General features: G+C 61.7%; 106 protein-coding genes, 1 tRNA gene and 4 pseudogenes (2 of these 111 only partly in view). 52 read left to right on the top strand and 59 right to left on the bottom strand.

Annotation, left to right across the window (positions count from 1 at the left end):
• The 4 genes from ACZCWR_RS17580 to ACZCWR_RS17565 all read right to left on the bottom strand — a co-directional run.
• Nucleotides 1–230 carry the beginning of a hydrolase gene (locus ACZCWR_RS17580; RefSeq protein WP_487304264.1) on the bottom strand. It extends 355 nt beyond the left edge of the window, so 230 of the gene's 585 nt are visible here — the first part of the coding sequence; the start codon lies at nt 228–230; its stop codon lies beyond the left edge, outside the window.
• Nucleotides 231–235: 5 nt separating this feature from the next.
• Nucleotides 236–739: a peptide-methionine (R)-S-oxide reductase MsrB gene (msrB, locus tag ACZCWR_RS17575; RefSeq protein ID WP_487304263.1), complete on the bottom strand. Its 504-nt coding sequence runs from the start codon at nt 737–739 to the stop codon at nt 236–238.
• Between the two features lie 69 nt (nt 740–808).
• The gene (locus ACZCWR_RS17570; protein WP_487304262.1) at nt 809–1570 is read right to left on the bottom strand and encodes an ABC transporter permease; all 762 of its coding nucleotides are present in this window, start codon (nt 1568–1570) and stop codon (nt 809–811) included.
• Nucleotides 1567–2493 (bottom strand): ABC transporter ATP-binding protein, encoded by a 927-nt coding sequence (locus ACZCWR_RS17565; RefSeq protein WP_487304261.1) that lies wholly within the window; start codon nt 2491–2493, stop codon nt 1567–1569. Before ACZCWR_RS17565 ends, ACZCWR_RS17570 begins: the two co-directional genes overlap by 4 nt.
• 90 nt (nt 2494–2583) lie before the next feature.
• Between ACZCWR_RS17565 and ACZCWR_RS17560 the strand changes: the two genes are divergently transcribed.
• Nucleotides 2584–3063, top strand: coding sequence for a 2,4'-dihydroxyacetophenone dioxygenase family protein (locus ACZCWR_RS17560; protein WP_487304260.1), 480 nt, complete (start codon nt 2584–2586; stop codon nt 3061–3063).
• A gap of 24 nt (nt 3064–3087) precedes the next feature.
• On the opposite strand, the gene ACZCWR_RS17555 is transcribed toward ACZCWR_RS17560, so the two are convergent.
• Nucleotides 3088–4245 carry a DUF2827 domain-containing protein gene (locus tag ACZCWR_RS17555; RefSeq protein ID WP_487304259.1) on the bottom strand — a complete coding sequence of 386 codons (1158 nt, stop codon included), beginning with the start codon at nt 4243–4245 and terminating at the stop codon, nt 3088–3090.
• The gene (locus ACZCWR_RS17550; RefSeq protein WP_487304258.1) at nt 4242–5384 is read right to left on the bottom strand and encodes a DUF2827 domain-containing protein; all 1143 of its coding nucleotides are present in this window, start codon (nt 5382–5384) and stop codon (nt 4242–4244) included. The genes ACZCWR_RS17555 and ACZCWR_RS17550 overlap by 4 nt, the downstream gene beginning before the upstream one ends.
• A 392-nt stretch (nt 5385–5776) precedes the next feature.
• Here ACZCWR_RS17550 and ACZCWR_RS17545 point away from each other — a divergent pair, with 392 nt between their 5' ends.
• From ACZCWR_RS17545 to ACZCWR_RS17500, 10 genes are all read left to right on the top strand, one after another.
• Nucleotides 5777–6643 carry a 3-hydroxybutyryl-CoA dehydrogenase gene (locus tag ACZCWR_RS17545; RefSeq protein ID WP_487304730.1) on the top strand — a complete coding sequence of 289 codons (867 nt, stop codon included), beginning with the start codon at nt 5777–5779 and terminating at the stop codon, nt 6641–6643.
• Between the two features lie 114 nt (nt 6644–6757).
• Entirely contained in the window at nt 6758–7672 is a 915-nt protein-coding gene (locus tag ACZCWR_RS17540) for a LysR family transcriptional regulator (RefSeq protein WP_487304257.1), read from the top strand.
• Between the two features lie 176 nt (nt 7673–7848).
• Entirely contained in the window at nt 7849–8103 is a 255-nt protein-coding gene (locus ACZCWR_RS17535) for a YXWGXW repeat-containing protein (RefSeq protein WP_487304729.1), read from the top strand.
• Nucleotides 8104–8364: 261 nt separating this feature from the next.
• Complete coding sequence (locus tag ACZCWR_RS17530; protein ID WP_487304256.1) at nt 8365–8970, top strand: RNA polymerase sigma factor; 606 nt, start codon at nt 8365–8367, stop codon at nt 8968–8970.
• Nucleotides 8967–9401: a hypothetical protein gene (locus ACZCWR_RS17525; RefSeq protein ID WP_487304255.1), complete on the top strand. Its 435-nt coding sequence runs from the start codon at nt 8967–8969 to the stop codon at nt 9399–9401. Before ACZCWR_RS17530 ends, ACZCWR_RS17525 begins: the two co-directional genes overlap by 4 nt.
• Nucleotides 9398–9877 carry a periplasmic heavy metal sensor gene (locus ACZCWR_RS17520; RefSeq protein WP_487304254.1) on the top strand — a complete coding sequence of 160 codons (480 nt, stop codon included), beginning with the start codon at nt 9398–9400 and terminating at the stop codon, nt 9875–9877. Before ACZCWR_RS17525 ends, ACZCWR_RS17520 begins: the two co-directional genes overlap by 4 nt.
• A gap of 57 nt (nt 9878–9934) precedes the next feature.
• Nucleotides 9935–11377 (top strand): DUF1800 domain-containing protein, encoded by a 1443-nt coding sequence (locus ACZCWR_RS17515; protein WP_487304253.1) that lies wholly within the window; start codon nt 9935–9937, stop codon nt 11375–11377.
• Between the two features lie 4 nt (nt 11378–11381).
• Entirely contained in the window at nt 11382–12530 is a 1149-nt protein-coding gene (locus tag ACZCWR_RS17510; protein ID WP_487304252.1) for a DUF1501 domain-containing protein, read from the top strand.
• 169 nt (nt 12531–12699) lie between these two features.
• Nucleotides 12700–13878 (top strand): AI-2E family transporter YdiK, encoded by a 1179-nt coding sequence (gene ydiK / locus ACZCWR_RS17505; RefSeq protein WP_487304251.1) that lies wholly within the window; start codon nt 12700–12702, stop codon nt 13876–13878.
• A 196-nt stretch (nt 13879–14074) separates the two neighbouring features.
• Nucleotides 14075–14647 (top strand): DUF6572 domain-containing protein, encoded by a 573-nt coding sequence (locus ACZCWR_RS17500; protein ID WP_487304250.1) that lies wholly within the window; start codon nt 14075–14077, stop codon nt 14645–14647.
• Between the two features lie 110 nt (nt 14648–14757).
• Here the strand turns inward: ACZCWR_RS17500 and ACZCWR_RS17495 are convergent, their stop codons facing one another.
• Nucleotides 14758–16455, bottom strand: a complete 1698-nt coding sequence (locus ACZCWR_RS17495; protein ID WP_487304249.1) for an AMP-binding protein — start codon at nt 16453–16455, stop codon at nt 14758–14760.
• 47 nt (nt 16456–16502) lie between these two features.
• Entirely contained in the window at nt 16503–17639 is a 1137-nt protein-coding gene (locus ACZCWR_RS17490) for an acyl-CoA dehydrogenase (protein WP_487304248.1), read from the bottom strand.
• Between the two features lie 123 nt (nt 17640–17762).
• Here ACZCWR_RS17490 and ACZCWR_RS17485 point away from each other — a divergent pair, with 123 nt between their 5' ends.
• Both ACZCWR_RS17485 and ACZCWR_RS17480 read left to right on the top strand, forming a co-directional pair.
• Nucleotides 17763–18809, top strand: a complete 1047-nt coding sequence (locus tag ACZCWR_RS17485) for an AraC family transcriptional regulator (protein WP_487304247.1) — start codon at nt 17763–17765, stop codon at nt 18807–18809.
• A gap of 52 nt (nt 18810–18861) precedes the next feature.
• Nucleotides 18862–19020, top strand: coding sequence for a hypothetical protein (locus ACZCWR_RS17480; RefSeq protein ID WP_487304246.1), 159 nt, complete (start codon nt 18862–18864; stop codon nt 19018–19020).
• Nucleotides 19021–19026: 6 nt separating this feature from the next.
• On the opposite strand, the gene ACZCWR_RS17475 is transcribed toward ACZCWR_RS17480, so the two are convergent.
• Both ACZCWR_RS17475 and ACZCWR_RS17470 read right to left on the bottom strand, forming a co-directional pair.
• Nucleotides 19027–19704, bottom strand: coding sequence for a hypothetical protein (locus tag ACZCWR_RS17475; RefSeq protein WP_487304245.1), 678 nt, complete (start codon nt 19702–19704; stop codon nt 19027–19029).
• Nucleotides 19705–19955: 251 nt separating this feature from the next.
• The gene (locus ACZCWR_RS17470; protein ID WP_487304244.1) at nt 19956–21251 is read right to left on the bottom strand and encodes an MFS family transporter; all 1296 of its coding nucleotides are present in this window, start codon (nt 21249–21251) and stop codon (nt 19956–19958) included.
• A gap of 214 nt (nt 21252–21465) precedes the next feature.
• Between ACZCWR_RS17470 and ACZCWR_RS17465 the strand changes: the two genes are divergently transcribed.
• Complete coding sequence (locus ACZCWR_RS17465; protein ID WP_487304243.1) at nt 21466–22488, top strand: DUF2891 domain-containing protein; 1023 nt, start codon at nt 21466–21468, stop codon at nt 22486–22488.
• Nucleotides 22489–23322: 834 nt separating this feature from the next.
• On the opposite strand, the gene ACZCWR_RS17460 is transcribed toward ACZCWR_RS17465, so the two are convergent.
• Nucleotides 23323–23643, bottom strand: a complete 321-nt coding sequence (locus ACZCWR_RS17460; RefSeq protein WP_487304242.1) for a YnfA family protein — start codon at nt 23641–23643, stop codon at nt 23323–23325.
• An 82-nt stretch (nt 23644–23725) separates the two neighbouring features.
• On the opposite strand from ACZCWR_RS17460, the gene ACZCWR_RS17455 reads away from it, so the two are divergent.
• Complete coding sequence (locus tag ACZCWR_RS17455) at nt 23726–25081, top strand: MATE family efflux transporter (protein WP_487304241.1); 1356 nt, start codon at nt 23726–23728, stop codon at nt 25079–25081.
• A 64-nt stretch (nt 25082–25145) separates the two neighbouring features.
• Nucleotides 25146–25868 carry a response regulator gene (locus ACZCWR_RS17450; RefSeq protein ID WP_487304240.1) on the top strand — a complete coding sequence of 241 codons (723 nt, stop codon included), beginning with the start codon at nt 25146–25148 and terminating at the stop codon, nt 25866–25868.
• Here the strand turns inward: ACZCWR_RS17450 and ACZCWR_RS17445 are convergent.
• The 5 genes from ACZCWR_RS17445 to ACZCWR_RS17425 form a co-directional block, all read right to left on the bottom strand.
• Nucleotides 25810–27678, bottom strand: a complete 1869-nt coding sequence (locus ACZCWR_RS17445; RefSeq protein ID WP_487304239.1) for an ATP-binding response regulator — start codon at nt 27676–27678, stop codon at nt 25810–25812. The genes ACZCWR_RS17450 and ACZCWR_RS17445 overlap by 59 nt on opposite strands.
• Nucleotides 27679–28046: 368 nt before the next feature.
• Nucleotides 28047–28811: an alpha/beta hydrolase family protein gene (locus ACZCWR_RS17440; protein WP_487304238.1), complete on the bottom strand. Its 765-nt coding sequence runs from the start codon at nt 28809–28811 to the stop codon at nt 28047–28049.
• Between the two features lie 12 nt (nt 28812–28823).
• Nucleotides 28824–29420 (bottom strand): cadmium resistance transporter, encoded by a 597-nt coding sequence (locus ACZCWR_RS17435; protein ID WP_487304237.1) that lies wholly within the window; start codon nt 29418–29420, stop codon nt 28824–28826.
• Nucleotides 29417–29644, bottom strand: a complete 228-nt coding sequence (locus ACZCWR_RS17430; protein WP_487304236.1) for a hypothetical protein — start codon at nt 29642–29644, stop codon at nt 29417–29419. Before ACZCWR_RS17430 ends, ACZCWR_RS17435 begins: the two co-directional genes overlap by 4 nt.
• A 155-nt stretch (nt 29645–29799) precedes the next feature.
• On the bottom strand, nt 29800–30792 hold the full coding sequence (locus ACZCWR_RS17425; RefSeq protein ID WP_487304728.1) for an alpha/beta fold hydrolase: 993 nt from the start codon (nt 30790–30792) through the stop codon (nt 29800–29802).
• A gap of 197 nt (nt 30793–30989) precedes the next feature.
• Here ACZCWR_RS17425 and ACZCWR_RS17420 point away from each other — a divergent pair, with 197 nt between their 5' ends.
• The 3 genes from ACZCWR_RS17420 to ACZCWR_RS17410 all read left to right on the top strand — a co-directional run bounded on the left by ACZCWR_RS17420 (nt 30990) and on the right by ACZCWR_RS17410 (nt 32587).
• Nucleotides 30990–31748 carry a DNA/RNA non-specific endonuclease gene (locus ACZCWR_RS17420; protein WP_487304235.1) on the top strand — a complete coding sequence of 253 codons (759 nt, stop codon included), beginning with the start codon at nt 30990–30992 and terminating at the stop codon, nt 31746–31748.
• Nucleotides 31741–32001, top strand: a complete 261-nt coding sequence (locus ACZCWR_RS17415) for a hypothetical protein (protein WP_487304234.1) — start codon at nt 31741–31743, stop codon at nt 31999–32001. Before ACZCWR_RS17420 ends, ACZCWR_RS17415 begins: the two co-directional genes overlap by 8 nt.
• A 70-nt stretch (nt 32002–32071) precedes the next feature.
• Nucleotides 32072–32587: a methylated-DNA--[protein]-cysteine S-methyltransferase gene (locus ACZCWR_RS17410; RefSeq protein WP_487304233.1), complete on the top strand. Its 516-nt coding sequence runs from the start codon at nt 32072–32074 to the stop codon at nt 32585–32587.
• 71 nt (nt 32588–32658) lie between these two features.
• On the opposite strand, the gene ACZCWR_RS17405 is transcribed toward ACZCWR_RS17410, so the two are convergent.
• From ACZCWR_RS17405 to ACZCWR_RS17395, 3 genes are all read right to left on the bottom strand, one after another.
• Nucleotides 32659–33375, bottom strand: a complete 717-nt coding sequence (locus ACZCWR_RS17405; protein WP_487304232.1) for an OmpA family protein — start codon at nt 33373–33375, stop codon at nt 32659–32661.
• A 130-nt stretch (nt 33376–33505) separates the two neighbouring features.
• Nucleotides 33506–34132 (bottom strand): DUF2968 domain-containing protein, encoded by a 627-nt coding sequence (locus tag ACZCWR_RS17400; RefSeq protein ID WP_487304231.1) that lies wholly within the window; start codon nt 34130–34132, stop codon nt 33506–33508.
• 92 nt (nt 34133–34224) lie between these two features.
• Nucleotides 34225–34503: a hypothetical protein gene (locus tag ACZCWR_RS17395; protein ID WP_487304230.1), complete on the bottom strand. Its 279-nt coding sequence runs from the start codon at nt 34501–34503 to the stop codon at nt 34225–34227.
• A gap of 409 nt (nt 34504–34912) precedes the next feature.
• Between ACZCWR_RS17395 and ACZCWR_RS17390 the strand changes: the two genes are divergently transcribed.
• The 3 genes from ACZCWR_RS17390 to ACZCWR_RS17380 all read left to right on the top strand — a co-directional run bounded on the left by ACZCWR_RS17390 (nt 34913) and on the right by ACZCWR_RS17380 (nt 37135).
• Nucleotides 34913–36424, top strand: a complete 1512-nt coding sequence (locus ACZCWR_RS17390) for an ATPase domain-containing protein (protein WP_487304229.1) — start codon at nt 34913–34915, stop codon at nt 36422–36424.
• Nucleotides 36421–36777, top strand: a complete 357-nt coding sequence (locus tag ACZCWR_RS17385) for a response regulator (RefSeq protein WP_487304228.1) — start codon at nt 36421–36423, stop codon at nt 36775–36777. Before ACZCWR_RS17390 ends, ACZCWR_RS17385 begins: the two co-directional genes overlap by 4 nt.
• 103 nt (nt 36778–36880) lie before the next feature.
• Nucleotides 36881–37135 carry a CsbD family protein gene (locus ACZCWR_RS17380; RefSeq protein ID WP_487304227.1) on the top strand — a complete coding sequence of 85 codons (255 nt, stop codon included), beginning with the start codon at nt 36881–36883 and terminating at the stop codon, nt 37133–37135.
• Nucleotides 37136–37192: 57 nt separating this feature from the next.
• Here ACZCWR_RS17380 and ACZCWR_RS17375 read toward each other — a convergent pair whose 3' ends face one another.
• The 7 genes from ACZCWR_RS17375 to oxlT form a co-directional block, all read right to left on the bottom strand.
• Nucleotides 37193–37978, bottom strand: a complete 786-nt coding sequence (locus ACZCWR_RS17375) for a fumarylacetoacetate hydrolase family protein (protein WP_487304226.1) — start codon at nt 37976–37978, stop codon at nt 37193–37195.
• Nucleotides 37979–38006: 28 nt separating this feature from the next.
• Nucleotides 38007–39263, bottom strand: coding sequence for a formyl-CoA transferase (gene frc / locus ACZCWR_RS17370; protein ID WP_487304225.1), 1257 nt, complete (start codon nt 39261–39263; stop codon nt 38007–38009).
• Between the two features lie 516 nt (nt 39264–39779).
• The gene (locus ACZCWR_RS17365) at nt 39780–40511 is read right to left on the bottom strand and encodes a GntR family transcriptional regulator (protein ID WP_487304224.1); all 732 of its coding nucleotides are present in this window, start codon (nt 40509–40511) and stop codon (nt 39780–39782) included.
• A complete protein-coding gene (locus tag ACZCWR_RS17360; RefSeq protein ID WP_487304223.1) occupies nt 40501–40803 on the bottom strand; it encodes a hypothetical protein in 303 nt (100 codons plus the stop codon). Before ACZCWR_RS17360 ends, ACZCWR_RS17365 begins: the two co-directional genes overlap by 11 nt.
• Before the next feature lie 40 nt (nt 40804–40843).
• Nucleotides 40844–41851 carry a 2-dehydropantoate 2-reductase gene (locus ACZCWR_RS17355; protein WP_487304222.1) on the bottom strand — a complete coding sequence of 336 codons (1008 nt, stop codon included), beginning with the start codon at nt 41849–41851 and terminating at the stop codon, nt 40844–40846.
• 125 nt (nt 41852–41976) lie between these two features.
• Complete coding sequence (locus tag ACZCWR_RS17350; RefSeq protein WP_487304221.1) at nt 41977–42897, bottom strand: LysR family transcriptional regulator; 921 nt, start codon at nt 42895–42897, stop codon at nt 41977–41979.
• Nucleotides 42894–44252 carry an oxalate/formate MFS antiporter gene (gene oxlT, locus ACZCWR_RS17345; protein WP_487304220.1) on the bottom strand — a complete coding sequence of 453 codons (1359 nt, stop codon included), beginning with the start codon at nt 44250–44252 and terminating at the stop codon, nt 42894–42896. The genes ACZCWR_RS17350 and oxlT overlap by 4 nt, the downstream gene beginning before the upstream one ends.
• Before the next feature lie 386 nt (nt 44253–44638).
• Here oxlT and ACZCWR_RS17340 point away from each other — a divergent pair, with 386 nt between their 5' ends.
• Together ACZCWR_RS17340 and ACZCWR_RS17335 are read left to right on the top strand one after the other, a co-directional pair.
• Complete coding sequence (locus ACZCWR_RS17340; RefSeq protein ID WP_487304219.1) at nt 44639–45586, top strand: LysR family transcriptional regulator; 948 nt, start codon at nt 44639–44641, stop codon at nt 45584–45586.
• Between the two features lie 98 nt (nt 45587–45684).
• The gene (locus ACZCWR_RS17335; protein ID WP_487304218.1) at nt 45685–46020 is read left to right on the top strand and encodes a hypothetical protein; all 336 of its coding nucleotides are present in this window, start codon (nt 45685–45687) and stop codon (nt 46018–46020) included.
• Between the two features lie 51 nt (nt 46021–46071).
• Here ACZCWR_RS17335 and ACZCWR_RS17330 read toward each other — a convergent pair whose 3' ends face one another.
• The gene (locus ACZCWR_RS17330) at nt 46072–47523 is read right to left on the bottom strand and encodes an aldehyde dehydrogenase family protein (protein ID WP_487304217.1); all 1452 of its coding nucleotides are present in this window, start codon (nt 47521–47523) and stop codon (nt 46072–46074) included.
• Nucleotides 47524–47690: 167 nt separating this feature from the next.
• Between ACZCWR_RS17330 and ACZCWR_RS17325 the strand changes: the two genes are divergently transcribed.
• Nucleotides 47691–48032: a zinc ribbon domain-containing protein YjdM gene (locus tag ACZCWR_RS17325; protein WP_487304216.1), complete on the top strand. Its 342-nt coding sequence runs from the start codon at nt 47691–47693 to the stop codon at nt 48030–48032.
• 39 nt (nt 48033–48071) lie between these two features.
• On the opposite strand, the gene ACZCWR_RS17320 is transcribed toward ACZCWR_RS17325, so the two are convergent.
• Nucleotides 48072–49070, bottom strand: a complete 999-nt coding sequence (locus tag ACZCWR_RS17320; RefSeq protein WP_487304215.1) for a hypothetical protein — start codon at nt 49068–49070, stop codon at nt 48072–48074.
• Entirely contained in the window at nt 49067–50053 is a 987-nt protein-coding gene (locus tag ACZCWR_RS17315) for a hypothetical protein (RefSeq protein WP_487304214.1), read from the bottom strand. The genes ACZCWR_RS17320 and ACZCWR_RS17315 overlap by 4 nt, the downstream gene beginning before the upstream one ends.
• Nucleotides 50054–50195: 142 nt before the next feature.
• Here ACZCWR_RS17315 and ACZCWR_RS17310 point away from each other — a divergent pair, with 142 nt between their 5' ends.
• The 4 genes from ACZCWR_RS17310 to ACZCWR_RS17295 all read left to right on the top strand — a co-directional run bounded on the left by ACZCWR_RS17310 (nt 50196) and on the right by ACZCWR_RS17295 (nt 54171).
• On the top strand, nt 50196–51137 hold the full coding sequence (locus tag ACZCWR_RS17310) for a hypothetical protein (protein ID WP_487304213.1): 942 nt from the start codon (nt 50196–50198) through the stop codon (nt 51135–51137).
• A 258-nt stretch (nt 51138–51395) separates the two neighbouring features.
• On the top strand, nt 51396–52502 hold the full coding sequence (locus tag ACZCWR_RS17305; protein WP_487302694.1) for an IS5 family transposase: 1107 nt from the start codon (nt 51396–51398) through the stop codon (nt 52500–52502).
• A gap of 124 nt (nt 52503–52626) precedes the next feature.
• On the top strand, nt 52627–52902 hold the full coding sequence (locus ACZCWR_RS17300; protein WP_487304727.1) for a DUF2164 domain-containing protein: 276 nt from the start codon (nt 52627–52629) through the stop codon (nt 52900–52902).
• Between the two features lie 291 nt (nt 52903–53193).
• Nucleotides 53194–54171 (top strand): HNH endonuclease, encoded by a 978-nt coding sequence (locus tag ACZCWR_RS17295; protein WP_487304212.1) that lies wholly within the window; start codon nt 53194–53196, stop codon nt 54169–54171.
• A 697-nt stretch (nt 54172–54868) separates the two neighbouring features.
• Here ACZCWR_RS17295 and ACZCWR_RS17290 read toward each other — a convergent pair.
• A pseudogene (locus ACZCWR_RS17290) lies at nt 54869–55153 on the bottom strand (ShlB/FhaC/HecB family hemolysin secretion/activation protein); the annotation flags it as partial.
• A gap of 237 nt (nt 55154–55390) precedes the next feature.
• A pseudogene (locus tag ACZCWR_RS17285) lies at nt 55391–56683 on the bottom strand (two-partner secretion domain-containing protein); the annotation flags it as partial.
• Nucleotides 56684–56986: 303 nt separating this feature from the next.
• Between ACZCWR_RS17285 and ACZCWR_RS17280 the strand changes: the two are divergent.
• On the top strand, nt 56987–57148 hold the full coding sequence (locus ACZCWR_RS17280; RefSeq protein WP_487304211.1) for a hypothetical protein: 162 nt from the start codon (nt 56987–56989) through the stop codon (nt 57146–57148).
• 769 nt (nt 57149–57917) lie between these two features.
• Here the strand turns inward: ACZCWR_RS17280 and ACZCWR_RS17275 are convergent.
• From ACZCWR_RS17275 to ACZCWR_RS17230, 10 genes are all read right to left on the bottom strand, one after another.
• Nucleotides 57918–58220 carry a hypothetical protein gene (locus tag ACZCWR_RS17275; RefSeq protein WP_487304210.1) on the bottom strand — a complete coding sequence of 101 codons (303 nt, stop codon included), beginning with the start codon at nt 58218–58220 and terminating at the stop codon, nt 57918–57920.
• Nucleotides 58221–58247: 27 nt separating this feature from the next.
• Nucleotides 58248–58571, bottom strand: coding sequence for a hypothetical protein (locus ACZCWR_RS17270; protein ID WP_487304209.1), 324 nt, complete (start codon nt 58569–58571; stop codon nt 58248–58250).
• A 36-nt stretch (nt 58572–58607) separates the two neighbouring features.
• A complete protein-coding gene (locus tag ACZCWR_RS17265; RefSeq protein WP_487304208.1) occupies nt 58608–58922 on the bottom strand; it encodes a hypothetical protein in 315 nt (104 codons plus the stop codon).
• Between the two features lie 22 nt (nt 58923–58944).
• Nucleotides 58945–60405: a DUF1254 domain-containing protein gene (locus ACZCWR_RS17260; protein ID WP_487304207.1), complete on the bottom strand. Its 1461-nt coding sequence runs from the start codon at nt 60403–60405 to the stop codon at nt 58945–58947.
• A 38-nt stretch (nt 60406–60443) separates the two neighbouring features.
• The gene (locus ACZCWR_RS17255; RefSeq protein WP_487304206.1) at nt 60444–61871 is read right to left on the bottom strand and encodes a DUF1254 domain-containing protein; all 1428 of its coding nucleotides are present in this window, start codon (nt 61869–61871) and stop codon (nt 60444–60446) included.
• Nucleotides 61872–62279: 408 nt separating this feature from the next.
• Nucleotides 62280–62356 (bottom strand) — tRNA-Ile (locus ACZCWR_RS17250).
• Between the two features lie 142 nt (nt 62357–62498).
• Nucleotides 62499–64556, bottom strand: a complete 2058-nt coding sequence (gene rpoD / locus ACZCWR_RS17245; RefSeq protein WP_487304205.1) for an RNA polymerase sigma factor RpoD — start codon at nt 64554–64556, stop codon at nt 62499–62501.
• Nucleotides 64557–64996: 440 nt separating this feature from the next.
• Nucleotides 64997–66880, bottom strand: a complete 1884-nt coding sequence (gene dnaG / locus ACZCWR_RS17240) for a DNA primase (protein ID WP_487304204.1) — start codon at nt 66878–66880, stop codon at nt 64997–64999.
• A gap of 29 nt (nt 66881–66909) precedes the next feature.
• Nucleotides 66910–67356 carry a GatB/YqeY domain-containing protein gene (locus ACZCWR_RS17235; protein ID WP_487304203.1) on the bottom strand — a complete coding sequence of 149 codons (447 nt, stop codon included), beginning with the start codon at nt 67354–67356 and terminating at the stop codon, nt 66910–66912.
• Nucleotides 67357–67602: 246 nt separating this feature from the next.
• The gene (locus ACZCWR_RS17230) at nt 67603–68817 is read right to left on the bottom strand and encodes a BaiN/RdsA family NAD(P)/FAD-dependent oxidoreductase (protein WP_487304202.1); all 1215 of its coding nucleotides are present in this window, start codon (nt 68815–68817) and stop codon (nt 67603–67605) included.
• A gap of 89 nt (nt 68818–68906) precedes the next feature.
• Between ACZCWR_RS17230 and tsaD the strand changes: the two genes are divergently transcribed.
• On the top strand, nt 68907–69935 hold the full coding sequence (tsaD, locus tag ACZCWR_RS17225) for a tRNA (adenosine(37)-N6)-threonylcarbamoyltransferase complex transferase subunit TsaD (protein ID WP_487304201.1): 1029 nt from the start codon (nt 68907–68909) through the stop codon (nt 69933–69935).
• A 3-nt stretch (nt 69936–69938) separates the two neighbouring features.
• Here tsaD and ACZCWR_RS17220 read toward each other — a convergent pair whose 3' ends face one another.
• Both ACZCWR_RS17220 and ACZCWR_RS17215 read right to left on the bottom strand, forming a co-directional pair.
• Nucleotides 69939–70565, bottom strand: a complete 627-nt coding sequence (locus ACZCWR_RS17220; RefSeq protein WP_487304200.1) for a glutathione S-transferase family protein — start codon at nt 70563–70565, stop codon at nt 69939–69941.
• 38 nt (nt 70566–70603) lie between these two features.
• On the bottom strand, nt 70604–71833 hold the full coding sequence (locus tag ACZCWR_RS17215) for an MFS transporter (protein ID WP_487304199.1): 1230 nt from the start codon (nt 71831–71833) through the stop codon (nt 70604–70606).
• A gap of 105 nt (nt 71834–71938) precedes the next feature.
• Here ACZCWR_RS17215 and ACZCWR_RS17210 point away from each other — a divergent pair, with 105 nt between their 5' ends.
• Nucleotides 71939–72862 (top strand): LysR substrate-binding domain-containing protein, encoded by a 924-nt coding sequence (locus ACZCWR_RS17210; protein ID WP_487304198.1) that lies wholly within the window; start codon nt 71939–71941, stop codon nt 72860–72862.
• Nucleotides 72863–72869: 7 nt separating this feature from the next.
• Here ACZCWR_RS17210 and folE2 read toward each other — a convergent pair whose 3' ends face one another.
• From folE2 to ACZCWR_RS17190, 4 genes are all read right to left on the bottom strand, one after another.
• The gene (gene folE2 / locus ACZCWR_RS17205; RefSeq protein WP_487304197.1) at nt 72870–73676 is read right to left on the bottom strand and encodes a GTP cyclohydrolase FolE2; all 807 of its coding nucleotides are present in this window, start codon (nt 73674–73676) and stop codon (nt 72870–72872) included.
• 152 nt (nt 73677–73828) lie between these two features.
• Nucleotides 73829–75745 carry a 1-deoxy-D-xylulose-5-phosphate synthase gene (gene dxs, locus ACZCWR_RS17200; protein WP_487304196.1) on the bottom strand — a complete coding sequence of 639 codons (1917 nt, stop codon included), beginning with the start codon at nt 75743–75745 and terminating at the stop codon, nt 73829–73831.
• 94 nt (nt 75746–75839) lie between these two features.
• Complete coding sequence (locus tag ACZCWR_RS17195) at nt 75840–76727, bottom strand: polyprenyl synthetase family protein (RefSeq protein WP_487304195.1); 888 nt, start codon at nt 76725–76727, stop codon at nt 75840–75842.
• The gene (locus ACZCWR_RS17190; RefSeq protein WP_487304194.1) at nt 76724–77047 is read right to left on the bottom strand and encodes an exodeoxyribonuclease VII small subunit; all 324 of its coding nucleotides are present in this window, start codon (nt 77045–77047) and stop codon (nt 76724–76726) included. The genes ACZCWR_RS17195 and ACZCWR_RS17190 overlap by 4 nt, the downstream gene beginning before the upstream one ends.
• A 322-nt stretch (nt 77048–77369) precedes the next feature.
• Between ACZCWR_RS17190 and ACZCWR_RS17185 the strand changes: the two genes are divergently transcribed.
• A complete protein-coding gene (locus ACZCWR_RS17185; RefSeq protein WP_487304193.1) occupies nt 77370–78476 on the top strand; it encodes an aromatic ring-hydroxylating oxygenase subunit alpha in 1107 nt (368 codons plus the stop codon).
• A gap of 115 nt (nt 78477–78591) precedes the next feature.
• On the top strand, nt 78592–79461 hold the full coding sequence (locus tag ACZCWR_RS17180) for a sulfurtransferase (RefSeq protein WP_487304192.1): 870 nt from the start codon (nt 78592–78594) through the stop codon (nt 79459–79461).
• Between the two features lies 1 nt (nt 79462).
• Here the strand turns inward: ACZCWR_RS17180 and ACZCWR_RS17175 are convergent, their stop codons facing one another.
• The 3 genes and pseudogenes from ACZCWR_RS17175 to polA form a co-directional block, all read right to left on the bottom strand.
• Entirely contained in the window at nt 79463–80338 is an 876-nt protein-coding gene (locus tag ACZCWR_RS17175; RefSeq protein ID WP_487304191.1) for a dienelactone hydrolase family protein, read from the bottom strand.
• 187 nt (nt 80339–80525) lie between these two features.
• A pseudogene (locus tag ACZCWR_RS17170) lies at nt 80526–81877 on the bottom strand (NAD(P)/FAD-dependent oxidoreductase).
• Between the two features lie 166 nt (nt 81878–82043).
• On the bottom strand, nt 82044–84782 hold the full coding sequence (polA, locus tag ACZCWR_RS17165) for a DNA polymerase I (RefSeq protein ID WP_487304726.1): 2739 nt from the start codon (nt 84780–84782) through the stop codon (nt 82044–82046).
• A 1-nt stretch (nt 84783) separates the two neighbouring features.
• Between polA and ACZCWR_RS17160 the strand changes: the two genes are divergently transcribed.
• Both ACZCWR_RS17160 and ACZCWR_RS17155 read left to right on the top strand, forming a co-directional pair.
• Entirely contained in the window at nt 84784–85533 is a 750-nt protein-coding gene (locus ACZCWR_RS17160; RefSeq protein WP_487304190.1) for an LOG family protein, read from the top strand.
• Between the two features lie 249 nt (nt 85534–85782).
• On the top strand, nt 85783–86616 hold the full coding sequence (locus ACZCWR_RS17155) for a hypothetical protein (protein ID WP_487304189.1): 834 nt from the start codon (nt 85783–85785) through the stop codon (nt 86614–86616).
• Nucleotides 86617–86656: 40 nt separating this feature from the next.
• Here the strand turns inward: ACZCWR_RS17155 and ACZCWR_RS17150 are convergent, their stop codons facing one another.
• Nucleotides 86657–88183, bottom strand: coding sequence for an AMP nucleosidase (locus ACZCWR_RS17150; protein ID WP_487304188.1), 1527 nt, complete (start codon nt 88181–88183; stop codon nt 86657–86659).
• A 220-nt stretch (nt 88184–88403) separates the two neighbouring features.
• Between ACZCWR_RS17150 and ACZCWR_RS17145 the strand changes: the two genes are divergently transcribed.
• The 5 genes from ACZCWR_RS17145 to ACZCWR_RS17125 all read left to right on the top strand — a co-directional run bounded on the left by ACZCWR_RS17145 (nt 88404) and on the right by ACZCWR_RS17125 (nt 91878).
• Nucleotides 88404–88805 (top strand): hypothetical protein, encoded by a 402-nt coding sequence (locus ACZCWR_RS17145; protein WP_487304187.1) that lies wholly within the window; start codon nt 88404–88406, stop codon nt 88803–88805.
• Nucleotides 88806–88941: 136 nt separating this feature from the next.
• Nucleotides 88942–89913 (top strand): homoserine kinase, encoded by a 972-nt coding sequence (locus ACZCWR_RS17140; RefSeq protein WP_487304186.1) that lies wholly within the window; start codon nt 88942–88944, stop codon nt 89911–89913.
• Between the two features lie 15 nt (nt 89914–89928).
• Nucleotides 89929–90750, top strand: coding sequence for a BPSS1780 family membrane protein (locus ACZCWR_RS17135; RefSeq protein ID WP_487304185.1), 822 nt, complete (start codon nt 89929–89931; stop codon nt 90748–90750).
• Nucleotides 90751–90842: 92 nt separating this feature from the next.
• Nucleotides 90843–91295, top strand: coding sequence for a MarR family winged helix-turn-helix transcriptional regulator (locus ACZCWR_RS17130; RefSeq protein ID WP_487304184.1), 453 nt, complete (start codon nt 90843–90845; stop codon nt 91293–91295).
• A 163-nt stretch (nt 91296–91458) separates the two neighbouring features.
• Nucleotides 91459–91878: an organic hydroperoxide resistance protein gene (locus ACZCWR_RS17125; RefSeq protein ID WP_487304183.1), complete on the top strand. Its 420-nt coding sequence runs from the start codon at nt 91459–91461 to the stop codon at nt 91876–91878.
• Nucleotides 91879–91977: 99 nt separating this feature from the next.
• Here ACZCWR_RS17125 and ACZCWR_RS17120 read toward each other — a convergent pair whose 3' ends face one another.
• Both ACZCWR_RS17120 and ACZCWR_RS17115 read right to left on the bottom strand, forming a co-directional pair.
• Nucleotides 91978–92151, bottom strand: coding sequence for a DUF3563 family protein (locus ACZCWR_RS17120; protein WP_487304182.1), 174 nt, complete (start codon nt 92149–92151; stop codon nt 91978–91980).
• 139 nt (nt 92152–92290) lie between these two features.
• Nucleotides 92291–93451: an extracellular catalytic domain type 1 short-chain-length polyhydroxyalkanoate depolymerase gene (locus ACZCWR_RS17115; RefSeq protein WP_487304181.1), complete on the bottom strand. Its 1161-nt coding sequence runs from the start codon at nt 93449–93451 to the stop codon at nt 92291–92293.
• Nucleotides 93452–93791: 340 nt separating this feature from the next.
• On the opposite strand from ACZCWR_RS17115, the gene ACZCWR_RS17110 reads away from it, so the two are divergent.
• Nucleotides 93792–94475 carry a phosphatase PAP2 family protein gene (locus tag ACZCWR_RS17110; protein WP_487304180.1) on the top strand — a complete coding sequence of 228 codons (684 nt, stop codon included), beginning with the start codon at nt 93792–93794 and terminating at the stop codon, nt 94473–94475.
• A gap of 6 nt (nt 94476–94481) precedes the next feature.
• Here ACZCWR_RS17110 and ACZCWR_RS17105 read toward each other — a convergent pair.
• Nucleotides 94482–94907: pseudogene (locus ACZCWR_RS17105) on the bottom strand (TOBE domain-containing protein); the annotation flags it as partial.
• Nucleotides 94908–94960: 53 nt separating this feature from the next.
• Nucleotides 94961–96223, bottom strand: coding sequence for a CHAD domain-containing protein (locus ACZCWR_RS17100; protein WP_487304179.1), 1263 nt, complete (start codon nt 96221–96223; stop codon nt 94961–94963).
• A 178-nt stretch (nt 96224–96401) separates the two neighbouring features.
• Here ACZCWR_RS17100 and ACZCWR_RS17095 point away from each other — a divergent pair, with 178 nt between their 5' ends.
• A complete protein-coding gene (locus ACZCWR_RS17095; RefSeq protein ID WP_487304178.1) occupies nt 96402–97988 on the top strand; it encodes an inorganic phosphate transporter in 1587 nt (528 codons plus the stop codon).
• Between the two features lie 259 nt (nt 97989–98247).
• Entirely contained in the window at nt 98248–98406 is a 159-nt protein-coding gene (locus ACZCWR_RS17090; RefSeq protein ID WP_487304177.1) for a DUF3309 family protein, read from the top strand.
• 90 nt (nt 98407–98496) lie between these two features.
• Here ACZCWR_RS17090 and ACZCWR_RS17085 read toward each other — a convergent pair whose 3' ends face one another.
• Together ACZCWR_RS17085 and ACZCWR_RS17080 are read right to left on the bottom strand one after the other, a co-directional pair.
• A complete protein-coding gene (locus ACZCWR_RS17085; protein ID WP_487304176.1) occupies nt 98497–98814 on the bottom strand; it encodes a hypothetical protein in 318 nt (105 codons plus the stop codon).
• 44 nt (nt 98815–98858) lie between these two features.
• The gene (locus ACZCWR_RS17080; protein ID WP_487304175.1) at nt 98859–99083 is read right to left on the bottom strand and encodes a hypothetical protein; all 225 of its coding nucleotides are present in this window, start codon (nt 99081–99083) and stop codon (nt 98859–98861) included.
• 247 nt (nt 99084–99330) lie between these two features.
• On the opposite strand from ACZCWR_RS17080, the gene ACZCWR_RS17075 reads away from it, so the two are divergent.
• The 3 genes from ACZCWR_RS17075 (at nt 99331) to ACZCWR_RS17065 (ending at nt 100837) form a co-directional block, all read left to right on the top strand.
• A complete protein-coding gene (locus ACZCWR_RS17075) occupies nt 99331–99603 on the top strand; it encodes a DUF2866 domain-containing protein (protein ID WP_487304174.1) in 273 nt (90 codons plus the stop codon).
• 74 nt (nt 99604–99677) lie between these two features.
• Nucleotides 99678–100115: an antitoxin Xre/MbcA/ParS toxin-binding domain-containing protein gene (locus ACZCWR_RS17070; protein WP_487304173.1), complete on the top strand. Its 438-nt coding sequence runs from the start codon at nt 99678–99680 to the stop codon at nt 100113–100115.
• Nucleotides 100112–100837 (top strand): RES family NAD+ phosphorylase, encoded by a 726-nt coding sequence (locus ACZCWR_RS17065; protein WP_487304172.1) that lies wholly within the window; start codon nt 100112–100114, stop codon nt 100835–100837. Before ACZCWR_RS17070 ends, ACZCWR_RS17065 begins: the two co-directional genes overlap by 4 nt.
• Here ACZCWR_RS17065 and ACZCWR_RS17060 read toward each other — a convergent pair.
• Together ACZCWR_RS17060 and ACZCWR_RS17055 are read right to left on the bottom strand one after the other, a co-directional pair.
• Nucleotides 100834–102168, bottom strand: a complete 1335-nt coding sequence (locus tag ACZCWR_RS17060; protein ID WP_487304171.1) for a DNA topoisomerase IB — start codon at nt 102166–102168, stop codon at nt 100834–100836. The genes ACZCWR_RS17065 and ACZCWR_RS17060 overlap by 4 nt on opposite strands.
• A gap of 72 nt (nt 102169–102240) precedes the next feature.
• The gene (locus tag ACZCWR_RS17055) at nt 102241–102978 is read right to left on the bottom strand and encodes a metallophosphoesterase (RefSeq protein ID WP_487304170.1); all 738 of its coding nucleotides are present in this window, start codon (nt 102976–102978) and stop codon (nt 102241–102243) included.
• 263 nt (nt 102979–103241) lie between these two features.
• On the opposite strand from ACZCWR_RS17055, the gene ACZCWR_RS17050 reads away from it, so the two are divergent.
• From ACZCWR_RS17050 to glgB, 5 genes are all read left to right on the top strand, one after another.
• Entirely contained in the window at nt 103242–103889 is a 648-nt protein-coding gene (locus ACZCWR_RS17050) for a DUF1345 domain-containing protein (protein WP_487304725.1), read from the top strand.
• 321 nt (nt 103890–104210) lie between these two features.
• On the top strand, nt 104211–105875 hold the full coding sequence (glgA, locus tag ACZCWR_RS17045; protein WP_487304169.1) for a glycogen synthase GlgA: 1665 nt from the start codon (nt 104211–104213) through the stop codon (nt 105873–105875).
• Nucleotides 105876–106265: 390 nt separating this feature from the next.
• Nucleotides 106266–109664 carry a maltotransferase domain-containing protein gene (locus ACZCWR_RS17040; RefSeq protein ID WP_487304168.1) on the top strand — a complete coding sequence of 1133 codons (3399 nt, stop codon included), beginning with the start codon at nt 106266–106268 and terminating at the stop codon, nt 109662–109664.
• An 88-nt stretch (nt 109665–109752) separates the two neighbouring features.
• Nucleotides 109753–113145, top strand: a complete 3393-nt coding sequence (gene treS, locus ACZCWR_RS17035) for a maltose alpha-D-glucosyltransferase (protein WP_487304167.1) — start codon at nt 109753–109755, stop codon at nt 113143–113145.
• Nucleotides 113138–114447, top strand: the 5' portion of a protein-coding gene (gene glgB / locus ACZCWR_RS17030) for a 1,4-alpha-glucan branching protein GlgB (protein ID WP_487304166.1). It continues 919 nt past the right edge of the window; the window shows 1310 of its 2229 coding nt (coding positions 1–1310); the start codon lies at nt 113138–113140; its stop codon lies beyond the right edge, outside the window. The genes treS and glgB overlap by 8 nt, the downstream gene beginning before the upstream one ends.

Raw genomic sequence — 114447 nt, 5'->3', positions numbered from 1 at the left:
GGCGGCGCATCGGTCACGGGCTTGAGGCTGCTTGCGCCGACCGGAAACGCGACCTTGACGAACACCACCGGCGCACCGGCGGCGCGAAAGCCATCGATGAGCGTGCGCGCATTCGTCAGCACGGACGCCGCGCTGTTGCCCTGCACCGGCATCGCCGCGATGCCTTTCTGCAAATCAATCAGCACGAGCGCCGTGCTGGCGGGATCAATTCTAAATTCAGGTGTATTCATGAGGATCAGGAATCGGACTGTCGAAAGACGAGCGCCGCGCCATTGAGGCAATAACGCAGACCGGTCGGTTTCGGACCGTCATCGAAAATATGGCCGAGATGGCCGCCGCAGCGACGGCAATGCACTTCGATCACCGGCCTGCCGGTATCTTCCGCGCCGTGCGTGGACACCGCGCCGTCCATCGGCTTGAAGAAGCTCGGCCAGCCCGTGCCGCTGTCGAACTTCGCCGTCGATGAAAACAGCGGTGCGCCGCACCCCGCGCACTGGAACACGCCGCTTCTGCGCTCGTTGAGCAACGGGCTGGCGAACGGCGGCTCGGTCGCGCCGCGCCGCAACACGCGAAATTGTTCGGAGGAAAGCCGGCGACGCCAACCGGCATCGGTATGACGGACCGCATCGGACGAAAGCGGCTGTAGCGCGGTCTGGTCGCGCCACGCGCTCGGACCGCCTGTAAAGCTGGCTGCGAATGCGCCGAAGAAAGTCCGTTTCGTGCGTTTCAAGGTTTTCATCCGAAGAACGCCTCTTGTGCTGACGGCGCTCTCAGGCGCCGGTTTCGGTTGAAAAACGCCGTCGGACCGTCAAGTCTTGAGCCGGTAACCCGTCTTGAAGATCCACGCGACGATCGCGACGAACACCGCGAGAAAAACCACGGTCATGCCGAGGCTCACGCCGACATGGACATCGGCGAGGCCGTAGAAGCTCCAGCGAAAACCGCTGATCAGATACACCACCGGATTGAGCAGCGCCACGGCTTTCCAGAACGGCGGCAGGATGTTGATCGAGTAAAAGCTGCCGCCAAGAAACGTGAGCGGCGTGACGATCAGGAGCGGAATGATCTGGAGTTTTTCGAATCCGTCCGCCCATATGCCGATGATGAACCCCAGCAGGCTGAATGTCACCGATGTCAGCAGCAAAAACACGATCATCATCACCGGATGATCGATTCTGAGCGGCACGAACAAGCGCGCCGTCGCCAGAATGATGAGCCCGAGAATGATGGACTTGGTCGCTGCCGCGCCGACATAACTCAGCGCCAGTTCGAAGTACGACACCGGGGCTGACAGCAATTCGTAAATCGTCCCGGTGAACTTGGGGAAATATATGCCGAACGAAGCATTCGCGATACTTTGCGTGAGCAGCGACAGCATGATGAGCCCCGGCACGATGAACGCGCCGTAGCTGATGCCATCCACCTCCGGAATGCGCGAGCCAATGGCCGCACCGAACACGACGAAGTAGAGCGACGTAGAGATCACCGGCGACACGATGCTCTGCATCAGCGTGCGACCGGCGCGTGCCATTTCGAAGCGATAGATCGCGCGGACTGCGTGTAAATTCATTTGGGCTCCCTGACGAGACTCACGAAAATGTCTTCCAGCGAGCTTTGCGTCGTCTGCAAGTCCTTGAAGCGCACGCCGGCTTCGTCCACATGGCGCAAGAGCGCGATGATGCGGCCCGGCTCGTCGTGCGAGTCATACGTATAGGTCAGTTCGTTGCCGTCGTTGGACAGCGCGAGCCCGTAGGCGGCAAGCGGCGCGGGCACGGCATCGAGCGCGTGTTCGAGTTGCAGCGTGAGCTTCTTCTGCCCGAGCTTGCGCATGAGTTCGGCTTTCTCCTCGACCAGCACGATCTCCCCGCCATTGATCACACCGATCCGGTCGGCCATTTCCTCCGCTTCCTCGATGTAATGCGTCGTGAGAATGATGGTGGTGCCGTTGGCGCGCAGATCGCGCACGAGGTTCCACATGTCGCGGCGCAGTTCCACGTCCACGCCTGCGGTGGGTTCATCCAGAAAGAGAATCTCCGGCTCGTGCGCGAGCGCCTTGGCGATCAGCACGCGCCGCTTCATGCCGCCCGAGAGCGTCATGATCTTGTTGTCCTTCTTGTTCCACAGCGACAGCGCCTTCAAGACCTTTTCGATGTGCGCCGGATTCTTCCCGCGCCCGAACAAACCGCGGCTGAAGGACACCGTGGCCCAGACGGTTTCGAACGCGTCGGTGGTGAGTTCCTGCGGCACGAGACCGATCATGGCGCGCGCGGCGCGATAGTCCGTGACGATATCGTGACCCGCGACGGTGATACGCCCTTCGCTCGGATTGACGATCCCGCAGATGGTGCTGATGAGCGTGGTCTTGCCCGCGCCGTTCGGCCCGAGCAACGCGAAAATCTCGCCGCGCCGGATTTCCAGATTGATGTTGGAGAGCGCGCGGAAGCCCGACCCGTAGGTCTTGGACAGGTTGGATACATCGATGATGGCTGGCATGGCGTGGACGATAGCAGATAAGGCCGCGTTCGGCTGAAATCGCCGACTTCGTTTGGTTGCCTACAATGTCCGGCTGATCAAGGAGCCGACATGCTGTTCGAACACATCCAGACCGCCTGCCTGAACGACGCGGACCTGCCGTGGATTCCCTTCACGCCCTACAGCGAGCGCGTGCTCGTCAAATACTTCAAGCTCGATCCCATTCGCGGCGAGACCATCGCGCTGATGAAAGCGCCCGCGAAAGGCGAGATGCCGCGTCACCGGCATACGGGCACGGTGATCGTCTACACGGTGCAGGGACGATGGAAGTATCGCGAGCATGAGTGGATCGCGGAGCGTGGGAGCATCGTGTACGAAACGGCGGGGTCGAGTCACACGCCCGAAGCGGTGACGGCCGCGCCCGGCGAGGAGGACATCGTGACGCTGAACATCATTCAGGGCGAACTCTTGTTCGTGAACGATGCCGGTCAGATCTTGGCCGCGGAAGATTGGCGAAGCGGCTGGGCGCGTTATCGCGCGTACTGCGAAGCACATGGACTGACGCCGCGCGATCTCACCGCATTCGGTTGAGACGCGCGGCGTCGGGCGTTCAAGTCAAGGCTTGATGAACAGCGCGTCCATGGCGTCGGAGTAGGCGCGGACGTTGTTCTCGTACAGCGGGTCGAGCGTGCGCAGGAACGCGTTCGCCGTCGCACGATACGCGGACAAGTTTGCATCGTGCTCGCTGAACGCGCGCAGCAGCGCGCGGCCGCCATCCTCGCAGTCGAAGCCGTCATAGCGGTAGCCGCAATCGCCGATCAAATCCGAGTTATGGATGAGCGGATAACCGCCATACAACGCTTCGTAGTAAAGATAATTCTGCGCGTTTTCCCATTGATGACTGATGATCGCATCGATGCCGCGTGCCACGATCTGCGCGAACGGAAAGCGGTCTTCGAAGGACGCGAGCTTGTGCTTCACGAGATCGAGACTTTTCGCGAACTCGACGAAGGTCGGCTGATCCCGCAGCTTCTGCGTGCCATACACGCGCACGGCGTCGATAAAAGCCGGATTCACGCGATGCGCGCTTTCGCAACTCAGCAACGGAATGTAGCTCGTCTTCACCATCGAGACGTTCGGTTCGAAGACACCGATGGTCCAGCGCGGCTTGCCCGGCTCGTAGCCGAAGCTGAATTCCGGCGGAATGTTCTTCGCGTCCTGCTCCAGCAGCATCGGACTCCAGATATGCGGCACGATGCGCACCGGCGCGCGCCCGATCGTTCGAAAGTACGGCGCGCAGGAGCGTTCGTATTCGGGAATCGTCCACACTTCGTCGTACGGCACTTGCGCGGCAAGACCCGCTGGCGGCAGACCGAACACCATGCGTTCGATATCGAGCACGTAGTCGTTCCCCACTCGCAGCGAGACGATACGCCCGCCACGCTCGCGAAACTTCACGACCCATTCGCGCCCCAACTGCGCATGCAGTTCGATGATGACATCCAGCCGGCCGAGCGCCGTTTCCGGCTCGATGATCGGCGCGGGCGCGTCGGCCATGAAGCGCTTGGCGTCCTCGCGCGTGCCGGTGCCGCTCGCGACCACATAGACCGCTTCCACGCGCGGCGAACGCGCGAGCAGTTGAATCAGGAACAGCGCGTTCTGCGCGATGCCGCTTTCGAACATCGACTGCCCGCCGCTGCGGACGTGCACCGTCACACCCACACGCAGACGGCGCGACGCGTTCTTCTTGCTGCCTTGATTGACGGAGCTCATCGTGCCGCGCTCCCGTTGGCATTGGGATGGTTCCAGAGATGCATGAGGCGTTCTGCGTAGGCGTCGAGATTGGCGGGGTTGAACGGATTCACGGATTCGATCACTTGCGCCGCGCGACTGCGATACGCATCGAGATTCGCGTCGTGTTCGGCGAGCGCGCGCAACAACTGGCGCGCGCCTTCCTGCGCGTCGAAGTCGGGATAGTAGTAGCCCGCATCCTTGAGCCACGGCGAATTGTGGATCAGCGGATAGCCGCCGTACAAGGCATCGAGATAGAGGTAATTCTGATCGTTGGCCCATTGATGCGAGACGATGGCATCGCCGTGCATGGCCATGAACGCGGCGACGTCATGCCGCCCTTCGAACATCGCGCGATGATCCCTCACGAGATCGAGCGAATTGGCCAGATAAAGCAGCGTCGGATGATCCTTCATGTGGAAAGTGTTGAGCGCGACCATCATCGACACGCTCTCGCGGTCGGCGCGATACGCTTCCTCGCAGATCAGCATGGGAATGCTCGCGGTCTTCTGCACCGAGATGTTCGGCTCGAAGATGCCCACGCGAAACGACCGCGTGCCCGCTTCCGCGCGCGTGCGGTACCCGAAGCGATGCCCGTGCTGCGCCACATGCTTGACGCGCGCGTCCAGAAACTGCGGATGCCAGATATACGGCACTTCGAACACGTCGCAGCGATGCAGCGTGCGCATGAGCGGCGCGGATGGCGCGTCCTTCGAGAGCAGCCAGATTTCGTCGCAGCGATCTGGGCGCGACATGCTGCCGCCCTTCTCGAACACCGCGGATTCGGTCAGCCCGAGATACGGTTGCCCGCACACGTGATACGCCACCTTGCGGCCACGCGCGCGCATCAGGTCGAGCCAGCCCACATCGAGCGCCCCGCCCATTTCGATGACCACATCCACCGCGTCGGTGGCATCGCGCGGACTGATGATGCGCAACTGCTTGCCGGCGGCATCGACTTCCTGCGGCAAAGCGTGCAGCGCGCCGACATCGATCAGCACGACCGATTCCACGAAAGGCAGACGCTGAAACAGTTCCGCCAGAAAGACGATGTTCTGGCCCAGCCCGTTCGACCAAATACTTTGGCCTTCGTAGCTGACCATCGAAATGCCGATTCTCATTGACCTGCTCTCACTTCGAAAACGTCTTGCGCGGCGAGCGGCAAGACGGTGTCGCGCGCGTCCTTGGAAACAGACGACGCAACCTTGTTGGATGTTCCCGCGATTCCTGCAACGATGCGCGCGCCGGACCTGGCACCAACGCGAACTTTCGTGTTCCTACGAAACATGCCGGATATCGGAATAATCCGCATGTGGCGCGCGATTCTAACAACCGGCCGCGCCGGACTCATCGATGAATCGAGTGTAGGTCAAACTTTAGGAAAAATCGGAAGCTCGCGTGAGTTCACGAATCGGTGCGGGACTTTTGCGCTGGTTAGAATCGAGGACGGAAATACTCGCGGCAATTAGCGACTTTTCGATCTTTCTATCCATCTGTCGAACAGCAATACGAACTGGAGGAGCACAGCATGAGCATTCAGACCGTCGGCATCGTCGGGGCGGGCACCATGGGCAACGGCATCGCGCAGGTGGCGGCCGTCGCGGGGTTCAAGGTCATCATGATCGATGTCACCGACGCCGCGCTCGCCAAAGGCGTCGCCACGCTCACGGGCAGTTTGGAGCGGCTCGTGTCGAAGGACAAGTTGCAGGCGTCCGTGCGCGATGCGGCCATCGCGAACATCGAGACTTCGACGGATTACGCGCGGCTGTCCGCCGCCGATATCGTGATCGAGGCGGCGACGGAAAACGTCGAGCTTAAGCATCGCATCCTGAAGCAGATCGAAGCTGCGGCGCGCGCGGATGCCATCGTTGCGTCGAATACGTCGTCCATTTCGATCACCGCGCTCGGCGCGACGCTGGCCGCGCCGGAACGGTTCATCGGCATGCACTTCTTCAATCCGGTGCCGCTGCTGCAACTCGTCGAAGTCATTCGCGGCGTGCAGACGAGCGACGCCACCTTCGACGCCGTGCGCGCGCTGACCGAGAAGCTGGATAAATCGCCGATTGGCGTGCGCAATTCACCGGGTTTCGTCGTCAACCGCATTCTCGTGCCGATGATCAACGAAGCGTTCTTCGTGCTGTACGAAGGCGTGGCGAGCGCGGAGGAAATCGATGCGGGCATGAAGCTCGGCGCGAATCATCCGATCGGGCCGCTGGCGCTGGCGGATTTGATCGGGCTGGATGTGTGTCTGTCGGTGATGGATGTGTTTTTGAAGGACTTCGGCGATTCGAAATATCGTGCTTGTCCGTTGTTGCGGGAATTGGTGTCGGCGGGACGGCTGGGGCGGAAGACGAAGCGCGGGGTGTATCGGTACGATTGAGATTGATTGCGTCGTCATCCTGATGATTTTTTCAGGATGCGGCACGATGTCGATGGACCGCATCCGCATCGTGCCGTACCATCCCTCCACCGAACTCGTTCGATGGAGCCGAACATGTTGTCCGAGGACGAACTCGCCCTGCTCGACGCCATCCGTTCGACGGGCAGCCTTTCGCGCGCGGCGGCGCGGCTCGGCAAGGCGCCATCCACGGTTTCGCACGCCGCGCGTCAACTCGAAACGCGCTTCGACGCGTTGTTGTTCGACCGACGCCGCTATCGCCTGCAACTCACGCCCGCCGGTCATCTGCTCGCCGACGAAGCCGCGCGTCTCATGCTCGATGTCGGCCGTCTCGCGCAACGTGTCAAGCAAATCGCCAGTGGTTGGGAAGACCGTTTGTGGATCGTGTGTGATGAAATCCTCGAATTCGAGACGCTGCTGCCGGTCGTGCAGGCGTTCGATGCGCTCGGCTCCGGCGTCACGCTGCGCATCACGCACGAAGTGCTGTCCGGCACGTGGGAAGCGCTGCGCGACGGGCGCGCGGATCTGATCGTCGGCGCGACCAACGAGCCGCCCGCGATTCCCGGCCTGCGCTGGTTCGAACTCGGCGTGATGGAGTGGGTGTTCGCGGTGGCGTCGCGGCATCCGCTTGCCAATGAAAAAACGCCGCTGGCGCGTGAGCAGATCGCGGCGCATCGCGCGGTAGTGGTCGCAGATTCGTCGCGGGCGGCGGGACGCGCGTATGGCGTGCTCGGCGGACAAAGCGCGCTCGCGGTGCCGAGCATGCGCGCGAAGATTCTGGCGCAACGGCAAGGGCTCGGGATCGGCTGGGTGCCGAGGCATCGCGTGTCGGGGTTGCTGGCGCGCGGGGAACTCATCGAGAAAGAAACCGCCGATCCGCGCGAGCCGAACGTGCTCTATGTCGCGTGGCGCGGCGATCACGAAGGCCGCGCGCTGCGCTGGTGGACCGAACAATTGCGGCAGGAACGGCTGGCGCAACGTCTGGTCGATGGCATCGACGGATTCGCCTGAAGGCATCGTAAAACCTGGTTACAACTTCCTGCGCGTCTCACCGACGGATCGCGCACCCGCGCTGCGTTCAAGTTCCTGTCGCAACCAATCATCGACGGGAAAACAACATGACGAGAACGCTCAAGTCTCTGGCGCTCGGCGCGCTGATCGCGCCGCTGTTCGCCGGGTCCATTGCGATGTTCCACAGTCCGGCGGCGAATGCGCAAACCGTCATCATCGCGCCGTCCGCGCCGCCGCCGCTGCGTGTCGAACCGCCGCCTCCGCCGCGTGCGGGTTATGTGTGGGATCAGGGTCATTGGCGCTGGGCGGGCGGCCGTTATGCGTGGGCGCCGGGCCACTGGCAGCCGGTACGCACGGGTTATCGCTGGATTCCCGGGCATTGGGCCGCGCGCGGTCCGGCCTGGCGCTGGGTGCCGGGACACTGGGCATAAGCAGTTTTTAGCAGGAGACCAGCGCCGCCCGCCCGCGTCGTTCGCGGGAGAAGCGGCGGCGCCCCATCATACGAATGAATAATCGAGGTGCATCATGTTGAAGACGCTTGCAGTGCTGATGCTCGCCACGGCGATGCTCACCGGCTGCGTCGTCTATCCGGCGCATCCGGCGTATTACCGGTCGGGCGTGGTCGTGTATTGAGGCGGGGATCGTGACGAACACGATGCCGTCCTCCGGGCGCAACGAGAACCGACAAGACATTGAACGAAGAACAAGATCCGGATATCGCGCTCATTGCCCGCGTGGGCAAGCGGGAGCCGGGAGCGGTTCGCGAAATCGTCGCGAGAAAGCTCCCGCGCATCGTCGCGCTCGCGGCGCGCATGCTGGGCGATCGTGACGAGGCCGACGACGTGGCTCAAGAAGCGTTCATGCGCATCTGGAAGATCGCGCCGGACTGGCGGCGCGGCGAGGCGCGTTTTGATACGTGGCTGCATCGCGTGACGCTCAATCTTTGTTATGACCGCTTGCGGCGGCATCGCGAAGTGACGCTCGCTGACCCGGATGCAATGCCCGAACAGGTCGATCCCGCACCGCTGCCCGAAGAACGGCTCGATGCTGCGGGCACGCGCGTACGGATCGACCAAGCGCTCGCCCGTTTGCCCGCGCGTCAGCGTGAAGCACTCGTTTTGCAGTATTACCAAGACATGCCCAATGCGCAGAGCGCCGCGCTGATGGGCCTGAGCGTCGATGCGCTCGAAAGCCTGCTCGCCCGCGCGCGCCGCAATCTCAGGACCGCGCTCGCGGACCTGGCGCATACGCGGCCCGACGATCCCAACGATCCCGATGCCGCAAGGAAAAGCCGATGACACCCGAACGATTCCGCCGCATCACCGAGGCTTACGGTGCGTCGCCCGAACGCTGGCCGCAGGCGGAACGCGCCGCCGCCATCGCCCTCATCAAAGCGCGCGACGCCGATGCACTCGCCGCGCTCGCCGATGCCCGCGTGCTGGACGACGCGCTCGAAGCCTATTTCGTCACCGCGCCGGATGCGGCAATGACGCGGCGCATCGTCGCGTCCGCGCCGGTGCTGCGTGACAAGCCGTTGTGGCGGCGGCCTCGGTTGTGGTTCTCGGGCGTGGGCGTGGTCGGCGCGGGCGCGGCGGGGGTCGCTGCGGGCGTGCTGATCGCGTCGTTGCTGGCGCCGGTGCAGAGTGCGCAGGCGGCGCATGGCTGGTTCGAACAATCGTATTCGGGCACCGCGTTCGGCGGCGCGCCGGACGACTGGAGCGATCAATGAGTCCACGCTTCATCAAGACGGTCGCGGTGGTTTCGCTCGTGCTGAATGTGTTCCTGATCGGCTCGCTGGCGGGCGGCGCGTGGCGGTTGTTTGCGCATCGGCAAACGCAAGCCGAGCAACAGCGCGGCATTCGCTTTGCGGCGGCGGACTTGTCTGCCGACCGTCAACAACAATTGCGCGATGCCTTGCGCCACGCACGTCGTGAAAGCCTGCCGCTGATTCGTCAGGCACGCGATGCACGCATCGATCTCGCGCACGTGCTCGCCGCGCCGACGCTCGACCGTGCCGCGCTGGACGATGCGCTCAACCGCGCGCGCACGGCCGACGTGACCCTGCGCGCGCGTGCGGAAAACGCCGTGGCGGATTTCGCCGCGACGCTCACGCCGGAAGAACGCATGAAGCTCGTCGGCGCGATGGAGCGTTACGGTCCGCTGCGCGCCGTGCCGCCGGACGAGCGGCCGGACAAGCAACAGTGAATATGCGCGACAGATTCCCGCGCCCGAGCCGTTAAACGAAAGAAACCGGGAGCCATCATGGCCATCGCGCCGACACTCACGCCCGCCGCCATCGCGGTGAATCGCTTCGGACTCGGCGCGCGTCCCGGCGATGCGTTGCCGTCCGATCCGCGCGGCTGGCTCATCGAACAGACCGATGCAGCACGCGGCACCTATCAACCGATGCCGCCTGCACTCGCCGCGCAGCCATCGAGCCTCGCGCTCGCGGCGCAGTTCGTCGAGCGAGAACGCGCGTTACGCGATGCCCGCGCCAACACCGACGACAAAGATAAGGACAAAGACAAGAAAGACGTCCGCAAGCAGTACGCCGAGCAAATCCGCGATGACTACCGCGCCGCCGTCGATGCCCGCGTCACCGCCGCGCTGACCACGAACGCGCCCTTCGTCGAACGGCTCGTGCATTTCTGGGCGAATCACTTCGCCATCTCCACCGAAAAGCCGCCGGTCACGATGCTCGCCGGTTCCTTCGAAAACGAAGCGATCCGCCCGCATGTGCTGGGCCGTTTCGAGGACATGTTGATTGCCGTCGAGCAGCATCCGGCGATGCAGATTTTTCTCGATCAACCGCGCTCGGTCGGCCCGGACAGTCCCGCAGCCACGCGCGCCGCGCAGCGCGATCCCGACAACAAACGCGGCCTCAACGAGAACCTTGCGCGCGAGATCATGGAACTGCACACGCTCGGCGTGCGCAGCGGCTACACGCAAACGGACGTCACCGAATTCGCGCGCGCGCTCACCGGCTGGAGTCTCGGCGTGATGGGTCCGAACGCGGGCCAGAATCCGAACGATCCCGCGCTGCCCGGCCAGTTCGTGTTCCGCCCGCGCGTGCACGAACCCGGCGTGCGCACGATCACGAACCGGCAATACGCGCAAACCGATGTCGCGCAGCCGCTCGCCGTGCTGCACGATCTGGCGAGTTCGCGGGCGACGGCGCATCACATCGGCGAAAAACTGGCGCGTCACTTTGTTTCGGATACGCCGCCGCCGGCGCTCGTCGACCGGCTTGCAAGCGTGTTCAACGAAACCGGCGGCGATTTGCCGAGCGTGTATCGCACGCTGGTGGAATCGCCGGAAGCGTGGTCGGGCACGGCGGCCAAGTTCAAGACGCCGTGGGAATGGACGATCTCGTCGCTGCGCGGACTGGGCCGCATCGATCTGCACGGCATTCAGGCCGCACCGATTCTCACGCAACTCGGCCAGCAAACGTGGCGTCCCGGCTCGCCCGCCGGTTACGACGATATTGCCGCGAGTTGGGCCGCGCCGGATGCGCTGGTGCGCCGCGTCGAGATCGCGCAGCGTTTCGCCGCGCGCACCAGCGACCGGCTCGATGCCCGCGCGCTCGGTCCGCAATTGCTGCCCGGTTCCTTGTCCGATGCCACCGCCATCGCCGTGTCGCGCGCCGAAAGCGCCCAGACCGCGCTCGCGCTGCTGCTCGTATCGCCCGATTTCTTGAGGAGATGACCCCATGACCACGCGTCGCCGATTCCTTCAGTGCGCGGGCGCAGGCGCAGGCGCGATGCTCGTCGCGCCGCGGCTCGTGCTCGCATCGGCCGAAACCGAGAAGCGCTTCGTGTTCGTGATCCAGCGCGGTGCGGCGGATGGGCTGAATATCGTCGTGCCTTATGGCGATCCGGCTTATGCCGCGTTGCGCGGGCCGCTGGCGATCGATTCATCGAGCGCGATCAAGCTCGACGGCATCTTCGCGCTGCATCCGTCGCTGGTGCAGACCGCGCGGATGTATCAATCGAAGCAGGCGATGTTCGTTCACGCGGTGGCTTCGCCCTATCGTGAGCGCTCGCATTTCGACGGCCAGAACGTGCTCGAAACCGGCGGCATGTCGCCCTATCAGATGAAAGACGGCTGGCTGAACCGCCTGCTTTCGATGCTGCCCGCCCCGCGCGCGGATGCCATCGCGTTCGCGCCGACCGTGCCGCTCGCGCTGCGCGGACGCGCCGAAGTCACGTCCTACGCGCCGTCTTCGCTGCCGCAAGCGCCGGACGATCTGCTCGCGCGCGTCTCGCAACTCTATGCGGGCGATGCGCAACTCCATCCGCTCTGGGATGCCGCGATGCAGGCGCGCGGTCTCGCCGCCGATGCGGGCGCGCGGCAAGATCCGGCGAGTCTCGGCAAGCTAGCGGCGAGCTTTTTGAACAAGCCGGATGGCCCGCGCATCGCGATGATCGAAACCGGCGGATGGGACACGCACAGCGCGCAGAACCCGCGCCTCGCCGCGCAACTGAAGGCGCTCGACACGATGATCGCCGCGCTCGCCGATGGTCTCGGCGCGAACTGGACGAACACGACCGTGCTCGTCGCGACCGAGTTCGGCCGCACGGCGGCGGCGAACGGAACGGGCGGCACGGATCACGGCACGGCATCGGCGGCAATGATTTTCGGGGGCGCGGTGGCGGGCGGGCGTGTTCTAGCGGACTGGCCGGGACTGTCGGCCGGCGCGCTCTATCAATCGCGCGATCTGAAACCGACGACCGGGCTGGATGCGGTCATCGCGAGCGCGGCGGGCGAAACGTTCGGCGTGGAGCCGCGCCGCGTCGCCTCGACCTTGTTTCCGGAACTGGGCACGCAGCGCTTCGGGCAGCGCATTCTGCAAGGGTGACGAAAGGCGCGCGCGGGCGCGTCGATTTCACCGGGTTTGCATCAAAATTTTTTAGTAGTATGGACTGCAGAGCCGGTATGATGCCCGCCCGGGTTAAGGCCTGCCGCGCCTGCTCGCCGCACTTCCCCGGCACCGCCGCATCGACCGCGCCTCGATCCCACACAAGCCCATGTCCACGCCCCCGCCCTCCGACGATCAACTGAACACGCATCCGCGCCAGACGCTGGATATCGCGCGCATCCTGCTCGTCATCACGATTCTGGCGGGGCTGACCATCGGCAGCCTGTACGTGCTGCGGCCGTTCCTGCCGGGCCTCATCTGGGCGACGACGATCGTGGTCGCGACCTGGCCATTGATGCGCGCCGTGCAACGCCGCTGCGGCGGACGACGCTGGTTGGCCACCGCCGTGATGCTGCTCGTGCTGCTGATCGTGATCGTCCTGCCGCTCTACGAAGCGATCTCGACGCTCGCGCTGCACGGCGGCGAAATCATGTCGGCCATCAAGAGCCTGCCGACCTACGCGCTGCCGCCGCCGCCGGACTGGGTGCACGATGTTCCGGTCGCCGGCCAGCGCGCGGCGACCGAATGGCAATCGCTTTCGGACGCAGGTCCCGGCGGGCTGCTCGCCAAGCTGGAGCCGTATGTCACGGTGGCCGCGCGCTGGATGCTCTCGCACGCGGCAGTCGTCGGCGTGTTCGTCATGCACATGGCGATCACGGTCGTCATCTCCGGCATTCTGTATATGCGCGGCGAAGCGGCCGGACATTACGTGATGCGCTTCGCCACCCGTGTCGCGGGCACGCGCGGGGCCGAAGCCATCAAGCTGGCCGGGCTCGCGGTGCGGGCGGTGGCGCTCGGCATCGTGGTGACGGCGGTCACGCAGTCGGCGTTGGGCGGGATCGGATTGTGGATCGCGGGCGTGCCGGCGGCGGGCGTCATCACCGCGATCACCTTGATGTTGTGCCTCGCGCAGATCGGCCCGCTCCTGCCGCTGATCGGCGGTGTGGCTTGGCTGTTCTGGCATGGGTCACACGTCGCAGCGATCCTGCTGCTGATCTGGTCGATCATGATCGCCATGCTCGACAACTTCCTGCGCCCGATGCTCATCAAGCGCGGCGTGAATCTCTCGATGCTGCTGATCCTGTCCGGCGTGCTGGGCGGCATGTTCGCGTTCGGCATCGTCGGGCTGTTTATCGGGCCGGTGATTCTGGCGGTCACCTCCGCCATTCTCAATGCGTGGATCAACGAGCAGCCGCCCTTGCCGCAAGTGGAAGCGACCAGTGGCGAAGCCATCGCCGAAGGCAAGGCAGACGCGACATTGGCCGATTTATCCAGAAGACAATCCTGAATTAATTCTCAAACAAATCCTAATTTGAAACGGCGTTTTATACTCAATCGGAATATGCCGAAAATCGAATTTAAGACTCTTACGAAAATAGGATTTTAAAAGAGATAACTCAAAGTTTCACGGTTATTTACACCCGATTAATCCGTTACAATGCGTTCCTTTGATACTTGCCCATTACGGGCGCAGGGGAATGACCATGTCAGTGCGCGACGTGGACGCCATCGATTATGTCGGGGTGAATGTCCTATTACGGAAAGTGTTTATTGGCATTTTCGACGAACTCGACTGGCAGGACGATGCAAGACATCGTGAACTGCTGACGCGGAAAATCGACCATTGCCTTCGCTATATCCGATCGGGTCAACTTTTGTTGAATTATCCGAAAGTGCGCGGCTTCGATGTCGCGATCGAATATGTGTCGTCGAAACCGATGACGCAAGCCGGCATGGAATTTCTGCGAACCCGCGAACGCGTGATTCGGCTGGCCGGTTTCGATGTTCGAACGCGGGGCGTGGATGTGCGGCATTCGCTCGGCATCAAGGTCGAGGAAATCGTCGAGCCGGAGCTGGCCGCGCCCGAAGCGCTGGTCGAGCCTGCGCCGCTGATGGTGGAACGCGTCGAAGTCGAAGTGCTCGATGCCGAACCGGTGCCGCGTATCGGCGATCTGGCGGGCGTGTCCTATTTGCCGCCGCCGTCCTCCGTTCCGCGCAACCGCAAGGTGCTGCCGGTCCTCACGCGCTTGTCGGTGCGCCGCGCGGCCGTGCATTGACACGGGCCATCGGGGCCGCGCGAAAGCGCAACCGGGCGGTTCCGAGTCTGATCATTGCGCATGCTCGTCATGAAAACGGCGAGACCTGAATTCGGGTCTCGCCGTTTTTTTCATTGCCCCGCGCGAAGCTCCGGGAAATCCTCCTCCCAGAATTCGAACTCGCCGCGCGCGCCGTCCTGTGCGCGCGCCGCTTCCTGCCTGCGCAAATCGACGCGGCGAATCTTGCCCGAGATGGTCTTCGGCAACTCCGCGAACTCCAGACGACGAATCCGCTTGTACGGCGCGAGCCGTTCGCGTGAGAACGCAAACACGCTGCGCGCCAGTTCCGGTCCGATCGAATAACCGTGACGCAGCGTGACGAACGCCTTCGGCACGGACAAACGCAGCGGATCGGGACTCGGCACGACAGCCGCTTCCGCGATCGCTTCGTGCTCGATCAGCACGCTTTCGAGTTCGAACGGGCTCAACCGGTAGTCCGACGACTTGAACACATCGTCCGCGCGGCCGACGTAGGTGAAATAGCCATCGTCGGCGCGCGCGGCGACATCGGACGTGCGGTAGAAACCGCTGCGCATCGCGTTCTGCGTGGCGGCGGGATTGTCGGCGTAACCGGTCATCAATCCGAGCGGCGGCGGATCGAGCGTCAGTGCAATTTCACCTTCCTCCGCTTGCGCGCCTTCCGGGTCCAACAACGCTACGCGGTAACCAGGCAGCGGACGGCCCATCGAACCCGGCACCAGACGCTGACCCGGCGTATTGGCAATTTGGGCCGTGGTTTCCGTCTGCCCGTAACCATCGCGGATCGGCACGCCCCACGCGGCCTGCACGCGCTCCACCACTTCCGGATTGAGCGGTTCGCCCGCCCCGACGATCTCGCGCAGCTTCACCGCGTACGCGCCGAGCGGTTCCTGCACGAGCATGCGCCAGACGGTCGGCGGCGCGCACAGCGTCGTCACGCCGTGTTCGACGAGCGCTTCGAGCGTGCGCACGGCATCGAAACGGCTGAAATTGCGGATGAACACGCACGCCTGCGCATTCCACGGCGCGAAGAAGCAACTCCACGCATGCTTCGCCCAACCCGGCGAACTGATGTTCCAGTGCACGTCGCCGGGTTGCAGGCCGATCCAGTACATCGTCGAGAGATGGCCGACCGGATAGCTTTGATGCGTATGCTCGACGAGCTTCGGCTTCGATGTCGTGCCGGACGTGAAGTAGAGCAAGTAAGGATCGCTGGCGCGCGTGACTGCGTCGGGCGTGAAGTCAGGCGACGCTTCGTACGCATCGTCGTAAGCCAGCCAGCCCGTGCGCGCACCACCCACCGCGATGCGCAGCCCCGGCACTTCAATGCCCTCGAACTTCGCGGTCTCGCCCGCATCCGCGATCACATGCTGCACACGCCCGAGCGCGATGCGATCGCGCAAATCGCCCGGCGCCAACTGCGTGGTCGCGGGCAGCACGAGCGCGCCGAGCTTCATCGCGGCGAGCATCGTTTCCCATAACTCGACGCGGTTCGGCAGCATCAACAAAATGCGCTCGCCACGCGCGACGCCCAGCCCACGCAGATGATTCGCCACCCGCGCCGAACGCTCGCTCATCTGCGCGAACGAAAGCCGCGTGGCCGCGCCGCCGTCATCGACGATATGCAGCGCGGGCGAATCGTTGCCGCGCGCCATCGGATCGAAATAATCGAGCGCCCAGTTGAAGTCGCCGAGCACGGGCCAGCGGAAATCGCGATACGCCGTGTCGTAATCCGTGCGATGCGCCAGCAGAAAGTCGCGTGCTTCGATGAAGGGCTGAGCCGGGTTCATTGCGTCTCCATGAGTTTTTATCGGACTGCCTGCCGAGCGAAACGCAATCAAAGATTGCGCGCGATCACCATGCGCTGCACTTCGCTCGTGCCTTCGTAAATCTGCGTGATGCGCGCATCGCGATAATGCCGCGCCACCGGATAGTCCTCCAGAAAGCCGTAGCCGCCGTGAATCTGGATGGCATGCGTGCACACGCGTTCGGCCATTTCGGACGCGTACAGCTTGGCCTGCGACGCCTCCGACAGACACGGAATGCCTTCGGTACGCATGCGTGCCGCGTGCAGCACGAGCAGGCGCGCGGCGTTGAGTTGCGTCTGCATATCGGCGAGCATGTTGGCGACGGACTGATGCTCGCGGATCGGCTTGCCGAACTGCACGCGATCCTTCGCATACTCGCGCGATGCATCGAACGCCGCGCGCGCGATCCCCAACGCCTGCGCCGCGATGCCGATGCGCCCGCCCTCCAGATTCGACAGCGCGATCTTCAGGCCCTCGCCGCGCTGGCCGAGCAGATTGGCGGCGGGAATCGCGCAATCATCGAAGGTGATCGGACACGTATCCGACGCGCGGATGCCCAGCTTGTGCTCCGGCGCGCCCACGTTGAAGCCCGGCGTGTCCGTCGGCACGATGAACGCGGACAGGCCGCGCTTGCCCGCGTCCGGGTCCGTGACGGCGAAGACGATCGCCACGCCCGCGCGCTTGCCGTTCGTCACGAATTGCTTGCTGCCGGACAGCACCCATTTGCCATCGCGTTCGACCGCGCGCACGCGCAGGTTGTTGGCTTCGGAACCGGCCTGCGGCTCGGTCAGGCAGAACGCGCCGATCACTTCGCCGCTGGCCAGACGCGGCAACCATTCGGACTTCTGCGCGTCGGTGCCATAGGCGAGGATCGGGCCGCAGCCGACCGAGTTGTGCACGCTCATCATGGTCGCGCAGGAGGCGCAGCCCGCGGCGATCTCTTCCATCGCGAGCGCGTAGGCGGTGTAGTCGCTGAAGGTGCCGCCGAGTTCGGCGGGCACGACCATGCCGAGCAAACCGAGTTCGCCCAACTGACGCACGATGTTGTCGGGAATCGCGCCGTCGCGGTCCCACTGGCCGGCGTTCGGCGCGAGCACTTCGGTGGCGAACTGGCGCGCCGCGTCGCGGATCATGCGTTGTTCTTCGCTGAGAAAGCTGTCGATCATGTCATGCACCCAATGTCTGTGTGGCGAGGCCTCGCCATCCCGGCGCACCGGTTCGATTACACTCTTTCGCCGATGCCGCGTGCCTCATGGGCACGAGTCTAGGCAATCTCCCGACCGTGGCCGATGCCCGAAACGATCACGCTAACTGAGCGCTTTCGCCACCTAGTGACAACCCGAACCTTTCGAAAAGACATCGAACGCGACTCGATTTCGGCGAGTCTCGTGGAGGCGGCATTGCAGTGCGCCGAGGCGCGCGGCGTGTCGCGCGAGACTTTGCTCGATGCGAGCGGCATCGCCCTCGATGCGCGCGTCACGCCCGCGCAGTACGGGCGACTGTGGCACGCCATCGCGGATGCGCTCGACGACGAATTCTTCGGCCTCGACCGGCATCCGATGCGGCGCGGCAGCTTCGTGCTGATGTGCCACGCCGCGATCGGCGCGCGCGATGGCCGCGAGGCGTTGACGCGGATCACGGGCTTCCTGCGGCTGGTGCTTGACGAGTTGAAGCTGGAGGTCGATATCGACAAAGCGCGCGTGCGGATCGGGTTCAACGATGGCATCGCGCCGAAAAGCGCCTTCGCTTATGCGACCGCTTTCATCCTCGTCTATGGATTGCTGTGCTGGCTGCTGGGGCGGCGCGTGCCGCTGCTCGCGGCGCATCTGCGCTGCCCGGAACCGGACGCCAGCGACGAATATCGCCTCATGTTCTGCGACGCGTTGCGCTTCGACGCGCCGCGTTCATTCGTCGATCTCGCGCCGGATTGCGCCTCGCTGCCAGTCGTGCAGAACGCCACGACGCTCAAGACCTTCCTGCGGCGCGCGCCCGCGAATTTCATCGTCAAGTATCGGAATCCGGAATCGATAGCGGCGCGCGTGCGGGCGCGTTTGCGGGAGATCGCGCCCGCCGACTGGCCCGAAGCGGACCCACTTGCCGCCACGCTCAACATGGCCGAAGCCACGCTCAGGCGGCATCTCAAACAGGAAGGCGAAACGCTTCAGTCGATCAAGGACGCGCTACGCCGCGATCTCGCCATCGCGCGGCTGGCCGAGACGCGCGAAACCGTGCCGCAGATCGCGCATGCGCTCGGTTTCGCCGAGCCGAGCGCCTTTCGTCGCGCTTTCCGCCGATGGACCGGCGTGCGCCCGACCGACTACCGCCGCGCGCGCTGAAATAAAGGCGCTGATATATTGAGCCATTCGATGACTGATCGCGGAGCGCACCATGACGAAGGCACGTCAAGAGCAGGCGAAAGACCCTCATCCCGTCGATGAAGACGCGCTGCTGGACGAGGCGCTTGAAGAAACCTTTCCGGCCAGCGATCCGATTGCCGTGCATCCCGAACCGGAAACGGAAGACGAACGGCGCGGCATCAAGAAGTAGAACGGATCAGCCGAAATCGCCCGGATTCGCATCGTCCGGGCCGGACAGCAGCGCGACGAGCTTTTCCACATGCTGATGCAGCAGCTTCACGTGCTTGTCGACCTGTTCCAGGCGGCCTGACAGATCGGCCTTCGCAGCTTCGCTCATGCGGTCGGAGGCGAGCAGTTCATCGGCCTTCGGCTGCATGGCTTCGACCTGAAGCAACTGAAGCTGGCGCTCCAGACGCCGCAAATCCTGCGACAGCAATTCCCGGTTTTTCCTGAACAGCAGATCGCGCCGATTCGCTTCGGCCTGCTGCTGCGCCTGATCGGCGACGCGCCGCGTGGCTTCGGTCTGCGACAGCAACGGTTCCGGCCCGCGCAACACCGAGCGCTTGGGTTGCGGATGCGCCGTACCCCGAAAAATCGCCACCGGCGATTCTTCATCGAGCGCGCGTTGCGCTTCGGGCGGAATTTCGTCGCGGTCGCGGCGTTCGTCCATCCAGTGCGGCGGCAGTCCCGTCACCAGTTCGATGCCGCGCACGAATTCCTCGTTGAAATCCCGCTGTCCCGCGACGATCAGCTTCATGAAGGTCGGCGAGAAACTCATCATGCGCGCAAGACGTCCCGCGCCGCCCGGCGTTCCGACCAGGACGTTGAGATTGGACCGCCAGACAAGAAAAAGCGTTTCGTCGAAATCTTCCATGAACAAGCTCCGGGCAGGCTAACCGACACGCCGAGTGCGTTCATCGCCGTTGTGCGCACGAACATCGCGCGCAAGTGCATGCGTTTTGAGGGAAAGAGGCGCTCGGGCGAGCGCCGCGCATGCATACCGCATAAAACACCATACTACCGTTACGAGCAAGTTGAGCAGACAGTAAGGGTTCGCGCTAATGGAAATCCTGACTGAAGGCAATCATCGGATCTAAAGAAGCGCGTTCCCAGCCAATCGCTATTTTAAGGCTCGTTGCGCAAATAGCCTTCCTTGCTCGGATCGAGCATGCGATACGACACGACGAGCGAGATGGCGCACATCACCGTGACATACCAGAAGAAGGCCGATTCGCTGCCCGCCTGCTTGAGCCACAGCGCGACATATTCCGCCGAGCCGCCGAACAGCGCGTTGGCCACCGCATACGACAAACCCACGCCCAGCGCGCGCACTTCCGGCGGAAACATTTCCGCCTTGATGAGCCCGCTGATCGACGTATAGAAGCTCACGATCGCCAGCGCGATGACCACGAACACGAACGCCATCACCGGGCTGGTGACGCCGGACAGCGCGTGCAGCAGCGGCACGGTGCAGAGCGTGGCGAGCCCGCCGAACCAGAGCATCATGCGGCGTCGCCCGATGCGGTCGGACAGCGCGCCGAACGCCGGCTGCATGATCATGTAGACGAACAGCGCGCCGGTCATCACGTTGCTGGCGGTCTTGGCGTGCATGCCCGCCGTGTTGACCAGATACTTCTGCATGTAGGTCGTGAAGGTGTAGAAAATCAGCGAGCCGCCCGCCGTGAAACCGACCACGGTCATGAACGCGGCCTTGTGCTGCATGAGTCCGCGCAGCGTGCCCGCTTCCTTGCGGCGACGCGTTTCGGCGGTGGTGGTTTCATCGAGCGAGCGGCGCAGATACAGCGAGATGAGCGCCGCGCACGCGCCGACGAAGAACGGCACGCGCCAGCCCCACGCCTTCAGTTCTTCGGTAGACAGAAACATTTGCAGGACGACGAGCACGAGCAGCGCGGCGAGTTGCCCGCCGATCAGCGTCACGTACTGGAACGATGCGAAGAAGCCGCGCCGCCCCTGCAACGCCACTTCACTCATGTAAGTCGCGCTGGTGCCGTATTCGCCGCCGACCGACAAACCCTGGAACAAGCGCGCGATCAACAATAGGAACGGCGCCCATGCACCGATCGACGAATACGTCGGCAAGAACGTGATGACGAGCGAGCCGCCGCACATCATCAGCACGGAGATCATCATGGCGTTGCGTCGGCCGTGTTTATCGGCGATCCGCCCGAACAGCCAGCCGCCGATGGGACGCATGAGAAAGCCCGCCGCGAACACGCCTGCGGTGTTGAGCAATTGCACCGTCGGATTGCCGCCGGGGAAGAACGCCGCCGAAAAATACAGCGCGAGGAACGAGTAGATATAGAAATCGAACCATTCGACGAGATTGCCCGACGAAGCGCCGACGATTGCGAAGACGCGTCGCCGGGTGTCTGCTGCGGTGTACACGGGAAGGTCGGTCATGTGTGTGTTCTGGTGTTGTGCTGTGTTGTGCTGATGGTCTCGGTTCGGCCGATGGCCGCCGGACGCGCTCGCCCGCGTCCGGCCCGAAGTTTATACGACGAGTTCCTTACGCGCTTCGATGGAAAAACCACTTAAGGGATTACCCTTATCGATTCGTTTTAACGAGTTTTTATCGATAAAGTCTCATGATCGCAGCCTTTAGCCGGGAATGAAGATGAGCCAAAATCAATCGGTAGAACTCGACGAAGCTCTTGCCTCGAAGTTCGCGCGCGTGGCGCTCGGGCATCTGACGCGCGAGTATCCGAACAAGCTCGATCACGTCATGGCGAGCGCCGCCGACGTGCAAAGTCCGCGCGCGCTGCATCCGATTTTCTATGGCAGCTTCGACTGGCATTCGTGCGTGCATGGTTACTGGCTGATCGCGCGGTTGTACGAACGGTTTCCCGGCATGCCCGAGGCGCCGTTCATTCGCGCGGTCATCGACGAGCATTTCACGGTGGAGAATGTCGCGGCGGAAGTGGCGTATCTGGATCGGCCGGCGGCGCGTGGTTTCGAACGTCCGTATGGGTGGGCGTGGCTGCTTGCACTCGCGGGCCAGTTACGCTCGATGCATTCGGACGATGCCGCGCGCTGGTCCGCCACGCTTGCGCCGCTCGCCGATGCGTTCGTCGCGCGTTTCGCCGAATTCCTGCCGAAAGCGACTTATCCGTTGCGGGTCGGGACGCACTTCAACATGGCGTTTGCGTTGACGCTTGCGCTCGGTTATGCGCGGGCATCGGGAAACACGGAGTTCGAACGCTTGCTGACCGATACCGCCACGCGCTGGTTTCTCGCCGATGAAGCGTGTCAGGCGTGGGAACCTGCGGGCGACGAATTTCTCTCGCCTTCGTTGATGGAAGCGCGGCTCATGCGTGACGTGTTACCCGCCGATGCGTTCATCGACTGGTTCGGGCGCTTTCTGCCGCGACTCGCGCAGCGCGAACCGGCGACGGTTTTCGCGCCTGCCACCGTGACTGATCGCAGCGACGGCAAGCTCGCGCATCTCGATGGCCTGAATTTGAGCCGGGCGTGGTGTCAGCGCAGCATCGCGCGGATGTTGCCGGTGGGCGATGCGCGTATCGGGGTGTTGCTGGCTAGCGCGGAGGCGCATCTGGTTGCGGGTATCGCGCATGTGGCGGGGGATTACATGGGGGAGCATTGGCTGGCGACGTTCGCGCTGCTCGCGTTGGAGGCGTGATGGTGCGTTCTGTTTTTTTGTCGAGCAAAGGGCTGCTGGTGTTTGTGTCTTTATTGCAGTAGCCGCCTCCCCGGCGGGGGGGTAACTTTCTTTGCTGCTGCAAAGAAAGTCACCAAAGAAAGCAGCTTTTACCCCCATGCACGATGGCTGGAGAGGGTTGGTCTGGATTAACCGATGCAGTGGCCGCAATAGGGCTTCCCTCGGTTGGTTAAGCGTATGGGCAACCTCGCGATTACGCGCTCGGATAATCAACGGTTAGTGGATCGCGCTCATTCTTTCGGCCATGCGCTGCGCGCGCCGAGAGCTTTAGAACGGAATCCCGCAGCGTATCAGCGCCCAGCCACCTCACGCTTCTCCGCTAGATTGCTATTCGGCCCTACCTTGGTTAGTGCTCCGACAAAAGGTGACTGGCGTTGGTGTGCGAGCTTTGCCCAGAAGTGCTTACCAAGGTAGGGCCCAATGGGAGAGGTGCGATGCGGTGTGATGTGGCTGGACGCTGATACGCTGCGGGGTTCCATTCTTACGTTCTCGGCGCGCGAAGCGCATGGCCGAATGAATGAACGCGGTCCACTAAGGCCAAAGGATTCGAGCGCGCAATCGCAAGGTTGCCTAATCGACTCGTTATGCGTGGCAAGTCCTATTGCGGCCACTGTATCGGTTAATCCAGACCAACCCTCTCCAGCCATCGTGCATGGGGTAAAAAGCTGCTTTCTTTGGTGACTTTCTTTGCAGCAAAGAAAGTTACCCCCCCGCCGGGGAGGCGGCTACTGAATAAACCAAACAAACAAGACAAGCCCCTTGCACGAAAGAAAAGAACCAAACCCCGTCTACACATCACACCCGCGGTTGGAACGCGATCACACCCATGCCAACAAGCGCGATAACCGCGCCCGCCAAATCCCACGCCGTAGGCCGAATCCGATCCACCGCCCAAAGCCAACCGATAGCCACCCCGATATACACCCCGCCATACGCCGCGTAGACGCGCCCCGCCGCCGCATCGTGCAGCGTCAAAAGCCACGCGAACAGCGCGAGCGACAACGCGCCCGGAACGAGCAGCCACGACGACCCCCCCTCCTTGAGCCATCGATACGGAAAGTAGCAACCGGCAATCTCAGCCACAGCAGTAACGACATAGAGCAGAAAAGTTTTCATAAGCGCATGCGCATTCGGTCAGTCCGACGCGTATTCTCGCGGATCGACACGCGGGTTGCACAGTCAGTCAAGGCTCGCGAGAATGTCGCCTTCTTCCTTCCCGGATACCTCATTGACCGCCGCCCTGCCCGTCAACTGGCACAAGCGCGTGCTGACGCTGGCCTTCCCCATCGTCCTCGCCAATCTCACGCAGCCGATTTTGAGCGCGGTGGATACCGCCGTCGCCGGTCATCTCGACGGTCCGCAATATCTGGGCGGCGTCGCGCTCGGCGGATTGGTGTTCAGCTTCGTGTTCTGGGGCTTCGGATTCCTGCGCATGGGCACCACCGGACTCGTCGCGCAAGCGTTCGGCGCGCGCGATGACGCCGCCCTGCGCGCCAACGTGCTGCGTGCGCTTCTGCTGGCGCTTGCCATCGGCGCGGCGGTGCTGGCCTTGCAGATGCCGATCATCACGTACGCGCTCAAAGCGCTCGGCGGAAGCGACGCCGTGCGCGACACGGCCAGCGCCTACAGTCACGCGCGCATCTGGGCCGCGCCGTTCGCGCTCGGCAATTACGTCGTGCTTGGCGCGCTGCTCGGTTGTCAGCGCGTGCGGCTCGCATTGCTCACGCAGGTGTTCATCAACGCGGTGAATATCGTCGAGGTGCTGCTGTTCGTGTACCGGTTCGGCTGGGGCATCGCGGGTATCGGCGCGGCGACGGCGGCGGCGGACATCTGCGGCTTCGCGCTGGGCCTTTCGATTCTCTGGCGTCTGCGTCCACACGGTCTGCCGCCGCTCGCTGCATCCACCTTGTTCGATGCCCACGCAATCCGGCGCCTCATCGCCATCAATCGCGATATTTTCGTGCGCACGCTCTGCCTGCTCGGTTCGTTCGCATGGTTCGCGCACATGGGCGCGTCTCAGGGCGATGCGATCCTCGCCGCCAACGCGCTCCTTCTGAACTTCCAGACCTTCATGGCTTTCGGGCTGGATGGCTTCGCGCACGCCGCCGAAGCGCTGGTCGGCGCGGCGGCGGGCGCGCGCGACCGTCACGCGTTCCGTCAGGCCGTGAAGGTGACCATGCTCTGGGCCGTGATCGGCGCGGCGGCCTTCTCGGTCGCGTTCTGGTGCGGCGGCACGTGGATCATCGACGCATTGACGGATCAGGCGATCGTGCGCAGTACTGCCGAGCGCTTTCTGCCGTGGGCCGCGATCTCGCCGCTCGTGTCGGTAGCCGGGTTTCAGCTCGACGGCGTGTATATCGGCGCGACGCGCACGCACGAACTGATGAAGGCGATGGCCGTGTGTCTCGCGATTTTCGCGCTGGCCGCGTGGGCGCTCGTCGGGCCGTTCGGCAATCACGGGCTATGGCTGGCGCTCATCGTGTTCATGCTGGCGCGCGGCGTGACGCTGCTGGTGCAGTTGCCAGCGGTCGAACGCGCGGTGTGCGGAGCGTGATCCGAGCTTCTATTACGAAGCGGGCGTAAGATCGCTGAACACTGTGTCGCCGGGAGATACGGGGATGCGCGTACTGCTCGTCGACGATCACGAACTTTTCCGGGCCGGGCTCGCGCTGCTCATGAAGGCGCTGCTACCGGACGTCGAACTGTTGCACGCAAGCACCGTGTCGCGCGGCGTCGAACTCGCGGTTTCGGGGCATCCCGACATCGTTTTTCTGGACCTCGAACTGCCCGACGGCCACGGCTGCGACGCGCTGATCCGCCTGAAAGACGCACGGCCGTTCTTGCCCGTGGTCGTCATCTCGGCGGATGAACGCGTGGAGACGATCAGGCGCTGCCTCGAATTGCGCGCGATGGGTTACGTGCCCAAGTCGTCGTCGCCGGAAGCGCTGCATGCGGCCATCGTCGCGGTGCTTTCGGGCGGCGTGTTCCTGCCGGCGGCGAGCATGGCCGGCTTGCGGCACGACAGCGAAAGCGAGCATCCACAGACACGCGAAACCGGACCGTGGGATGCCCCGAACCTCGGCCTCACGCCTCGCGAATTCGAAACGCTCACGTGGCTGGCGCGCGGTCTGCCGTCGAAAGCCATCGCGTCGAAAATGGGACTGGAGGACATCACGGTGCGCAAGTACATCAGTCATCTGCTGGCGCACTTTCATTTGCGGCGGCGCACGGAACTCATCGTGATGCTGGCGGACAAGGGCATCACGCTCGGCACGCTGCCGGTCACGCATCCTTCGCGAGATCGAGATTCACCTTCGGTTGAGCGGCAAGATACCGACTGATCGCCGCCAGCAAATCTTGCGGCGCGGAGGATTTACGCAGGAGCATGAACGGCTCGGGAAAGTCGCGCAGCACGCGGTCGGACAGCAGTTCTCCGGTGATGAAGACAACGGGAATCGCGCTCGCCCATGCGTAGTGACGCCTGATCTGCGCGGCGACTTCCTTGCCGTTGGCGCCATCGCGCAGGCGGATATCGGTGACGATGAGATCGGGAATACGGCCATCGTCGGCGAGAATGGCATCGAATCCCGCCATCGATTCGGCTGCGTGCACGAGCGCGCCCGCGCTCGAAAAAAGACGCCGCAGTCCTTCGAGCACGATCGGTTCATCGTCGCACAGCAGGATGAATGTGCCGGTGAGATCGGGCGCGGTGATGTCGGCATCGGCATCGTTCGATTCGGTAGTCTGTGCCGATGCCGCGACCGACACGTTCGCGTAGAGCGAAAAGCGCGACCCGCGCCCTTCGACCGAGGCGAAACTCAGGTCGTGCCCTTGCAAGATGCGAACCGCGCGTTGCACGATCGACAGCCCGAGGCCCAGCCCTTTCGAGCGGTCGCGTCCCGGATTGCCGACCTGAAAATACTCCGCGAAAATCGCGTCCCGATGCACGGGCGCAATGCCGATTCCGGTATCCCACACATCCACGCGCAGCCGGTCGCCGAGTTGCACCCAGCCGAGCACCACGCCGCCCGACGCCGTGTTCTTGATCGCATTCGACACGAGATTGGAGACCGCGCGCTTGAAGAGCGAACGATCGGTCTCGATGGCGGGCGGCCCCGCTCGCCGCCGCGCGATTCTGAATGCGATCCCACGCACGCGTGCCATTTCACCGTATTGCGCGAAGACTTCGGTCAGCACGTCGTTCGTATTGACCGGCGCTAAACGCGGCGCGTAGGAACCCAGCTCGCTGTAGTCCTGAATATCCTTGAACATGGCGAGAATGTCGGACGCGGTTTCCTCGATCACGTCGAGGTCGCGGTCCACGGCGCGCGCATCGCCCCGATGTGTGCGCGCGCTGCGAATGAAGAGGTTGATCGCGGCGAGCGGCTGCTGGATATCGTGATACGCCGATGAAAAAAACCGCTCCTTCTCGCGGATCAATTCCTGCATGCGCCGGTTTTGCTCGTTGACCACGCGCGATGCCGCCTCGATGCGCGCCTTGGACGCACGCAAGGTTCGCTGATACATGAACTCGCGCCGGGCGCTCCGCTCTAGCGGAATGCTCACGACCAGGCCAATGACGTAGGTCATCGGCACCATGCTGCCGTGAGCCAGCAACACGTCAGGGTGCGCACCGAAACTCGCACGCGGTGGCACGAAATAAAGCATCAGCAGATAAGCCGCGATGCACAGCCCGATCAGCCACGCGGCTGTCGTCACTCTGAGCCTGAAGGCTCCGAAGACCATGAAGAGGGTTAATGTCAGGATTCCGTGACCTTCCCGCCACGGCAGATCGCCAGGGTAGATCTGCATCATTCTCAGGACGGCGAACCAGCCGCTGATCGTCCAGAGGCTCAACAGAGCGACCGCCCAGCGTTCGTCGAGTGCGCGCGGCGTCCACAGCAGCACGGCAATCGTCATGCCGATCGTTCCGAGGATTCGCACGACGATGAGTTCGTGATGATGCAGCCCGCCGGGATCGAGAATGTCCAGCCGTCCGAGATCGCGCCACGAAAACAAGACCCACAAGACCGTGAAGATGATGATGGCCAGCTTGCGCTGACCGGAAAAGCGCCGCGCATGGTCTTTTCTGAACGCACGTTCCTGAGCCGCCGATCTGAACCTGCGCACGCCGAAGCCCGACGTTCTCATGACGATGCCCGATCAGAATGCCGCCGTCCGTCGAAGCGGCAGCGAGCCATCCAAAAAGAATAGCAGCACATCGTTCGAGTCTGTACACACAAATGTAGCGGCGTCGACGCGTTCTGCACGCCTCGCGATGCCTACATGTTTCGCGTTCCGATCGCGCTTTTCCCTCTACGCATGTGGCTGTTGAACGCGTCGGCTCCGACCGAGAATCATCATCACAGCGCTGGGAAATGAAGGTCGTGCCTGCCCGGTCGCTGCCACTTTCGGACATTCAGGGAGACGCACGTGAAACTCAATCGATTCATCGCCGCTGCTTTCGTGCTGTCGGCGGGCGTCATGTCGAGCACTGGCTTTGCGCAGTCCTCGAACGATCAACAGGAGACCATCGCGCAGAGCGGAACGGCGCAGGCGGCGGTGATGACCGCACCGTCCGCAACACAAGGCGACGCGTGGATTTGCGCGACGGCGGCGGGGCCTGGAAAGGCATCGAGCGGATCGGCGAGAACGAACGCCTTGATGCGCGTGTCATGCGTCCAGTGTTGCGGCGGCAGCTTGCCTGCGTGGACGGTCTTGCAGATGGGGTATTCATCGGGACAGCTTATATCGGCGTGCTGAAAGTCCGGCACGCCTCCAGCCAGTACGAGGCCCGTGAAGCCGCCGCGTGAAAAGCCGAAGAAACCGATGGCGTTGGCGTCGATCTTCGAAGCATCGACCGATGAATTCAGCATGAAGTCGATCAGCCGCTCGATGTCGTTCGGACGCTCGACGAATTCCGATGCTTCCATCGTGCGCGACATATCGGAATACGTGTCGCCCGGATGATTGACCGCTGCGACGACGAAGCCCGCATCGGCGAGCTTTTCGGAGAGCGCGTGCTGATCGAGCCGTGATCCGCCATGTCCGTGAGAAAACACCACGAGCGGGTGTTGATCGCCAGCAATGGGACAATTCCGCGTTCCGTGCAGCACGTATGGGCCGATTTCGATGGATTCAGGCGCCGCTGCGCACGGCGACCAGACAGCGACTTGCAGCGCGGGACCGTTCGCATTCGCAGGAATGTCGAAAAGCCGGATGCCGGCGGCGTGCCCGGTCGAAGTCAGGAAGGAAAGCAACGCCGTCACGAACAACTTTCGCATGACTCTTTCTCCTCATCGCAGCAACACGAAAGCGCCTGACAGAATACGCAGTCCGAGTCCGAAGAGAATGACCGGCACCAGCACCTCGCCATATCGTTCGACCAGCGAAGCAATGGTTCGATGCGTGACCAGCAGACGTCCGATCAGACACCATAGTAACGTCATCGAGGCGAACACTGCGGCGTAGATCGGAATGGCCACCGCGGAACTCGCGAACAGCGGAATGTAGACCGCGAGATTGTCGCCGCCGTTGGCGACCGTCAGGCTGGCGACGGTCAGGATCTCGGAACGTCCGAAGGTCTTCGAGAAGGTCATGTCGCCGGCGTCGTCATCGTCGGCGCGGAACCAGTTCATCGCGCCGCGGATGCCGATCGCCAGCGGGAAAATGCCCAGCAGGTTGGTCCAGCCCGGCGGAATCGCCAGCGCCGCGACGGCCGCAATACTGCTCACGGCAACGAGCAATCCAATGCCGAGCAGTTGCCCGATGACGATGTTCGTCGATCTGAGCCTGCCGCTGCCGAACAGCGCGACCAAAAGAACGAAGTCGTCGATGTCGGTCGCGACGAACGCGGACACCGCGACCGGCAGCACTTCGATGCTCTGGTTCAATGCGCTGCTGCCTGCAATGTCTGCGTTTGCGCCGCGTTCTGCGCTTCGGCTTGCTTGCGCTTTTCTTTCGCGAGATGCCGGCCCACCATGCAACCGCCGATGGCACCGACCACCGCGTGATGCCCCGCGTAATGACCGGCGACGCCGCCCACCAACGCGCCCTTCATGCACCCTTCTGCGTGGGCATTATTCGCGATGACGAACAAGGCACTTGTAATCAACATGGCCACGCGCTTCTTCACTGTTTTCACTCCGTCGTTGGCAAGGTCGGCGACCTTTTCGCGCAGTGTAGCGGGCGGAGCTTTCTTTTCCATGCAAGGGGTACACAGTTTTGCAAGCTGGCAAAACGCGGCACGCGAACGCGTTGCCCGCGAGCGTCTCAACGCTGCGTCGGCAAGTCTTCCAAACCCTGTAGCAACGCTTTATGAAACGCCTTCGGGTCCTGCATCTGCGGCGCGTGTCCAAGCTCAGGAAACTCCACCAGCTTCGCTCCTGCAATCCGCTCCTGCGCCAGCTTCGCAAGCTCGGGATAACGGCCAAGCGTCGGCCGAATTTCAGGCGGCGCGAGGTCCTTGCCGATAGCCGTGTTGTCCTTGTCGCCGATCAGAAGCAAGGTCGGCGTCTTCAGTTGATCGAACTCATAGACGACCGGCTGCGTATAGATCATGTCGTACAGCAACGCCGAATTCCACGCGACGACATCCTTCCCCGGCCCGCGATACATCCCCGCGAGCATCTGCACCCACGGCTCGTAGTCGTCGCGCCACTGCCCCGCGTAATACGTGTTCTGCTCGTATCGGCGGATGCCATCCGCGCTCGTCTTGAGTTCGCGCGCATACCAGTCGTCGATGGACATGGACGGCACGCCCTTCGCCTTCCAGTCTTCGAGCCCGATGGGATTCACCAACACGAGTTGCTCGGTCTCACGCGGATACATCAGCGCGTAACGAACCGCGATCATGCCGCCCGTCGAATGCGCGATGAGCGTGGCCCGCGACACGCCCAGCGCTTCCAGCAACGCGTGCGTGTTGCGCGCAAGTTGCTGAAAGCTGTACTGATAACGCACCGGTTTGGTCGATTTGCAGAAGCCGATTTGATCCGGCGCGATCACGCGATAGCCTGCATCGGTCAGGGTATCGATGGTCTGCTTCCACGTCGCCGCGCAGAAGTTCTTCCCATGCAGCAGGACCGCCGTGCGTCCGTTCGGATGCGCCGGTTGCACATCCATGTACGCCATGCGCATGACCTGACGCTGCGAGGTGAAGGCAAAGCGCGCGACCGGATACGGATAGTCGAAGCCTTCCAGTTCGGGACCGTAGGCAGGACCATCGTCGGCATGTGCATGAGGCATCGCGAACATCGCAAGGCACATGGCGAGCGAAAGGAACAAGGAACGCGTGCGGCAAGTTGAATTCATGTTGGCAATAAGTTCGATGACGACGATTGCGGCACACGCCGGGCCGATGCATTCTAGCGCGCAGCCTTTATACTCTGCGACCGCGTTCGCCTCCGCTCAGACGATAGGGTGGCGAACCATGCATCGATCCGAACTTGAGAACACACATCAGCATGCAAAGAAGCCTCAAGGCATTCGTCGCCGCGCTGTTCGTCACCGCGTCCGTGAGCGCGTGGGCGAGCGACTGCGCGCAGTTCAGTCCGGGCGGGCGCGCACCCGTCGTCACCAATGCGAAGATGCGCGCGGACACGCAGCAACTCTGCTATTCCGAATACACGCTGCTGCATTCCGGCGTGACGCACGGACCGCTCTGGTCGGCGGAACATCTGACGGCGCAAGGCGTCGATCAGGCGAAGGACAACACGCGCACCAACCGCTTCTTCGCGGACAAGCGTCTGCCCTCGGGCGACGGCGCGCAACTGTCCGACTACAAAGGAAGCGGCTACGATCGCGGTCATATGAGTCCGGCAGGCGACCGTTGGAGCAAACAGGGCATGGCCGAATCGTTTTCGCTGGCGAACATCGTGCCGCAGAATCCGTCGAACAACCGGCGCATCTGGGCGCGCATCGAGCAAGCGGTACGAAGGCTCGTCGAGGATTCGGGCGATGCGTATGTCGTCACCGGGCCACTGTTCGCGGGACGGCAGTTGCAGACCATCGGCGAATCGCGCGTGTTCGTGCCAACGCAGTTGTATAAGGTGGTGTACTTGCCGCAGCGGCAGATCGCCTTCGCGGTCGTCGTCGAAAACACGCCGACCAACACTTACACGATGAAGACCGTGCGCGAACTGGAAGCCATGAGCGGCCTCGCGTTTCCGGGCATTCCGGACGGGCTCAAGGACAAACGAATCGGAGGACTGAACGGTGTTTAAACCCTTTGCGAACGACACGGACCAACTGAACATCGCGGGCGACGCGATCAACTTCGTCAACGGCAAGACGCGCGTGTCGATCAGCGGCGATCTGACCATCGCGCGCGATCAGGCAGGACTCGCCAATGCGCTCGCGCTGCAAAAGGCGCTGGCCGCAATCGTCGATGTGCTGCAAAAAGACGGCGCGCTGCCCGCGAAACTACCCGACGAACCGGCCAAGCCGACCGGCAGCGCGGACAACCCGTTCATCTGACGCGCTTTACAATCTTGTTTTGAGATGCGGTGTGCGCGTGTCGATGCGCGCGCCGCGCCGGAGAAGCAACGTGATCGAAAGCCATGTCGGGCCGAGTCCGCTCGGTCCTATCCTCTACCGCGCCGAAGACGGCTGCCTGACGGGGCTGTACTTCATCGGACAGAAGCATTTTCCGGAAGGCGTCGCGCTGCCCGAGCGCGAAGGGACACGCGCGCTGCCGCGCACGATCGCTCAGGCGGTCGATGAAATCGACGAGTATTTCGCCGGCGCGCGGCAAGTTTTTTCGGTGGCCGTCAAGCTCGTGGGCACGCCGTTTCAACAGCAGGTCTGGGAACAGTTGCAGCGGATTCCGTTCGGCGAGTCGTGGACTTACGGCGATCTTGCGCGGCGGCTCGGCTTGCCGCCGGGTGCATCGCGCGCGGTGGGCGGTGCGAACGGGCGCAATCCGGTGGCGATCATCGTGCCGTGTCATCGCGTGATCGGCGGCGACGGCACGTTGACGGGCTACGCGGGCGGCGTCGAACGCAAGCAGCATTTGCTGACGCTCGAAGGCGGTCCGGGACGCGAACAACTGACGCTTTTCTAGACCGCCTGAAACGAAAAAAGCTCGCGGCCTTGTGAGGTCCGCGAGCTTTTTAACGACCAGCCAATACCGCGTTACTGCGTCAGGACGATTTCCACCCGACGATTTTCCGCGCGGCCCGGTGCCGTGGCGTTCGATGCAGCCGGCTTTTCCTTGCCGAAGCCGCTCGTCGAGAAGTTGGACGACTTGAGCCCGTGAGCCTTCAGATAACCGAGCACGGCGTTCGCGCGGCGCTCGGACAATGCCACGTTATACGGTGCCGAACCGACCGAGTCCGTGAAACCGGCAACCGTGACGGTGGAGAACGTCACGTCGCGGCCGTCCGCGACCACCTTGTTGAGGATGCGCCTGGCCTTCGGCGTCAACTCGGCGCTGTCGAAGGCGAAGTTGGTCTTTTCGTCGAGCGTGACGCTACGGCTGACTGCGGCGGGTGCGATCGGCGCGGGCGTGACAGGCGCCACTTCCACCGGCAACGGAGCCGGTTCCGCCTCGGAGGCCGGTGCGGACTGCGCTTGCCGGCCGCAGGAGAAGACCAGTTCATGCGGATTGCTGGACGTCGACATGCCATCGACTGTCTGAAGAACGTTGACCGGCTGATCGCCGCACGCCTTTTTAGCCGCCGCCATGCATGAACTGCTGCTTTCGAACACGCCGTAGCATTCTGCCTTGAAGGCCTTCTGCCCGTTCGATGTCTGCCATTCCTTGAGATTGAACGTGGGGCCCGAGGTCGCCGCGCTGGCAGAAAGAGCCGCGGTGAGCGCAACAGCGGCGACAATGGTTTTCTTGAACATCCTGTCCTTCGTGAAGTCGATGTAAGCGGGATCGATTCAACGAAAAATCAATCCCAAAGCGGCGGAATTTTACGGATAAGCACGTTTCGTCCTAAGTGGACAACTCCCAAAAATTCGGATTTGTTCTCGGTCATCGGGCGGGCGCGGGAACATCGACATCGGTTTGGCGCTGCAAGTCCTGCACGCGTTGCGTCAGCGCGCGCAATTGCGCCTGCGCGGCCGCCTGTTCCGTGCGCAATGTGCGAATGGCTTCTTGTTGCTCGATCTGATAGCTCGTCACCTGGCTTTGCTGCGCACGAGCAATATCGATATCGGATTGCAGGCGGTTCGCGCGGTCCTGCTGCTCCGCGATTTGCCGGTCGGCATACGCCTTTTGCGATTCCAGTTTGATGCGGCGAATTTCGGCATCGGCGAGTTGAAGCGACGAACGCGCGAAATCCGAATAAACCGATTCGGCGCGTGCATCGTTTTGCGTCTTGAATACGCGCCAGTATTTGTTTTGCTGAAACAGCGCGGCGTAATAAATCATGCTTTCGGGACAATAGGACAGACTCGCCCCGTAACTGCCATTCAAGGTCCGACGCAACTCGGTGATTTTGCCGTCGCGAATCAGATTTTCGAGTTCCGCGACGTCGCCGGTTGTAGCTGCATCGTTCGGCATGGCGGTGAAAACGGGCTGACTCGCGGGATCATCACTGGCGGCGTGCGCGAACAGGCACGCGCCGCCCACTGTAAGGACCGCCAAGACGATTTTCACAACCACCCGCGTGTTCATTTCGAACTCTCATAGATTCGAATCAATGTCTTCGCGGTGAATTATGGGCAGAGAACCCTGCTAATTCAAAGTGCTCAGATGAGCTTTTTACGATTGATTTCCTGCGAGAAACGCGCGCCGTCCCAATACGGCGCGGAATTACGCGGCGCGGTGAAAATGCGTGAATCGGACGGTGTCTGCGGCGTCACCGAAATAATCGCGTGGTCGGCCTGAAACTGAAACGGCGCGGCAGAAAGAATCCGCGCATCGGGAATCGGCGCGGTGGTCGTGGCGGCGGCGCCGGGCGTGGCGGTCAGAACAAAATAACTGGCGACGAGCACAAGCGCGCCCACAAAAGCATTCGAACGGTTCATGGCAAGCAGAGGCAAAGAATGGCGCATGGCGCCGAGGAATCGATGGCCGGACGCAAATTGCCGCGACCGTGTTCAGTGTTCAGGAAACAGCGCTATTTCAGCAGCGCACGGGTCGCACGAACATCGGAGTCATCTCAAACACTTCTTAGCCATTCCGAAAAACCTTGCTTCAGTGCGAGCGGGCGTGAAAAATGCAACCGAATGAGAATCGTGCGTTTTCTCGCCGGTTCCGAACTACGTGTTTTCACGTGCGCGGAACGGCGCGGCGTACCCGAAAACCGCAGCGGCATCACGGCATGGCACAGACCACCCCGGATCACGGATGGCCACAGGTTGCCTAAAGTCAACCATAGTCAGCCATAATTCGCGTTCGCTCGAAGCCTGATCGCCAAGTAAAAACGAAAACGCCATGACTCAAGACGACAACCTTCCGCCCGCTTCCGCGCCCCGACCGTTCGATATCGAAGGCAACGTCACGACCGGCGTGCCGGGACTGGACGAAATTCTCGGCGGCGGTCTGGTCGAAGGCGGTCTGTATCTCATCGAAGGGATGGCCGGCGCGGGCAAGACGATCCTGTCGTCGCAGATCGGCTTTCATCGCGTGGCGCAGGGCGACATGGTCCTGTACATCACGCTGATCGCCGAGTCGCACACCAAGCTGCTGTCTCATCTCAGGGCGCTGTCCTTCTACAACGCGAACGCCATCTCGGACCGCATGCTCTTCGTGAGCGGCTATCACGAACTGATGCGCGACGGTCTTTCGGGTTTCCTGTCGCTGATCGCCGCGACGATCAAGAAAAGCCGCCCGCGCTTCATGGTGATCGACGGATTCCGCAGCGCGCGCGAATTCAGCTCAACGGAATTGGAACTGTCGCAGTTCATCCACGAACTATCCGCGTTCGTGAGCGCGGCGCGTTGCACGACGCTGATCCTCGCGCCGCTCTCGGGCAACGAACCGCATCCCGAACATACGCTGGTGGATGGTCTCGTCGAACTGAACCGCTTCAACAGCGGCATGCGCCGCGCGCGCGAGATCGAGGTCCACAAGCTGCGCGCCCGCGATCATCTGCTCGGCAAGCATTTCTTCAAGATCACCGAAAACGGACTGGTGACGTTTCCGCGTATCGAGGCACAGATGGCGGATGCGCGCTCGGCGCCCGACTTCGAGAGCCGCCTCGCCTTCGGCGTCCCCGATTTCGATCAGATGCTCGGCGGCGGCGTGGTGCGCGGCTCGACCACGACGCTCATCGGGCCGTCCGGTGCGGGCAAGACGCTGCTCGGGCTCAAGTTTCTTCAGGCAGGCGTCGATCAGGGCGAGCAATGCGTGTATTTCGGGTTGTACGAATCGCCCGAACGGCTGATGGCGAAGGCGCAATCGGTCGGCATCGATTTGTCGGATGCATTGAAGGACGGCCGGCTCACCATCGACTGGCATCCGGCGGTCGAACTCGCGATCGATGAACTCGCGGTCCAGTTGCTGAACGTCGTTGAGCGCACCAAGGCGACGCGTCTGGTGGTGGACGGCATCGACGGGATTTTTCAGTCGGCCAACCGCGTGGAGCGCTTCGGCCTGTTCCTCAACGCGCTGTCGCACCAACTGCGTCAACGCGGCGTGACCACGCTGCTGACCGAGGAACTGCCGCTCTACGGCGACACCATCATGCCGCGCACGCTGCGCGCCTCCGCGATGACGGAGAACATCGTGTTGCTGCGTTATGTCGAGGCGAACTCCTCGCTCTATCGGATGGTCTCGGTCGTCAAACAGCGGGAAGGCGCGCACGATTCGGCGATTCGCCGGCTCACGATCGACGCGCGCGGCCTGCATATCAGCGAAGGCTTTATCGGACCGACGGGTCTGTTGTCCGGACACCCGTCGCTCGCGCCCGCGCTCTCCGTGTCGGACCCCGGCGCGCGCACATGAAAAAGATCCTCGTCGTCGATGACGAATTCGACATCCTCACCACCTGGCGCCTCGTGCTCGAAATGGAGGGCTATGAGGTATCGACGGCATCGAATGGCCGCGCCGCGCTGGAATCCGCGCGCGCCAACGCGCCCGATCTCGTCATCACCGACTGGATGATGCCGCACCTCGACGGCGTCGCGCTGATCCGCGAACTGGCGGCAAGCGACGGCCTCGCGCGCGTGCCGGTGATTTTGATGAGCGCCGCCGCCAACGCGCCGCAACTGGAACATCCGCATGCGCGGTTTCATCGCAAGCCGGTGTCCATCGACGATCTGATCGAGTCTGTCAGACAGTTGATCGGCGACGCCTGAAGGACGCGCTGCGGCTGGGCATGAAGCGTGCTGCATTGTGCTTTCTGGCGCTGTCGCATCGACGGCGGCGAATCAACGTTCAACAGCGAGAAGGAGGCACACCATGGTGCAGGATCAGGTGGAAGGCGCGGCGCAACAGGTGGTCGGCAAGGTGCAGGATGCGGTCGGCGGGCTGACCGGCAATTCGGATTTGCAGGCGGAAGGCAAAGTGCGTCAGGCCTTCGGCAATCTGCAGGAGAGTTATGGACAGACGGTCGATCACGTTCGCGTGGCCGTGGCGAGCCAGCCGATTCAGGGCGTGCTGATCGCGGCGGCGGTGGGCTTCGTGCTCGGCGCAATGTGGAATCGCGATCGTTGATGCTTCACGCGGCAAGTTGAACCCGAGGCCGGCCCGTCAAGCGCCGGCCTTTTTTGTTCACGCGGCCAGCACGTTCGAGAGCGTGCCGATGCCCGCGATCGACACCTCCACGCGCGCGCCATCCTTGATCGATCCGACGCCGATCGACGTGCCGCATGCGATGACATCGCCCGCTTCGAGCGTCATGTCGTGCGACAGCAAGCTCACTTGCTCGGCTGGTGAAAAGATCATGTCGTCGAGCGGATAGCGCTGGCGTTCGACGCCATCGAGCGTGGTGACGACCTGCGCGCCGCGCCAGTCGAATGCATCCGCGCTGACGATCGTCGGCCCGAGGCACGAAAACGTGTCGAAGCCTTTCGAGCGGCACCATTGCGCGAAGTTGGGATCTTCCTGAAGCAGTTCGACGGCCGTGACATCGTTGACGCACGTATAGCCGAAGATCGCCGATTCTGCTTCTTCCACGGACGCATCGCTCAGCGTCCTGCCGATCACGATTCCCAACTCGCCTTCATACGCGATCTTGCCTGCATAACTCGCCGGCCTGCGGATGGCTTCGTGCGTCCCGATCACCGACGTCGCCGGCTTGATGAGAAAGAGCGGATGCTTCGGCGGCGCCTTGTCGAGCTTCTGCGACAGCGCGTGAAAGTTGTTCCACAACGCGATGACCTTGCCCGGCTGACACGGCGCGAGCAGCGCGAGATCGTCGGCGACGAAGGTGATGTCGGTCGGGCGCGGACGGTCGAACAACGCGCCGTCATGCTGCACGACGCGGCCCGAGTGTGAATCGAGCGTGCCGAAGCCGATGCGGCCATCGGCATCGCGAAAGCGTATCCATTGAGTCATATTATTCAGTCATCCGATGGTTTAGCGTTCAGATCGCGCCGAGACTTCGAAGCGTGGCAACCTGGTCGGGCGTGTAGCCGAGTTCGGCCATGACTTCGTCCGTGTGCTCACCGAGCAGCGGCGAGCGCACGACTTCGGTCGGACTGTCGGATAACTTGATCGGATTGCCCACGGTCAGATATTTCCCGCGCACCGGATGATCCACTTCCACGACCGTCCCCGTCTTGCGCAGCGACGGTTCTTCGGCGATTTCCTTCATCGAGAGAATCGGGCCGCACGGAATGTCGTGCTTGTTGAGAATCTCCATCGCCTGGAACTTGGTTTTCGACATGGTCCAGCGCTCGATTTCGTCGAAAATATCCTTCAGATGCGGCAGGCGCGCATTCGCTGTTTTGTAGTCCGGATGATCGATCCATTCCTCGCGCCCGATCACCTTGCAGATTTCGCCCCACACCGGCGCCTGCGTGATGAAGTAGATATACGCGTTCGGGTCCGTCTCCCAGCCTTTGCATTTCAGAATCCAGCCCGGCTGGCCGCCGCCCGATGCATTGCCCGCGCGCGGCACTGCTTCGCCGAACGAGCCGTTCGGATATTGCGGATATTCCTTCATCACGCCCGTGCGTTCCAGCCGTTGCTGATCGCGCAGCTTCACGCGGCAGAGATTGAGCACGCCATCCTGCATCGCGGCGAGCACGCGCTGGCCGCGTCCGCTCGTGTTGCGCTGATACAGCGCCGTGACGATGCCCAGCGCCAGATGCAAGCCCGTGCCCGAATCGCCGATTTGCGCGCCTGTGACCGTCGGCGGGCCATCGTCGAAACCGGTGGTGGACGCCGCGCCGCCCGCGCACTGCGCCACGTTCTCGTAGACCTTGCAGTCTTCATAAGGCCCCGGACCGAAACCCTTTACCGACGCCACGATCATGCGCGGATTCAGTTCCTGAATGCGCGCCCACGTGAAGCCCATGCGATCCAGCGCACCGGGCGCGAAGTTCTCGACCAGCACGTCGCACTGCTTCACGAGCGTTTCGAGCACCTTCTTGCCTTCAGGGTTCTTGGTGTCGATGGTGATCGAACGCTTGTTGTGGTTCAGCATCGTGAAGTAGAGGCTGTCGGCATCGGGAATATCGCGCAGTTGCTCGCGGGTGATGTCGCCCGAACCCGCGCGCTCCACCTTGATGACATCCGCGCCGAACCATGCGAGCAATTGCGTGCAGGTCGGTCCCGACTGAACGTGCGTGAAATCGAGGATACGCACGCCATCCAGTGCCTTGCCGGAGTTGTTCATGCCAAAGTCTCCAATTCTTGGTTCGACGTTTATTGGTGAAGCGCTTGCCTAAGTTCGGTCTTCGGTTATCGCTTGGACTCTGTGATATACAATATTCCACACACTGTATTAGTCAACCATTATGCGACCAGCAATAACCCTGTAATGCGTCGCAGCAATGACGTTTGTGTCGTTGTGACAAGGCTTTCGCGGGCTTGGATCGTGCGACGCAGCATTGCGATTGCCACTACAGGCCGAGATATTTGATATATCTAATTTCAGCGCGTTATCGGAATGGCTGATGTAAGAAGGCAGCGAAACGCCGCTCTTATTTGCCTATCGAGCAGCAAGCGCTACACTTCGCGCCTCTCAACGCGAAGCGTGCCTGTTCAGTGATTTTTTATTTGGCAGGACCGAAGGCCATGGCGGCGCTTGCCGTGCGCATCGGCCAGATCACGGCGCTGATGTTCACGCCGGCAATGATGAGCACGCCAGGCGTGTCGATTCCGGCGCCCGCAGGGCACCGGCAAATACAACTCAGTCCAGAAAGTCGCAATTCGCTTCGACGAACGCCGCCAGATCCAGCGAGTGCTGCTTGACGAGTCGTTCCACGAGGTCGGTTTCGCGCTTCTCCAGCGCCTCGATGATGCGCATGTGATCGACGATCGAGCGCGATGCCCGGTCGCTCTGCGAGATGGTCATCTTCCGAATGGCGCGCACGTGCACGAAGATATTTTTGATCGTGTCGTACAGGATTTCCGACTTCGACAGCCGCACGATGGCGGAGTGAAACGCGATGTTCGCCTCGGAATACTCATCGATATGCTCGGCGGGCGTGGCATCGCGGAAATTGTCGAACATATGGCGAAGCTGGGCGATCTCGGCATCTGTCGCGCGCTGCGTGGCTAAGCGCGCCGCCATGCTTTCCAGCGCCGCCCACATGTGGATCATCTCGACGATCTCGCGCTTGGTCTTGCGCAGGATATACACGCCGCGACGCGGCACCGTGCGCAGAAAACCTTCTTGCTCCAGCAGCGTCATGGCTTCGCGAATGGGTGTGCGCGAAACGCCGAGCGCTTCTGTCAGCTCTTTCTCGTCGAGCCGGATTTCCTCGCGTGAGCGATAAATGTCCGCCTCGGCGATAGCCTGACGCAGCTTGGCGTACGCCTGATCCCGCAGCGAAACCGTGGCGTTGATCGGTTCCAGCGACAGCGTGAGCCCGTTCGAACGAACCTCGGGCGAGGCTACGGATTGAGTATCAGATGGCATTGATGGCTTGGTTTCCCAAATGCGGACGGCCAGCGTCGATACGCTTGCCCGAACCGCCGTTTTGATCGTCCGCCGACAGACCGGCGTAGCGACCGTTTTCCTGCGCGTGCTGCAGCATGTCCTGCGGCACCGCCGATGCAATCATAAACGTAACGCCCATTCCCACGGCAACCAGCGCGAAACCGGCGACAACCAACAAGACGATGCTCATTTCAGGCTCCAGTCGAATATCGTGCAACTCAGGAGCCATCAGTATATGTTGCGTCGCAACAGAACGCAACATATTTTGCATCTTGTATATCACGAACAACGCGCGTGATTCTGTCTGAAGTCTAGGCGGCTTTTTGGGGCACCGATAACGGCTTCGCGGTTCCTTGATTCACCCCCTCGCGCAACTTGATCAATGCGAGCACCGCATCGAGCATGGGCGTTTCGACGTGAACCAGCCGGCCGATTTCCTGCACCACGGTCATCAGCGGATCGATTTCCATCGGGCGGCCGGCTTCGCAGTCCATGAGCATCGATGTCTTATGCGCGCCCACCGCACCCGCGCCATTGATGCGCCGCTCCACGTCCACCCGGAAATTCACGCCGATCTTGTCGCCGATGGCCTTCGCCTCCAGCATCATCGCCTTCGAAAGCGCGCGGGTTCCAGGGTCGCTCGTGAGCACGTCGAGCGTCGCGCCGGTCAGCGCGCTGATCGGGTTGAAGCAGAGATTGCCCCACAGCTTGAGCCAGATTTCATCGCGGATGTTCTCGCGCATCGGCGCTTCCATGTCCGCCGCCGCCATGATGTCGTGCAGCGCCTGCAAGCGCGGCGTGATCTCCCCGCTCGGCTCGCCGATGGGAAACTTCTTGCCGTAGTGATGCGCGATGACGCCGGGCGCCGCGATCTCCGCAGCGGGCAACAACACGCAGCCGATGGCACGTTCCGGCCCGAGCACACTCCACTGCTTCCCGCCCGGGTCGATGCTTTGCAGCGTCGTGCCTTCCAGCTCGCCGCCGTGTTTGTAGAAGTACCAGTAAGGCAGACCGTTGACAGCGGTAACGACTGTCGTTTCCGGCCCGAGCAGCGGCGCCATCAGATCGACCACGCCGGGAATGGAATGCGCCTTGAGCGCGATGATGACGACATCCTGCGGCCCGAGTTCGGCTGGATTGTTCGTGCAGCGGACCTTGACGATGTGTTCGTCTCCATCGATCTGCAGCTTGACGCCGTTCGCCTGCATCGCCGCGAGATGCGGACCGCGCGCGACGAAGCTGACTTCTGCGCCTGCACGCGCGAGTTGCGCGCCCATATAGCCGCCGATCGCGCCCGCGCCATAAACGCATATCTTCATGCTGCCGTCTCCTGAGTCGTTGAATGCTCGTGATATACCAAATACTACATTCCGTATAGACGAACAACAAGGCGAATGAGGCCCGCGAAAACCCGGATGCGGTTCTTCAGAAAGCAGAAAAGGAATCAGGCTTCGACGGCCTGTAACGCGAGCGAAGCGTGCGCGCTGAACTGCGCCCACACTTGCGCCGCGCTCGAGCGGAACGTGCGGCTGCGACGCCGCACGAGCATGACGGTGCGCGCCGCATCGGGCGCGAGGGGAATGAAGTGGAGCGCGGAGCCATCGCAGGCAGCGCGTGCGTGCATCGGCAGGATGCCGATACCGAGTCCGGCCTGCGCCATGCGCGCGATGCCGGCCGGTTGCGTCAAACGCTGATGCGTCGCGCCTTCCACCCCATGCAGCGCGAGCGCCGCTTCGATGGCGGCAAGACTGTCGGTGTCGTCATCGAGGAGGAGAAGTGGATAGCCGCACAACTGCTGCCATTCGAGCCGCTGCATCGCGCTGAACCTGTGCGATGGATCGACCACCGCCGTAAAACCATCGTCGAACAACGGTTCCGCGCTCAGTTCGTCGAGATCGTCCGGCGCGATCACGATTCCCAAATCCGCCTCGCCCGAGCGCACGAGTTGCAGCACCGCGCGCTGCGGACGATCCAGCAAAATCACCGTGATATCGGGCAGGTTCTTGCCGCACGATGCGAGCATCGAAGGCAACGCGCCTGCGGTCAGTGCGCTGCTCGTCGCGAGCGTGACCACGCTGGATCGGCTCGCCTCGCGCGGACGCAGCGCCGCTTCCAGTTCCTCGACCAGCGGCGCGACACGCGCGAGCATGCCGCGCCCGGTTTCGGTCAGCGTCACCTGACGCGTCGTGCGATCGAACAGCCGCAGCGCAAGCTCATCCTCGAGCTCGCGAATGCCACGGCTCACCGCCGATTGCGTGATGCCGAATTCATCGCCCGCGCGCGTGAAGCTGCAATGCCGCGCGAGCGTGACGAACAACCTCAACTGATGCAGCGAGACGCTCGGCGACGCCGTGTGTGTCTTCATTGCGCCGTGTTGCGCTGCGCGTCGCTCCAGCCGGTCTGAAACGATGCATTGATCGACGACTCGCTCGAAGTCTGCTCGACCGTGTTTTCGATCCAGCGCTTTCGCATCGGCGCAAGCACGAACTTCGCGCAAAGGCCCGCCGCAATCGAGGTCACCGCCGCCGTGATGAACACCACGTTCCACGAGCCGAAGCTCGCCAGCACCGAGGCAAGCGGCACGAGCATCGATGCGGTGCCTTTGGCGGTGTAGAGCGTGCCCGCGTTCGCTGCGGCGTATTTGCTGCCGAAAGTGTCCGCGCAGGTCGCCGGGAAGATCGAGAAGATCTCGCCCCAGCACAGGAACGTGAGCGCCGCGAACAGCATGAACAGATACGGGTCGTGGCCGAACTGCATGAGACCTAACAGCGCCACGCCTTCACCGAGAAAGATGATGAACATGGTGTTCTCGCGACCGATCTTGTCCGAGATGAAACCGCATAGCGGACGCGTGAAGCCGTTGCAGAGATTGTCGATGGAGAGCGTCATCGCGAGTAGCGGCAGCGTCACGCCGAGCAGGCTCACGGGCATCTTCGCGAAGCCGTATTCCTTGGCGATGGGGCCGAACTGTGCGGTCGCGATCACGCCGCCCGCGGCGACGGCGACGAACATCGCGTAGAGCACCCAGAAGATCGGCACGCGCACCATCTGACCGGTGGTGTAATCGATTTTGGTCGAGACCACGCGTTTTGCCGGGACGATATGCGCAGGCGGCTTCGGCCTGACGAGCATCAACGCCAGCACCAAAATGCACACGCCCTGCAAAATGCCGAAGAACATGAACGCCTGCTCGTAGCCCGAGCGCTGGATCATGTTGGAGATGGGAATGACGGTGATCGCGGCACCTGCGCCGAAGCCTGCCGCCGTGAGTCCTGCAGCAAGACCGCGCTTGTCCGGAAACCACTTCAGCGCCGTGCCGACGCACGTGCCGTACACACAGCCCGCGCCCACGCCCGCCACCACCGCCGCGATGTACAGATGCATGAGGCTCGTCGCATGCGCATCGATCACCCAGCCGATGGCCGCGCACACCGCGCCGCCGATCACCACCGGACGCGGCCCGAACTTATCGACGAGCCAGCCTTCGACCGGCACAAGCCACGTCTCCGTGACGATGAAAATAGTGAACGCAGTCTGAATCGCGGCTTGCCCCCAATGGTGCTTGGCATCCATCGGGACGACGAACAAAGTCCACGCGTACTGAAGATTGGCGACCAGCCCCATGCAGACGATGCCGATCGCCAGCTGCACCCATCTGTTGTGATGACGCCCGTGCGGTTGCTGCGGTCGCCCGGACGCGATCGTGTCTGCGCTTGCCATGTCTGTCTCCATTTATCGGTATGGGCGCTCGTGCGGCGCCTGATGTGCGGCGAGATCACCGGCTCCTGTTCGGAGCGTCGGCGGCGTGGCGGTCGGTCAGGGGAAAGGCTCGGTCTTGGCGGCGTGGGCGTGACGCCGCTGATCCGTGAGGGCGACGGAGTGGCGCATCGGGCAGACATTCGCGTCAGGCGATCGAAACATCATGTCGGGCGATTCCCAATGTGTTCGGACGGGCGACGCGGCAACGCGCCTTACCATCTGCCGGCATCCCCCTTACAGCGCGACTACTTTGGGGGCATGAAAGCATCGTGAGGGAGAAAAACGATTAAGGAAAGTTAGGAAAATTTATTGTATAAATTCACAATCGTGAATGGATGAGGGTTGCCGTGCTAAGAAATGCGACGCTGCGCCAGCTCAAGATCTTCGAAACCGTGGCACGCCGGCTGAGTTTCTCGCGTGCCGCCGAAGAGCTTTATCTCACGCAGCCCGCCGTTTCCACGCAGGTCAAGCAGCTCGAAGAACATGCTGGCTTGCCATTGTTCGAACAGCTCGGCAAGAAGATTTTCCTCACGCCCGCCGGCAACGAGATGCTTCATTACAGCCGCGCCATCCTCGAGCAATTCCGCGAAGCGGACGACGCCATGGCGCGCCTCAAGGGCATCTCCGGCGGCACGCTCAATGTCGCGGTCATCAGCGCGGGCGATTACTTCTTTCCACGTCTGCTCGCCGCCTTCACGCGACGCAACGACGACGTGCGCCTCAATCTCGCTGTCCATAACCGCGAGGAAGTGCTGCATCAACTGTCAGACAATCTCACCGACCTTGCGGTCATGGTCCGCCCGCCGCACAACATGGACACCGTGAATATCTCCTTCGCGCCGCATCCCTATGTGATCGTCGCGCCGCCGGATCATCCGCTCGTCGGCCAGAAGGATGTGCCGCTCGAAGCGCTTGCCCGCGAACCGTTCATCGTGCGCGAACGTGGTTCGGACACATGGAATTCGATGGAGGAAGGTTTCGCCGGACGGCTGGACAACCTCAACATCGCGATGGAGATCACGAGTACCGAGACGATCAAGCAAGCCGTGATCGCCGGCATGGGCTTGAGCTTTTTGTCGGCGCATACGATCAGCATGGAGTTGCAGGTCGGCAAGCTCGCCGTGCTGGATATCGCAGGGTTTCCGGTCATGCTGAATTGGTTCGTCGTCCATCGGAACAATAAACGTCTGCCGCCGGTGGCGCTGGCGTTCAAGGAGTTTCTCGTCGATGAAGGCGCGGCGCAAATCGAGGAAATCACGCATATCGTCGCCAATACGGGTAAACCGAATCTATAAACGATAGAGAATAATAAGTCGAACAAACTTTAACTATCGTGTATGGATCGATTTTTCTATCCTGCGTGAATGCCCCGACGCCCACTCAGGAGACGAACATGATCCACGCAACTCACGACGACCGCGAAGTGCACGCACAAGTCTGCGCATTCAACACGGCTTTCGAAGAACTCGACCTGATGTTTCGCTGGGATGCGGCGACTTATCGCGCGCTGGCGTCGGCGGATAACGATTACGGGAAGATCGCCCTTTTCATCGATACGCACGCGCCGCATTTGCTGAAGGCGTATAGCGCGGAATTTTTGTGTGGGGCGATTGTGGAGCGCAAGCGAGCCATGATCGAGGCGTGCCGGCAGAACACCATTCAGTATGAAGACAGCACGCAGCGCGCGCGGTTGTGGCGCGCGCGTGGAGAGGTAGCTGCACGTGTCTGAATCTTTTGTTTAAAGGGCGGTCCTTTCGAGGGCCGCCCTTTGTATTTGTTATCAAGGCGTCAACGCGATCCACACCGCCTTCGCCTCCGTGAAGTTTTCGATGGCAACATCGCCGTGCTCGCGCCCGAAGCCGGAGTCGCCACTGCCGCCCCACGGAAGCCGCACGTCCGTATATCCGTAAGTGTTGACCCAGACCGTGCCCGCCTTCAACCCCGCCGCCATCCGATGCACGCGTCCGATGTCCGCGCTCCACACGCCCGCCGCCAGACTATAAGCCGTGCCATTGGCGATGCGCAGCGCGTCGGCTTCGTCGTCGAAAGGAATCACGCTTGCGACCGGGCCGAAGATTTCCTCCTGCGAGATGCGCATTTCGTGCTCGACGTTAGCGAACACCGTCGGCTCGACGAAAAAGCCGCGCTCGCCCACCCGCCGCCCGCCCGTCACGAGCGACGCGCCCTCTTCCCGGCCGATGTCCACATAGTCGAGCACGGCCTTCATCTGCTTCGACGAGATCACCGGACCCATGTTCGTTTCGCGCTGTGACGGATCGCCTAGCTTGATCGTCTTCGCACGCTGGGCAAGGCGCTCGACCACGTCGTCATACACGGCGCGCTGCGCCAGAATGCGCGAACCGGCCGAACAGACCTGACCCGCGTTGAAGAAGATGCCGGATGCCGCCGCGCGCACGGCGGCGTCGATATTGGCATCCGCGAAAATCACGTTCGCCGACTTGCCGCCCAGTTCCAGCGTCACGCGCTTGAAGTTGCCCGCCGCGCCCTGCAGAATGCCGCGCCCGACCGATGGCGACCCCGTGAACGTCACCTTGTCGATGCCAGGATGCGCAACGAGCGCGTCGCCGACGACCGAGCCTTTGCCCGTCACGATATTGAGCACGCCCGGCGGCACGCCTGCTTCGAGCGCGAGGCGGCCGATCATCAGCGCGGAAAGCGGCGTGATCTCGGCGGGCTTCACGATCAGCGTGCAGCCGCAGGCGAGCGCGGGCGCGATCTTCCACATGCCGATCATCAGCGGGAAATTCCACGGCACGATGGCCGCGACGACACCGACCGGTTCGCGCACGGTGTAGGTGAGCGCATCGGGACGCGTGGGCACGACCTGTCCGTTGATCTTGTCGCACCAGCCCGCGTAATAGGCGAGCGTATCGATGGCGGCGGGCACGTCCTGACGTTGCACGGCGGCGATCGGCTTGCCGCCGTCGAGACTTTCTATTGCAGCGAGTTCCTCCTGATTCTCGCGCAGCAGATCGGCGAGTTTCATCAGGATGCGGCCACGCTCTGCAGCGCGAATCGCATTCCACGGCTTGAGCGCGGCGCGTGCCGCGATGACCGCACGATCGACGTCGGCCGCCGTGCCTTGCGCCACGTATGCGATGGTGTTTTCGGTGGCGGGATCGAGGTCATTCGAGTACGCGTTTTCGGACGGAGGGACGAATTCGCCATTGATCAGGAGATCGTAGCGCTTGATTACTTCCGTGGTTGCCATGTCTCGCTCCAAGTTGTTTTGGCCGAACCGATCCATGGTGCGGGAGATGCAGGGCGGACAACAGCAAAAGCTTTTTATGGTTTGTATAGACGGGGCTGTATGGGTGCGTGCGCGACGGCGCTATACTGCCCGCCTTCAAGTCGCCGCAAGGCATCAAGGAATGACGTATGAGCACTCTCCCCTCTTGTCCACAATGCCACTCGGCATTTACTTATCTGGATGCGGACATGTATGTCTGCCCCGAATGCGCGCACGAATGGTCCGCGCAGACAGATGCCGTTTCTGAACCTCAAGCAAAGGTTTATCGCGATTCCGCAGGCAATGTTCTTCACGATGGCGATACCGTCACCGTCATCAAGGATCTGAGACTCAAGGGCGGCGGAGGTGTCGTCAAGATGGGCACCAAGGTCAAGAATATTCGTTTGGTGGACGCGGATCACGATATCGACTGCAAGATCGACGGGTTCGGCGCGATGAGTTTGAAGACGGAGTTTGTCAGGAAGGTTTGACCTCGATGGGAGCCGACGTCGAGTCGGCCCCCGTTCCTGTCATTGCTGCGCCGGACGATCGCGACGCATCTTCTCCATGCGGAAAGCCAGTGCCAAAGCCGAACCGCCGGCAAACGTCGCGCTGAGCAACCAACCCATGTACACCGCGACATAGGTAAAAAACAGCGTATAGAGTTGAATGACGAAAAACGTCGCGCCATATCCGGTCAGCATGCGATAGCTTCGCCGGTTACCGACATAGACGACACCCACGTTGAACATCGCCCACAAAACATTGAAGGCGATAAGCTCGTTCTCGCTTGAGCCAGCGAAGAAGTCGACGTTGCCGAAAATGGAGAGCAGCCACAATGACATCTCGATCAGGAACAAGCCAAATGAGATCCATACCTTGCTGAAGGTTCGCCAACGTGTGAGCGGATTGCGCTCAGGGTAAAGATGAAGAACGCCCAGCGCGCATATGAGTAACGACGCGCCAAGAAAACGCAGCGGGTAGTTCATGCCGAACCAGTAAACGCCCCAGTTGGAGTCGTAGCCCGTCTCGCCGCCAAACCATACAAAGAACACCACGGCGGAAAGGATAAGCAGCAGAATATTGCTCAGCGCATAACTCAATATCAAAAGAACGACGAGATCGATGAGCAACAGCGCTGGCCAATTGCCAGAACCGTTGGAATAAATCATTCCGACCACGAAGCTCAATCCGATCAGCGCGAATCCGCCAAGCAGTTCCGCAACTTGACCGCTCCATTGCCATGATCGCTGCCGCAGCTTCCAGCCCGCCACGAATAATCCAACGGCCGTCGATATCAGCCCCCACGCGAGATGAGCGAGCGTGAATACGAACACTTCATGCAAAAGGATCGACGCGCCGGCGGCGGCGCTGATCGCGCCAAAGATCAAAAACCAGCGGCCTAGCGAACGCCAGTCCCAGCGATCGGTTATGTAGAGCTGAGCCAGACGGTCGTGCGTCGAACCATCGAGCATGCCTTCTCTCAGGAGTTGATCCAGTTCCAGACGTACTGCCTTATTGTGATTCATCGCGTGAATGCTCCTGCGCGTCGTTCGAACAGCCAGCCGAGCAACACACCGCTCAGGCCGGCGAGCAGTAGGAACATGCCCATCGACAGGCGATTCCAGAAATGCTCGAAGAAACGTGTGTAAAGATCGATACCGAGAAAAACGATACCGAAGCCTATTAGTTTGCTTTCCTTGAGACGCGCACCCAATACGATCTGAGCGATGCAACTGATCGTGAAAAGCGCTAGCGCGGCGAGTGCGTTCGTCTTGTCATCGAGATCGAGCGTGATCAACCAGAGCGAACAGTTCAGATAGAGCAGCCCGAAAATCACATAGAGCCTTCCGAAGCCAGCGAAGCGTTCGAATCGAGCGTGCTCCGCATGCTGATGCCAGAGGCCCCAAAGCGCGCATAGAGCGGCGATCGGCGCCATGATGGAAGGATCCTGGATCGCGAAGTAGTATTGACCATTGCATGCATATTGATGCCATGCACCGATGCCGTGAAACATGCAAAGCAATGCTAAAAGCAGCGGCCAGCGCAGGTGCCGCATATAAGCGATGCTCGCGCCTAACACTGCTGTCGTCATGAGCGAGAAGAAGATCGCTTTCAATAAAAGGGGTTCACTGATCGCGGCGCATAGGAGCACCATCGTTCCATAGGCCGCAGCCAATCCGATTGTGACGAGCGCGCTGCCCGTGACCGGATGCCGCTGAGCCGGGTCGGTCGCCATCCTGAGGCCAAAGTGGCAAAACGCTGCGGATATCGCGCCCAGCAATAGACCGCCGACGACCGGCGAATGTATCGAGAGGCCAATCAAGCTGAGCATGGCCATGCCCAGAAGAAGAATGGCAGCCATCCCGAGCCACGCCGTCAAGCGTGAAAACGCCACGTCATGGCGAGCGTAGCGATGTCCCAGCCGCTCGGATAGATTCGCATCGATCAATCCACGGTGATACCAGTCGGCGCTTTCGCGCGCGAGTAAGTCGGATACAGTTTTTCTCAAAGTCTTATCTCAATCGAATCGATTTGCGGGCGCCTTTTGTCAAAGACGGTGCGAAGGATAACACCCATTTTTTGACAATATGAAAGGCGGTCTTCCTTGATAATCGCGGCCTTCTGGCAACAATTAGTCATAGAGAATGAACATGTCTTTTGGTAAAAACGCAGCTTTGGCATTGACTTTGACTGGCATCTTCCTGCTCTCCGCCTGCGGCGGCGGTGGCGGTTCCGATCAGTCGGGTAACACAGGCGCAACGGCCAGCAACGCAAGTCCTGCGTCCAATGCGGCGGCGCCGAGCGCTGCATCGTCGACCACTGCATCGACCGAATTGCCGAGCAGCGCAAGCGCGCCTTCGGCGGCTTCGTCGCCGGTGACGGCGGGGGAATCGCTGCCCAGCCTCGCCGCGCCTCAAGCGGGATCGACGGCACTGACGGGAACCAATGCCGAAGGCATCTGGACATCGTCATCGATTGCTAATTACAGCGTCGCGCTGGTCGATTCGACGGGCAACATCTCGACCTTGAATGCGCTCGGTTCTTTTGTCATCAGTGAACTCTATGGTGTCATCTCGTCTACGGCACAGGCGTGGACATTGACATCGGGATGGTCGTTCGGCAGGGGTGCGTTTGCCTATCCGACCACGGCAGGAAGCGGTGCTTACGCTGCGCAAAAGACCTTCACGGGAAGTTACGTCGCCGATGGCGTCTCCACCGATATTTCGTTGACCTATGATCCGGCGAACGCGCTCAGCGTCACGCAGCAGAGCGTTGAAGGCACGTGGTCGCAATCCTCGACTTTCATGACCATCTCGAGCGGCGGCTTTTTCACCGGCAAACTGAGCGGCTGCACTGTCAGCGGCACCATGTCGTTGGCCGTGCCCGGAACCAATCACAACATGTATTCGGTGACGATGAGCGCGGCAAAAGACTCGCTCTGCGCCATGCCCGCCGGGATGACCTTCACGGGTAACGCCGCCATTGTGTTTTTGCCGATCAAAGGCAGCAATGGTTATCAAAGAACGATTGTGTATAACGTGAAGAATCTGGACGGTCTGCGGATTGCGTACGGTCAATTGGTCAAGCAATAACGCTTGATGTGAGCTGTGCACGTTCGGATATGCTATCGGCAGATTCGGGTTCCCGGCGGCGATTCGAGCGAGCTTGCTGATCGCTTCGCCGCTGTCCGGGAATCTCACTGACAGTGCGCCAGCCGATTCTTTTGCCGAGAACGAACGCCATGACCATTGAGTTGACTAACAGCCTGTTGAAATACCCTCCTCCCGAGTCATCCATACGCAAGGCAGAAACGTTGATCTAAAGAATCGAACGACACAGAGACCAAAGCGATGCGCGGCCCCGACGGCTATACCGAATCGATGTTTACGATGTCCAGACTGGACGATTTCGTTCCGGCCAATCATCCGCTGCGACCCATTCGCTTGTGGCTGAACGAGGCGCTCACGCGCATGGACGCGGTGTTTTCGCGCATGTACGAGAGCGAGGCCAAGGGCGGTCGCCCGAGCATCGCGCCGGAGAAACTGATACGCGCGCTGTTGTTGCAGGTGCTGTATTCGATTCGCAGCGAACGCATGCTGATGGAGCAAATCTCTTACAACATGCTGTTTCGATGGTTCGTCGGACTGGCGATGGACGATGCGGTCTGGGACCACTCCACCTTCAGCAAGAACCGCGACCGGCTGATGGTCCACGATGTCATGGTCAGCCTGTTCAACGAGACTGTCGAGACGGCGCGCGGGCGAGGTCACCTGTCGGGCGAGCATTTCAGCGTCGACGGCACGCTCATTCAGGCGTGGGCGGGGCACAAGAGTTTCGTGCCCAAGACGAAACCGGATGACGATTCGCCGCCTGAGGGCGGAGACGGCTCGCAGGAGAACTGGCGCGGCGAGAAACGCAGCAACGACACACACGAATCCAGCACGGACAATCAGGCACGACTGTTCCGCAAGAGTCGTGGCACGGGCGCGGTGCTTTGCTACATGGGTCACGTGCTGACCGATAACCGGCATGGTCTCGTGGTCAACGCGCAGGTCACGCAGGCCAGCGGCACGGCCGAACGCGACGCTGCCGCGCAGATGCTTGCGGATGCTGCGCAATGTGCCGGTACGACCATAACGGTCGGTGCCGACAAGAACTACGATACGGCTGGCTTCGTGGCGACGTGTCGCGCGAACAACGTGACACCGCACGTGGCGCAAAACGATGCACGCGCGGGCGGTTCCGCGATCGACGCTCGAACCACGCGATGGCCCGGCTATGCAATGAGTCAGTGCAAACGCAAATGCATCGAGCAGGTGTTCGGATGGGGCAAGACCGTCGGGCGGATTCGGCAGGCGATGTATCGAGGTCTGAAGCGAGTCGACCAACTTTTTCTGCTGACTCAGGTGGCGTACAACTTGACCCGCATGCGAACGCTTGCTGCTCGGGCAGCTTGAAAACGTAAGCGAGAAGCAAAGCGGCATTGGCAGCAGATGAATCAAAGAAAAGTTGGCGTCAATTCATTTGAAACACTGCATCGTGCTAGCTCTTGCGGATAAACGAGCGCGCGTTCATTCAGGGATATTTCAACGGGCTGCTAAAGAAAGCCGCGCCGATGCAATCGCCTCGATCCAGAAGTATTTCGAAAAAAACATGGAGCAGCGCATAGGCAACATTGCCGCTGGCGCATTGCTTGGCTTCTTTCTCGAGGAGATTGGTCCTACTATCTATAACCAGGCAGTCGCGGATGTACAAGAACGGCTTCAACAGCGCGTAGATGAACTCGAATATGAAATTCATGAAGATGAGTTTCAGTATTGGCAGAAGCATGAGGTAAAGGCGCCAAAGAAAACTTGAGGAATGAGTGAATACGAGCGCCCTCGCCGGCATAACGTCGCGCGACGAAACTCCACACCCGGCCGACCTTCGCATTCCATAAGGCATCTGGATAAGGTTGCTGGGGCAAATCGTTTAATTGCTGTCGGATTTCCAACCACACCGCGCCGCGCGTTTCCTGACCGCGCAGCCAGTCCACGCCGTCCATGAGTTCATAGAGGCGGGCCAGGAGGGCCCTCGCGACGCGCTTGACTTCCTCGGCTTCGTCCGGCGCCACCAGCGCCTCGACGGCCTGAGCAATCAGGCCAAGACGTGCGCGAAGCTGGTCACGACGTCTCTGCTTGGGACGTAAAGAACGACGGCGAAGTCATCGCCAATCCGAACGACAACATCTCGCGGAACACAGCTTGGGCTTTTCCGGGCAGCGAGAGCGAATCGCTCGTCGCCTGCATATGGTTTGACGGCTTGACAATCAAAGAAGACGGGGTCGTTTATATCGGAAACGATAGGGCATACCGTCAACGACTTCTGGATCTCGACAGAGGCGAGCGCCGGAGTGAGGTACGTAATCGTCTGCGTACCTGGACCAGGCGCTCGCGTGATCTCGACTTCGCGGTTCAAGCAGCATACAAGCTCAAACGACCAGTGCGACTGATCCTTTTGGACGGCGACGATGTTGATGAGACAAATGCCGATCGCGCATCGACTGTTTCGGCGCGAGAACTAGACCCCGCAACTTGGTGGATTCACGACTACGACTTCTCGATCGTCGGAGGTGGAGAATATCGAATCGTGCGGGGAGAACATCCGCCCACCCGCGAAATAGACGACGCGTCCCCAGAGATTCCCGATCTTGGAGACGATTCGCTGCTCCAGGAATTAATCCGAAATTTAAGCGAAACCGAACGTGACGCGGTCATCAAAGCGCGTGTCGGCCAAGGACCCTACCGGGATGCCCTTTTCGAGCGCTGGGGTGGCTGTTCCGTCACGCAGGTCTCAATGAAAGAGGTGCTCACTGCGAGCCACATCAAGCCGTGGAGCAGGTGCGATACGGCTGATGAGCGGATCAGCGTATCAAATGGCTTATTGCTCGTCCCTACTCTAGACCGTCTCTTTGATCGCGGCCTAATCACGTTCGACGAAGACTTCCAAATTCGCATCAGCTCGCAGATATCGATCGCACACCAGCGACATTTTTGCATCGATCCAAAAACACGGCTGCGGTTACGAGATTTCGATGATCTCAAGCCATACCTGAAATGGCACGAGCAACTGGTTTTTAAGCCTTAGTCGGAATCCCTTTATCCTTTACGTAGGAATTGTTCAGTGCTTCGTCTACCGTGCCGGGTCAATTTGGTCGGTTGCACGCCAACGCATGGCGTTCGAACCGCGTACCCCAGATCGCCATCGAATCGAGCACACGGGTCAGCGGGGGTGCTTCATCGGCCCTGGGTACGGGCCGCTTCGCGCCGAGCCTGCGCGGGCTGGCTCGCGTGGGCGAACTCGGCACTTGGAAAACACACTCGCGAGGGCGGAATATGTCACCCCCAATCTACATTGCGGGTTTATGCCAGAGAAGTGACCCACTCAATGCGTTCGAGAAACTTACTCAATACTCGCGTTAGATTAGGATGAGTTTAATTGTTGCAGCCAGCAAGATGGAGAGAAGTCGTTGCTGCCTAGCGGACGCTGTGCCCCACATCGTCCCCAGAAGCCCCTTGTCAGGCACGTAAACACCGCCAACTCTTTGATAGTTTTAAATAAGTGTTGGTGGGCCGGGCGGGATTCGAACCCCTGCGAACGGGACATGGCGGGGCATACAGGGGCACCAAGTGTTTGATAAACAAAGGGGTTGAATCTATTCGTGCCCCTGAGTGCCCCTCGACTGTCCCCGGCATTGTTCCTGAGCTTGCAAGCCTCGCAAACCGCGCGGAAACGGCGCCCCCTTCTCCGCTGTCCATCCGGCAGCACGCGCGACATCATGTTCTTAAAGTTGCGCTGTTACCTGAAACCCGACCGTCACACGTGAGGTCGGGAATCCCGACGGTTTATAAATTGGCGTACCCGCGAAAAGGTCATAACTAATACCGACGTACTTCGAAGGCATGCCACCCCGGATTCCGATCACCGCGCCCACGAGTTGGGTGCCGGCCAAGAACGTCGTGTTCGGTCCGAATACGCGCCCGTAGTCTATGCCAGCGTAAAGCGTCTGCCCTGTCTTGCCGACCGGCGCCTGCAACTCGTTGCGCCAGTAGAAGCCACGTTCGGCCGCGAGCATCTGTTCCCCGTCGAAGCCACGCACCGTGTAGCGGCTGCCGATGGTCAGATCGTCGAGGTAGTTGCCGCTCTGCTCCTCGACGCCGTTGTAATCCCCATGCGCATCGCCCTTCTGCTGGCTGTAGCTCGCGCTGCCGCCACCCTGACTGATGCTCACCCCGGCGCTCTGACTCTCCTGATGCGCCGCGCTCTGGCTCGTGTCCTGCACGCTCGCGATGTTCAGATCGCCGCCGATCAACGCGGAGACTTGCCCGCCATTGACCGTCGCGCCCTTGATGTTCGTATCGCCACCCGACACAATGCTCACGCTGTTCGTGCCACTGATGTGCGTATTGTTCTGCGCCGTCGAATCAGAATTCGCATTGCCGTGCGCGCGGCTGCCCGACGCTTCCACGCCGTACCCCGACGAACCGTAGAACACGCCGATGCTGCCGCTGCTCGATTCGTTCTTGCTGCGGTTCGAATCCGTGTCCGTCGAGTTGACCAGATTGACCTGGTTGCTCGCGGCCAGCACCACGTCGCTGGCGTTCACATTCGAACCCGCGATCGTCACGTTGCCGCTTCCCGCCGTGCTGTTCCCCTTGGCGATGAACGACGTCGTGCCGCCCGCCGTGATGTTCGAACCATTGCGTTGCGTACGATTGGCGTACATGCCGCCCAACGCGCTCACATCGATCGCGACCGATGGCGCTGCACCGCTTCCGGCAATCGGCGTCGCAGCAAGTGTGTCGTGATCAACCTGATTCGAACCTGCAACGACGTTCAGATTGTTCGCGTAGATCGCGGCATTAACCTGAATGGCGCGCGCCAGTAAGTCGACCTGATCGACATTGGTCGCGTTCAGCCCCGCGCCTTGCACGGTGATGGCGCCGCCGGTAACACTGAAGCCTGCGAGACTGCCGTTGGCGCCGAAGTTCGGCGTGCCGGTCGTGAGAATCGCGCGCGACGTATTAATGAAGCCTCCGCCATCCAGCACCAGCCCCGACGGATTAGCAACGATGACTTCGCTGCGAGGGCCCGCGACTTCCAAATACCCCCGCAACTGGGACGGCGCATTGCTCATCACCTGATTGACGATGATCTTGGCCGAATTGCCCGGCGTCAGATTCGCGTTGCCACTGATGAACCCGGCCTGCTGAGTCTGGATATTGGTGGGCGAGTTATTGAGAATCGCGCCCTTGGCTGGCACATCGAACTGTGAATAGGTGTTAAGCGACACGCCGCTGCCAGACGGTCTTGCGATATTCACCTGATTCAGACCATTCTGAGTTTGAATGACCTGCGCACCGGAACCAGGTGCTGCGACCACCTGTGCGTTCGCCCATCCGGACGCCGCGCCGAGCAGCACGATGGCAGCCCAGGCCAGTGCGCTCACAACCGGCGCACCGATTGAACCGGCCGGCGTGCGCCGTGTAACGTCTTCTTGCTTCCCTGCTCCGCTACCGTGCGCCGACACAAACTCAGCGACCGCTACCAGCACGCCACGCACGCGATTGAAAATTAGCCTGTAGGAATGCTTAATCATTTCGTTATATTTCTTAAATCTTTGAGAATGCCGGTCACGCGCGAAGCGAAGGACCGCTATTTACGCGCGAAATAACTACTGGTAACAATCGGAATCCTCTGGCTTAAAACAGGCGCTTACCGCCTCCGTCTGACGAGCCAAGACTGATCGCAGCCTGGAGTCAGTTGAGCTGAAGCGAGATTCAGCTCAGACCGTCTGACAATTGCAACGCTCGAGCACGGCCTTGACGCGCGATCCATAGTGTTCCTGGCCGCGTGCGACGTGCCGGATTGCCTGAGCGATCTCGGTCACGGAGTCTTTCTTGTGGACGACGAGTTCGATGTTGGGAAAATGAAATTGGAGGTGATTGAACAGTCCTTGGTCATACGGACCACCGGGGAGGCTCAAATCGATGCCGAGCACATCGCTCGCGTGCTGCTTGAGCACTTCAAAGAGATTGACGAACGATGTCGCTTCGCCAACTAGATCAATATCAGGATGGTGTTTGAGCGTCTGTGCGACGCCAAAGAGGATGACCGGGTGCGGGTCCGCGATGGTGGTTCCAATGCGTTGGACTTCGAGACGCTGCCCGGATGCTGCCGATGGTGTTGTTGTGTGCCACGGATCGCGTTCCTGTGAAGGCCCGGCACCGCATCCCTCGCTCTCAGACGAAGGGGCGGGCGGAACATTGACAAGGTCGGCAGACCGGGAGAATGACCATAACCGGAAACCCTTGCGGGTTCCCTACCATGTTCCGCCCATAGGCGAGCAGGAGCATCACGACGTCTCCAATTGGGGAAGGCGTGCGGGGTCTTCCGGCATACGCCTGCTTTGCGCAGGCGAACCGGGGACGACAATACTAGGAGCTGCCAAGCTCCTGTTCCAGCGCGACCACGCGCCGGACACAACAGAATACGACACAACCGCGCGACTTGATTTTACGAAAACTCCGGTGTCGGACTCCGCAGCAGTGCATAACAATTTCGCTTGACCCCGCACCCGCCCCACACACGGCTTTGCCGCCGCTGCGCGCTTTCCACGCATGGGCACGCTTGCGCGCTCGTTCACCGTTGTCCCCAGCGTTGTCCACTGTCGAGTCTGCGCCACACGCCCTGACTGTCGAGAAGTTTTTCCACGGCCCGCCCAGCACCGGCGCGGGTTGCGCGGATGCGCTCGAGCGCGGACCCGACTTTGATCGCACGTTCTTAACGTTCGAAGGGACGTCAGTGAGTCAGCGGAGTCACTAACGCCGGGTTCAGGGAAGACTGCCGACCTTCATGCGCTCACGGGCCACGCGCACCTGCTCGGCGAAGGTCAACGCGCGTTGGGCATAGACCACGACGCGCCGTCCTGATACGCGGAACAGACCGTCATCGGCGTCCGGGTTGCGGACCGGCGTATAGCCCGCACGCTCCATCTGGTGGGGAATGGCACGGCGATTGTGACGGTCGGCCAGTTCCGTCTCCACCGAGCGCGGGTTGTGACGCATGGCGCCCGAGATGAGATCGTCGAGCGTGAGTGCAGAGGGATTCCCGAGCAGATCGACGAGGTCGCGCATCTCGCCGCGTTCGGGTGCGTCGCCCGCCTACATCATGGTCCAGAACGCGGGCGTATGAGGGGGCGGCGCTTTCGGATCGAAGCCCGAGAGATCGCGGGCGCGCAGCCATGCGGCCACATGACCGTGTCCGTCCTCGCCATACCAGGTCCACAACGCCCGCCAGTAGTCCTCACTGAACTCGGCAGCGGTGGCCGTGCTCCACGCGACGAAATGGCGGCGATCGTCGGCGGGCAGGTACAGCCCGTCGGTGAGATGGTTGGTCGTGAAGATCACGCCGCAGACGTTGGCGACGTAATACTCGCGCAGATGCTTTTCATCGACGCGAATTACATCCGGCGGCGCGGCCAGCAACGGTTTGCGGTGCTCGTAGAAGGTGTAGCGGTCGAGCTAGCCGAGGTCGCGCACCTTGGAGACGCGCACGATCACGTTGCGCACCCAGCCGTTGGCGCGTACCGCAAAGCGACCGTAGCCGCTTCTTGGCACGACGGCATTCACATGTGCAGGCTCATGCTGATCAGCGAGCGCGAACGGCTGTTTAGATAAGCGTGAGCAACTGAGAAAGTAACTACGAACGTCGTCCGTCTCGCGTCGGTGCTCACCCGCCAAGGGACGTTCATGAAAGACAGTCCCGCAGACGTTGGAAAGGCTCCTCTGTGGCTGGAAATCAGCTGAATGCCGCTTTTCTTCGTTGCTGCGACTCAAGCTCATCACTTAAAGAAATCGACTAATCCGCGCGCGTGACCGGTGGCGGAGACCATGAGCCGTCAAGAATCGCCCGCCGAGGCCAGTATGACCGGATGTAGAGCGAGAACGCACCCTTGGGTGCCGGAACCCAGTTCGCCTCTTTCTGTGCCCCGGGTGAATCGTGCTGGAAATAGAGCGTGAGCGAGCCGTCCGGGTTGTACTTTAGATTTTTGCTTTTGGTACCGAGCGAGAAGCGATTCAGTTGGTTCGCTTCGAAAAGATGCTCACTGTTGTAAAGCGTTAGCGACCAGAATCCGTCGACTGGAGGAAGTTTCCCCTTCGGAAACGTGACCGTGTAGCGACTCGCGCCATTCAGACGCTGGCCGTTGGAGTCGAAGTCCGTGTAGATATATCGCGTTTCCTCGGGCGCGTTATCGTACATGTTTGACTTCGCGGTGGCCGTCCGTGAAAGATAATCCGTTCCCCACCGTGCACCGTTGGGAGGAGACGTCCATCCGTGTCCCACCGGTCGGCCGTTGTTGTGGAATTCAAAGAGTGGCGCGATAACATCGGCCTCTGTCGCGACGGCAGCTTGCTTTAACGACGCCTTCAGTTCGGGGTTTTTCGACGCGGCTTTCAGCACTGAATCGATCATGCCGTACAGGGCTTCCTCGCCGGGCAGCGGCGGAATCATCTTCATCACGTCCGGCAACTCGTCAAAGAATTTTTCGGGATCGACCCATTTGACTTCGCCCGCGCCTCCCGCCGACGGCGCAGGGAAAGAAGGCGTGTTTTTCCAGTTTTTGATCTGCATCTTGCCTGTGAACTGGCTAAGCGGATACGCCTGTACCAGCTTGAGCAACGGCTGGATCGCAGCTATGTCCTCGGGTGTGTCGTCCTGAAATACTCTGGGAACAATGGCTACAAGATCGGTCGGCGATCGATAGACAGCGTTCATGCCAGCAGGCCTTTTGCCGGTCCAATGCGGGCCAACCAGGAGGTAGAAGCCTGGCTTGGTGTGATGCTGCTTTCCGATGCTGGCGAGCGAATCAGTGCGGCCATCCGTGATCTGGTAGGTGTAGAAACGGTCGCCGAAATCCGGCACCTGAATGACGATCGGCGTCACATCGAGACGCATATAGCCGGCACCGTAGACCGTATCCTGGTTAGGACAGGTCACGTAGTTTTCGGCAGCATCAATATAGTCGGTCAGCATGGAGATGTGATTCGGAGGCGCAGCCGGCACCACCCCACCTACTCGACCCCGCTCCGGCAAATCCTTCATTCCCAGCGACCGGTTGAAATTGCTCACGAGCGGCCAACCCCAAATATATGCGATGCGACCGACCGCAGCCACGTATTCCCGGGTCATTACTGTTCCCGCCGGCGTACCGGGCACTTCCGATGCCAGTCGGGGCGTTGCAACCTGCTGTGCCCGAACGATTGGACTGCACATGATAGCGAGGACAATTGCCATGGTGATGCGGCCGCGCTTCAGCATCGGTTTCTCCATTGTCGTTTGCTGCCTGCCAATGCCAGCTACTTCAAAGATTCGATATCCGGCAGCTTCCAGATCTTGTCGAAGAAAGGTTTCTCGGGGCCATAAAGACGAAACAGGACTTCGAAGCGGCCGCTCGGATGGGTCGGAATCCAGTTCGATTCCTTGCCAGACGGTGCGACAGGTGCGAAATAGATATCTACTGAGCCATCCGTGTTCTTCTGCAGCCCAGGCGTGTTGGACGAGCGACTCGACCAACGTGAATGGCGAATCAATGCGTGGGTGAGACCATCATAGACAGTGGCCGACCAATACAGCTTGACCGGAGCATTCGCCGGTACGTTCAAACGATAGGCTTTGCGTCCGTCGAGCCACCTGCCGTCACGGTCTTTGATCGTCATCAGGTAGAACTGGCCGGTGCCGATTTGTTTTGCGCTGAAAAACGCCATCGAATAGGTCACGGCGCGCGCGTCAACGGGATAACTGTCCGGCTTGTCGAAAAAGCTCGGCATCCCTTCGGCGACCTCGCGCGAGGCCGGCAACGCCCAATGCGAGCCCGCGTTGAATGGTGGAACGAAGACTTTCTCGTATTGCACATCAAGCGATGCCCGGGCTTCACGCGCGGCAGAATTAAATATTCTCTTGGTCTTTGCATCAGGCGAAAACTTCTTGCCTTGCTGAATGCCAATCGAATCGAGCATGCCTATCATGACTTTGTCCCGCGTCAGCCAAGGCTCTGCCTGTACGAAGTCATTCAGGGTTACGAAATAACGTGCGTCGTAAGGGATAGTGGCGTCGAACATCTGACCGTAGGCATCGACGAATTTCGTTTGTCCGGAATCGCCCTCGAGCGGATAAAACCGGATCCGCTTGCCATACTCGACGGCCTTGGCGATGGCATCGTCGCTGCCGGATTTCAGATTGGACCGCAGAAGTGCATAGCCTCGGTAAGTATCCGAACGAACTACCGTATAGCCCTTGGGAATCGTGTCCTTGAAGTCAGGCGACACAATCAGGTACTTGCCGCCGCTTCCCTTGTCTGCACCGGCCGGACCTACGTCAACAAGCGCGTTCTGCCAGCTATCGTCGATGCTGCCGGTGATCGACCCGTCGTCTGCTGGTGGAATTTCGAGCACCATTGCACCGTTGCGCACGTCATAGAAAGGCATGAGGTAGATGGTGTCGGGATTCGGCGTGAGCGTCTGGTTTTTCCAGTCCACCGGACGAGACCAATATGCAACTTGATTAGACGTGCCGTGCAGCTTCTGTAACGCCTGAAGCATCAATTCAAAGTTGACAGCCGGCATCCCCCATAAAACAGCTTCAACGGCACGACGTTCGACGGTACGGTCGGCAAGTTCGGTTGCCGAAATTTTTTTCTCAGGCGTGGCCGCCGACGCTACGTGGACTAGAGCCATCGTCAATGGCAATAACAGGGTGCCGAACATTGCGGTGCCGGATCTTTTCATTCCTCACCCCTCGTCTGATTTGTCACGAATCGGCACCGTTTGCATCGGCGCAATGCTGACCAATATCAGATTCTGAAAAAAGCGGCTTTGTTTCGGTTGTCGGAGTGGACCGGTTGAGAGCTATCACACGCTGATTTTTCACCGTTTCCGTGAAGGCGCGAATGATTTCGAGCGGCGAGGATCGACAACGACTCTACGACGTTGCCGTTTGGGAGATTAAGAGCTCACCGACAAGGTGCCGGACGAAGGGGAACACACAGAGTACGACGCTGCGAAACGCAGGCTGAGCAAGGTAGAGGTCATGGGCCCTTAGTGGGCACTGTGACCCACATAGTCCCCGGAGTGTCCCCGAAAGCCCCCTGTCAGGGACGCAAAACCGCCAACCCTTTGATAACTCGGAGAAATGGCTGGTGGGCCGGGTGGGATTCGAACCCACTGTCGGTCGATTATGAGTCGACAGCTTATACCAATTAAGCTTCCGGCCCTTGCACAAGCGAGCGCAAGCGTCCAAAGAGAACAAAAAGAAAGCGCCTCGACGGCGCTTCCTTTACATCCCCAAACGCGCAAGGCTAATTGAAGGTTTGCGAGTGTGCCTCACAACGCATCCCAATACAAGCCCGAAGCCAATCAATTCCCTTCGAGGAAGGATTTCAGCTTGTCCGAACGGCTCGGATGCCTCAGCTTGCGCAACGCCTTCGCCTCGATCTGCCGAATCCGCTCTCGCGTCACATCGAACTGCTTGCCGACTTCCTCGAGCGTGTGATCCGTGCTCATCTCGATGCCAAACCGCATGCGCAACACCTTCGCCTCACGCGGCGTCAGCGAATCGAGCACGTCCTTCACGACATCGCGCATGGATGCATGCAACGCCGCATCGGATGGCGCCACCGTGTTGGTATCTTCGATGAAATCGCCCAGATGCGAGTCGTCGTCGTCACCGATCGGCGTTTCCATGGAGATCGGCTCCTTCGCGATCTTCATGATCTTGCGGATCTTGTCCTCGGGCATCTCCATCTTCTCGGCCAGCGTCGCCGGGTCCGGCTCAAGACCGGTTTCCTGCAAAATCTGCCGCGAAATACGGTTCATCTTGTTGATCGTCTCGATCATGTGAACCGGAATTCGAATGGTGCGCGCCTGATCGGCGATCGACCGCGTGATGGCCTGTCGAATCCACCACGTCGCGTACGTCGAAAACTTATAGCCGCGACGATATTCGAACTTGTCCACCGCCTTCATCAAGCCGATATTGCCTTCCTGAATCAGATCGAGGAACTGCAGGCCGCGATTGGTGTATTTCTTCGCGATGGAAATAACAAGCCGCAAATTGGCCTCGGTCATTTCACGCTTGGCCTGACGCGCCTTCAATTCACCCGCCGCCATCTGACGGTTGGTTTCCTTGAGGTCCTTCAGCGGCAACACCACGCGCGCCTGCAAATCCAGCAAACGCTGCTGCTGCTCGCGAATAGCGGGAATATTGCGTTCGAGCACGGCACTGTACTCATGCCCTTCCGCCACGACCTTATCCGACCATTCGAGGTCCGTCTCACTGCCCGGAAAACGCGTGATGAACTCGGCGCGCGGCATGCCGCATTTATCGACGACGGTATGCAGAATCTGCCGCTCGACCTGACGCACTTCATCCACCTGCGCGCGCAGCGTGTCGCACAGACGCTCGACAGTACGCGCCGTGAAGCGAATGTTCATCAACTCGGTCTGAATGGCTTCCTGCGCCTTCAGATACGCCTTCGACTTGTAGCCTTCCTTTTCATAGGCGCGGCGCATCTTGTCGAACCACTCGCTGATGAGCGCGAACTTCTCCAGCGACTGAAGCTTGAGGGCTTCGAGCTGCGCGGCGTTGGCCGTGGCCTGCGCGCTGCCGTCATCTTCCTCTTCCTCGCTGTCGTCGTTCTCTTCGTCCGTTTCCTCTTCTTCGGATTCGATCGCCTCGGCTTCCTGCTCCGAGAAACCATCGGTGTCCTGCGCATTCGGATCGATCAGACCATCGACGAGTTCGTCCACGCGCGTTTCGTCGTTCTGCACGCGCTCGGCCATCGCGAGAATATCGGCGATGGTGGTCGGGCAGGCGGAAATCGCCATGACCATGTGCTTGAGGCCGTCCTCGATGCGCTTGGCGATCTCGATTTCGCCCTCACGCGTGAGCAGTTCGACCGTGCCCATCTCGCGCATGTACATGCGCACGGGATCGGTCGTGCGGCCGAATTCGGAATCGACGGTGGAGAGCGCGACTTCGGCTTCTTCCTCGACTTCATCGTCGGAAGATGCGTTCGGGGCGTTGTCGTTCAGCAGCAGCGTTTCGGCATCGGGCGCCTGCTCGTACACCGCCACGCCCATGTCGTTGAACGTGCTGATGATGCCTTCGATCGCCTCGGTTTCCGTGAAATTGTCCGGAAGGTGATCGTTGATTTCGCCGTAGGTCAGGAAGCCGCGTTCCTTGCCGAGCTTGATGAGCGCGCGCAGTTTCGAGCGCCGCTCTTCGAGTTCCTCGACAGTGCCGGGCGCGCTCGACGAGAACGCGTCCTTCAGAAGCGCTTTTTCCTTCGCGCGGCGGTCGCGTGCCCGAACCTTCTCGACCTTCGCCGCGGGCGCGGCGGCAGGCTCGGCGGGTTGCATTGCGTCGTCTTCGACGGGTACATCGTTCAGCTTTTTCGTCATGGAGTTCGCCATACAGGCTTTAGTCTCGACTCGCGGCTGCTGGACAACAGCCGATGGAACCGTGAATACCAGATGCGCACGCTGCTTCGTCCTGCGTGCCCTGCCCGGAGCGCCATCCCGATCAGACCGAAACTCGATCAAAACACGATCGTTCGCCCTTACCCAAGATAGCAGCCGCTTCCCTTGCGCCCGTCTGTTCGTCGGCGTGCTTTTCTGTCTGTTATCGGTTCATTGCGTGCGACTGCCCACCATGAACCGGATAGCCGATCCAGCCAGCGCCTCTTGCTGCCTACTTCTCCATCTTCAAAATCGCCGCGACGGCTCGCACCGCGCGATACATCCCGAGTCTTCCCTGCTTTTGCCCGCCGGGTGCGCTCTCTCAAAAAAGAGACGCTCGAAGCCCAAATCAGTTGACAAAAAGCAATCAGACTTTAGCTAGAAATTATAGCATTTCACCTGCCGGCGTCCGGGTTCGCGCCCCGTCCCGCCTTGATCTGCGCGACCCGCGCGGACAACTCGGAAAACTCCGCCACTTCTTCGGGCGAGAGCGTCGCCTGACGCGCGAGTTGATCGAGCCGTGCGCGATAGCTGTCATGCCGCAACTTCACGACCGTCGCCTGGAGTTCTTCCGCGAGCAGACGTTTCTGATCCTCGACCCTTTGCGCGGCGGCCTCGTCGGCCGGATCGCGCAGCAGCAAATCCCGCACGTTTTCATCATAGGCGAGAATTTCCTGAAAGATGTCGTTGTATGTGGGCGCGTTTGCTGCATTTCTCAAGACTTCGGACAACAACTGAAACTCCGCCGCGCCGCCCAGTTCGCGCGCATGACCGATGACCTCGCTGAACAGTTCGGCGTGCTCGGTCATGGTGACGAGTGTGCGCTCGCAGTCCTGATCCAGCGCCACCGCGATGCCCGGATACATCACCAGATTGCGCAGCGCCCGCTGTTCCTGACCCGTGACGCGCCGCCGCTCGCTCTTGGGCACCGCCGCGCGCGCCACGGCGGCCGCGCGCGAGTCGATGTCGCACAGCGCGGCGATCTCCGCGAACGGCGTGGCGAGCCGGTCCGACAACATGTGCAGAATCTGCACGCGCAACGCGTTGGCCGGCAGCGCCTGAAGCAGCGGTTTGGCATCGAACAATGCTTTTGCGCGCCCTTCCGGCTGATCCAGTTGCTTGTCGTTCAGCACCTCGTTCAGCAGAAACTGCGAAAGCGGCATCGCGCGATCGACTTGTTCGCCAAAGCCATCCGTGCCGAATTCGCGCACGTAGCTGTCCGGATCGTGCTCTTTCGGCAGGAACAGGAACTTGACCGTGCGGTTGTCCGCGGCATGCGGCAGCGCCGCTTCCAGCGCACGGCGCGCGGCGCGGCGTCCGGCAGAATCGCCGTCGAAGCTGAACACCACGCTGTCGGTCTGGCGGAACAGCTTCTGAACGTGGATCGGCGTGCAGGCCGTGCCGAGCGTCGCCACGGCGTTCGCAAACCCGAGTTGCGCGAGCGCGACGACATCCATGTAGCCTTCGACGACCAGCACGTAGCCCAGTTCACGAATGGCAAGACGCGCCTCGAAAAGACCGTAAAGCTCGCTGCCTTTGCTAAACAAAGGCGTTTCCGGAGAATTCAGATACTTCGGTTCGCCGCCGTCGAGCACGCGTCCGCCGAAGCCGATCACGCTGCCCTTCACATTGCGGATGGGGAACATCACGCGTTCGCGGAAGCGGTCGTAACGGCGCGCCTGTCCTTGCGCGTCCGTTTTCTCGCTGACGATGACCAGTCCCGCCTCGACCAGATTCTCGTTGCGATAGTCCGGGAACGCGGTTTCGAGGTTCTGCCAGCCGTCCGGCGCGTAACCGAGGCCGAAGCGCTGCGCGATCTCGCCCGTCAGACCGCGCTTTTTAAGGTATTCGATGGCGTTCGGCGCGCCGCGCAATTGCTTGCGGTAAAAGTCGCTTGCCGTCTGCATCACATCACTGAGCGCGATAGTGACGGCCTTGCTGGGCGCGCTTTCGCCGCCACCCGCGCCACTTCGGAACGAGTTGGACGGCTCCTGCGGCACGGTCAAGCCCACGTTTTGCGCGAGATCGTTGACCGCCTCGGGAAACGTCAGCCCCGTGTGCTCCATCAAAAAGCCGATCGCCGTCCCATGCGCGCCGCAGCCGAAGCAGTGATAGAACTGCTTGGTCGGACTCACCGTGAACGACGGGCTTTTTTCGTTATGAAACGGGCACAGGCCCATGAAATTCGCTCCGCCCTTTCTCAACTGGACGTAGCGGCCCACCACGTCGACGATATCGACGCGGTTGAGCAAATCTTGCAGAAATGCGTGCGGAATCACCGGATGGCGGCGCTGTTACGTTGATCGAATTACTTCGTGAGCGCGGCTTTCACCTGCGCGGAAACCGCCGTCATGTCGGCGCGGCCGGCGAGCTTCGGCTTGAGCACGCCCATCACCTTGCCCATGTCCTGCGGGCCGGCAGCGCCCGTCGCGGCGACGGCGGCCTGCACTTCGGCGGCGATGGCATCGGCGGAAAGCTGTTCGGGCATGTAGGCGGACAACACGGCGAGTTCGGCCTTTTCCTTGTCGGCGAGATCGGTGCGGCTGGCGGCTTCGAACTGGCTGATCGAATCCTTGCGCTGCTTGATCATCTTGTCGATGACGGCGGTGATGCCCGCATCGTCGAGCGTGACGCGGTCGTCCACTTCACGCTGCTTGATTGCCGCGAGCAGCAGACGAATCGTGCCGAGGCGCTCGGTTTCGCGCGCGCGCATGGCGGCTTTCATATCGTCGCTGATCTGGTCCTTGAGGCTCATCTTTTTTCCAATGCTGGTGCGTGAATTGATTTCTGGCGGCGCGTCAGGGAGGCACTCGCGAAAGTAAAAACCCGCTTGGGAAACGCTCCTCAAGCGGGATCATGCGGGATGTTCTTGACAGCGTGTATGCCCGTCGCCGTGGCGCGCCAGCCATGAAGAAAGCCGGCCTTCGCCTGCCTTCCATGACGTTCTGAGTATAGCAAACGGGTTTTCTTTTCGAGACTGGTGAAACGCCCGTGCGGGCGCTCAGACGGCGTGGGTGAATTCAGCGGCGGCCTTCGCCGCCGCCACGCCCGATGCCCACGCCCACTGAAAGTTATAGCCGCCGAGCCAGCCCGTCACATCCACCGTTTCGCCGATGAAATACAAGCCCGCGACGCGCTCGCTCATCATGGTCGCGGATGACAGTTCGCGCGTGTCGACGCCGCCGCGCGTGACTTCGGCCTTGCGATAACCCTCGGTGCCGCTCGGCGTGAGCGTCCAGCTCGTGAGCGATGCGCCGATTTCCTTGAGCACGCGGTCGGGCAGATCGGCGAGACGCGCATCGGCAGCCACGCGGCGCGCTTCGAGCCACGCTTGGGAAAGACGCGCAGGCACGTGCTCCGACAGGAAATTGCCGATCTGCTTCTTCGATCCCGCCTTGGCGTCGATGAGCAAATCGGTGGCATCGGTGTCGGGCAAGAGATCGACGTGAATCGGTTCCGACGTATTCCAGTAGCTCGAAATCTGCAGCACGCCCGGCCCCGACACGCCGCGATGCGTCAGCAGCAAATCCTCGTCGAACTCGCCGCGCGTCTTGCCGCGTCCCGTGCTGATGCGAACCGGCAGCGACAACCCCGACAACGCCGCGAACGGCGCCCAATCGGCGGACGTGAACGTAAGCGGCACGAGCGCCGGACGCGTCTCCACGAGCTTGTGCCCGAACTGCTTCGCGACGCGATAGCCGAAATCCGTCGCGCCGATCTTCGGGATCGACAAGCCGCCGGTCGCGATCACGAGCGCCGCCGTATCGATCTCGCCCGCGCTGGTGTCGAGCGCGAAACGCGCGCCATCGTGCCGGATTTCGTGTACCGAAACCGGCCGACGCCAGATCACGCTGCCCGCATCGCACTCGCTTTTCAGCACGTCGATGATCGTTTCGCTGGAGTCGTCGCAGAAAAGCTGGCCCTTGTGCTTCTCGTGCCACTTCACGCGATACGTCATGAGCAACGCGAGAAAGTCGCGCGGCGTGTAGCGCGCCAGCGCCGAGCGGCAAAAATGCGGATTCGCCGACAAAAAATTGGCCGGCTGCGCATTGATGTTCGTGAAGTTGCAGCGACCGCCGCCCGAGATGCGGATTTTTTCCGCGAGCCGCTCGGCGTGATCGATCAGCACCACGCGGCGGCCCGACTGAGCGGCGACGGCGGCGCACATCATGCCCGCCGCACCCGCGCCGATGACGGCAATATCGAAGGATTCCATGCCGCGCATTCTAACCGGCGACGCGGCGTGCCCTTCGCCAAAACGCCCGCGCTGCTATACTTTTCTGTTACCTCCGGCGCCCCATTCCCATGCTCGTTCTCGGCATCGAAAGTTCCTGCGACGAAACCGGCCTCGCGCTGTACGACAGCGAGCGCGGCCTGCTTTCGCACGCGCTCCATTCGCAGATCGCGATGCATCGCGAATACGGCGGCGTCGTGCCGGAACTGGCCTCGCGCGATCACATCCGGCGCGCGCTGCCGCTGCTCGAACAGGTGATGAACGAGGCGCAGGTCGAACGCGCCGCGATCGATGCCATCGCGTTCACGCAAGGGCCGGGGCTGGCGGGCGCGCTGCTGGTCGGCGCGAGCATCGCCAATGCGCTGGCGATGGCGTGGGATAAACCGACGGTCGGCATCCATCATCTCGAAGGGCATTTGCTTTCGCCTTTACTCGTCGATGCCCCGCCGCCCTTTCCGTTCGTCGCGCTGCTCGTCTCGGGCGGACACACGCAACTCATGCGCGTGACGGATGTCGGCGTCTACGAAACGCTCGGCGAAACGCTCGACGACGCCGCAGGCGAAGCCTTCGACAAAACCGCCAAGTTGCTCGGTCTGGGTTATCCGGGTGGCCCTGAAGTCTCGCGCCTCGCGGAATTCGGCACGCCCGGCGCGGTCACGCTGCCGCGTCCCATGCTGCATTCGGGCGATCTGGACTTCAGCTTCAGCGGCCTGAAAACCGCCGTGCTGACGCAAAGCCGCAAGCTCGGCGAGAACGTCTGCGAGCAGGCGAAGGCCGATCTCGCGCGCGGTTTCGTGGATGCCGCGGTGGACGTGCTCGTCGCCAAATCGCTCGCGGCTTTGAAAAAGACGGGCCTTAAACGCCTGGTTGTCGCGGGTGGCGTCGGCGCGAACCGGCAGTTGCGTGAGGCGCTCTCGGCGGCCGCAAAAAAGCGTCGCTTCGATGTCCACTATCCCGACCTGTCGCTGTGCACCGACAACGGCGCGATGATCGCGCTGGCGGGCGCGCTGCGGCTCGCGCGCTGGCCGGAGCAGGCCGTGCGCGACTACGCGTTCACCGTGAAGCCGCGCTGGGATCTGACTTCGCTGGCGCGCGTCTGACTTTTACTGCGGCGGATTGAACGGCTGCACGATCTGCTGGAACACAGGCAGCGCTTCGCATCGGTCGGCGTGAGCGGCGAGCATCGGCCAGCGCGTTGCATCGAAGATCGTCGGATGCGCTTCGCGTGTGAAACGCAGCGCGCAGGCCACGGCGATATCCGCGTGATTGATGGCATCGCCGAACCAATACGGCGTTTTGCGCGCCACACGGTCTGCTTCGAGCACGTCCAGCACACGCGCTACTTGTCCCGAGCAGCGCTCCAACCAAACCTGCGACTTCTGCTCGTGCAGCACGCGTTCGTACACCAACGCGACGGCCTTGTCCGCGAGTCCGGTGGCGAGCGCGCAGACCTTTAAAGCCTCCCGCCGCGCCCGACCGCTCGATGCAATCATCGCGCGCGCATCGCCGGCTTCTTCGTCGAGATAATCGAGGATCATCGCGCTTTCGATCAGCACATCGCCGGAATCGAGCACGAGCGTCGGCACGCGCACGAGCGGATTGAATGGCGCGATCTTGTCGGCATCGCCGAACACGGACCACGGACGATGCTCGAACGCCATGCCATAAAGCGTCAGCGCGATGGCCACGCGCCGCACGAACGGGGAATCGTATTGGCCGATGAGAATCAAGATGGCGCTCCGTTTTGCAAGATAGACGGACGGCCAGTTTAAGCGCGCGCGGGCTTCGGAAACAACGGCCATGCGAGCATGGCGAAGACGGCGCCTGCGAGCCAGACCAAAGGCCACGAGCCAAGCGCCAGCACGTGCGGAATCGCGAGCGGCGTGATGAAGAATCCCGCGTAGACAGCCGTGTTCGTCATGCCGAGCGCCGTGCCTGCGCGCGCCGCGCCCGCGAGCGTCGCGAGTTCCGTGTAGGCCACGCCGTGCCACGCCGACACGCAAATGCCTGCGAGCACGATCAGCAACGCGAGCAGCATCGGCCAATGCGCGACGCCGAATGCGCTCGCCGCCGCCAACACCACGAACGACAACGCCGCCGCGCACGTCGATGCGCGCATGTACGCGCGGCGGTTGCCGTGCCGGTCGGTGTGACGGCCGCTCCATACGCGCATGGCCATGGCGCCGAGCTGGAGCGCGGCCATCGTCGCGCTGATCGCGGTCACGCCGAAGTGGCCGATGTCGTGCATGAAGACCGTCGCGAACGTCAGGATGGCGAACTGCGGCACACACAGAATGCCGATGCCGAGTACCACGCGCCAGACCGTGGCGTTTGCAAGCGGCGCGGCTTGTGCGTGATGCCGCGCGGACTTCGACATCGGCGGCTCGTAAAGCCAGCGCCACGCGAACGCGCCCGCGATCACGCACATCGCGGCAAGCGCGCCGAACACCGCCGCGAAGCCGTGCGACGACGCCAGCCACGGCAACATCGCCGCACCGATGCCGCCGCCCATCGGCACTGCCGTTTGGCGGATGCTCATCGCGAGGCCGCGCTCGCCTTCGCCGAACCACGCCATCACCGCGCGTCCGCTGGAACCGTTGACGCTGCCGCCGAGCAGGCCGAGCAGACACATCGCGCTGACGAGCCACGCGAGCGCGGGCGACGCGCCGTTCATCGACGGCACGACAAACAAGCTCATCGCGATGAGCGCGGCGGCGGTCGAGAACAGACCGGTGAGCAGGACAGGACGATCGCCCCATCGGTCCGTTAGCACGCCCCACGGCAGTTCCGACAGCGCGGCGCCCAATCCCAGCGCGCCGAGCGCAAGGCCGAGTTGACCGTTGTTCAAGTGATAGCCGCTGCGCAACCAGACAGCGGTCGTCGGAATGCCTGCCAGCGCGGCGGAGAAACTCGCATTGGCCGCCACGCCGACGCCGAGCACTTTCCAGCGATGGGCGTTGCCGCGCGCGGGTTCATCGAATGTCATGGGCGTGGCCATGTCGGCTTCCTCGGTTGATGTTGACCGAACCAGTGTGACAGCTTACGATCATCCTGAAAATCGCAAAGTTTGCGACGATCCGTCCATCAAAACAGGATGATTGCCATGAGTCAGCCAACCTTCGATCTCGCGTCGCTGCGGAGTCTTGTCGTCGGCATGGATCTGGGGAGTTTCGCGCGCGCGGCGGATCGCGTCGGGCGTTCGACTTCCGCCGTCAGCGCGCAAATCAAGAAGCTGGAGGAACAGGCCGGCACCGCGCTGTTTCGCAAGTCCGGGCGCGGACTGGCGTTGACGGACGCTGGCGAAGTCATGCTCAACTACGCGCGCCGGCTGGTCGAACTGAACGACGAAGCCGCCGTCGCGGTGCGCGGCATCGATCTGGAAGGATGGATTCGCCTCGGTCTGCAGGAGGATTTCGGCGAAGTCGTATTGCCCGATGTGCTCGGACGTTTTGCGCGGGCGCATCCGAAAGTGCGGATCGAGGCACGCGTGGCGCGGAATACGGAATTGCTCGAACGTATCGATACCGGCCAGCTCGATCTCGCGCTCGTGTGGGGCGCGGCGGGCGCGGCAGACGAAGGCCATTCGTCGATGCTGCCCGAACCGATCGCCGCGCCGCCGATGCGCTGGATCGCGTCATCAGGCGTTCCGTGGCGCTTCGATGCAAACGCGAACGAACCGCTTCCGCTTATCGTGTTCGATCGGCCTTGCCTGTTTCATAGCGCGGCAGCGGCGGCGCTGGATCGCGCGGGCATCAAGTGGCGCGTGGCGTTCACGAGCCCGAGTCTGTCGGGATTGTGGGCGGCGGCCGCAGCGGGACTGGGCGTGACGGTTCGGACTTCCTACGGACTGCCGTCCACCGTGCGCGCGCTCGATGCCGGGGAGTCCGGCTTGCCGGTGCTGCCGTCGATTCCGCTGGCGTTGCATCGGTCGTCGGGAAGCGGATCGTCACCGGTCGAGCGGCTGGCGTCGCTCGTGGTGAGTTCGGTGCGCGCGGCGCACGCGGCATCGGAAGGCGCGTTTGCGTGAGGGGCGCTTAGGCGTCGCCCCGCTTGTCTCGCTCGATCACCGCATACGCGCTGTGATTGTGGATCGACTCGAAGTTCTCCGCTTCCAGCACATACGCGACGATGCGCGCATCCGCATTCAACCGAACCGCGATGTCGCGCACCAGATCCTCGACGAACTTCGGGTTCTCATACGCGCGCTCGGTGACGAACTTTTCGTCCGGACGCTTGAGCAAGCCCCACAGTTCGCACGACGCCTCTTCCTCCGCGATGCGCACGAGTTCTTCCACCGCCATCTCGCCCGCGAGTTCCGCCGTGATCGTCACGTGCGAGCGCTGATTGTGCGCGCCGTACTGCGAAATCTTCTTCGAGCACGGGCACAAACTGGTGACCGGCACCAGCACTTTCAGCGACAAACGCGTTTCGCCGTCGCGCTTTTCCGCGATGAACGTCGCTTCGTAGTCGAGCAGACTCTGCACGCCCGACACCGGCGCGGTCTTCATCACGAAGTACGGCAGGCTCACTTCGATACGCCCCGAATGCGCTTCGAGTTTCGTCAGCATGGCGGCGAGCATGGCGCTTAACGCAGCCTGATCGAGCGGCTCGCGATTGTCTTCGAGCAGCGCGACGAAGCGCGACATATGCGTGCCCTTCTGATCGGCGGGCAGATGCACATCGAGATTCCATACGCCGACGCTCGGCTGCACACCGTTCGCGGTCCGAACCGTCAACGGATGCCGCACACCCTTCACGCCCACGCGCGCAATCGCGATCTGGCGCGTGTCGGGCGTGCTTTGAACGTCGGGCATCACGAAGGCGGGATTCATCTGATTCATTTTTATGTCCTTATGCACCGCGCTTTCATGAGCATAGACGCAAAAACGCGGTTCGAAACGTTAAAGCGAACACGGCGCGGGGAGTGCCCGCGCCGTGTCTTTTGCAATGATGCACGGCGCGTAATGAATGCGCCGTTCGAGACTCGAAGCTATCAGGCGACGCGCTTGGTCAGCTTGCCTGCGTTGGCGCTTTCGACGGCATCCAGAAACCGTTCGCGAATGGAACGCGCGATGCCTGCCGCATCCAGTCCCACGCTCGCGAGCAGCTTGGCCGGGTCGCCATGATCGATGAAAACATCGGGCAAACCGAGTTGCAGCACGGGCTTGATGACCGAACTCGCAAGCAGCGCTTCGACGCACGCCGAACCCGCGCCGCCCATGATCGCACCTTCCTCGATGGTGACGATGGCATCGTGCGTGGCGGCGAGTTCGCGCAGGAGGTCGGCATCGACCGGCTTCACGAAGCGCATGTTGGCCACGGTCAGATCCAGTTCCGCGGCGGCCGCGAGCGACGGCGCGACCATCGTGCCGAACGCGCAAATGGCAATGCGCTTGCCCGAACCGAGCTTCTGCGACGACTCGCGGCGAATCTCGCCACGGCCCACCGGAATGGGCGTGAATTGCTTGACCGTCGCCACGCCCGTACCCGCGCCGCGCGGATAGCGCACGGCCGTCGGATTGGACTGCTGAAGCGCGGTATGCAACATCTGACGGCATTCGTTTTCGTCGGATGCGGCCATCACCGTCATGTTCGGGATGCAGCGCAGGAACGCGAGATCGTAGTTGCCCGCGTGCGTCGCGCCATCCGCGCCGACGATGCCCGCGCGATCGATCGCGAACACGACCGGCAGGTTTTGCAGCGCGACATCGTGGATCAATTGATCGTAGCCACGTTGCAGGAAGGTCGAATAGATCGCGACGACCGGCTTCATGCCGTCCGCAGCCAGCCCGCCCGCGAATGTGACCGCGTGCTGCTCGGCAATGCCCACGTCGAAGTAACGATCCGGAAAGCGCTTCTCGAACTCGACCATGCCGGAGCCTTCACGCATGGCCGGCGTGATGCCGACGACGCGCGAATCCTGCGCGGCGGCATCGCACAGCCATTCGCCGAAAACCTGCGTGTACGTTTTCTTGGAAGGCGCGGTCGAAGGCTTGATGCCCTCGGCCGGATTGAACTTGCCCGGACCGTGATACAGCACCGGATCGGCTTCGGCGAGCTTGTAGCCCTGACCTTTCTTCGTCACCACGTGCAGGAATTGCGGACCGCGCAGTTCCTTGATGTTCTGCAGCGTCGGGATGAGCGAATCGAGATCGTGACCGTCGATCGGGCCGATGTAGTTGAAGCCGAACTCCTCGAACAGCGTGGCCGGCACGATCATGCCCTTCGCGTGTTCTTCGAGCTTGCGCGCGAGGTCGAGCATGGGCGGCGCGGCGCGCAGCACACGTTCGACGCCCGCACGCGCGGCGGCGTAGAAGCGGCCCGACATCAGACGCGCGAGATGGCGATTGAGCGCGCCCACGGGCGGCGAAATCGACATATCGTTGTCGTTGAGGATGACGAGCAGCGGCAGGTCGTCGGAGACGCCCGCGTTGTTCATCGCCTCGAAGGCCATGCCGGCGGTCATCGCGCCGTCGCCGATCACGGCGATGGAATAGCGGTCGTCGCCCTGCAGCTTGCTCGCGACCGCCATGCCGAGCGCGGCGGAAATCGACGTACTCGAATGCGCGGTGCCGAAGGTGTCGTATTCGGATTCGCTGCGGCGCGGGAAACCGGAAATGCCGTTGAGCTGACGCAGCCCCGGCATGCGGTCGCGGCGCCCGGTCAGGATCTTGTGCGGATACGTCTGATGGCCGACATCCCACACGATGCGGTCTTCAGGCGTATCGAACACATAGTGCAGCGCGATCGTCAGTTCCACCGTGCCCAGATTGGACGACAGATGGCCGCCGGTCTGCGACACGCTGTCGAGCACATAGGCCCGCAGCTCGTCGGCCAGCGGTTGCAGTTGGCGGCGATCGAGGGCACGCAGATCGGCCGGATCGTCGATGGTTTTCAGCAAGTCGTACATCGTCGTCCCATTTTAGGAAAACTGGCGTGATTCGTTCGGCGCGATGTTGCCAATACTGCTCGCCGCGCCGTGGGGTTCGTCACGCGTTCAACAATCAATTCACCCGGTTCACGACCAGATCCGCAAGTTCCGCCAGACGCTGACCGCGCGCCCCGAACGGTCCGATTGCGGCGTGTGCGTCGCGGCCAAGTTGCGCGGCGAGCTCACGCGAAGCATCGAGACCGATGATCGAAACATACGTCGGCTTGTCGTGCTGCGCGTCCTTGCCAGCGGTCTTGCCGAGCGTGGCGGAATCGGCGGTGACATCCAGAATATCGTCCACCACCTGAAACGCGAGGCCGACCGCCGCCGAATAGTGATCCAGCGCGGCAAGCGCCTCGCTGCCCGGATGCTCGCCCGCCAGCGCGCCCATGCGCACCGACGCACGCAACAACGCACCCGTCTTCTTGCGATGCATGGTTTCGAGCTCGGGCCGCGACAGCTTGCGCCCGACGCTTTCGAGATCGATGGCCTGACCGCCCGCCATGCCGACCGAACCGCTCGCCAATGCGAGTTCATGCACGAGCAGCGCGCGTTGCTTATCGTTCAGACGGTTGTCATCGCTTGTCAGCGTGATGAACGCCTGCGATTGCAATGCATCGCCGACGAGCAGTGCCGTCGCTTCGTCATATTGAATGTGTACCGTAGGCTTGCCCCGACGCAAGGCGTCGTCGTCCATGGCGGGCATATCATCATGCACCAGCGAATAAACGTGGATCATTTCAAGCGCACAGCTCGCGGCTTCTACTGCCTGCGCGCTCGCGCCGGTCAGTTCGCCCGCCGCGTGACACAAGAGCGGACGCACGCGTTTGCCGCCGCCGAGCACGGCATAGCGCATGGCTTCGTGAAGACGCGCCGGTGCGATATCGGTGCCCGGCAGGTAATGCTCGAGGGCCGATTCGACACGATCAAGCGTGGCGCGCATCCATTGTTCGAAGGTCATAGGTCGTCGTCCCCGTTGTCGATCGCGGTTCCTGCACCCTGGGTCGCACGCTGTACGTCTGCGGGCAGCGGCTTGAGCGTCTCGCCATCGAGCACGCGCACCTGCTGCTCGACTTTTTCGAGCTGCTGTTGGCAAAAGCCCACAAGCGCCGCGCCCCGGCGATACGCCGCCAGCGATTCTTCGAGACTCAACGCGCCCTCTTCCATGCGCGCCACGAGCGATTCGAGTTCGGCCAGCGCCGCTTCATAATTCTCCGGAAGCTGCGCGCTTTCCGCGACGGCCAAGTGTGCGCCGGTTTCCTGCGTAGCGGTCTTCGCCATGAATCGTGGATGTGCAATAAGTTTTCTGGAACCAAGTCGCACATTCTACGGCAAAAGACAAAATTTCGACCCGTATCGGGTGCGCAATCAAGCGCGGCAATGCCTCACCCATGTTCTCTTCAGACCGATAAAGCCCTTACGTCGCGCACTCGACGAGCCTTCATCTGTTCAACGCGCAAGGGGAACTCGCGGCACAATTTATACCCAAATCAAGACCTTATGCACCCCAGGGATGCAGATTTCGGTATAATCGCGGGCTCCCCTAAATCGAAACTTCGATGGTTGGGTTGTTCACTGCTTTCACGTCTTTACGGGAGTGGGAATGTCCAATCTGAGCAATGCATTGCAGCTGAATGCCATTCACAGTCAGCTACCAGTCACGGCTTACTTTGACGACGCGCTTCTCCAGCGCGAACTGAATACCCTTTTCAAACCAGGCCCTCGTTACGTCGGACATGAACTCATGGTCCCCGACGCGGGCAATTATTTCGCGCTTCCCGGCGAGAACGAAGGGCGCGTGCTCGTTCGCAATCAGCAGAACAATATCGAACTGCTGTCGAACGTGTGCCGCCATCGTCAGGCCATCATGCTCAACGGGCGCGGTAGCGCAAGCAATATCGTGTGCCCGTTGCATCGCTGGACGTATGACCTCGATGGTCAACTCCTCGGCGCGCCGCATTTCGCGGACAAACCGTGCCTGAACCTCGGCAAGACTTCGCTGCAAAACTGGCAAGGCTTGCTGTTCGAGTCGGAAGGCCGCAATGTCGCGGCTGACCTGGCGAAGCTCGGCACGGCGCGTCACTTCGATTTTTCGGGCTTCATGTTCGATCACGTCGAAGTGCACGAGTGCAACTACAACTGGAAGTCCTTCATCGAGGTCTATCTGGAGGACTATCACGTCGCGCCGTTCCATCCGGGACTGGGCAGCTTCGTGTCGTGCGACAACCTCGAATGGGAATTCGGCGAGTGGTACAGCGTGCAGACGGTCGGCGTCCACAAGAATCTGGAGAAGCCGGGCAGCCCCACGTATCGCAAGTGGCACGACGAAGTCCTGCGCTTCCGTAACGGCACGCCGCCCGAATTCGGCGCGATCTGGATGGTGTATTACCCCGGTCTGATGATCGAGTGGTATCCGCACGTGCTGGTGGTGTCGTGGCTCATTCCGCAGGGCACGCAGAAGACGACGAACATCGTCGAGTTCTATTACCCCGAGGAAATCGCGCTGTTCGAGCGTGAGTTCATCGAGGCGGAACGTGCGGCTTATCTGGAAACCGCGCGTGAGGACGATGAAATCGCCGAACGCATGGATGCAGGCCGTCGCGCGCTGATGTCGCGTGGCGAGAATCAGGTCGGGCCGTATCAAAGCCCGATGGAGTCGGGCATGCAGCATTTCCACGAGTTTTTGCGGCAGAAGCTTGGGCCGATCTGAGGCGGATCGTTCTTCGCGCATCATCGCAAAAGACGGGCTTAAATGCCCGTCTTTTTGTTTAGACTAACGGCATCTCATAACGTCGCGCGCGTTGCATCGCGCATCGGGAGCCGTCATGCCGCACACTCACTACACCACGCTCATTTCCCCGGCGAATCTCGCCGAACGTCTCGCTGCCGCGCCCGGCAGCGTGTTCGTTTTCGATTGCCGGTTCGATCTCGCCGCGCCTGACGCGGGCGAAGCGGCTTATGCCAAAGGGCATATTCCTGGCGCGCATTACTTGCATCTGGATCGTGATTTGTCCGGTGCCAAGACGGGTTCGAACGGGCGGCATCCGCTGCCGGAACGTGCGGCGCTGGTCGCGAAGCTCGCGGAATTCGGTTTGAAGGAAGATCAGCAAGTGGTCGCGTATGACGCGCAGGGCGGCATGTATGCAGCGCGTCTGTGGTGGCTTTTGAGGTGGCTTGGTCACGATTCCGTCGCGCTGCTCGACGGCGGGCTGACGGCGTGGGAAGCGGCGGGCAACGCGCTGGACAGTGCGGTGCCTTCCAAGACGAAGGGAACGTTCAAGGCCGCCGCGCCGCTGCAAGTCACCATCGATGCGCAGTCGATCGAACGCAGCATCGGCACGCGCGATCATCTGCTCATCGATGCCCGCGCCGCCGACCGTTATCGCGGCGAGAACGAGACGCTCGACCCCGTTGGCGGCCATATCCCCGGCGCGCTGAATCATTTCTTCAAAAACAATCTGACGACCGAAGGCCGCTTCAAGACCGCGCACGAATTGCGCGAAGCCTTCGGTTCGCTGATCGGCGCGATGCCCGCAGACCGCATCGTGCTGCAATGCGGCTCCGGCGTGACCGCGTGCCACAACGCCTTGGCGATGGAAATCGCGGGCCTGCACGGCGCGGCGCTCTATCCCGGCTCGTGGAGCGAGTGGAGCGCCGATCCCGGCCGCCCTGTCGCGACCGGACCGAAGCCCTGACCTATTTGACGCCGTGCTCGCTGAACCACGCGAGCGCGCGCTTCCAGCCGTCCTCCGCATCCGCCTTGCGATAGCTCGGACGATAATCGGCGAAGAACGCATGCGGCGCGTCGTCGTACACCACGAACTGCGAGTTCTTCGCGGGCGGCGGATCGTTGGCGAGCGCCTGTTTCATCTGCGCGATGCTGTCCTGCGGAATGCTCTGATCCTGCCGCCCATACAGCCCGAGCACCGGCACTTTCAGCTCGGCTGCGTGATCGATCGGATTGCTCGGCGTGTTCTCGGTCTTGTTGCCGACGAGCCGCCCGTACCACGCGACCGCTGCCTTCACGTTCGGATTGTGCTCGGCATACAGCCACGTAATGCGCCCGCCCCAGCAGAATCCGGTAATGCCCAGCCGCTTCAAATCGCCGCCATGCTCGCCCGCCCACTTCACGGTCTGATCGATGTCGGAAATCACCTGCGCGTCCGGCACCTTCGACACGAGTTGCTCGTTGAGTTGCTGCATCGACGTGTAGGCGGAAGCATCGCCCTGACGCGTGTAAAGATCGGGCGCGATGGCCAGATAACCTTGCTTGGCGAAGCGCCGGCAGACATCGGCGATATGTTCGTGCACCCCGAAAATCTCATGGATCACGATGATGACCGGCAGATGCGTCTTCCCCTTCGGCTGCGCGCGATACGCGGGCACGAGCACGCCATCCGCGCCGCGCACGCCGACCGCGCCGGCTTCGAGTCCATCGGAATCGGTATGAATGGTTTGCGCGGACACCGGCAGCACGCAGGCCGCGAAGCCCGTGCCGACAGCGGCCTTGATGAAATTACGGCGATCGAACGGAACGTGCGGAATGAGGCCATCGACTTCAGGGTCTAGCATGCGAAGCTCCCGCGACAGAGCCGCCGCGACTCGAAGCAGTCGCGCGACGGCGTGGGTCCTTGAAACCGCGCACACGCGCGGCGCTGCATGATGCACGCGCGCCGCGACCGAAGCCGACACAGCGCGCCGCCCATTCTAAACAGCTTTGAACGAACGGCGCAGCCCGTCTATTCCCTCGATGCCGCGATCAGTGCAGCTTCACGCGCGGCGCGGTCGAGCGGCGCAGCAATGCGCGATGGTATCAAGCACCATGCGCGCGTAGCCATGCAGCGCGGCGACATGCAGCCGATAAAGCGACATATACATGAAGCGCGCGAACAGCCCTTCGATCAGCATGTTGCCGCCGATCAACCCGCCCATGAGACTGCCAACCGCGCTGTAATGCCCGAGCGACACGAGCGAGCCGAAATCGCGATAGGTGTAATCGGGCAGCGGCTTGCCCTGCAACAAACGCTCGAACGACTTGAACAGAAAACTCGCCTGTTGATGCGCCGCCTGCGCGCGCGGCGGTACATTGCGTTCGTTGCCGGGCCACGGACACGCGGCGCAATCGCCGAGCGCGAACACGTTGTCGTCGATCTCGGTTTGCAACGTGCGCCGCACGATCAACTGACCGAGACGATTGGTCGGCAGACCATCGAGATTGGTGAGAATCGCGGGCGCCTTGATGCCCGCCGCCCACACGGTCAGGTCCGCGCGAATCATTTTGCCGCTCGCGGTGTGGATCGAATCGCGCGCCACGTGCGCGACGGTTTCGCCCGTCATGAGCTTCACGCCGAGCTTGGTCAGCAGATCGGCGGTCGCGGTGGAAACGCGCTCCTGCAACGCGGGCAGAATGCGCGGCCCCGCCTCGATCAGCACGATGCCGATATCGTGCTTCGGATCGAGCTTGTGCAAGCCATACGCCGACAACACCTGCGCGGTATTGCGCAGTTCCGCCGACAATTCCACGCCCGTCGCGCCCGCGCCGACGATCGCCACCTGAATGCGCGGCACGGGGTCGACGCCCGGTTCGTCCTCGATCACCGCGACCGGCTCCGGCGCGACATGTTCCGCGCGAATGCACGCCGCGATCAGCCGCTTGCGAAAGAGTTCGGCCTGACTGACCGTATCCAGCGCGATGGAATTTTGCTGCGCGCCATCGACGCCAAAAAAATGCGTCGTACTACCAATGGCGATGACCAGCGTGTCGTACTCGATCTCGCGCTCGGGCAGCAGTTCGCCCGCTTCGTCATCACGCAGCGGACCGATTTTGATACGCTTGTTCGCGCGATCCAGCCCAATCAGTTCGCCCTGCTGAAATTCGAAACCGTGCCACAGCGCCTGCGCCGCGTATTCGAGTTCCTGCGTGAACGGGTCCATGCTGCCCGCCGCCACTTCGTGCAGCAGCGGCTTCCAGATATGCGTGGGGTTGCGGTCCACCAGCGTGACCTGCGCCTTGGCCGGCGTCTTGTGGTCTGTCGAACCGAAACGGTCGCCGAGACGCGTCGCGAGTTCGAGACCGCCGGCCCCTCCGCCGACGATGATGAAGCGATGCATAAAGCTCTCCCTGTGTCGTTGTTGCCGAGTGCGCAACTGGTATTGATTTCGTCTTGTGTATTGGCGTCGCCCCGGCCCGGACCATTGTGCGTGAGCGCGTGTGCCCTTCACAAGCGCGAGCATGACATGTCGGGCATATACGACATGCCGGGCCGTGCTTTTCGACTCAATGCGCTTCTTCCCAGTTGTTGCCCACGCCCACTTCCGCCACCAGCGGCACCTTCAGTTGCGCGACGCCGCACATCAGTTCAGGTAAGCGCTTCCTGACCTCGGAGAGTTCATCCTCGGGCACTTCGAGCACGAGTTCATCGTGCACCTGCATGATCATCTTCGTCTTGATGTTCGATGCCTCGATCCAGTCCTGCACCGCGATCATCGACAGTTTGATGAGATCGGCAGCAGTCCCCTGCATCGGTGCGTTGATGGCCGCGCGCTCCGCCGCCTGCCGACGCGGACCGCTGCCGCCGTTGATCTCAGGCAGCCACAGGCGTCGCCCGAAAACCGTCTCGACATAACCGTTCATCTTGGCCGTGACACGCGTGTTTTCCATATAAGCGGCCACGCCCGGATAACGCGCGAAATAACGATCGATGTAAAGCTTCGCTGCATCGCGCGTGATGCCGAGATTCGACGCCAGCCCGAACGAACTCATGCCATAGATCAAGCCGAAGTTGATGACCTTCGCGATGCGCCGCTGATCGTTGTCCACTTCCAGCGGCGTCACGCTGAACACCTCGGACGCAGTCGCGCGATGCACGTCCTCGCCTTCCTTGAACGCGCGCATGAGCGATTCATCGCCGGAAATATGCGCCATGATGCGTAGTTCGATCTGCGAATAATCGGCCGAGACGATCTTGCTTCCCGGCGGCGCGATGAACGCTTCGCGAATGCGCCGCCCTTCGCCCGTGCGCACCGGAATGTTCTGCAAGTTAGGCTCGTTCGACGACAACCGCCCCGTCACCGCGACCGCCTGCGCATAGTTCGTGTGCACGCGCCCGGTCGATGCATTGACCATGCGCGGCAGCTTGTCCGTGTAAGTGGACTTGAGTTTCGACAAGCCACGATGTTCGAGCAACACCTTCGGCAACGGATAATCTTCGGCGAGCTTTTGCAGCACTTCTTCATCGGTGGAAGGCGCGCCGCTCGGCGTCTTCTTCACCACGGGCAATTGCAGTTTCTCGAAGAAAATCTGCCCGATCTGCTTGGGCGAACCGAGATTGAATTCACCGCCCGCGTGCTCAAAAGCCTGCGCCTGAAGATCGATGAGACGCTTGGCGATCTCGTTGCTTTGCGCATCGAGCTTCGCGCTATCGATCAGGACACCGTTACGTTCGATGGTGCGCAGCACGCGCGACGTCGGCAATTCGATATCGCGATAAACGTGCAGCAAGCCCTCTTCCTGCGTGACTTGCGGATACAGCGCCTGATGCAGACGCAAGGTGATATCCGCATCTTCCGCCGCGTATTCGGCGGCCTTGTCCACCGGCACTTCATCGAAACCGATCTGCGATGCGCCCTTGCCCGCGACATCCTCGTACTTGATGGTCTTCACGCCGAGATGACGCAGCGCGAGTTCATCCATGCCGTGCGATCGGTGCGATTCGAGCACATACGACTGAAGCAGCGTGTCATGCTCCACGCCCTTCAGTTCGATGCCGTAATTCGCGAGCACTTGCTCGTCGTACTTCAGATGCTGACCGACCTTCTTCTTCGATGCATCCTCAAGCCACGGCTTGAGTTTGGCGAGCACTTCATCGCGCGGCAATTGCTCGGGCACGTCCGGCCCGCGATGCGCGAGCGGAATGTAAGCCGCATGGCCCGGCTCGACCGATATCGACACGCCGACGATCTGCGCGGTCATCGGATCGAGCGAGGTGGTTTCGCTGTCGAACGACGTAAGCGCTGCTTCGTCGATTCGCTTGAGCCATGCATCGAACTGATCCCACGTCTGCACCGTCTCGTAGTGATGCACGATTTCCGTGACTTCGGCGGGCGGCGTATCGCTTGGGCCCTCCACGGCATCCGCGATTTCGACTTCTCTCAGCCACGTCTTGAAACCGTGACGCAGGAACACGTCGCGCAGTTCATCGCGCGATTCGGGGCGCGCGACCAGCGTCTCGTCGATCGAGACGATCTGCGAAGCGAGGTCGCATTCCGTGTGCACGGTCACGAGCTTGCGGGCCATCGGCAGGAAGTCGAGAGCCTTGCGCAGATTGTCTCCTACCGCACCTTTGATCTCGTTCGCATGTTCTACGATGCCATCAAGGGTGTCGTATTGCGTGAGCCATTTGACCGCTGTCTTCGGTCCGCACTTCTCGACACCGGGCACGTTATCGACCGTATCGCCGATCAGCGAAAGATAATCGACGATGCGTTCCGGCGGCACGTTGAACTTCGCGAGCACGCCGGCGCGGTCGAGAACTTCGTTGGTCATCGTGTTGATGAGGGTGACATGATCCGTCACGAGCTGCGCCAGGTCCTTGTCGCCCGTCGACACGATCACCTTCATGCCGCGCTTCTCGGCCTGCACCGCGAGCGTGCCGATCACGTCGTCGGCCTCCACACCTTCGATCATCACGAGCGGCCAGCCGAGCGCGCGCACCGCGACGTGGATCGGTTCGATCTGCTTCGAAAGATCGTCGGGCATGGACGGGCGATTGGCTTTGTAATCGGCGTACCAGTCGTCGCGGAAAGTCTTGCCTTTGGCGTCAAAAACACACGCGCTATACTCAGCATTGATTTCACGCCGCAAGCGTCGCAACATGTTGATCATGCCGTACAGTGCGCCAGTAGGACCGCCGTCGGGACCGCGCAGGTCCGGCATCGCGTGGTAAGCCCGGTACAAGTAACTCGAACCGTCGATCAATAGCAGGGTCTTACCTTCAAGACTTCGTTCTTCAGGCATTATGAACAAGAGAAAAGTGATTCCGAGTCTGCGATCGCTCGCAGATCAAGAGCGCGCGACGGCCAAAAAGGCTCGCGCATCGTGGCAGATGTTCACGATTATGGCAGAGTTTATCGAGGCGACCGAGTACCTCTCGGAGATCCGTCCTGCCATCAGCATCTATGGTTCCGCGCGGCTCAAACCCGAATCGCCGTACTATCAGCGCACCATCGAAATTGCCCAGAAATTCTCGGATGCGGGCTTCGCCGTGATATCGGGCGGCGGGCCGGGCATCATGGAAGCGGCGAACAAGGGTGCGCACGCGGGCAAGTCGCCGTCGGTGGGTTTGAACATCGAATTGCCGCATGAACAGTCGGGCAATCAGTGGCAGGACATCTCGCTGCGTTTCCGGCATTTCTTCACGCGCAAGGTCACGTTCGTGAAGAATTCGGATGCGGTGGTGGTCATGCCGGGCGGCTTCGGCACGCTCGACGAACTGGCCGAAGTGCTCACGCTCATTCAGACCAAGAAGTCGCGTCATGTGCCTATTGTGCTCGTGGGCTCGGAGTTCTGGGCGGGCCTGCTCGACTGGTTCAAGAGCACGCTGCTGACTAACGGCGTGATCGGACCGAAGGACCTCGATCTCATGCAGGTGATCGACGATCCCGATCAGGTGCTGGATGCCGTGCTCGCGTTTTATGAAGATCGGGAAGATGCGATCGAGCAGCCGGCGGAAAGCAAGTCGGATGATGACCGGATGTTTTATTTGTAAGCCAGTATCGTTTGTTTGCGCGAAGGGCCGCTCGGCCCTTCCGTTCGCCTGTCCGTTTCCCGGCAATCATGTGCCGCGGCATCACACATTTCCATAAAACGTAGTTTTCCGAACGGTATGCTTGCGCCCCCGCCGTCCCGCATTGCATGGATGGCGTTATCCGACTGACTCGGCTATTAGCGACGAAAACGCACTGACAGCCGCCGTCTTCGCCCATTCAGCAAGCTATAAACCGGTATGAAAACTGTGTTGAATCATTCTTTGCGGCTGGTCACGGCTGCAGCGCTCGTCGTCTCTCTGCTTGCCGGTTGCGGCAAGGACAGCCATTCGCCGGGCAACTCGCCGACATCTGCCGCTCAAGACAGCAAGGTAGCGCTTCTCAAGGAAATTTCGGGCGTCTGGAATTCCGACTCGGAAGCCGGCCTGACGACGATCTACTATGCGGACGATCGTTTGCAGGTCGTGCAAGACGACAAACCGTTGAACCTCACCTTGGGCGACGTGGACCCTGACGCTGAAACGGTCAACGTCAACACCTCGCTCAGAGGCAAAGCTGAGATTCTCACTATCCGCAAGGAATGGAACGCAGATCACACCGCCTTTCACCTTTCGATGATCGGCAGCGACGGCATTCTTCAAACGCTTAGCTTCGTGCGTCGTATCAGCAACGATGATCTGAACCGGATTAGCCGGCTCAGCATCGCGAAGGCACCTGCGTTGCAGCCCGCTCCGGCTTTGAGCACAACCGCCGCTGCGGTGGATTCAAGCAACCGTGGAGTGATCGATATGTGGCTTAGCGGCATCGACATGAATATGCGCTCATGCCCCGGTTCGACTTGCGCGGCCGTTCTGGTCATTCCGAGAGATTCGAAGATCAGCGCGGATACATCGACCATTCGCAACGTCACCGAAGCCAGCGGCAGCAACACGCCGTGGGTGCGCGTGACTTATGAAGGAGCCTATTGCTTGCCCGCTGAACTCGATCAGCAAACCGGTTGCGCACCGTCGCATGGGACCGAAGCGCCCGTCACCGGATGGATGAACTACACGCGTTTGCTGGAAACGCCGCGTCCTCAACAGTAAGTCTAAACAACGAGGGCGATTCAACGTCGCCCCCGTTGCATCACTGAAACGCCACCTCCGCAAAGCTCCGCAACTTGCGGCTATGCAGCCTCGACAAGCCATTCTCCCGCAGCAACTCCATCGCCTTCACGCCGATCTGCAAATGCTGATCCACTTGCGCGCGATAGAACTGATCCGCCATCCCCGGCAACTTCAGTTCACCATGCAGCGGCTTGTCCGACACGCATAACAACGTCCCATACGGCACGCGAAAGCGGAACCCGTTCGCGGCAATCGTCGCGCTTTCCATATCGAGCGCCACCGCGCGACTCTGCGACAAGCGCCGCACCGGCTCGCGATGATCGCGCAGTTCCCAGTTACGGTTATCGACGCTCGCCACCGTGCCCGTGCGCATCACGCGCTTGAGTTCCACGCCCTCAAGCTGCGTCACCTGCGCGACCGCTTTTTCCAGCGCCACCTGCACTTCCGCGAGCGCGGGCACCGGCACCCACAGCGGCAGGTCGTCATCGAGCACGTGATCTTCGCGCACGTAGCCGTGAGCCAGCACGTAATCGCCTAAACGCTGCGTGTTGCGCAGGCCCGCGCAGTGACCGAGCATGATCCACGCATGCGGCCTGAGCACGGCGATATGATCGGTGATCGTCTTCGCATTCGACGGCCCCACGCCGATGTTCACCATCGTGATGCCGCTGCCGTCCGCGCGCTTCAGATGATACGCAGGCATCTGCGGAAGACGCGGCGGCGCACGACCTTCCTCGGGCTGGTCGCCGAGATTCGCGTTATACGTGACCACATCGCCCGGTTCGACGAACGATGAATACTCACCTCGATACGCGCGCATCTCTTCATCATCGGCGCGCGACATCATCTCGCGGCCGAGCTTCACGAACTCATCGATATAAAACTGGTAGTTCGTATAAAGCACGTAGTTCTGAAAATGCGTCGGGGACGTCGCCGTGTAATGCCTCAGCCGATGCAACGAGAAATCCACCCGCGCCGCCGTGAACAACGCCAGCGGATGCGGCTCGCCCGGCCCCGGCTCGAACGTGCCGTTGACGATGCGATCGTCCAGCAGCGCCAAATCCGGCGTATCGAAGATATTGCGCATGGCGAGCAGCCGGTCGCGGTCCAGATCGCCTTCGAGATGAATGCCTTCCGCGAACGCGAAATGAATCGGAATAGGTTGCGCCGACACACCCACTTCAATGCCCACGTGATGGTTTTTCGTCAGCAGTCGCAACTGTTCGCGATAGTAGTCGCCGAAAAGATCGGGACGCGTGACGGTGGTTTCATAGATGCCCGGCCCCGCGACGAAACCATAAGAGCGGCGCGAATCGATCTGCGTGTTCAGTTCCGTGCGCACCCGCACGAACGGATAGCACGCGCGCACGCGATGCGTGAACTGCTCGTTGCGTCGATAGCGCGCGAAGGCATCGCGCAGGAAAGCGGTGTTCGCTTCGTAGATCGCGGAGACGCGCGAGACGGCGGCGGCGGGATCGTCGAAGGATTCGGTGGGGAAGTCGTTGGCTGGCGTGCCCTGTGTCGTTTGTGTCCGGTCGTTTGTCATGATCTTGTAGATATCCGATACCCTCGTGATGCAAAGACATTAACACGGATGAATGTGCGATCCATGAAGCCCCTGCTCGCATGAGCACGGCTTTTTTCTTACTCGCCTCAAAAGGCGCGAAGCAGCGCAAAATAAGGCGTTGGGCCGTCGCGCGTATTTATCTTCGGCAGTTCGGGATGACGCGTTTTGTTAGAATCCGGCCATCGCCTGGAGAAAGATCATGAAGCCGCTTCTTTGTGCCGCCGCCGCGGCAGTTCTTGCCGCTGCAAGTTTCGGTGCTCTCGGGCAGCCGAACACGCCACAGGCGCCCCAGGCGACGCAGCCGGCCATGTCGCAGGAAGAAGCCGCTGGTCTTCCCGATCTGAAAGCCATCAACCGTCCGCCGGCGAACGTGAGTTCGAAGGTGGAAATCTCGCCGCCACGCTTGCCGAGCTATCACGAACTCAGCACCAACGGCACGGAGATCACCGAGTATCGCGACAAGGGCAAGCCCGTCGAAATCGATGTGCACTCCAATTTCGGCACGCGTTATCAGATGAGCGCACCGTCCGACACCTCGCCGCAAGTGCGCGACAACGGAAAGGCCAGCACGCGCCTGCCGTCGTTCAGCCTGCATTACTGAAATCCGCCGCATTCATCCGCTGGCCCGCTCGCACCGAGCGGGCTTGTTTTTCGCGGGGCGCCAGCGCTGTCGCCTCAACATCGTCCCGACACGCCCGCCGCCATTCCGCGCCGCCCAACCTGAACGACTTTCCCGCATGGCCGTCTTCACTCCCGTCACTGACGCCGAACTCGGCGACTGGCTGCAACAGTACGATCTCGGCGATGTCGTCGAGTTTCGCGGCATCCAGTCGGGCATCGAGAACAGCAATTTCTTTCTCACGACCGCGCGCGGCGAGTACGTGCTCACGATCTTCGAGAACCTCACGGCCGCGCAACTGCCGTTTTATCTCGACCTGATGCGTCATCTGGCGTCACATCGCGTGCCGGTGCCGGACCCGATGCCGCGCCGCGACGGCTCGCTCTTCGGCCTGCTGCACGGCAAGCCCGCCGCCATCGTGACGAAGCTCGAAGGCGCGCCGGAACTCGCGCCGACGCCCGCGCATTGCATCGAAGTCGGGCAAATGCTGGCGCGTCTGCATCTCGCGGGGCGCGATTTCTCGCAGCATCAGCCGAACTTGCGGAGTCTCGCGTGGTGGCAGGAGAACGTGCCTGCGATCATCGATCATCTGAGCGATGCGCAGCGTGCGCTGATCGACAGCGAACTTGCGCATCAGGCCGCGTTTTTCGGCTCGGCGGATTACGCGTCGCTGCCGGCGGGTCCGTGCCATTGCGATTTGTTCCGCGATAACGTGCTGTTCGCGCATGGCATCGAGCACGCGCGGCTCGGCGGTTTCTTCGACTTCTACTTCGCTGGCGTCGATAAATGGCTGTTCGATGTCGCCGTGACCGTGAACGACTGGTGTATCGATCTCGCGACCGGCGTGCTCGATCCTGCGCGCGTCGAAGCCCTGTTGCGCGCGTATCAAACCGTGCGTCCGTTCACGGCCGCCGAACAACGTCACTGGAACGACATGCTGCGCGCGGGCGCCCTGCGCTTCTGGGTTTCGCGCCTGTACGATTTCCATCGTCCGCGCGAGGCGCAAATGCTCAAGCCGCACGATCCCGGTCATTTCGAACGCATTCTGCGCGAGCGCGTCAAATCCGCTGCGTCCTCCGCTCACCGGTAACCTTCCCCTTCATTCATGCGACTCATCGAAGTCCCCGCCAAAACCGGCTATGTGTGGTTCCGCCAGGGCCTCTGGCTGTTCCGCCGCAACCCGTTCGCGTTCCTCACGGTCTTTTTCGCCTATCTGTTCGTGATGACGCTGATCTCGCGCGTGCCGCTCATCGGCCCGTTCCTGCCGCTGCTGTTCATTCCGGGCGTCGCGGTCGGTTTCATGGCGGCGTGCCGCGACACGATCGCGGGCAAGCCCGTCTGGCCAACCGTTCTCGTCGATGGCTTTCGCTCCTACGGCGGCGTGGTCGCACGGCGGCTGCTGATCCTCGGCGCGCTGTATATCGTCGCGATGGCGATGGTCTTCGCGCTCTCCACACTGGTCGATGGCGGCAAGCTGCTCGGCCTGATGATGGGCGACGGCGCCGCGGGCGACCCCGAAACCGTCGCCGCGAATTTCAGCCTGCTCGCCGTGCTGGTCGCGATGGGCAGCTATATTCCCGTCGCCATGCTGTTCTGGTTCGCGCCGGTTCTGGTCGCGTGGCACGAAGTTCCGCCAGCAAAGGCGCTGTTCTTCAGCCTCGTTTCCTGCTGGCGCAATCGCGGCGCATTCGTGTTTTATGGCGTGATCTGGATGGTCGTCGCGCTGGGCGTGTCGTTCGGGCTGAGCGCCTTGATGCAAGCGGTCGGACTCGATCAGGAAATGGCCTTCGCCGTGCTGATGCCCGCATCGATTCTCGTGACGACCGCGCTCTACTGCTCGTTCTACGCGACGTATCGCGGATGTTTCGGCGTGCCGTCGACGGACACGCCGGACATTCCAAACGCGTCGGATGCACCCGGCGCGTGATGCGCACCGCGGCTTTTCGGCGATCGTTCACGCGCGAAGGGTTTTACGTACACTAGCGAAACCGACCGACCGGTTTTCGCTTCGCATCCGCCATGACCTCGCCCGACGACTTTCCGCTCGAACTCGACCAGCAGCTTTGCTTCGCGCTGTATTCGACATCCCTCGCGATGACGAAAACCTACAAGCCGCTGCTGGACAAACTCGGGCTCACGTATCCGCAATACCTCGCCATGCTGGTGCTGTGGGAAACCGAAGGGCTGACGGTCAAGGAAATCGCGTCCCGTTTATCGCTCGATTCCGCGACGCTGACGCCGTTGCTTAAGCGGCTGGAAGCGCAAGGTTACGTCGAGCGCACGCGCGGGACCGAGGACGAACGGCAGGTTCATATTCGGCTCACGGACACCGGACGGGATTTGAAGCAATCCGCCACGGGCATTCCTGGTGAGATCTTCTGCGCATCGGGTTCGGACGTGGACTCACTGGTGCAACTGCATGGCGATCTGATCAAGTTGCGGGCGTCCCTGAACGCATATATGAACCGCTGAACCGCGATTGCCTGGCTCTACCGACATCATCTCGAAAAATTAGTTTGTACGTTAATGATTAACGCGTTATATTTCTCTCCGTGGTCAGCGCAACAACGACCTTCCCAGTGAATCAAACCCCTTCGCGCCGCCAGTCGGCGACGAACCTCAAGGAGAGAACGCGATGAACATTCTGTACAAAGCGACGGCAACGAGCACCGGTGGCCGCGATGGCCGCGCCGTGTCGTCGGACGAGCAATTGAATGTGAAGTTGAGCGCGCCCAAGGCTTTGGGAGGCACGGACGCACCCGGCACGAATCCGGAGCAATTGTTTGCCGCAGGTTATTCCGCGTGTTTCCTGTCCGCGATGAAATTCGTTGCCGGTCAGCAAAAGAAAGCGATTCCCGCCGATACGACCGTCGCCGCCGATGTGGGCGTGGGCCCGAACGACGCAGGCGGTTTCGCACTGGATATCGAATTGCGCGTGACGCTGCCGGGACTCGATCGCGCCGAAGCGCAGTCGATCGTCGATGCCGCGCATCAGGTTTGCCCCTACTCGAACGCGACGCGCAATAACGTCGATGTTCGCGTGAAACTGGCGTAACACGCAGAATGCAAAATGCCGGCCTCACGAGGCCGGCATTTGCGTTTCTAGCAAAGAAAAGCCGCTTGCAGAGACAAGCGGCTTCTCGTCAAAACTAGCTTAGTTCGCCATCCACGAAGGATGACGCAGCTTCACGCGCTGATCCAACTTCTTCATACGATATTCGAGATCGTAAATGTCGGTGGCTTCGGCGAGATACTCGTCGTCGCGCTCACGATCACGTTGGTCGGCGGACTTCGTCAGGAACAGGAAAATGCGGCTGAGCAGGAACATGGTGGGCCTCGCTGGAATATTGGGGTTTCTACCTATGAAGCTAGTATAGGGTAATCCCCTATCCAACGCCAGCCCGGAAAGCAACTTTTTTGACACAAAACACAAATTTGCAACACATGGAGCGGTAAAAAGTGCTAGGTCAAGTCACGTAGGCACTGCGCGCCGCTTCCGCCGAACGTCGTTGATGCTTGAAAAACTCCCACATCACCGCCGTCGATTCCGGCCCTTTCGATGAATGGAACGCCACGGTATCGTCGCCGCCGGCCCATGCGTGGCCCAGTCCGCGCACGATCGATGTCTTGACCACGCGCCGCCCGTTCTTGATGTAATCGCTCACGACGCCATCGGCAAGCGTTTCTTGACGCGCTTCGCCCGCGCGACGTTCACCCGCCGCATCGACGAAATTGTTCAGGCGAAGAAACTGACGCGTCAGTTGCTCCGCGTTGGCCGATGTCACGACCGAATCCAGTTCACCGTGCACGATCACCGCCGGCATGCCGGGATATTCACGCACGTCGACCGCTGCATCGATCAGCGTGATCGGGTCGGTACGGCTGCCGCGCCGCATGACGTCCATCGCAGCAATGCCGGACTTCGCCTCGCCAAACACCGGACCAGAATGCAGCCCAACAGCCGCAAAAATATGCGGATAGCGGATTGCCAGCAGCGTCGCGAGACCGGCGCCTGCCGACATGCCTGCCAGATAGACGCGTTCGGGATCGAAATCGTGCTCGTCGAGCATGGCCTTGACGAGCGAAACGATCGACGCCGCTTCACCGCCGCCATTTCCGCTGTCGTCATACCAGTGCCAACAGCGATGCGCATGATCGTGCTTCGACTGCTCGGGATACAGCACTGCGAAACCATAGCGATCCGCCAACAGATTCATGCGCGTGCCCTGCGCGAACTCGTCGGCGGTTTGCTGGCAGCCGTGCAGCATGACGACGAGCGGCATGGGTGCCATCTCGGTCTTCGGCGGCATATACAGCGCATAAGACAGGTGATTGACGAAGCGGCCCGCCGTCGGTGGCGCGGAATGATAGGATCGTGCCCATTTTCCGCGCGCCCACGCCGATGCACGCGGCCGCACGCGCGATTCACGCAACGCGGGTCGCGGCCCGACGGACGGCCGCGGCGACACAGCGGCTTTCGATGCGGCTGACTTGAGTTTCGTCTTGACGGTTTTCGCGCGCACGGGCTTGGTGGCCGGGCGCGGCCTGGGCGGGCGCACAGCATCGGCCTGGCCGGCGACCAGTCGTCTCAAGCCACGCAGCCAGAGCTTGGTCAGGCTTTTCGACATACGGCTGGTTCCTCCAAAAACAGGCAATTCGGACGATGCGAGAGCATGGAAAACGCATCGTGTTGTGCGTTGCACAATAACACTAAACCGTTATCGCGATGCGTCAGCGAAAACTTAAATCTTGAGTCGAATAAGGACTGTTTCAATCACGATGACGAAAATAAACGAGAGTTACACGGTGTAACACGCAAGCTTGGGATCAATCCGCGTCATAATTTAACGAAATTCACTCGCACCAAACTTCCGAGCAATCTTGCTGTGGGGCGTCATCCACTCGTTGTAAGATGACAAATCCCACGCGTCTGACGCACTGCAGCAACCGCCATTCCCATTTGATCTGATGACTTTGGACCTTCCTGCTTCTCTTTGGTTTGCCATTACCGCGCTCGGTAGCGTGGGCGTCATGGCGCCTGCCGCGCTCGCGGTGGCGGCGTGGCTCGTCGTAGGCTACCGCTGGAAATATGCCTGCGCGTGGCTCGGTTTGCTCGGCGCGGCAAGCGCGCTGGTCGCGCTCAGCAAAATCGCGTTTCTTGGCTGGGGAATCGGCGTGCGGCAACTGGATTTCACCGGCGTCAGCGGCCATGCGCTCATGGCAACCGCCGTGCTTCCCGTGGTGTTATTTGTCGCGCTGCTGCCCACGCGTGGCGCGATCCGCGCGTGCGGCGTGGCGCTGGGCATGCTCATCGGCGTGATGGTGGGGGTCTCGCGCGTGGTGCTGGACGCGCATTCCGTCTCGGAAGTGGTGGCCGGCTGCGCGCTCGGTGTCGCGGTGGCGCTCGGCTTCGTGTGGATCGCGTGGCGGGCGGAAGCGGGCAAATTGTCGCCTGCGCCCGTCGCGGCCAGTCTCGCGGTCATCGTCGTGGCGCTGCATGGCGTGCCCGTGCCGACGCAGCGCTGGATCACCGATATCGCGCTCGATCTTTCGGGCCACGAACGCCCGTACGTGCGGGCGCGCTGGAAGGTGAACCACTATCACATCCCCGAGCGCCGCACCGAGGCGCACGTAGCCGCCAAAATCGCCTGATCGATATCAGTCGTTCACGCCGATGATCACGCTCGACGCCTTGATGACCGCCACGGCCTTCTGACCCTGCGCGAGTCCCAGCGTATCCACGCTTTCGTTGGTGATGATCGCGACGATCTTCGTCGAATCGCCGACCGTCAGCGTGACTTCCGCGTTCACCGCGCCGCGCGTCACGCTGTCAACCGTTCCGCGCAGTTGATTGCGCGCGGACAGCTTCGCGTTCGTGTCTTCCATCAACATCACCCACGATGCCTTGATGAGCGCGAAAGCATCGCTGCCATCCTTCAGTCCCAGCGATTCCGCGCTTTCGTGCGTGACAACCGCCACGATTTTCTGACCGCCCGGCAAGGCGAGTTCGATTTCATCGTTGACGGCTCCGCGCGTGACCTTGGTCACTTTCCCTGCCAACTGGTTGCGTGCGCTCGTTTTCATATCTGTCTCCCGTCAGTGGATTGAACGTGCGATGTCTTGTCTCGCGCTGCGCATTATATCGATGCCTTCAGACGCGGACGACGCATCGCGCGTAGCAATCGTTCGCCTTCCTGCGCATCTCGGTTGGCCGATGCAGCGCCCCACGCGCGCGCGAAACCGTGCTGGTACTCGCTCGATTCTTTCATGCTGACCAGCCTTCGCGCCGCGACCGCCGCATCGTTCGCCTCGCCGAGCACGGTCTGCATGGCGCTTAAATGCTTCGCCGTCTGTTTGCGCGTGCGATGTGTCGTGACCGAATGGAAGAAATCGAGCGCATAACGCAGCCGCTTCGCATGGATGCGCACGCGGTGCCGCGCATGCGCATCGAGCGTCGTCAGATCCGGCACGTGCGTGATGCGCTTGTAGCCCTTTTGCACGCGTTTCTTCGCGAAATCGATGAAAGGCTCCGACGCGTCGTCATCGAGTATGTCGAAGCGCGCGAGCCATTCGATGAAGGCCAGCGCGAGATGCGCATGTCGCGGTGAAGCGAGTGCATCGCGCACTGCGTCGCGGGCGGCGCGGCGTTTTTCATCGGCGGCGGCGATCAGCGGTTGCCAGCGCGCAGGTTCATCGTCCGAATTTGCGTATGCGGGCAGCGTCTGGTCGGTGAAGACGTCCCAGTCGCGCGCGTCGGCGAGCACATCGCCGAACCACTTCAGTTCGGGCGCGATGCGGGTAGTCCAGGCATCGTCGAGATCGTGGCGAAAGAGTTTGAGCAGCGTTTTCAAACGCCGCTGCGCGACGCGTAGTTGATGCACGTGCTCATCGCCGACGCCGGCGCGCGCGGCGGCCGCATTGCCGAACCACTGCTCGGCAATCGATGCCGCGATGATCGCGAAGGCTTCGCGGCGCGTGGCATCGACCGGCAAGATCAGCTTCCTGGCGTGAACAGGATCCGATGAATCCGCGCCGCTCGCCGCAATCGAAAACGGCGCGCCGTCCGTGATTTCGCGCGCGAGCCGGAACAGCACGCCGAGGTTGTCGTTCGTCGCGGGCGCGGTGAGCCGCAACGTAGCGCGCATGTCGAGCGTCGCGACAAGCTGCGTTTGACCGGCATCGATCTTCCAGCGCACGCAATCGATTGCTTCGCCCTCCTGCTCGATCGTTCGATACCGCGCAAACCCGGGCATCGCCACGTCAACGGGATGCTTCGACGACACATCACGTTCCCGCATCGGTCCCGAATCCCGAAAAGCCGAAAGCGCGCCGAGCGACTTCACCGCGGCCTCGAACTCCTCGCCATTCGACTGCAAAACAACTTCGATCCACATCGTCATGAATGCTCCGAGGCGGCCCCATGCCGCGTTTCAATTCATACGAAATGCCAAACATTTCGTGAGTCACGAAATCGACACACACACCGGGAAACATGGCTTTCTTGCTTCTTACTCCCTGTTTCCCGCCCGTTTTTTTGACCCGCTACGCACAAGCCCTAAAAATCCCCAAGGACGCGACATGAATCAGGTAGCCTTTCCTCAGAGCACGGAGGGTAAAACCCTCGGGCAGCGGCTCGCTTTTCTGCTGTTCATCCTCGCCATCGTGGCCGGCGCGGTGTATTGCGTCCTGCATCTGCTCGATGACCTCGCGCCGGTGCGTGAATCGTCGGCGTTTCCGTACATCATGCTGGGCATTGCGCTGTTGATCGCGCTCGGCTTCGAGTTCGTCAACGGCTTTCACGATACGGCCAACGCCGTCGCCACGGTGATCTACACGCATTCGCTGACGCCCAATCTCGCCGTGGTCTGGTCGGGCGCGTGGAACTTCATCGGCGTGCTCATTTCGACGGGCGCGGTAGCCTTCGGCATCCTGCAACTGCTGCCGGTGGAACTGATTCTCGGCGTGGGCAGCTCGCAAGGCTTCGCGATGGTCTTCGCGCTCCTGATCGCGGCGATCATCTGGAACCTCGGCACGTGGGCGCTCGGCCTTCCTTCTTCGAGTTCGCACACGCTGATCGGTTCGGTGATCGGCGTCGGCCTGATGAATCAGATGCTGCACGGCACGAGCGGCACGTCGGGCGTGGACTGGAGTCAGGCGACCTCGGTCGGCAAGTCGCTGCTGTTCTCGCCGCTGGTCGGCTTCATCCTGTCGGCCTTTTTGCTCTATGTGCTCAAGCTCGTCGTGCGCGTGCCCGCGCTCTACAAGGAGCCGGAAAAGAACACGCCGCCGCCGTTCTGGATTCGCTGCCTCTTGATCCTGACGTGCACTGGCGTGTCCTTCGCGCACGGCTCGAACGATGGCCAGAAAGGCATGGGCCTCATCATGCTGATCCTGATCGGCACGGTGCCGACCGCCTACGCGCTCAACAAGGCCGTGACGCCCGCCGAGACGCAGACTTTCCTGTCCGTGAGCCACAACGCCTCCGAAGTGCTGCAAAAGTACGCGGGCAATGCCGCGCCGGGCGCGAACTCGCGCGACACGGTCGAAAAGTACGTGCAGACCAAAAAGCTCGCGCCGGACACGATCGCCTCGCTGAAGCAGATGGTCGATTCGATCGAATCGCAGGTTCGTCCGCACGAAACCGTGGCGGAAGTGCCGCAAGGAATGGTCCGTAACGTCCGCAACGAGATGTATATCGCGTCGGAAGCACTGCGCATCATGGAGAAGCAGAAGGACCCGGCGTTTGCGAAGGAAGACAACGGCGTGCTGACGAACTACAAGGGCCAACTCGATCATTCGACCAAGTTCATCCCGACGTGGGTGAAGGTCGCGGTGGCCGTCGCGCTGGGACTCGGCACGATGGTGGGCTGGAAGCGCATCGTCGTGACGGTGGGCGAGCGGATCGGCAAGACGCATTTGACGTATGGACAGGGCGCATCGGCTGAACTCGTCGCGATGCTGACCATCGGCGCCGCCGACGTGTACGGCCTGCCGGTGAGCACGACGCACGTGCTGTCATCCGGCGTCGCCGGGACGATGGCCGCCAATGGCTCCGGCCTGCAATGGCGCACGGTGCGCAGCCTTGCGCTGGCGTGGATTCTCACGCTGCCGGTGTCCATCGCGCTGGCAGGCGGTTTGTTCTGGGTGTTCCGCGGGCTGTTCTGATCGGCAATCGCCTTACGCGCCGGTTGCAATCTTTACCGTCGCTTTGCAGGACGCTTTAGTTTCGACAATCGCAGTACCGGAGGCCCGCCACGCGCGGGCCTTTGCATGTCCGCGTTTTGTTCTCGATGGCACGCCCATTGCTCTACAGGGTGATCGATCGCGAACACACCGGCAGCGGCCGCAACCGCCGTGCATCAATGAATTGGGGAGAACACGTCGGGCCGGGACGTCGAGCGATTTTCAATAAGGAGAAGTCCAAATGACGATCGGAACCATACTGCTGATTATCCTCATCCTGATTTTGGTCGGGGCCATCCCTTCGTGGCCGCATAGCCGCAGTTGGGGTTATGGTCCGAGCGGGATCGTCGGCATTCTGCTGATTGTTGTTATCGTGCTGCTGCTGATGGGTCGCATATGATGCCGCGCCGGGTCGAATGATCCGGCTGACGCAAGACAAAAAAAGGGCGCCTCGCTGGCGCCCTTTCCTTTTATCCGATGCCGCTCAAACTCAAACCTGCAACGCCAGCCCATTCGGCCCGATGATGCGCGGAATGACCGGCTCGGTCTGCCTCGGCGATACGTTCTTGCCGCGCGCAGTGATGGTGGGTTGCGGATCGGCCATGGCCTTATCGGCGACTTGTTTCACCGATGTCCCGCTCTTGCGCTTTTTCTTCGCCGCCGCTTGCGCCATTTGCGTGGCGGCGCGCGGCTTCTTTCCCTTCGCCGTCTGCGCTTCGGGCGGATTCCACACTTCGGTATAACGCTCCGCCGCGAACGCGGACGGCAGGCCCAGCATGAGGATCAGGGTCAGGAATACGGGCTTCAAAGTGATGTTCGCTCCGTGAGTGAATGGACGACGATGCCGCGGGTTCAATGACCGGCGCTGCGCGAAAGGATGGCGTCGAGCGAGCGCTCGGAGGTTTCCAGTTCGCAGAGCGCGGCATCCAGACGTTCGAGGGAACGCGTGATGGACCGGCCACCGTCGATGAAATCGGGCTCGCCTCGCGTGGCATCGAACGCTGCGTGGACGGCACGCGTGGCCCGCATGAAACGCTCGAGCGCGGCGGCCTCGGCCGTGTCGTTGCGAAGGGTCATCGGCAAGCTCCAGGTTGCTGACTGCTGTACGAATATACAGTAAGCCGTTCGGCCAGAAAACATGATGCGCGCATCGTGGCGAAAATGCCGAACCGGCGCTTGACCAGATTCGGCGAGGCGGCTTATTGCCGCGCCGATAGCTGACTACAGGCAATCGGATAGCAAGTTAAGTCGCCCTTAATTCTCGACAGACACACTCGCCACGTGCCCAGTCCCGAGCAACGGGTTTTCAACCGAGGAACGTGTCATGACTATTGCCGCCGCGCGCCCATCCTTCGCCAATCTTGCGCCGACCATGCGCGCCGAGTTCGCGCTCAAACTGCATCAGTGCCGGATATCGCAACCGATCGAACGGCCGTGGGGACGTGCGTATCGGCTGATCGAATGGGTGCTCAAGGGTGATTCGCGCATTCAGCGTCGCGTGGTCCCGGCGGATTGCACGCCGTCGCAGATCGCGGCCGAGATCAAATCGCACGTGCCCGGACGACGCTACGGCCCGCCGCAGGATGACGATGAATAAATTGCTACGGCATGCTTGAGTTAATCCATAAATAGACTAAGATACATGAAACGTTCCTTTGGAGACTCAATAACATGCCCAGCGCCGCACGCGCTACGTCCACGGCAAGCGAACGTCCGGCGCGGCGTCCCGCGTCGGATGTAGGCGACCTTTCCGCCGCTGGACTACGCGCCTTTTTCCGCATCGCTCAGGACTGGACGCTGTCCACGGACGAGCAAATCGTCCTGCTCGGCACGCCCGGCCGCTCCACGTTCTTCAAATGGAAGAAGGAGCCGCAATCCGCGCAACTCGCGCGCGACACGCTGGAGCGGCTTTCGCTCATTCTCGGCATCTACAAGGCGCTGCAGATTCTGCTGCCCGAACCCGCCGCCGCCGATACCTGGATCAAACGTCCCAACGCCGCGCCGCCGTTCGGTGGCCGTCCGGCGTTGAGCCGCATGCTGGCGGGCAATATCAGCGACCTCGTGGCCGTGCGCCAATATCTCGACGCGATGCGAGGCGGTTGGGCGTGACCGGACGCGATCTCAGCACCGGCTGGCGCGAACGCTGGCCGCACACCGAACTGAACTGGTCGCCTGCCTATCGCGTGATTCCCACGCGTTTCCCCGCTGTGAATCTGTTCGACCGCGTGGCATCGCCGAACGATTTCGAAGCGCTCTACGCGCTGGAAGCGATGACCAACGACCGCCTGCGCACGGAAGTCGGCGAACTCGATCTGGTTCCGCCCGCCGAGCGCTGCTTCGGTCCGGGCTGCGGGCCGATCATGGCGGCGTTCACGCATCTGAATCCGTCCGGCAGCCGTTTTTCCGATGGCAGTTACGGCGTGTTCTATTGCGCGCGCGAAAAGCAGACGGCCATCGCAGAGACGCGCTTTCACGCCGGGCTGTTCCTCGCCGCCACGAAAGAAGCGCCGCTGCGTCAGCAAATGCGTCTTTACACGGTGATGGCGCAAGGCGAAGTCGTCGATCTTCGCGGCGATGCCATCGCGCAGACGGGATTGGATGCACGCATCCTTGCGCCGGACGATTACGCGCCGGGTCAATCGCTCGGGCGTCTGGTGCGCAATGCGGGCGCGCCGGGCATTGCGTATCCGTCGGTGCGGGATACGGCAGGCGAATGTCTCGCCGCACTGCGCACGACGATGCTGCGCGAATGCCATCACGCGGCTTATTTGGAATACAACTGGAACGGTGAGTCGATCGACTACGTGTTCGAGCTGAATCAGGTCGGTTAGCTCATTGCCACGGCAGCGGGCGAACGCGTGCGCGCGATTTTATTCGCCGCCGGTCTTGCCGCTTTGGGTGCGGGCTTGCGGGCGACCTTTTCCAACGCCTGCGCCGCTGCGTTCTTCACGCTGGACTTGAGCGCTCCCGCGCGCGCCTTCTGGCTCGATTCGCCGAGCAGCTTCGTCAATCGCGCATCGCTGGCCGGAGCGCCTTTGCGACGCCCACGCGCCGCTTCACGCGCGCGACGTTTTGCATCGAGTTCGAGAAAGATGATGAGCGCGGCTTCGTCGGTGCGCAGACCATGACGACGCGACGAAGGCAACGTCTCGGCCAATTCCCCAGCCTCGAACGCCTCGATGACTGCCGGATGCACATAACACTTGCGGCACACGGCAGGCGTATTGCGCAACAGTTGCGACACTTCCTTGATCGTCCCGACGATATGCTTGCGCGCCTCAGTCACCGTCTCCCACTTCAGCCGGCGCAGCGCCGCCAGCGCGAACACGCTGCCCGCCCACGTGCGGTAATCCTTCGCCGTGAAATCCGCGCCGGTAATCTGATGCAGATAATCATTGATATCCGACGATGAAACCGCGTGCCGCTCGCCATCCGCATCGAGATATTGAAAGAGATCCTGTCCCGGCAGATCCATGCAGCGCTTCACGATGCGCGCCAGCCGCGCGTCGCTCACGGCGACATCGTGCTCGATACCGCTTTTGCCGCGAAACCGAAACCTGAGCGTCCCCGCCGATACTTTCAGATGGCGCTTGCGCAGCGTCGTCAATCCATACGACTGATTTTCGCGCGCGTATTCCTCGCTGCCGACGCGGATCAGCGTCGTATCCAGCAAGCGCACGACGGTGGCGAGCACCTTATCGCGAGGCATGCCATCGAGCGTCAGATCGCGGGTCACACGCGCGCGTAGCTTCGGCAACACCGCGCCGAACGCGAGCATGCGCTCGTATTTGTTGGCGTCGCGGGTTTCGCGCCATTGCGGGTGATAGCGGTATTGCTTGCGTCCGCGTGCATCGCGGCCGGTCGCCTGAAGATGGCCGCGCGAATCGGGGCAAATCCAGACATCGATATAGGCGGGCGGAATGGCCAGCGCATTGATGCGGCGAATTTCCGCTTCATCGTCGATGCGCTTGCCTTGCGTGTTGAAGTAGGCGAATGCGCCGTCGGTCCATTCGCGCGTATAGCCGCGACGCGAATCGTCCATGTAGCGCAGGCCCGGCGGCAGGTCTTCGGGACAGCCTTGCAAAACGTCCCCGCGCGCCTCGGTGGCCTTCATGCCGACCGAACCGCCGCCCGTCGCCTGATTTCGTCCGATTCTAGCCACAGCGCGCCTCGCCATTGGTTCTTGTGATGGCGAGATATCGAGCAACCGGCGTGCCGCGCAACGTTCAGCGAATCAGGGCAGCGCCAGTTCCCGCGCGCCTTCGGACGCCGCCCAGCGCTCCTTCACCGACCAGCGTTCGTCGGTGCCGGCCTGCACGATGGTCAGCCGCCCTTCCGACGCGAACGCGCCCGTGTCGATGAAAATCTGCGAGCCGATCTGCTTGACCGCCTTGGTCGGCGTGTGGCCGCAATACGTGGTCGAGAGTCCGCGCTGACGTCCGGGGTCGGCGTTGCCGAGCGCGAGGCCGCGTCCCCACAGCAGTTGATTGCGTGCATCGTCGGAATAATGGGCGGCGTCCAGATCCGCGTCGCTGCCGAAGAATTCCGCGTGCAGCACGTTGAAGCGCCGTTCGCCTTCGCCGATCACGCGCACCAGCGGCAGATGCGCCAGCCGCACGGCCAGTTCGCCAAGCTGATCGTCATGCAGCGTTTCGGCCCACGCGCCGCCGATTGCATACCACGCCTGACGACGCATCGCGCCCGTCGCCACCGCAATAAGCGAGTCCTCGTGATTGCCGAGCACCGGGAAAAACCACGGCTTATCGATCAGATCGATGGCCGCAAGCGAGTCCGTGCCGCGATCGATCAGATCGCCGACGGAGAACAGCCGGTCGCGCGCGCCATCGAAGGCGATCTCACGCAGCAGATAACGCAGCGCATCGACACAACCGTGCAGATCGCCGACCACGAAGTCACGCCCCGCCTCATTGGCGGCGTGCCTGACGACGAGCGGAAACGTAGGATCATTCATGCGACCGATCTTAGCCTTCGGCGGACGGACAGTGTGCGTGTTGGGTCGCTTTCGCGAAACGATTCGAACGGACGTATCGCGTGAAGCGTGCCCTATCTTCGAACCCGCAATGATAATGCGGCAAAAGCTGCGACGCATCTGTTGGATGGTGTCGCCAGGCAAGCATTTTTTGCGCGCCCCGCGCGAACCGGATGCATGGCTGGATGAAAGGCGCGTGGGCAATAATCGCAGGCGTCAAAACTTCGAACCGTTCGCCGCCCATGATGACCATGTTCCCGCCTGTCGTGCGCAATCGACCGCGCGCCGTGATTGCACTGTTGATCGGCGTGGTCGTGTCGGTGTTGCTGCCGTCGCATCTGAACGCCACCATGCGCGCGCTCATCGGCTGGGATACAGCGGTGTGGCTCTACCTTCTGCTGATCTGGATTCGCATGGGCACCGCCGATCAGACCAACGTGCAGGCGTTGGCCGAGCGCGAGGACGAAAACGCCGCCACCGTGCTGGTGATCGTGAGCATCGCGGCGATGGCGAGCATCGTGGCGATCGTCGCGGAATTGTCCACGGCGAAGAGTCTGGGCGCGCACGCGTGGCCGCACTACGCGCTCACCGGCGCGACCATGATCGGCGCGTGGTTCCTGATCCCGACGATGTTCACGCTGCACTACGCGCGGCACTACTATCGCGCGGACGAACCGGTGCTCAGGTTTCCCGACAAACATCTCAAGCCCGATTACTGGGATTTCCTCTACTTCTCTTTCACCATCGCGGTGGCTTCGCAGACCTCGGATGTCGTTTTGTGCTCCAGACCGGTGCGACGCACCGCGCTCGCGCAGTCCGTGCTGTCCTTCTTCTTCAACCTCGCGGTGCTGGGCTTGAGCATCAATATCGCGGCGAGTTTGGTCGGCGGCTGATCGTCCCTCTCTCGAGCGACGCGCATTCGATGCGTCGCTGTCACACGGGCTCCACGCCCGCCCCATAAGCTGAACGACTCGCCGTGTAAAAACGCGGCGCGCATCGCGGAGAGTTTTACACGCGATGCGCATCTGTCTTTTCGGCCACGTCCCGTATTCGTCCGACACAGTCCGGCGGAATTGCATGAGCGCGATCGAACGCATCCGGCGTGCATATGGCACACCGATTGCTGCATTGCGCCAGCCATCCATGCAAACCCTGATCGACTGCGAGGCCGCCCGACGTCATCGGCCACGCGTTCCACCCGACTGGAGCACACTTTGCCCTTGAACGTTCTGCTGGTCGCCTCCGAAGCCGTCCCGCTCGCCAAGACCGGCGGACTCGGCGACATGGTCAGCGCCTATGCCGCCGCCCTTCGCGAGTCTGGCGTCGATGCGACCATCCTGCTGCCCGCGTATCCGAACGCCATTGCCGCCGCTGAAGACGTCACGCGGATCGGCACGCTCACCGGATTGCCGGGCGGCGACTGCACGCTGCTGCGCGCCCGCATGCCGGACACCGGCGTGCCGGTGCTTTTGCTGCGCTGCGATGCGCTCTACGCGCGCACCGGTTTGTATCAGGACGCCCAAGGCCGTGACTATCCGGACAACGCTGTGCGCTTCGCGACGCTCTCGGCTGCTGCCGTGCGGATCGCGCAAGGTGTGCGCGGGGTTAAGAAGCCCGACATCGTGCATGCGCACGACTGGCATACCGGCCTCACGCCGCTGCTGATGAAAGACGCGGGCGTGCAAGCCAAGAGCATTTTCACCATCCACAATCTGGCATTCCAGGGCAACTACGCGCTGTCGCTCGGCGCCTCGCTCGGCGTGCCGGCGAAGTGGCTCGTGCATGCCTTCAACGAACCGCAGAGCATCGAGTTCTACGGCGCGTTGAGTCTGATGAAAGCGGGCATCGTCCATAGCGATCGCGTGACGACCGTCAGTGAAACGTATGCGCGCGAAATCCTCACGCCGCGCTTCGGTCATCTGATGGAAGGCGTGCTGCTCGAACATCGGCACAAGCTGTCAGGCGTGGTGAACGGCATCGACGAAGACATTTGGAATCCCGCCATCGATCCGACGATCGAGCGCAACTATTCCTTCGACGACATGCGCGGCAAGCACGCCTGCAAGCGCGCGCTGCAACGCATGTTCGGCCTGCCGGTCGATCCGTTCGCGCCGGTCATCGCCATCGGTAGCCGCATGACGCAGCAAAAGCTCGCGGATGTGGTGCTCGAAGCGCTGCCGAAATTGCTGGCGAAGCATCCGCGCTTGCAGCTTGCCGTGATCGGCAAGGGCGAGGCGTGGATCGAGAAAGGTTTCAGGAAGCTCGCGCAGGAATGGCCCGACCGCGTGGGCGTGCGCATTGGCTATGACGAGCGTCGCGCGCACGCGCTGCATGCGGGCGCGGATATTCTTCTGCATGGAAGCCGCTTCGAACCGTGCGGCCTCACGCAACTCTACGCGATGCGTTACGGCACGCTGCCGGTGGCGTCCGGCGTGGGCGGTCTGGCGGACACCATCGTCGATGCGGCGCACGACTGCGCGCTGCTCAAGGGCATCGTCTCGCGCAATGTCCTGCGTCCGACCGCGTATCTGCGCGACGGCACCCACGATCAGCCGATACACGCCGTGCCCGCCCCGCGCGCCGCGCACGAGCCGACCGGTTTCCTGTTCGACGGCGAACGCGTGCAGGATGTCATCGCCGCGACCGGCCGCGCGCTCGATGCCTACATGCGTCCGCAAATCTGGCGCGCCTTGCAGCGCAATGCCATGTCGTGCGACTTCGGCTGGAACGAAGCCGTCGGCAAGATGGTCGCACTCTATGTCGATGTGAGCGGCGCACGTCCCTCGCGTACGGCACTGCGCGTACGCCGCGCACCGCTCGACACGCCGCCGCAACGCGTGGCCGGCACCGATCGCACACTCGTCGCGAAGACCGCGTAGCCTCGTCGGCACGCGCGCTTCGGGCGCGCGCTGCCGGGCCGCAGGTGACCGTAGGTGACACAAGCTCCACAAGTTCTTTAGACTCGATGCATCGATGAGCCGCTTCGGTTCACACGCGGGCGCGGCACGTTACGTGCTCCCTCCCTCGGGTGATGAAGTTCCCCTTGCGGGACCGCGGCGCCATCGAAGTCAGCACGGCGCATCGCGAGACGCGACCGAGGCCAGCGCCGGATGAGCGGCGCTGAGGCGTATTTCAGGCCGGAGTTCAGGTCCGTGACCCGCGAGGATCGTTGCGGGCGGACCGGCTTTCGCCCGTTTGGCCCGTGAGCGTGATCGCGATTCGATGCCCGCATCCCCGCCACCGCAGGACGACTCTGGAAAAGACGAACGATGGAAAACCATCAAGCTCATCATGCGTTTGCGCCTCGTATTTACTTCATCGATCCCCTGCTCGTCGGCCCATTGGCGAACTGGCCTGCCCAGTTCGAACATGCGGCCTCGCTGGGTTTCGATCATGTCCTGATCGGTTCGCCCTTCGCACCCGGCAGCAACGGGCATCGCGAAGCGGTGGCCGACCATCACAAGTTGCATGACATCTTCGAATCGTCCGCGTCCGCCGCCGACGGTTTGCGTCAGCTATCCGATCTTGCAAAGAAGAACAAGCTCACCCTGCTGGTCGATGTCGTGATCGACCGCGTGAGCACGGACGGCGGTCTGTATCAGGAGAACAAGCACTGGTTCCAGCCGTTCGAAAGCGCCGATGCGCGTCTCGATCCGCGCCGCGCACCGCGCCAGCGTGACGTCGCCTATGCGAATTTCGGCGATGGAGACACCGCGCATCAACTGACGCAGTGGTGGGCGAAGGAACTGCTGCTGCTCGCGGATGCAGGCGTCGGCGGTTTTCGCTTCGACGCGCCGCATGCGGTGCCCGCGCATGTCTGGCGCAGGCTCGGCGCGGCCGTGCGCGAGAAGCATCCGGATTCGCGCTGGCTGGCGTGGACGGTCGGCCTCACGCGTCACGACCTGCACGGTTTGACCGATGCCGGGTTCGACGCCGTGTTCGCCTCCACGCGCTGGTGGGACTTCAAGAGCGCGTGGCTGCTCGACGAACACGCGGCCTTGTCGCGCATCGCGCCGCCGGTCGCGTTCCCGGAAGATCCGTACGGACCGCGCCTCATCAGCGATCTTCACGATACGAGCGATACCGCGCTGATCGAACGCGCCTACACCCGCGCACTCGATACGGCCGCTTCGCTCGGCACCGGCCTGCTCGTGCCGATGGGCTTCGAATACGGCGTCGCACTGCCGATGTCGCCGCAGTACGGCGTCGCGGCGGAGTTCGACCGTGCGCGCATGGAAGCGCGCATCGACCTGACCAAGCCGATCAAGCGCGCGAATGCCTTGCAGCGCGATGTCGAAACGCTGTCGAGTGTCGGCGAACTGCGCTCGCTCACAGGTTCCGGCACGCCCTACGCCACGCTGATTCGGGCGGACGGTTGCGATCTGCGCACGAGCGAATCGGCGGTGCTCGTCGTCATCAATCCGGATCTGGTCGCGCCGGTGCATATCGATACGCTGCATCTGCTCGAATCGGTGCCGGGCAATTACACGCGGTTCGCGCCCATCGATGAGGCGAAGGCGAAGCCCGCACGTCTCGCGCCGTTCATGCTCAAGGCGGGCGAAGTGCGGCTGTTCCGCGCGGAAGCCGAGCCGTTCATCCTGCTCGCGCAGCCGCAGGTCAAGCGCGGTGCCAAGGCCGCTGACAAGAAATCCGTCGCCGCTGCCATTGAAGCGCCGCGCGTGTCGATCGAGAGCGTGACGCCTTCGGTCGATAACGGACGCTTTCCGGCCAAGCGCATCGTCGGGGAAGCGGTCGAAGTGCAGGCCGCGATCTTCGCGGAAGGTCATGACAAGATCGCTGCCGCCGTGCAATGGCGCGCCGCCGATGAAACCGAATGGCACGAAACGCCGCTGACCGCCGTGCTGCCCGCCGGTCTCGATCTGTGGACCGCGCGCATTCCGCTCGAACGCGTGGGCCGTCATGAATTCGTCGTGATGGCATGGCGCGACGATTTCGCCTCGCTCACCGATCACATGGGCAAGAAGCTCAAGGCCGGGCAAACCGTCGAACTCGAAGTCGAGGAAGCGAAGCATCTGTTCGCGCTGATTCTCGCGGAAGTGAAGACGGTCGAAGATTCGGACAGCGCGCCGCTCGAAAAGATCGTCAAGGAATTCACCAAGGCCGACGACAAGCGCAAGCTCGAACTGGTGCTGGCACCGGCGACGGCGAAGGCTATCGCGGCGGCGCGGCATCGTCCGTTTTTGTCGCGCGATCCTGCCGTGTATCGCGTGGATTCGGAACGTGCCGCCGCGCGCTTCGCGAGTTGGTACGAGATCTTCCCGCGCTCCATGAGCGACGACATGAACCGTCACGGGACTTTCATCGACGTGATCGGCAAGATGCCGCGCATCCGCGAAATGGGTTTCGACGTGCTGTATTTCCCGCCGATCAACCCCATTGGCATAGCGAATCGCAAGGGCAAGAACAACACGCTAACCGCCGAACCCGGCGATGTCGGCAGTCCCTACGCCATCGGCGGCAAGGAAGGCGGCCATACCGCCGTGCATCCCGAACTCGGCAATCTCGACGACTTCAAGCGCATGCTCGAAGCGGCGCATGAACATGGACTGGAAATCGCGCTGGATTTCGCGGTGCAGTGTTCGCCGGACCATCCTTGGCTGAAGGAACATCCGACGTGGTTTGCGTGGCGTCCCGACGGCACGCTGCGTTATGCGGAGAACCCGCCGAAGAAATATCAGGACATCGTGAATCCTGACTTTTACGCGAAGGACGCGAAGCCGGAATTGTGGCTCGCTCTGCGCGATGTCTTCCTTCACTGGATCGCGGCGGGCGTGCGCATTTTCCGCATCGACAATCCGCATACGAAGCCGTTCCCTTTCTGGGAATGGGTCATCGGCGATGTGCGCGCGCGTCATCCCGATGTGATCTTCCTCGCCGAAGCCTTCACGCGTCCGCGCGTGATGAACCGTCTCGCCAAGCTCGGTTTCTCGCAGTCGTACACTTACTTTACGTGGCGCGAAAGCAAGCGCGATTTCATCGAGTACATGCACGATCTCACGCAGACGGACGCCAAGGATTATTTCCGGCCGAACTTCTTCGTGAACACGCCGGATATCAACCCGCGCTTTCTGCAAAGCTCGGGACGTCCCGGGTTTGTGATTCGCGCGGCGCTGGCGGCAACGTTGTCGGGTTTGTGGGGCGTGTATAGCGGCTTCGAGTTGTGCGAAGCGGCGGCGCTGCCGAACAGCGAAGAATATCTGGATTCCGAAAAGTATCAGTTGCGCGCGTGGGACTGGAACCGGCCCGGCAATATCGTGACCGAGATCACCGCGCTCAATCGCATCCGGCGCGCGAATCCCGCCTTGCAGACGCATTTGGGCGTGAATTTCCTGCCGGCCTATAACGACAACATCCTGTTCTTCGAGAAGGCGAACGCGACGCGCGACAACGTGGTGCTGGTCGCCGTCAATCTCGATCCGTTCAACGAACAGGGCGCGGACATCGACTTGCCGTGGCAGACGCTGGAACGCTGGGGCGTGCACGAATGGGATGCCGTCGCGGTGGAAGATCAGGTGACGGGCGAGCGCTTCGAATGGCGCGGACGCCGCCAGCATGTGCGGCTCAATCCGCACTCGCTGCCGTTCGCGATCTGGCGCATCTCGCCGACATGGGGATTGCCCAAGCCGCTGCCGCCGGAAGAAAGCTGAGTCGCTTAAGCATCGACGCGTAACGAGAGCACACGAATAACAAGGGCGGCCGTCATCGACGCCACCCGCAAGGACACTGGAGCGAACCGTGGATACAAGGGTTAAGCGCAACAAGAAGGCCTCGATTCTCAGCGACGATCCGCTTTGGTACAAAGACGCGATCATCTATCAGGTTCACATCAAGTCTTTCTTCGATGCGAACAACGACGGCATCGGCGATTTTCCGGGCCTGCTCGCGAAGCTCGATTACATCGCGGAACTCGGCGTGGATGCGATCTGGCTGCTGCCGTTCTATCCGTCGCCGCGTCGCGACGACGGTTACGACATCGCCGACTATCGCAATGTGCATCCGGACTACGGCACGATTGCCGATGTGAAGCGCTTCATTCAGGAAGCGCATGCGCGTGGCATTCGCGTGATTACCGAGCTTGTCATCAATCACACGTCGGACCAGCATCCGTGGTTTCAGCGTGCGCGGCGCGCGAAGCCGGGATCGAACCATCGCAACTACTACGTGTGGTCCGATACCGACAAGAAGTATGAGGAGACGCGGATCATCTTCATCGATACCGAGCCTTCGAACTGGACGCATGATCCTGTCGCGGGCCAGTATTACTGGCACCGTTTTTATGCGCACCAGCCCGACCTGAACTTCGATAATCCGGCCGTGCTCAAGGAAGTGCTGTCGGTCATGCGCTTCTGGCTGGATATGGGTATCGACGGGCTGCGGCTGGATGCGGTGCCTTATCTCGTGGAACGCGAAGGCACCAACAACGAGAATCTGCCTGAAACGCACTCGATCCTGAAGAAGATTCGCGCGACCATCGACGCGGAATATCCGAACCGCATGCTGCTGGCGGAAGCGAATCAGTGGCCGGAAGATGTGAAGGAATACTTCGGCGACGAAGACGAATGCCACATGGCGTTCCACTTCCCGCTGATGCCGCGCATCTATATGTCGATTGCGAGCGAAGACCGCTTTCCGATCACCGACATCATGCGGCAGACGCCGGACCTTGGCACCACGAATCAATGGGCCATTTTCCTGCGTAATCACGATGAACTCACGCTCGAAATGGTCACCGACTCCGAGCGCGATTACTTGTGGAACACGTATGCGAGCGATCGTCGCGCGCGGCTGAATCTCGGCATTCGCCGCCGTCTTGCACCGTTGATGGAGCGCGATCGCCGCCGCATCGAACTGATCAATTCGCTGCTGCTGTCGATGCCCGGCACACCCGTGATCTATTACGGCGATGAACTCGGCATGGGCGACAACATTCACCTGGGCGACCGCGATGGCGTGCGCACGCCGATGCAATGGTCATCCGACCGCAACGGCGGTTTTTCACGCGCCGATCCCGAGCAACTCGTTCTGCCGCCGGTGATGGGTTCGCTGTATGGCTACGATGCGGTCAACGTCGAATCGCAAAGCCGCGACCCGCATTCGCTCCTGAACTGGACGCGCAAGATGCTGGCGGTGCGCCGTTCGAAGCATGCGTTCGGCCGTGGCTCCATTCGCTTCCTGCGCCCGAACAATCGAAAAATCCTGGCGTATGTGCGCGAACTCGAAGGCGAGCCGCCTATTCTTTGCGTGGCCAATCTGTCGCGCGCGCCGCAAGCGGTCGAACTCGATCTGTCGGAGTTCGAAGGATCGGTGCCGCTCGAAATGACGGCGGATTCGCCGTTTCCGGCCATCGGCAGGCTGACTTATCTGCTGACGTTCCCGCCCTACGGCTTCCTGTGGTTCCAACTGTGTCCGGGCAACATGCGGCCTGCGTGGGCGCAAGCGCCTTCCGAGCAATTGCCCGAATTCGTGACGATGGTGATTCGCGCGGGACAATCGGGACCGACGCCGGAAAACGTGCGGCTGCTCGAATCGGAAGTGCTGCCGAATTACTTGAGCAAGCGGCGCTGGTTTGCATCGAAGGATCAGAAGCTGCATGCGGTGCGCCTCGCTGCGTTGACCACCATCGAAGGCGCGGGCTTCGCGTTCACCGAGATCGAAGCGGATGTCGGCGATCACACCGAACGCTATGTATTGCCGCTTTCGATTGCGTGGGGCACGGAAACGACCTCGCCGCTTTACATGCAACTGGCGCTGGCGCGCGTGCGGCGCAACCGCAACATCGGCCATCTGACGGATGCGTTCTCGGTGCCGCAATTCACCTACGGCGTGATGCGCAAGCTGAAGGAACGCGCCGTTGTCCCGACCGTGCAAAAGAGCGAGATCAAGTTCATTCCGACCGAGCTTTTCGACACGCTCAATCTCTATCCCGCCGAGCCGCCGGAGATTCGCTGGCTGGCTGCGGAACAGAGCAATAGTTCGCTCGTGATCGACGACAAGGTGGTGCTCAAGCTCGTGCGGCGTGTGGTGGGCGGCATTCATCCCGAAGCGGAAATGAGCCGCTATCTGACCGCGCTCGGCTACAAGAACACGGGGCAGTTGTACGGCGAAGTGGTGCGCGTCGATCCGCAGAATGTGCCGCACACGCTCATCATCTTGCAGGGCTTTATCGACAATCAGGGCGATGCGTGGAATTACGCGCTCGACTATCTGCGCCGCACCGTGGATGAACTCGCCGTCTCCGTCGATGCCGAGCAGAATCTGCCCGAGCAGGACACGGAACTGGCCGGCTTCGAAGGCTATGGCCATATTGCGGGCATCATCGGCCGGCGGCTGGGCGAACTGCATGTCGCGCTCGCCTCGCCCACGGAAGACGAAGCGTTCGCGCCGCGCCCCGCCACGGCCGAGGACGTCAAGGGCTGGATGGATGGCACGCTCAAGCTGCTCGACAGCGCGCTCGATATCATTGCGCAGAAGATTGGCGAGTTCAACGAACATGACCGCTTCCTCGCGCAAAGTCTGCTCGATCGTCGCGACATGCTCGTGGATGCCGTGAAGAACCTGATCGGAAAGGATGCCGCTGCGTTGTGCATCCGCATTCACGGCGACTTCCATCTGGGTCAGGTGTTGATGGCTCAGGGCGATGCGTATCTCATCGACTTCGAAGGCGAGCCGGCGCGGGCGCTGGAAGAACGTCGTAAAAAGACCAGTCCGCTGCGCGATGTCGCGGGCCTGTTGCGTTCGCTGTCGTATGCGAGCGCGGCGGCGCAATCGACCACGGAAAACGCGCCTGAGAAGACGGCCGACAGAAAGCGCACGTTATTCGAACGCTTGCGCGCTTATGCCGAGGAGAGTTTCTTGCGTGAGTATCAGGAAGCGATTGCGTCCTCGCCCGAAACCATCGCGGCGGAAGACGTGTTCCAGCCCTTGCTCGATCTGTTCCTGATCGAGAAGGCCGCTTATGAAATCCGCTACGAAGCAGCGAACCGGCCGACATGGATCGGCCTTCCGTTGCGGGGTCTCGCGTCGCTCGCGAGCCGCCTGTTGGGTGACACGGGCGAGCCGCCCGCGCCCGGTACGCGACCCGTGTTCGAAGCAAACAAAGACAACCCGGATGGAACCCACCATGAATGATCGAAGCGACCCGGGCCCGGACGCCCGGAATCCGGCTCACGGCCTCTATCCGCTCGATGTCGACGCGCTCGTCGAAGCGCGGCATCCCGATCCGTTTTCGATGCTCGGGCTGCATCAGACCGACGCGGGTCATGTGGTGCGTGTGTTTCTGCCGAATGCAGGCGGCGTGAATGTGATCGATGCGCAGAGCGGCGAGTCTATCGGCGAACTCACGCGTATTCACGATGCGGGCCTCTTTGCGGGCTTTGTCACGCGGCCGGCGGCGTATCGTCTGCTGATCGACTGGCATGGCACGCCGCAGGAAACGCATGACACGTATTCGTTCGGGCCGGTGCTGTCGGACGATATGTTGGCGCGGCTCTCGAATGCCGATCCTTATGCCGTGCTCGAATGTCTAGGTTCGCGGCCGGTGACGCATGGCGGCATCGCGGGCGTGCGTTTCGCGGTGTGGGCGCCGAATGCGAAGCGCGTGTCGGTTGTCGGCGACTTCAATACGTGGGATGGGCGTCGGCATCCCATGCGTCTGCGGCATAACGCGGGCGTGTGGGAGTTGTTCGTGCCGGGCATCGGCGCGGGCACGCGCTACAAGTATGAAGTCGTGGCGCGCGAAGGCTGGACGCTGCCGCTGAAGGCCGACCCTTGCGCGATGCAGAGCGAGAAGCCGCCTTCGACGGCTTCAGTCGTCGCGGATGCGGACGCCATCGACCATTACGCATGGACCGATTCCGAATGGATGTCCACGCGTGGCGGCAAGCAGAACGTTCAATCGCCGATCTCGATCTACGAGGCGCACGCTGAATCATGGCTGCGTATTCCCGACGACGGCAACCGCGGCATGAACTGGCATGAGCTTGCCGAGCGGCTCATTCCGTACGCGAAGGGCATGGGCTTTACCCACCTCGAATTCATGCCGATTGCGGAGCATCCGTTCGGCGGCTCGTGGGGTTATCAGCCGCTCGGGCAGTTCGCGCCGTCCGCGCGTTTCGGCACGCCGGAGCAGTTCGCGGAGTTCGTGAACCGCGCGCACGAAGCGGGGCTGGGCGTCATCATCGACTGGGTTCCGGCGCATTTTCCGAACGATGCACACGGTCTCATTCAGTTCGATGGCACACCGCTCTACGAGCACGCCGATCCGCGCGAGGGCTATCACCAGGACTGGAACACGATGATCTACAACCTCGGACGTAACGAGGTGAGCGCGTTCCTGATTGCATCGGGACTTGCATGGCTCAAGCGTTATCACGTCGATGGTTTGCGGGTCGATGCGGTGGCTTCGATGCTGTATCGCGACTACTCGCGCAA

It is taken from the genome of Caballeronia sp. A2-2, from assembly GCF_057612605.2.
The sequence above is the reverse complement of the archived record's forward strand: the minus strand, read 5'-3'. Positions and strand labels throughout refer to the sequence as shown.

Coding starts and splice junctions, on each gene's coding strand:
- msrB (WP_487304263.1), bottom strand. CDS start 739: ATGAAAACCTTGAAACGCACGAAACGGACTTTCTTCGGCGCATTCGCA.
- ACZCWR_RS17570 (WP_487304262.1), bottom strand. CDS start 1,570: ATGAATTTACACGCAGTCCGCGCGATCTATCGCTTCGAAATGGCACGC.
- ACZCWR_RS17565 (WP_487304261.1), bottom strand. CDS start 2,493: ATGCCAGCCATCATCGATGTATCCAACCTGTCCAAGACCTACGGGTCG.
- ACZCWR_RS17560 (WP_487304260.1), top strand. CDS start 2,584: ATGCTGTTCGAACACATCCAGACCGCCTGCCTGAACGACGCGGACCTG.
- ACZCWR_RS17555 (WP_487304259.1), bottom strand. CDS start 4,245: ATGAGCTCCGTCAATCAAGGCAGCAAGAAGAACGCGTCGCGCCGTCTG.
- ACZCWR_RS17550 (WP_487304258.1), bottom strand. CDS start 5,384: ATGAGAATCGGCATTTCGATGGTCAGCTACGAAGGCCAAAGTATTTGG.
- ACZCWR_RS17540 (WP_487304257.1), top strand. CDS start 6,758: ATGTTGTCCGAGGACGAACTCGCCCTGCTCGACGCCATCCGTTCGACG.
- ACZCWR_RS17535 (WP_487304729.1), top strand. CDS start 7,849: ATGTTCCACAGTCCGGCGGCGAATGCGCAAACCGTCATCATCGCGCCG.
- ACZCWR_RS17525 (WP_487304255.1), top strand. CDS start 8,967: ATGACACCCGAACGATTCCGCCGCATCACCGAGGCTTACGGTGCGTCG.
- ACZCWR_RS17520 (WP_487304254.1), top strand. CDS start 9,398: ATGAGTCCACGCTTCATCAAGACGGTCGCGGTGGTTTCGCTCGTGCTG.
- ACZCWR_RS17515 (WP_487304253.1), top strand. CDS start 9,935: ATGGCCATCGCGCCGACACTCACGCCCGCCGCCATCGCGGTGAATCGC.
- ACZCWR_RS17510 (WP_487304252.1), top strand. CDS start 11,382: ATGACCACGCGTCGCCGATTCCTTCAGTGCGCGGGCGCAGGCGCAGGC.
- ydiK (WP_487304251.1), top strand. CDS start 12,700: ATGTCCACGCCCCCGCCCTCCGACGATCAACTGAACACGCATCCGCGC.
- ACZCWR_RS17500 (WP_487304250.1), top strand. CDS start 14,075: ATGTCAGTGCGCGACGTGGACGCCATCGATTATGTCGGGGTGAATGTC.
- ACZCWR_RS17495 (WP_487304249.1), bottom strand. CDS start 16,455: ATGAACCCGGCTCAGCCCTTCATCGAAGCACGCGACTTTCTGCTGGCG.
- ACZCWR_RS17490 (WP_487304248.1), bottom strand. CDS start 17,639: ATGATCGACAGCTTTCTCAGCGAAGAACAACGCATGATCCGCGACGCG.
- ACZCWR_RS17485 (WP_487304247.1), top strand. CDS start 17,763: ATGCCCGAAACGATCACGCTAACTGAGCGCTTTCGCCACCTAGTGACA.
- ACZCWR_RS17480 (WP_487304246.1), top strand. CDS start 18,862: ATGACGAAGGCACGTCAAGAGCAGGCGAAAGACCCTCATCCCGTCGAT.
- ACZCWR_RS17475 (WP_487304245.1), bottom strand. CDS start 19,704: ATGGAAGATTTCGACGAAACGCTTTTTCTTGTCTGGCGGTCCAATCTC.
- ACZCWR_RS17470 (WP_487304244.1), bottom strand. CDS start 21,251: ATGACCGACCTTCCCGTGTACACCGCAGCAGACACCCGGCGACGCGTC.
- ACZCWR_RS17465 (WP_487304243.1), top strand. CDS start 21,466: ATGAGCCAAAATCAATCGGTAGAACTCGACGAAGCTCTTGCCTCGAAG.
- ACZCWR_RS17460 (WP_487304242.1), bottom strand. CDS start 23,643: ATGAAAACTTTTCTGCTCTATGTCGTTACTGCTGTGGCTGAGATTGCC.
- ACZCWR_RS17455 (WP_487304241.1), top strand. CDS start 23,726: ATGTCGCCTTCTTCCTTCCCGGATACCTCATTGACCGCCGCCCTGCCC.
- ACZCWR_RS17450 (WP_487304240.1), top strand. CDS start 25,146: ATGCGCGTACTGCTCGTCGACGATCACGAACTTTTCCGGGCCGGGCTC.
- ACZCWR_RS17445 (WP_487304239.1), bottom strand. CDS start 27,678: ATGAGAACGTCGGGCTTCGGCGTGCGCAGGTTCAGATCGGCGGCTCAG.
- ACZCWR_RS17440 (WP_487304238.1), bottom strand. CDS start 28,811: ATGCGAAAGTTGTTCGTGACGGCGTTGCTTTCCTTCCTGACTTCGACC.
- ACZCWR_RS17430 (WP_487304236.1), bottom strand. CDS start 29,644: ATGTTGATTACAAGTGCCTTGTTCGTCATCGCGAATAATGCCCACGCA.
- ACZCWR_RS17425 (WP_487304728.1), bottom strand. CDS start 30,792: ATGTGCCTTGCGATGTTCGCGATGCCTCATGCACATGCCGACGATGGT.
- ACZCWR_RS17420 (WP_487304235.1), top strand. CDS start 30,990: ATGCAAAGAAGCCTCAAGGCATTCGTCGCCGCGCTGTTCGTCACCGCG.
- ACZCWR_RS17405 (WP_487304232.1), bottom strand. CDS start 33,375: ATGTTCAAGAAAACCATTGTCGCCGCTGTTGCGCTCACCGCGGCTCTT.
- ACZCWR_RS17395 (WP_487304230.1), bottom strand. CDS start 34,503: ATGAACCGTTCGAATGCTTTTGTGGGCGCGCTTGTGCTCGTCGCCAGT.
- ACZCWR_RS17390 (WP_487304229.1), top strand. CDS start 34,913: ATGACTCAAGACGACAACCTTCCGCCCGCTTCCGCGCCCCGACCGTTC.
- ACZCWR_RS17385 (WP_487304228.1), top strand. CDS start 36,421: ATGAAAAAGATCCTCGTCGTCGATGACGAATTCGACATCCTCACCACC.
- ACZCWR_RS17380 (WP_487304227.1), top strand. CDS start 36,881: ATGGTGCAGGATCAGGTGGAAGGCGCGGCGCAACAGGTGGTCGGCAAG.
- ACZCWR_RS17375 (WP_487304226.1), bottom strand. CDS start 37,978: ATGACTCAATGGATACGCTTTCGCGATGCCGATGGCCGCATCGGCTTC.
- frc (WP_487304225.1), bottom strand. CDS start 39,263: ATGAACAACTCCGGCAAGGCACTGGATGGCGTGCGTATCCTCGATTTC.
- ACZCWR_RS17365 (WP_487304224.1), bottom strand. CDS start 40,511: ATGCCATCTGATACTCAATCCGTAGCCTCGCCCGAGGTTCGTTCGAAC.
- ACZCWR_RS17360 (WP_487304223.1), bottom strand. CDS start 40,803: ATGCAAAATATGTTGCGTTCTGTTGCGACGCAACATATACTGATGGCT.
- ACZCWR_RS17355 (WP_487304222.1), bottom strand. CDS start 41,851: ATGAAGATATGCGTTTATGGCGCGGGCGCGATCGGCGGCTATATGGGC.
- ACZCWR_RS17350 (WP_487304221.1), bottom strand. CDS start 42,897: ATGAAGACACACACGGCGTCGCCGAGCGTCTCGCTGCATCAGTTGAGG.
- oxlT (WP_487304220.1), bottom strand. CDS start 44,252: ATGGCAAGCGCAGACACGATCGCGTCCGGGCGACCGCAGCAACCGCAC.
- ACZCWR_RS17335 (WP_487304218.1), top strand. CDS start 45,685: ATGATCCACGCAACTCACGACGACCGCGAAGTGCACGCACAAGTCTGC.
- ACZCWR_RS17330 (WP_487304217.1), bottom strand. CDS start 47,523: ATGGCAACCACGGAAGTAATCAAGCGCTACGATCTCCTGATCAATGGC.
- ACZCWR_RS17325 (WP_487304216.1), top strand. CDS start 47,691: ATGAGCACTCTCCCCTCTTGTCCACAATGCCACTCGGCATTTACTTAT.
- ACZCWR_RS17320 (WP_487304215.1), bottom strand. CDS start 49,070: ATGAATCACAATAAGGCAGTACGTCTGGAACTGGATCAACTCCTGAGA.
- ACZCWR_RS17310 (WP_487304213.1), top strand. CDS start 50,196: ATGTCTTTTGGTAAAAACGCAGCTTTGGCATTGACTTTGACTGGCATC.
- ACZCWR_RS17305 (WP_487302694.1), top strand. CDS start 51,396: ATGCGCGGCCCCGACGGCTATACCGAATCGATGTTTACGATGTCCAGA.
- ACZCWR_RS17275 (WP_487304210.1), bottom strand. CDS start 58,220: ATGCGCGACCTCGTCGATCTGCTCGGGAATCCCTCTGCACTCACGCTC.
- ACZCWR_RS17260 (WP_487304207.1), bottom strand. CDS start 60,405: ATGCTGAAGCGCGGCCGCATCACCATGGCAATTGTCCTCGCTATCATG.
- ACZCWR_RS17255 (WP_487304206.1), bottom strand. CDS start 61,871: ATGAAAAGATCCGGCACCGCAATGTTCGGCACCCTGTTATTGCCATTG.
- rpoD (WP_487304205.1), bottom strand. CDS start 64,556: ATGGCGAACTCCATGACGAAAAAGCTGAACGATGTACCCGTCGAAGAC.
- ACZCWR_RS17235 (WP_487304203.1), bottom strand. CDS start 67,356: ATGAGCCTCAAGGACCAGATCAGCGACGATATGAAAGCCGCCATGCGC.
- ACZCWR_RS17230 (WP_487304202.1), bottom strand. CDS start 68,817: ATGGAATCCTTCGATATTGCCGTCATCGGCGCGGGTGCGGCGGGCATG.
- tsaD (WP_487304201.1), top strand. CDS start 68,907: ATGCTCGTTCTCGGCATCGAAAGTTCCTGCGACGAAACCGGCCTCGCG.
- ACZCWR_RS17215 (WP_487304199.1), bottom strand. CDS start 71,833: ATGGCCACGCCCATGACATTCGATGAACCCGCGCGCGGCAACGCCCAT.
- ACZCWR_RS17210 (WP_487304198.1), top strand. CDS start 71,939: ATGAGTCAGCCAACCTTCGATCTCGCGTCGCTGCGGAGTCTTGTCGTC.
- folE2 (WP_487304197.1), bottom strand. CDS start 73,676: ATGAATCAGATGAATCCCGCCTTCGTGATGCCCGACGTTCAAAGCACG.
- dxs (WP_487304196.1), bottom strand. CDS start 75,745: ATGTACGACTTGCTGAAAACCATCGACGATCCGGCCGATCTGCGTGCC.
- ACZCWR_RS17195 (WP_487304195.1), bottom strand. CDS start 76,727: ATGACCTTCGAACAATGGATGCGCGCCACGCTTGATCGTGTCGAATCG.
- ACZCWR_RS17190 (WP_487304194.1), bottom strand. CDS start 77,047: ATGGCGAAGACCGCTACGCAGGAAACCGGCGCACACTTGGCCGTCGCG.
- ACZCWR_RS17185 (WP_487304193.1), top strand. CDS start 77,370: ATGTCCAATCTGAGCAATGCATTGCAGCTGAATGCCATTCACAGTCAG.
- ACZCWR_RS17180 (WP_487304192.1), top strand. CDS start 78,592: ATGCCGCACACTCACTACACCACGCTCATTTCCCCGGCGAATCTCGCC.
- ACZCWR_RS17175 (WP_487304191.1), bottom strand. CDS start 80,338: ATGCTAGACCCTGAAGTCGATGGCCTCATTCCGCACGTTCCGTTCGAT.
- polA (WP_487304726.1), bottom strand. CDS start 84,782: ATGCCTGAAGAACGAAGTCTTGAAGGTAAGACCCTGCTATTGATCGAC.
- ACZCWR_RS17160 (WP_487304190.1), top strand. CDS start 84,784: ATGAACAAGAGAAAAGTGATTCCGAGTCTGCGATCGCTCGCAGATCAA.
- ACZCWR_RS17150 (WP_487304188.1), bottom strand. CDS start 88,183: ATGACAAACGACCGGACACAAACGACACAGGGCACGCCAGCCAACGAC.
- ACZCWR_RS17145 (WP_487304187.1), top strand. CDS start 88,404: ATGAAGCCGCTTCTTTGTGCCGCCGCCGCGGCAGTTCTTGCCGCTGCA.
- ACZCWR_RS17140 (WP_487304186.1), top strand. CDS start 88,942: ATGGCCGTCTTCACTCCCGTCACTGACGCCGAACTCGGCGACTGGCTG.
- ACZCWR_RS17135 (WP_487304185.1), top strand. CDS start 89,929: ATGCGACTCATCGAAGTCCCCGCCAAAACCGGCTATGTGTGGTTCCGC.
- ACZCWR_RS17130 (WP_487304184.1), top strand. CDS start 90,843: ATGACCTCGCCCGACGACTTTCCGCTCGAACTCGACCAGCAGCTTTGC.
- ACZCWR_RS17125 (WP_487304183.1), top strand. CDS start 91,459: ATGAACATTCTGTACAAAGCGACGGCAACGAGCACCGGTGGCCGCGAT.
- ACZCWR_RS17120 (WP_487304182.1), bottom strand. CDS start 92,151: ATGTTCCTGCTCAGCCGCATTTTCCTGTTCCTGACGAAGTCCGCCGAC.
- ACZCWR_RS17115 (WP_487304181.1), bottom strand. CDS start 93,451: ATGTCGAAAAGCCTGACCAAGCTCTGGCTGCGTGGCTTGAGACGACTG.
- ACZCWR_RS17110 (WP_487304180.1), top strand. CDS start 93,792: ATGACTTTGGACCTTCCTGCTTCTCTTTGGTTTGCCATTACCGCGCTC.
- ACZCWR_RS17100 (WP_487304179.1), bottom strand. CDS start 96,223: ATGACGATGTGGATCGAAGTTGTTTTGCAGTCGAATGGCGAGGAGTTC.
- ACZCWR_RS17095 (WP_487304178.1), top strand. CDS start 96,402: ATGAATCAGGTAGCCTTTCCTCAGAGCACGGAGGGTAAAACCCTCGGG.
- ACZCWR_RS17090 (WP_487304177.1), top strand. CDS start 98,248: ATGACGATCGGAACCATACTGCTGATTATCCTCATCCTGATTTTGGTC.
- ACZCWR_RS17080 (WP_487304175.1), bottom strand. CDS start 99,083: ATGACCCTTCGCAACGACACGGCCGAGGCCGCCGCGCTCGAGCGTTTC.
- ACZCWR_RS17075 (WP_487304174.1), top strand. CDS start 99,331: ATGACTATTGCCGCCGCGCGCCCATCCTTCGCCAATCTTGCGCCGACC.
- ACZCWR_RS17070 (WP_487304173.1), top strand. CDS start 99,678: ATGCCCAGCGCCGCACGCGCTACGTCCACGGCAAGCGAACGTCCGGCG.
- ACZCWR_RS17055 (WP_487304170.1), bottom strand. CDS start 102,978: ATGAATGATCCTACGTTTCCGCTCGTCGTCAGGCACGCCGCCAATGAG.
- ACZCWR_RS17050 (WP_487304725.1), top strand. CDS start 103,242: ATGACCATGTTCCCGCCTGTCGTGCGCAATCGACCGCGCGCCGTGATT.
- ACZCWR_RS17040 (WP_487304168.1), top strand. CDS start 106,266: ATGGAAAACCATCAAGCTCATCATGCGTTTGCGCCTCGTATTTACTTC.